96 protein-coding genes (2 of these 96 only partly in view) are annotated in these 115,343 nt (G+C 54.4%); 57 read left to right on the forward strand and 39 right to left on the reverse strand.

Annotated elements, in window-relative coordinates; translation table 11 throughout:
* Positions 1-673 carry the start of an RNA polymerase-associated protein RapA gene (gene rapA, locus V2154_RS02785; RefSeq protein WP_353500977.1) on the reverse strand. Its footprint begins 2,225 nt before the window's first position, so the window shows 673 of its 2,898 coding nt (coding positions 1-673); it begins with the start codon at positions 671-673; its stop codon lies beyond the left edge, outside the window.
* Between the two features lie 195 nt (positions 674-868).
* Positions 869-3,265: a DNA polymerase II gene (locus V2154_RS02790; RefSeq protein WP_353503895.1), complete on the reverse strand. Its 2,397-nt coding sequence runs from the start codon at positions 3,263-3,265 to the stop codon at positions 869-871.
* A gap of 314 nt (positions 3,266-3,579) precedes the next feature.
* On the opposite strand from V2154_RS02790, the gene V2154_RS02795 reads away from it, so the two are divergent.
* Complete coding sequence (locus tag V2154_RS02795) at positions 3,580-4,347, forward strand: DedA family protein (protein ID WP_034787121.1); 768 nt, start codon at positions 3,580-3,582, stop codon at positions 4,345-4,347.
* A 6-nt stretch (positions 4,348-4,353) separates the two neighbouring features.
* On the opposite strand, the gene thiQ is transcribed toward V2154_RS02795, so the two are convergent.
* The 4 genes from thiQ to sgrR form a co-directional block, all read right to left on the reverse strand.
* The gene (thiQ, locus tag V2154_RS02800) at positions 4,354-5,055 is read right to left on the reverse strand and encodes a thiamine ABC transporter ATP-binding protein ThiQ (protein WP_353500978.1); all 702 of its coding nucleotides are present in this window, start codon (positions 5,053-5,055) and stop codon (positions 4,354-4,356) included.
* Positions 5,039-6,649: a thiamine/thiamine pyrophosphate ABC transporter permease ThiP gene (gene thiP, locus V2154_RS02805; protein ID WP_353500979.1), complete on the reverse strand. Its 1,611-nt coding sequence runs from the start codon at positions 6,647-6,649 to the stop codon at positions 5,039-5,041. Before thiP ends, thiQ begins: the two co-directional genes overlap by 17 nt.
* Positions 6,625-7,608 carry a thiamine ABC transporter substrate binding subunit gene (thiB, locus tag V2154_RS02810; protein ID WP_353500980.1) on the reverse strand — a complete coding sequence of 328 codons (984 nt, stop codon included), beginning with the start codon at positions 7,606-7,608 and terminating at the stop codon, positions 6,625-6,627. Before thiB ends, thiP begins: the two co-directional genes overlap by 25 nt.
* A gap of 322 nt (positions 7,609-7,930) precedes the next feature.
* On the reverse strand, positions 7,931-9,592 hold the full coding sequence (sgrR, locus tag V2154_RS02815) for an HTH-type transcriptional regulator SgrR (protein WP_353500981.1): 1,662 nt from the start codon (positions 9,590-9,592) through the stop codon (positions 7,931-7,933).
* A gap of 103 nt (positions 9,593-9,695) precedes the next feature.
* Here sgrR and sgrT point away from each other — a divergent pair, with 103 nt between their 5' ends.
* Together sgrT and V2154_RS02825 are read left to right on the forward strand one after the other, a co-directional pair.
* Positions 9,696-9,875 (forward strand): glucose uptake inhibitor SgrT, encoded by a 180-nt coding sequence (gene sgrT, locus V2154_RS02820; protein WP_353500982.1) that lies wholly within the window; start codon positions 9,696-9,698, stop codon positions 9,873-9,875.
* 157 nt (positions 9,876-10,032) lie between these two features.
* Positions 10,033-11,196, forward strand: coding sequence for an MFS transporter (locus tag V2154_RS02825; protein WP_353500983.1), 1,164 nt, complete (start codon positions 10,033-10,035; stop codon positions 11,194-11,196).
* Between the two features lie 64 nt (positions 11,197-11,260).
* Here V2154_RS02825 and leuD read toward each other — a convergent pair whose 3' ends face one another.
* Genes leuD through leuA form a run of 4 tightly spaced genes read right to left on the reverse strand, consistent with a single transcriptional unit; the run spans position 11,261 to position 15,941 of the window.
* Positions 11,261-11,866, reverse strand: a complete 606-nt coding sequence (gene leuD / locus V2154_RS02830) for a 3-isopropylmalate dehydratase small subunit (RefSeq protein WP_353503896.1) — start codon at positions 11,864-11,866, stop codon at positions 11,261-11,263.
* A 7-nt stretch (positions 11,867-11,873) separates the two neighbouring features.
* The gene (gene leuC / locus V2154_RS02835; RefSeq protein ID WP_353500984.1) at positions 11,874-13,274 is read right to left on the reverse strand and encodes a 3-isopropylmalate dehydratase large subunit; all 1,401 of its coding nucleotides are present in this window, start codon (positions 13,272-13,274) and stop codon (positions 11,874-11,876) included.
* A gap of 1 nt (position 13,275) precedes the next feature.
* Positions 13,276-14,367 carry a 3-isopropylmalate dehydrogenase gene (gene leuB, locus V2154_RS02840; RefSeq protein WP_353500985.1) on the reverse strand — a complete coding sequence of 364 codons (1,092 nt, stop codon included), beginning with the start codon at positions 14,365-14,367 and terminating at the stop codon, positions 13,276-13,278.
* 2 nt (positions 14,368-14,369) lie between these two features.
* Positions 14,370-15,941, reverse strand: coding sequence for a 2-isopropylmalate synthase (gene leuA, locus V2154_RS02845; RefSeq protein WP_353500986.1), 1,572 nt, complete (start codon positions 15,939-15,941; stop codon positions 14,370-14,372).
* 725 nt (positions 15,942-16,666) lie between these two features.
* Here leuA and leuO point away from each other — a divergent pair.
* From leuO to lpxC, 21 genes are all read left to right on the forward strand, one after another.
* The gene (gene leuO / locus V2154_RS02850) at positions 16,667-17,608 is read left to right on the forward strand and encodes a transcriptional regulator LeuO (RefSeq protein WP_353500987.1); all 942 of its coding nucleotides are present in this window, start codon (positions 16,667-16,669) and stop codon (positions 17,606-17,608) included.
* A gap of 357 nt (positions 17,609-17,965) precedes the next feature.
* Positions 17,966-19,762: an AMP-dependent synthetase/ligase gene (locus tag V2154_RS02855; RefSeq protein ID WP_353500988.1), complete on the forward strand. Its 1,797-nt coding sequence runs from the start codon at positions 17,966-17,968 to the stop codon at positions 19,760-19,762.
* A gap of 452 nt (positions 19,763-20,214) precedes the next feature.
* Positions 20,215-21,933, forward strand: coding sequence for an acetolactate synthase 3 large subunit (gene ilvI / locus V2154_RS02860; protein ID WP_353500989.1), 1,719 nt, complete (start codon positions 20,215-20,217; stop codon positions 21,931-21,933).
* Positions 21,934-21,935: 2 nt separating this feature from the next.
* Positions 21,936-22,427: an acetolactate synthase small subunit gene (ilvN, locus tag V2154_RS02865; protein ID WP_034787147.1), complete on the forward strand. Its 492-nt coding sequence runs from the start codon at positions 21,936-21,938 to the stop codon at positions 22,425-22,427.
* 334 nt (positions 22,428-22,761) lie between these two features.
* Positions 22,762-23,766: a catabolite repressor/activator gene (cra, locus tag V2154_RS02870; RefSeq protein ID WP_034787149.1), complete on the forward strand. Its 1,005-nt coding sequence runs from the start codon at positions 22,762-22,764 to the stop codon at positions 23,764-23,766.
* Positions 23,767-24,446: 680 nt separating this feature from the next.
* Positions 24,447-24,905 carry a division/cell wall cluster transcriptional repressor MraZ gene (gene mraZ / locus V2154_RS02875; RefSeq protein WP_034787151.1) on the forward strand — a complete coding sequence of 153 codons (459 nt, stop codon included), beginning with the start codon at positions 24,447-24,449 and terminating at the stop codon, positions 24,903-24,905.
* A 2-nt stretch (positions 24,906-24,907) separates the two neighbouring features.
* On the forward strand, positions 24,908-25,849 hold the full coding sequence (gene rsmH, locus V2154_RS02880) for a 16S rRNA (cytosine(1402)-N(4))-methyltransferase RsmH (protein WP_353500990.1): 942 nt from the start codon (positions 24,908-24,910) through the stop codon (positions 25,847-25,849).
* Positions 25,846-26,166: a cell division protein FtsL gene (ftsL, locus tag V2154_RS02885; RefSeq protein WP_353500991.1), complete on the forward strand. Its 321-nt coding sequence runs from the start codon at positions 25,846-25,848 to the stop codon at positions 26,164-26,166. Before rsmH ends, ftsL begins: the two co-directional genes overlap by 4 nt.
* A gap of 27 nt (positions 26,167-26,193) precedes the next feature.
* Complete coding sequence (locus tag V2154_RS02890) at positions 26,194-27,957, forward strand: peptidoglycan glycosyltransferase FtsI (protein ID WP_100938078.1); 1,764 nt, start codon at positions 26,194-26,196, stop codon at positions 27,955-27,957.
* On the forward strand, positions 27,944-29,431 hold the full coding sequence (gene murE, locus V2154_RS02895; RefSeq protein WP_185688576.1) for a UDP-N-acetylmuramoyl-L-alanyl-D-glutamate--2,6-diaminopimelate ligase: 1,488 nt from the start codon (positions 27,944-27,946) through the stop codon (positions 29,429-29,431). The genes V2154_RS02890 and murE overlap by 14 nt, the downstream gene beginning before the upstream one ends.
* Complete coding sequence (murF, locus tag V2154_RS02900) at positions 29,428-30,789, forward strand: UDP-N-acetylmuramoyl-tripeptide--D-alanyl-D-alanine ligase (RefSeq protein WP_353500992.1); 1,362 nt, start codon at positions 29,428-29,430, stop codon at positions 30,787-30,789. Before murE ends, murF begins: the two co-directional genes overlap by 4 nt.
* A complete protein-coding gene (gene mraY, locus V2154_RS02905) occupies positions 30,783-31,865 on the forward strand; it encodes a phospho-N-acetylmuramoyl-pentapeptide-transferase (RefSeq protein WP_034787164.1) in 1,083 nt (360 codons plus the stop codon). The genes murF and mraY overlap by 7 nt, the downstream gene beginning before the upstream one ends.
* 2 nt (positions 31,866-31,867) lie before the next feature.
* Complete coding sequence (gene murD, locus V2154_RS02910; protein ID WP_353500993.1) at positions 31,868-33,184, forward strand: UDP-N-acetylmuramoyl-L-alanine--D-glutamate ligase; 1,317 nt, start codon at positions 31,868-31,870, stop codon at positions 33,182-33,184.
* On the forward strand, positions 33,184-34,386 hold the full coding sequence (ftsW, locus tag V2154_RS02915; protein WP_185688573.1) for a cell division protein FtsW: 1,203 nt from the start codon (positions 33,184-33,186) through the stop codon (positions 34,384-34,386). The genes murD and ftsW overlap by 1 nt, the downstream gene beginning before the upstream one ends.
* Positions 34,383-35,450 carry an undecaprenyldiphospho-muramoylpentapeptide beta-N-acetylglucosaminyltransferase gene (gene murG / locus V2154_RS02920; protein WP_353500994.1) on the forward strand — a complete coding sequence of 356 codons (1,068 nt, stop codon included), beginning with the start codon at positions 34,383-34,385 and terminating at the stop codon, positions 35,448-35,450. Before ftsW ends, murG begins: the two co-directional genes overlap by 4 nt.
* A 78-nt stretch (positions 35,451-35,528) precedes the next feature.
* On the forward strand, positions 35,529-37,004 hold the full coding sequence (gene murC, locus V2154_RS02925) for a UDP-N-acetylmuramate--L-alanine ligase (RefSeq protein ID WP_353500995.1): 1,476 nt from the start codon (positions 35,529-35,531) through the stop codon (positions 37,002-37,004).
* Positions 36,997-37,917, forward strand: a complete 921-nt coding sequence (locus V2154_RS02930; protein ID WP_353500996.1) for a D-alanine--D-alanine ligase — start codon at positions 36,997-36,999, stop codon at positions 37,915-37,917. Before murC ends, V2154_RS02930 begins: the two co-directional genes overlap by 8 nt.
* Before the next feature lies 1 nt (position 37,918).
* Positions 37,919-38,758: a cell division protein FtsQ gene (gene ftsQ, locus V2154_RS02935; protein WP_034787176.1), complete on the forward strand. Its 840-nt coding sequence runs from the start codon at positions 37,919-37,921 to the stop codon at positions 38,756-38,758.
* Positions 38,755-40,011, forward strand: coding sequence for a cell division protein FtsA (ftsA, locus tag V2154_RS02940; RefSeq protein ID WP_034787178.1), 1,257 nt, complete (start codon positions 38,755-38,757; stop codon positions 40,009-40,011). Before ftsQ ends, ftsA begins: the two co-directional genes overlap by 4 nt.
* Positions 40,012-40,082: 71 nt before the next feature.
* Positions 40,083-41,237, forward strand: coding sequence for a cell division protein FtsZ (gene ftsZ, locus V2154_RS02945; RefSeq protein ID WP_034787181.1), 1,155 nt, complete (start codon positions 40,083-40,085; stop codon positions 41,235-41,237).
* Between the two features lie 98 nt (positions 41,238-41,335).
* The gene (gene lpxC / locus V2154_RS02950; RefSeq protein ID WP_185688570.1) at positions 41,336-42,253 is read left to right on the forward strand and encodes a UDP-3-O-acyl-N-acetylglucosamine deacetylase; all 918 of its coding nucleotides are present in this window, start codon (positions 41,336-41,338) and stop codon (positions 42,251-42,253) included.
* A 12-nt stretch (positions 42,254-42,265) separates the two neighbouring features.
* On the opposite strand, the gene V2154_RS02955 is transcribed toward lpxC, so the two are convergent.
* Positions 42,266-42,790, reverse strand: coding sequence for a DUF721 domain-containing protein (locus V2154_RS02955; protein WP_353500997.1), 525 nt, complete (start codon positions 42,788-42,790; stop codon positions 42,266-42,268).
* Positions 42,791-42,816: 26 nt separating this feature from the next.
* Between V2154_RS02955 and secM the strand changes: the two genes are divergently transcribed.
* The 3 genes from secM to mutT all read left to right on the forward strand — a co-directional run bounded on the left by secM (position 42,817) and on the right by mutT (position 46,655).
* Positions 42,817-43,341, forward strand: a complete 525-nt coding sequence (secM, locus tag V2154_RS02960; RefSeq protein WP_353500998.1) for a secA translation cis-regulator SecM — start codon at positions 42,817-42,819, stop codon at positions 43,339-43,341.
* 96 nt (positions 43,342-43,437) lie between these two features.
* Positions 43,438-46,161, forward strand: a complete 2,724-nt coding sequence (gene secA / locus V2154_RS02965) for a preprotein translocase subunit SecA (protein ID WP_353500999.1) — start codon at positions 43,438-43,440, stop codon at positions 46,159-46,161.
* A gap of 92 nt (positions 46,162-46,253) precedes the next feature.
* The gene (gene mutT, locus V2154_RS02970; RefSeq protein WP_353501000.1) at positions 46,254-46,655 is read left to right on the forward strand and encodes an 8-oxo-dGTP diphosphatase MutT; all 402 of its coding nucleotides are present in this window, start codon (positions 46,254-46,256) and stop codon (positions 46,653-46,655) included.
* A gap of 62 nt (positions 46,656-46,717) precedes the next feature.
* Here the strand turns inward: mutT and yacG are convergent, their stop codons facing one another.
* Genes yacG through coaE form a run of 3 tightly spaced genes read right to left on the reverse strand, consistent with a single transcriptional unit; the run spans position 46,718 to position 48,301 of the window.
* A complete protein-coding gene (gene yacG / locus V2154_RS02975; RefSeq protein WP_034787200.1) occupies positions 46,718-46,918 on the reverse strand; it encodes a DNA gyrase inhibitor YacG in 201 nt (66 codons plus the stop codon).
* An 8-nt stretch (positions 46,919-46,926) separates the two neighbouring features.
* On the reverse strand, positions 46,927-47,679 hold the full coding sequence (gene zapD / locus V2154_RS02980) for a cell division protein ZapD (protein ID WP_353501001.1): 753 nt from the start codon (positions 47,677-47,679) through the stop codon (positions 46,927-46,929).
* On the reverse strand, positions 47,672-48,301 hold the full coding sequence (coaE, locus tag V2154_RS02985) for a dephospho-CoA kinase (protein WP_353501002.1): 630 nt from the start codon (positions 48,299-48,301) through the stop codon (positions 47,672-47,674). Before coaE ends, zapD begins: the two co-directional genes overlap by 8 nt.
* 255 nt (positions 48,302-48,556) lie before the next feature.
* Between coaE and V2154_RS02990 the strand changes: the two genes are divergently transcribed.
* Complete coding sequence (locus tag V2154_RS02990; protein WP_353501003.1) at positions 48,557-49,600, forward strand: GMP reductase; 1,044 nt, start codon at positions 48,557-48,559, stop codon at positions 49,598-49,600.
* Positions 49,601-49,657: 57 nt separating this feature from the next.
* Here the strand turns inward: V2154_RS02990 and hofC are convergent, their stop codons facing one another.
* From hofC to nadC, 4 genes are all read right to left on the reverse strand, one after another.
* Positions 49,658-50,878: a protein transport protein HofC gene (gene hofC, locus V2154_RS02995; protein WP_353501004.1), complete on the reverse strand. Its 1,221-nt coding sequence runs from the start codon at positions 50,876-50,878 to the stop codon at positions 49,658-49,660.
* The gene (gspE, locus tag V2154_RS03000) at positions 50,875-52,350 is read right to left on the reverse strand and encodes a type II secretion system protein GspE (RefSeq protein WP_353501005.1); all 1,476 of its coding nucleotides are present in this window, start codon (positions 52,348-52,350) and stop codon (positions 50,875-50,877) included. The genes hofC and gspE overlap by 4 nt, the downstream gene beginning before the upstream one ends.
* The gene (gene ppdD, locus V2154_RS03005; protein ID WP_353501006.1) at positions 52,347-52,814 is read right to left on the reverse strand and encodes a prepilin peptidase-dependent pilin; all 468 of its coding nucleotides are present in this window, start codon (positions 52,812-52,814) and stop codon (positions 52,347-52,349) included. Before ppdD ends, gspE begins: the two co-directional genes overlap by 4 nt.
* A 293-nt stretch (positions 52,815-53,107) precedes the next feature.
* Complete coding sequence (nadC, locus tag V2154_RS03010; RefSeq protein ID WP_353501007.1) at positions 53,108-54,001, reverse strand: carboxylating nicotinate-nucleotide diphosphorylase; 894 nt, start codon at positions 53,999-54,001, stop codon at positions 53,108-53,110.
* Between the two features lie 94 nt (positions 54,002-54,095).
* Here nadC and ampD point away from each other — a divergent pair, with 94 nt between their 5' ends.
* Positions 54,096-54,665 (forward strand): 1,6-anhydro-N-acetylmuramyl-L-alanine amidase AmpD, encoded by a 570-nt coding sequence (gene ampD, locus V2154_RS03015; RefSeq protein ID WP_353501008.1) that lies wholly within the window; start codon positions 54,096-54,098, stop codon positions 54,663-54,665.
* Between the two features lie 67 nt (positions 54,666-54,732).
* Complete coding sequence (gene ampE, locus V2154_RS03020) at positions 54,733-55,587, forward strand: beta-lactamase regulator AmpE (RefSeq protein WP_353501009.1); 855 nt, start codon at positions 54,733-54,735, stop codon at positions 55,585-55,587.
* 98 nt (positions 55,588-55,685) lie between these two features.
* On the opposite strand, the gene aroP is transcribed toward ampE, so the two are convergent.
* A complete protein-coding gene (gene aroP, locus V2154_RS03025) occupies positions 55,686-57,062 on the reverse strand; it encodes an aromatic amino acid transporter AroP (RefSeq protein ID WP_353501010.1) in 1,377 nt (458 codons plus the stop codon).
* Positions 57,063-57,499: 437 nt separating this feature from the next.
* On the opposite strand from aroP, the gene pdhR reads away from it, so the two are divergent.
* From pdhR to yacL, 6 genes are all read left to right on the forward strand, one after another.
* Complete coding sequence (gene pdhR / locus V2154_RS03030) at positions 57,500-58,270, forward strand: pyruvate dehydrogenase complex transcriptional repressor PdhR (RefSeq protein ID WP_034787223.1); 771 nt, start codon at positions 57,500-57,502, stop codon at positions 58,268-58,270.
* A 171-nt stretch (positions 58,271-58,441) separates the two neighbouring features.
* Positions 58,442-61,105, forward strand: coding sequence for a pyruvate dehydrogenase (acetyl-transferring), homodimeric type (gene aceE, locus V2154_RS03035; protein WP_353501011.1), 2,664 nt, complete (start codon positions 58,442-58,444; stop codon positions 61,103-61,105).
* 13 nt (positions 61,106-61,118) lie between these two features.
* Positions 61,119-63,014, forward strand: coding sequence for a pyruvate dehydrogenase complex dihydrolipoyllysine-residue acetyltransferase (aceF, locus tag V2154_RS03040; protein ID WP_353501012.1), 1,896 nt, complete (start codon positions 61,119-61,121; stop codon positions 63,012-63,014).
* Between the two features lie 215 nt (positions 63,015-63,229).
* On the forward strand, positions 63,230-64,654 hold the full coding sequence (gene lpdA, locus V2154_RS03045; protein ID WP_353503897.1) for a dihydrolipoyl dehydrogenase: 1,425 nt from the start codon (positions 63,230-63,232) through the stop codon (positions 64,652-64,654).
* A gap of 407 nt (positions 64,655-65,061) precedes the next feature.
* Positions 65,062-67,659: a bifunctional aconitate hydratase 2/2-methylisocitrate dehydratase gene (gene acnB, locus V2154_RS03050; RefSeq protein ID WP_353501013.1), complete on the forward strand. Its 2,598-nt coding sequence runs from the start codon at positions 65,062-65,064 to the stop codon at positions 67,657-67,659.
* Positions 67,660-67,736: 77 nt separating this feature from the next.
* Positions 67,737-68,102, forward strand: coding sequence for a protein YacL (yacL, locus tag V2154_RS03055; RefSeq protein WP_034787239.1), 366 nt, complete (start codon positions 67,737-67,739; stop codon positions 68,100-68,102).
* Positions 68,103-68,106: 4 nt separating this feature from the next.
* Here the strand turns inward: yacL and yddG are convergent, their stop codons facing one another.
* The 5 genes from yddG to V2154_RS03080 form a co-directional block, all read right to left on the reverse strand.
* Complete coding sequence (gene yddG / locus V2154_RS03060) at positions 68,107-68,985, reverse strand: aromatic amino acid DMT transporter YddG (protein ID WP_353501014.1); 879 nt, start codon at positions 68,983-68,985, stop codon at positions 68,107-68,109.
* Between the two features lie 125 nt (positions 68,986-69,110).
* Positions 69,111-69,986 carry a hypothetical protein gene (locus V2154_RS03065; RefSeq protein WP_353501015.1) on the reverse strand — a complete coding sequence of 292 codons (876 nt, stop codon included), beginning with the start codon at positions 69,984-69,986 and terminating at the stop codon, positions 69,111-69,113.
* 397 nt (positions 69,987-70,383) lie between these two features.
* Entirely contained in the window at positions 70,384-71,178 is a 795-nt protein-coding gene (speD, locus tag V2154_RS03070; protein ID WP_353501016.1) for an adenosylmethionine decarboxylase, read from the reverse strand.
* Between the two features lie 28 nt (positions 71,179-71,206).
* Positions 71,207-72,070: a polyamine aminopropyltransferase gene (gene speE / locus V2154_RS03075; RefSeq protein ID WP_353503898.1), complete on the reverse strand. Its 864-nt coding sequence runs from the start codon at positions 72,068-72,070 to the stop codon at positions 71,207-71,209.
* Positions 72,071-72,295: 225 nt separating this feature from the next.
* Positions 72,296-72,643, reverse strand: coding sequence for a YacC family pilotin-like protein (locus tag V2154_RS03080; RefSeq protein WP_034787248.1), 348 nt, complete (start codon positions 72,641-72,643; stop codon positions 72,296-72,298).
* A 204-nt stretch (positions 72,644-72,847) separates the two neighbouring features.
* Between V2154_RS03080 and cueO the strand changes: the two genes are divergently transcribed.
* The 3 genes from cueO (at position 72,848) to hpt (ending at position 76,190) form a co-directional block, all read left to right on the forward strand.
* Entirely contained in the window at positions 72,848-74,464 is a 1,617-nt protein-coding gene (cueO, locus tag V2154_RS03085; protein ID WP_353501017.1) for a multicopper oxidase CueO, read from the forward strand.
* 110 nt (positions 74,465-74,574) lie between these two features.
* A complete protein-coding gene (gene gutQ / locus V2154_RS03090) occupies positions 74,575-75,540 on the forward strand; it encodes an arabinose-5-phosphate isomerase GutQ (protein ID WP_353501018.1) in 966 nt (321 codons plus the stop codon).
* Between the two features lie 113 nt (positions 75,541-75,653).
* Positions 75,654-76,190 (forward strand): hypoxanthine phosphoribosyltransferase, encoded by a 537-nt coding sequence (gene hpt, locus V2154_RS03095; RefSeq protein ID WP_353501019.1) that lies wholly within the window; start codon positions 75,654-75,656, stop codon positions 76,188-76,190.
* Positions 76,191-76,308: 118 nt separating this feature from the next.
* Here hpt and can read toward each other — a convergent pair whose 3' ends face one another.
* Positions 76,309-76,965 carry a carbonate dehydratase gene (gene can, locus V2154_RS03100; protein WP_034787270.1) on the reverse strand — a complete coding sequence of 219 codons (657 nt, stop codon included), beginning with the start codon at positions 76,963-76,965 and terminating at the stop codon, positions 76,309-76,311.
* Between the two features lie 148 nt (positions 76,966-77,113).
* On the opposite strand from can, the gene V2154_RS03105 reads away from it, so the two are divergent.
* Positions 77,114-78,037, forward strand: coding sequence for an ABC transporter ATP-binding protein (locus V2154_RS03105; protein WP_353501020.1), 924 nt, complete (start codon positions 77,114-77,116; stop codon positions 78,035-78,037).
* Complete coding sequence (locus V2154_RS03110) at positions 78,037-78,807, forward strand: ABC transporter permease (RefSeq protein ID WP_353501021.1); 771 nt, start codon at positions 78,037-78,039, stop codon at positions 78,805-78,807. Before V2154_RS03105 ends, V2154_RS03110 begins: the two co-directional genes overlap by 1 nt.
* A gap of 104 nt (positions 78,808-78,911) precedes the next feature.
* Here V2154_RS03110 and panD read toward each other — a convergent pair whose 3' ends face one another.
* From panD to panB, 3 genes are all read right to left on the reverse strand, one after another.
* Positions 78,912-79,292: an aspartate 1-decarboxylase gene (gene panD, locus V2154_RS03115; RefSeq protein WP_353501022.1), complete on the reverse strand. Its 381-nt coding sequence runs from the start codon at positions 79,290-79,292 to the stop codon at positions 78,912-78,914.
* Positions 79,293-79,433: 141 nt separating this feature from the next.
* Positions 79,434-80,288 (reverse strand): pantoate--beta-alanine ligase, encoded by an 855-nt coding sequence (gene panC / locus V2154_RS03120; protein WP_353501023.1) that lies wholly within the window; start codon positions 80,286-80,288, stop codon positions 79,434-79,436.
* A gap of 14 nt (positions 80,289-80,302) precedes the next feature.
* Positions 80,303-81,097 (reverse strand): 3-methyl-2-oxobutanoate hydroxymethyltransferase, encoded by a 795-nt coding sequence (panB, locus tag V2154_RS03125; protein ID WP_353501024.1) that lies wholly within the window; start codon positions 81,095-81,097, stop codon positions 80,303-80,305.
* A 174-nt stretch (positions 81,098-81,271) separates the two neighbouring features.
* Here panB and qseB point away from each other — a divergent pair, with 174 nt between their 5' ends.
* Together qseB and qseC are read left to right on the forward strand one after the other, a co-directional pair.
* On the forward strand, positions 81,272-81,946 hold the full coding sequence (gene qseB, locus V2154_RS03130) for a quorum sensing response regulator transcription factor QseB (protein ID WP_353501025.1): 675 nt from the start codon (positions 81,272-81,274) through the stop codon (positions 81,944-81,946).
* The gene (qseC, locus tag V2154_RS03135; RefSeq protein ID WP_353501026.1) at positions 81,943-83,310 is read left to right on the forward strand and encodes a quorum sensing histidine kinase QseC; all 1,368 of its coding nucleotides are present in this window, start codon (positions 81,943-81,945) and stop codon (positions 83,308-83,310) included. The genes qseB and qseC overlap by 4 nt, the downstream gene beginning before the upstream one ends.
* 27 nt (positions 83,311-83,337) lie before the next feature.
* Here qseC and folK read toward each other — a convergent pair whose 3' ends face one another.
* The 6 genes from folK to thpR form a co-directional block, all read right to left on the reverse strand.
* Positions 83,338-83,817, reverse strand: a complete 480-nt coding sequence (gene folK, locus V2154_RS03140; protein ID WP_353501027.1) for a 2-amino-4-hydroxy-6-hydroxymethyldihydropteridine diphosphokinase — start codon at positions 83,815-83,817, stop codon at positions 83,338-83,340.
* Positions 83,814-85,136, reverse strand: coding sequence for a polynucleotide adenylyltransferase PcnB (pcnB, locus tag V2154_RS03145; protein ID WP_353503899.1), 1,323 nt, complete (start codon positions 85,134-85,136; stop codon positions 83,814-83,816). Before pcnB ends, folK begins: the two co-directional genes overlap by 4 nt.
* A gap of 511 nt (positions 85,137-85,647) precedes the next feature.
* Positions 85,648-86,562: a tRNA glutamyl-Q(34) synthetase GluQRS gene (gene gluQRS, locus V2154_RS03150; RefSeq protein ID WP_353501028.1), complete on the reverse strand. Its 915-nt coding sequence runs from the start codon at positions 86,560-86,562 to the stop codon at positions 85,648-85,650.
* A gap of 76 nt (positions 86,563-86,638) precedes the next feature.
* Positions 86,639-87,094, reverse strand: coding sequence for an RNA polymerase-binding protein DksA (gene dksA, locus V2154_RS03155; protein WP_034787382.1), 456 nt, complete (start codon positions 87,092-87,094; stop codon positions 86,639-86,641).
* 286 nt (positions 87,095-87,380) lie between these two features.
* A complete protein-coding gene (gene sfsA / locus V2154_RS03160; RefSeq protein WP_353501029.1) occupies positions 87,381-88,100 on the reverse strand; it encodes a DNA/RNA nuclease SfsA in 720 nt (239 codons plus the stop codon).
* Between the two features lie 18 nt (positions 88,101-88,118).
* Entirely contained in the window at positions 88,119-88,664 is a 546-nt protein-coding gene (gene thpR, locus V2154_RS03165) for an RNA 2',3'-cyclic phosphodiesterase (protein ID WP_353501030.1), read from the reverse strand.
* 79 nt (positions 88,665-88,743) lie between these two features.
* Here thpR and hrpB point away from each other — a divergent pair, with 79 nt between their 5' ends.
* Positions 88,744-91,185, forward strand: a complete 2,442-nt coding sequence (hrpB, locus tag V2154_RS03170; RefSeq protein WP_353501031.1) for an ATP-dependent helicase HrpB — start codon at positions 88,744-88,746, stop codon at positions 91,183-91,185.
* Positions 91,186-91,314: 129 nt separating this feature from the next.
* Entirely contained in the window at positions 91,315-93,900 is a 2,586-nt protein-coding gene (gene mrcB / locus V2154_RS03175; RefSeq protein ID WP_353501032.1) for a bifunctional glycosyl transferase/transpeptidase, read from the forward strand.
* Positions 93,901-93,963: 63 nt separating this feature from the next.
* Here mrcB and V2154_RS03180 read toward each other — a convergent pair whose 3' ends face one another.
* The gene (locus V2154_RS03180) at positions 93,964-95,502 is read right to left on the reverse strand and encodes a peptide MFS transporter (RefSeq protein WP_353501033.1); all 1,539 of its coding nucleotides are present in this window, start codon (positions 95,500-95,502) and stop codon (positions 93,964-93,966) included.
* A gap of 550 nt (positions 95,503-96,052) precedes the next feature.
* On the opposite strand from V2154_RS03180, the gene fhuA reads away from it, so the two are divergent.
* The 4 genes from fhuA to fhuB all read left to right on the forward strand — a co-directional run bounded on the left by fhuA (position 96,053) and on the right by fhuB (position 102,105).
* Positions 96,053-98,281 (forward strand): ferrichrome porin FhuA, encoded by a 2,229-nt coding sequence (fhuA, locus tag V2154_RS03185; RefSeq protein ID WP_353501034.1) that lies wholly within the window; start codon positions 96,053-96,055, stop codon positions 98,279-98,281.
* Between the two features lie 107 nt (positions 98,282-98,388).
* Entirely contained in the window at positions 98,389-99,216 is an 828-nt protein-coding gene (fhuC, locus tag V2154_RS03190; RefSeq protein ID WP_353503900.1) for a Fe3+-hydroxamate ABC transporter ATP-binding protein FhuC, read from the forward strand.
* Between the two features lies 1 nt (position 99,217).
* On the forward strand, positions 99,218-100,120 hold the full coding sequence (gene fhuD / locus V2154_RS03195) for a Fe(3+)-hydroxamate ABC transporter substrate-binding protein FhuD (RefSeq protein ID WP_353501035.1): 903 nt from the start codon (positions 99,218-99,220) through the stop codon (positions 100,118-100,120).
* A complete protein-coding gene (gene fhuB / locus V2154_RS03200) occupies positions 100,117-102,105 on the forward strand; it encodes a Fe(3+)-hydroxamate ABC transporter permease FhuB (RefSeq protein ID WP_353501036.1) in 1,989 nt (662 codons plus the stop codon). The genes fhuD and fhuB overlap by 4 nt, the downstream gene beginning before the upstream one ends.
* Positions 102,106-102,168: 63 nt before the next feature.
* Here the strand turns inward: fhuB and hemL are convergent, their stop codons facing one another.
* Positions 102,169-103,449, reverse strand: coding sequence for a glutamate-1-semialdehyde 2,1-aminomutase (gene hemL / locus V2154_RS03205; protein WP_353501037.1), 1,281 nt, complete (start codon positions 103,447-103,449; stop codon positions 102,169-102,171).
* Between the two features lie 173 nt (positions 103,450-103,622).
* Between hemL and clcA the strand changes: the two genes are divergently transcribed.
* Both clcA and erpA read left to right on the forward strand, forming a co-directional pair.
* Positions 103,623-105,089: a H(+)/Cl(-) exchange transporter ClcA gene (clcA, locus tag V2154_RS03210; protein WP_353501038.1), complete on the forward strand. Its 1,467-nt coding sequence runs from the start codon at positions 103,623-103,625 to the stop codon at positions 105,087-105,089.
* 88 nt (positions 105,090-105,177) lie between these two features.
* Positions 105,178-105,552: an iron-sulfur cluster insertion protein ErpA gene (gene erpA / locus V2154_RS03215; RefSeq protein WP_072009848.1), complete on the forward strand. Its 375-nt coding sequence runs from the start codon at positions 105,178-105,180 to the stop codon at positions 105,550-105,552.
* A gap of 109 nt (positions 105,553-105,661) precedes the next feature.
* On the opposite strand, the gene V2154_RS03220 is transcribed toward erpA, so the two are convergent.
* The 3 genes from V2154_RS03220 to mtnN form a co-directional block, all read right to left on the reverse strand.
* Positions 105,662-105,910, reverse strand: a complete 249-nt coding sequence (locus V2154_RS03220) for a hypothetical protein (protein WP_353501039.1) — start codon at positions 105,908-105,910, stop codon at positions 105,662-105,664.
* 349 nt (positions 105,911-106,259) lie between these two features.
* On the reverse strand, positions 106,260-107,072 hold the full coding sequence (gene btuF / locus V2154_RS03225) for a vitamin B12 ABC transporter substrate-binding protein BtuF (RefSeq protein ID WP_353501040.1): 813 nt from the start codon (positions 107,070-107,072) through the stop codon (positions 106,260-106,262).
* Positions 107,069-107,776, reverse strand: a complete 708-nt coding sequence (mtnN, locus tag V2154_RS03230) for a 5'-methylthioadenosine/S-adenosylhomocysteine nucleosidase (protein WP_353501041.1) — start codon at positions 107,774-107,776, stop codon at positions 107,069-107,071. The genes btuF and mtnN overlap by 4 nt, the downstream gene beginning before the upstream one ends.
* 198 nt (positions 107,777-107,974) lie before the next feature.
* Here mtnN and dgt point away from each other — a divergent pair, with 198 nt between their 5' ends.
* The 6 genes from dgt to V2154_RS03260 form a co-directional block, all read left to right on the forward strand.
* Positions 107,975-109,495, forward strand: coding sequence for a dGTPase (gene dgt, locus V2154_RS03235; protein WP_353501042.1), 1,521 nt, complete (start codon positions 107,975-107,977; stop codon positions 109,493-109,495).
* A gap of 233 nt (positions 109,496-109,728) precedes the next feature.
* Complete coding sequence (gene degP, locus V2154_RS03240; RefSeq protein ID WP_353501043.1) at positions 109,729-111,177, forward strand: serine endoprotease DegP; 1,449 nt, start codon at positions 109,729-109,731, stop codon at positions 111,175-111,177.
* Positions 111,178-111,363: 186 nt separating this feature from the next.
* On the forward strand, positions 111,364-112,521 hold the full coding sequence (locus V2154_RS03245) for a CdaR family transcriptional regulator (protein ID WP_353503901.1): 1,158 nt from the start codon (positions 111,364-111,366) through the stop codon (positions 112,519-112,521).
* Positions 112,522-112,637: 116 nt separating this feature from the next.
* Complete coding sequence (gene garR / locus V2154_RS03250; RefSeq protein WP_353501044.1) at positions 112,638-113,558, forward strand: 2-hydroxy-3-oxopropionate reductase; 921 nt, start codon at positions 112,638-112,640, stop codon at positions 113,556-113,558.
* A 95-nt stretch (positions 113,559-113,653) separates the two neighbouring features.
* Positions 113,654-114,799 carry a glycerate kinase gene (locus V2154_RS03255; RefSeq protein ID WP_353501045.1) on the forward strand — a complete coding sequence of 382 codons (1,146 nt, stop codon included), beginning with the start codon at positions 113,654-113,656 and terminating at the stop codon, positions 114,797-114,799.
* A gap of 129 nt (positions 114,800-114,928) precedes the next feature.
* On the forward strand, positions 114,929-115,343 hold the 5' portion of the coding sequence (locus V2154_RS03260; RefSeq protein WP_353501046.1) for an amino acid deaminase. Its footprint extends 947 nt past the window's final position; only the first 415 of its 1,362 coding nucleotides appear in the window; it begins with the start codon at positions 114,929-114,931; its stop codon lies beyond the right edge, outside the window.

Below are 115,343 nucleotides of genomic sequence, written 5' to 3' on the forward strand. Positions count from 1 at the left end.
GGTTGAAGCGGCGCAACATCTCGACCAGCCACTGGTGTTGCAGGGTTTCCGGCACCACGATCAGCACGCGTTCGGCGCGACCAGACAGCAATTGCTGGTGGATAATCATCCCGGCTTCGATAGTTTTACCCAGACCCACTTCGTCGGCTAACAGCACGCGCGGGGCGTGGCGCTGGCCCACTTCATAAGCAATGTGCAACTGGTGGGGGATCAGGCTGGCACGCATACCGCGTAGGCCACCGAACTCCAGACGGAACTGTTCGCGCTGGTATTTACGGGCGCGGAAACGCAGGGCGAAACGGTCCATGCGGTCGATTTGACCGGCGAACAGTCGGTCTTGAGGCTTGCTGAAGGTCAGCTTGCTGTCGAGCAGCACTTCGCGCATCGCGACGCCCGTCTCTTCGGTATCGGTACGCGTACCGATGTAGGTCAGCAGCCCTTTATTTTCAACCACTTCTTCCACCAATAGCTGCCATCCTTCATGGCTACTGATGGTATCCCCGGTGTTAAACATCACGCGGGTGATTGGGGAATCATTACGAGCATACAGTCGGTTTTCACCAGTGGCGGGGAAAAGCAGGGTTACCATGCGCGTATCAATCGCGACGACGGTCCCTAATCCTAATTCGCTTTCCGTGTCGCTTATCCAGCGTTGACCCAATGTAAACGGCATAATCTCTCTCTGTGTCTGTCTGTTATGAACGGCTTTACTGCGCCCTGATTTTTAGTAATAGCTTGCTTTCCTCGCCAGTGGCGCGGAATGGTTAATTTTATGGGGGTGGTTCAGATTCGGGAAAGGGCGCTATGGTAATAGAAGGCGGCCCTTACGTCACGATACATCTTTACTAAACAGACCCGCGCGCCTGATTTAAAACAAACCCATCTGGCCAGTGATCAGTGTAGCAAAGTCATCATGCAGGAAGGGCAGAATGCCGTCGGCCACCGGCTCTAGCTGGCGCTCAATGTAGTGGTCGTAATCAATCGGCGAATGCAGATTCTCCAGCGGCTCCGGCCCGGAAGTGGTCATGACATAGCTTATCCAGCCGCCGTTTTGATACTGCTGTGCGCGGCCTTGGGCCAAATTATACTCGTCGGCCAGCCTTGCAGCACGGACGTGCGGCGGCACATTGCGCTCGTAGTCGCTGAGTTTGCGGCGCAGGCGTTTGCGATAAACCAGCTGGCTGTCGAACTCGCCCGCCAGCGTGCTTGCCACGTAATCCCGCACATAGTCCTGATAGGGCTGATTATGGAAAATACGCTGATACAGCGCCTGCTGGAAATCTTGCGCCAGCGGCGTCCAGTCGGTGCGTACCGTTTCCAAACCTTTATAGATGATATGTTCGCCGTCCGGCCCTTGGGTTAATCCGGCATAGCGCTTTTTACTGCCCTGGTCGGAGCCGCGAATGGTCGGCATCAAGAAGCGTTTGAAGTGGGTTTCAAACTCCAGCTCCAGCGCGCTTTCCAGCCCATATTTCTGCTGCAGATGGGCCTTCCACCAGGCATTCACCTGCTCAACAAGGCGGCGGCCAATGGCTCCGGCCTCCTCTTCAGAATGAGCTTTATTCAGCCAGACAAAGGTGGAATCAGTGTCGCCATAAATCACCTGAAAGCCCTCGGCTTCAATCAGTTCGCGGGTTTGGCGCATGATGTCATGGCCGCGCAGAGTGATGGATGACGCCAGCCTTGGGTCGAAGAAGCGACAGCCGCTGGAACCCAGCACGCCATAAAAGGCGTTCATGATGATTTTCAGCGCCTGCGACAGCGGCTTGTTGTTTTGCTGCTTGGCGGTTTCCCGCCCTTGCCAGATTTGCCGGACGATTTCCGGCAGGCAGTGCTTCTCACGGGAGAAGTGCGCGCCGCGATAGCCCGGCACGGCGTGTTGCTCATCGGGCTGCTGCAAACCCGCGACCAGCCCGACGGGGTCAATCAGGAAGGTGCGGATTATCGACGGATAAAGGCTTTTGTAGTCGAGCACCAGCACGGAGTCATACAGGCCGGGGCGGGAGTCCATGACAAAGCCGCCGGGGCTCATTTCCCCTTCGCGTTCGCCCATGTTCGGCGCGACATAGCCGATGCGATGCATGCGCGGTAAATAAAGGTGGGTGAAAGCGGCCACCGAGCCGCCGTGGCGATCGACCGCCAGCCCGGTCACCGAGGCGCGCTCAAGCAGGAAGGGCATCAGCTCGGTTTTGGCAAAAATGCGCGTCACCAGCTCGCAGTCTTTCAGGTTGTAGTGGCCCAACGCGGGCTTATTTTCGCGAAAACGCTGTTCGATTTCGGCCAATCGCTGGTAAGGGCTGTCGCTGGCTTTACCTTCACCGAGCAAAGTTTGCGAGACGTTTTCCAAACTGAAAGAGGAGAAGTTCCAGAAAGCCGATTTCAGTGCTTCAATACCGTCAATGATTAAACGCCCGGCGGCCGCGGCGAAGAAATGCCCCTGTTTGAAGCCGTGCTCGCGCCACTCGAGGTCGCTACCGTCGCGGCCAAAACGCAGCGGGATGTGGTAGCGCTCGGCGTGTCTTTGCAACACGCGCAGGTCAAACTGCACCACATTCCAGCCGATAATGACGTCAGGGTCGTAGGCCGCCAGCCACTCATTGAGTTTTTCCAGCAGCTTCGGGCGGCTGTCGACATACTCCAGAATGAAGTCGCGCGGAGTGTCTGGGTCACCGTTCGGCGGCCCGAGCATGTAGACGTGGCGCTGGCCGCAGCCCTCAAGGCCGATACAGTAAAGCTCGCCGTTGCCGCTGGTTTCAATGTCCAGCGAGCAGAGCTTTAGCGGCGGGCGATAGGCTTCGGCGGGCTTTATGCGGGTTTCAACCAGCAGATTGTCGCCACTCTGCTGGCCGCTGAACCACACCGGCGCGGTGATGAAGCGCTCCATTAAATAGCGCTCGGGCGGGCGAATATCTGCTTCGAACAGGGTGACTCCCCCTTCTTTAAGCAGTTTTTCCAGCCGCATTAGCTGGCGATGCTGAGTGCAATACAGCCCAAGGACCGGGCGAGATTGGAAATCCTGCAAAGGCAGCTCGCGCAAGCTGTAGCCTTTCTCTCCGATCAGCAGCCGCTCGGCCTGCTTGCGTTGCTCGACGGGCAAAAAAGCCACTGATTCCTGCAAAGGTAAACGCACGCGCTGGGGGCCGCTGTCGGTCGCCAGCCACAGCTCCACCTCCGTACCGCGCGGGGTGTCACGCCAGTGTCGGGTTAACACAAACCCCTGACGTGGCGAGGTGAGCGTCGAAGCGTGCGAAGTGGGTGCGTTGATAAGCGCCTCATTAGGTCGAGTAAAAAAGCAGGGTAGAGCAATATAGTATGGTTATTTATACAGTTCTTGTCCATCGGCGCGGGTTTAAGGCGCATTTAGGCAAATATGCATACAATTCGCCGGTTGACTCACTTTCGCCCTGCGCTGACAATTCAGCCGCGTAATGTTTTATAAAGCTACACTTATGAATTACTGGACTGAAATGCATTTTGTGAATGTTTTTCATTTATAAAGTATTCAGTCATTTACCTGATATTGCAGGGATAGTCAGCCATTGATTTGGCCATGCAAGACGCACATAACACTGGGATTTTATGGAAGCCTATTTACAGCATCTCGTCGCGCAGTCGGTGGGAATTGCACTGATTATCGTTGCGGTGGTGGCGTTTTTTGAATCGCTGGCGCTGGTCGGGTTGATCCTTCCCGGCACCGTCATGATGGCCACTCTGGGCACCCTGATTGGCAGTGGACAGGTTGGCCTGTACGAAGCCTGGCTGGCCGCAGGGCTGGGCTGTTTCGTGGGCGACTGGGCCTCCTATTTCATCGGCCGTCGCTTCAAGGGGCCGCTGCATAACTGGAAGTTCCTGCAACGCTATCAGGCACTGCTCGACAAAACCGGCAGCGCGCTTGACCGTCACAGCTTCGCGACGGTCATTATTGGCCGCTTTATTGGGCCGACTCGCCCGCTGGTGCCGATGGTTGCCGGGATGCTCAGCCTGCCGCCGTATAAATTTGCTCCGCCGAATATTGTCGGCTGCATCACCTGGCCGCCGGTCTACTTCCTGCCGGGTATTTTGGCGGGGGTGGCGATTGATATCCCGGCCGGGCATAACAGCACGGTGTTCAAGTGGCTGCTGCTGGGCTCTGCCGCCTTATTGTGGCTGACGGCGTGGTTGCTGTGGCGCTGGTTCCGCTCGGATAAAAACAGCGGCGACGCCATGGCGCGCTGGCTGCCCTTGGCGCGAGTGCGCGTGCTCTCCGTGCTTGGCGTGATTGCCACGGCGGTCTGCTTTGTGATGCTGAGCAAGCAGCCTTTGATGCCGGTTTACGGGCATCTGCTGTGGAAAGTGATCACCCGCTAACTTCTCTTAGCGCAGCGGAATGCCCAGTATCTGGGCTTCTGCTGCACTGCCTTCCACCAGAGCCTGCGTCGGGCCGTCGTAGTAAATTCGGCCGTCGACAATCAGCAGCGTGCGTTGCGCCACGCGCACCGCGTCATCCAAATTATGCGACACCATCAGCAGCGTCAGATTGCGCTCCGAGCACACTTTATCCAGCAGGTTGAGCATCTCACTGCGCAGTGCCGGGTCGAGGGCAGAAAATGGCTCATCCAGCAGCAAAATAGGCTGGCTGCGTAACAGGCATCTCGCCAAAGCCACGCGCTGGCGCTGCCCGCCGGAAAGCTGCGAAGGCAGGCGATCCAGACAATCCTCAAGCCCCACCTGCCGGGCGATTTCCAACAATTCTTGCTGCTGCGCGGCGCTCAGTTTCAACCCCGGATGCAGCCCCAGCCCCATGTTCTGGCGCACGGTCAGATGGGAGAACAGGTTGTTCTCCTGAAACAGCATGGAGACCGGGCGCTTGGCCGGTGGCGTTTGGCTATGGTCTTGATCATTAAGCAGAATCTTCCCGCTGGTCGCCGCCAAAAAGCCCGCCGTCAGGCTGAGCAGGGTGCTTTTCCCCGCGCCACTTGGCCCCAGAATGGCGACGCGCTCTCCCGCCTCAATCTGTAAATCAAAGCGCATCGGCAGGTGTTCATACAGGTAAGTCAGTTTATTTAGCGTCAGCATGGCGGCCCGGTAAACGTTCAATCAGGGTGAACAGCAAGAAGCATAGCAGCAGCAATAGCAGCGCGGTCACCGCGCCGTCCTGACTGCGATAAGAGCCAATCTGCTGATAAAGGTAGAAAGGCAGCGTGCGGAAATTCTCATTGCCAAACAGCGCAATGACGCCGAAATCCCCGAGGGAAAGCACGCAAGAGAAGGCCAGCGCCTGGGTTAAAGGGCGTTTCAGCGCGCTGAATTCCACCCAGCGCAGTCGACGCCAGCCGCGCATATCCAGAGACAAACAGAGCAGGCTGTAGCGTTCGGCGACGTCACGCATCGGGTTATCCAGCACCTTCATGGCATAGGGCACCGCCATTAGCGCGTTGGTCATGATAACCAGCGACCATGGCGATTGCGGCAGACCGATGGTGTCGCTGAGCAGTAAGAAGAAGCCGGTCGCCAGCACGATGCCGGGCATCGCCAGAATCAGCATGCCGCTGATATCCAGCGCCTGCGCCCAGCCGCTGCGCTGGCGAAGTCTCAGCTCGCGGCTGCTCCACAGCAGCATCATGGTCAGGATCACGCAGAGCGATCCGCTGCCCGCCGCGATGCGCAGCGAGGTCCAAAGAGCCTGCCACAGCGCCGGTTGTTGAAGCACGCTGAGCACGGCGCGGTTGGCACCATCAACCACTACCGCCAGCAGCGGAGGGAGAATAAGCAGCAGCGCGAGGGCGATCAGCAGGGCGTCGCAGCTTCGGCGCAGCAGCGAGTCATTGGGGTCGTACCACTTCTGCGCGTGGGTATGGCCGACCGGCAGCGCGCGGCTGAGTTGCTGGCTTAGCATCACCAGCCCGAGGCAGCACACCAGTTGGATCAGCGCCAGACTGGCGGCGCGGGTTAGGTCATAGTCGTAACTCAGGGCCTGATAAATCGCCAGCTCGATGGTGGTGGCCTGCGGGCCGCCGCCCAAGGAGAGCACGGTGGCAAAGCTGGCGAAGCACAACATAAAGATTAGCGCAGCGGCGGGCAGGATCTGGCGGCGCAGCGCGGGCCATTCGACAAAACGGAACTGCTGCCATGCGTTCATGCCGAGCTGGGCGGCAAGCTGGCGCTGCTCGGTAGCGATGTTTTCCAGCGCCTGAAGCAGCAGGCGGGCGGCCAGCGGCAGGTTAAAGAAGATGTGAGCCAGCAAAATGCCTTTCAGCCCATAGGGCGAGAAGGTGTAATCCACGCCCAACCATTGGCAGAGCTGGGCCAGCCAGCCCTGGCGGCCATAGACGCTGAGAATGCCGAACACCGCAACCAACACCGGCAGCACTAAGGTCATGGCGCACAGGCGCAGCAGGATTTGGCGGCCGGGAAAGCGGCGGCGGAACAGGGCGCGCGCCAGCAGAATCGCGGGCAGCACGGAGAACAGCGCCGACAGCAGCGCCTGCCAGAAGGTGAAGCGAATGACATGCCACAGATAGGCGTCTTGCCACAGCGAGGGGCCAGCTAACTGTGGCGCATGACGCCACAGGGAACCCAGAGCCAGCACGGCCACCGCTAAAATACTCAGGGCGGCGACCATGCCCGGCCATAGCCAGTGGGGGATTAGCGGCTGACGGCGGTTTGCCATGCCTGAATCCATTGACTACGGTGATCAGCGACGTCTTGCGCGCTGTATTGCAGGGATTTGCTCGGTACGGTCAGCTGACCAAAGGCGGCAGGCAGCTCGGATTTGACCACCGGGTACATCCAGTTGCCGGTCGGGATGGCGTTCTGGAAGCCCGCGCTGGTGACGAATTTGATGAATTTCGTTGCCAGTTCCGGCTGTTTGCTGGCGGCCAACTGCCCGGCTACTTCAACCTGCATATAGTGGCCTTCGCTGAAGTTTGCGGCGGCGTAGTTGTCTTTCTTCTCTTCAATGATGTGATAAGCCGGAGAGGTGGTGTAGCTCAGCACCAGATCACTTTCCCCTTTCAGGAACAGCCCGTAAGCTTCGCTCCAGCCCTTGGTGACGGTGACGGTTTTCTTCGCCAGCTTCTGCCACTCTTGCGGCGCTTTGTCGCCATAGACTTTCTGCATCCACAGCAGCAGGCCGAGGCCCGGCGTGCTGGTGCGCGGGTCTTCGTAAATCACTTTCCAGTTCTGCGGGCTGTTGATCAGCTCATCGAGACTTTTCGGCGGGTTCTTCAGTTTGTTCTTGTCATAGACGAAGGCGAAGTAGCCGTAATCGTAAGGCACGAAGGTTGAGTTGTTCCAGCCACCCGGAATATCCAGCTTGGCGTCGATAGCCGGGGCTTTGGCGAACAGGCCGGTTTGCTCCGCGGCTTGCAGCAGGTTGTTATCCAGCCCGACTACCACGTCGGCCTGACTGTTTTTGCCTTCCATCCGTAAGCGATTGAGCAGCGAGACGCCATCTTCCAGCGCGACATATTTCAGTTCGCAGCCGCAGTCAGCTTCAAAGGCTTTTTTAATCGCCGGGCCGGGGCCCCAGTCAGCAGCGAAAGAGTCGTAGGTGTAAACAGTGAGGACAGGCTTGGCGGCGAAGGCCGGGGCGCTCAACAGCAGCAGGAAAGGCAGTAATTTCTTCAACTTTGCACTCCATAAAAGAAAAGGGGCAAAGGATTTTGAGTAAGCAGGTGCAGTCTCAAATCCCTCCGCCGGGGTTAACCGGATCAGGTTCGACGGGTATCAAATCTCAGCCTTTAAACTTGCTGCGCGGGTGTTGATCGGGTGTCGTGCAGTGCTCGCCTTGCTCACGTACTTGAGTACGCTGCGCTGGCTGTGCGCTGGACTTCACCCGCTGAACACTCGCTCGCGGCATTTAAATAGAGTTCATAAAACAATGAACTTCAGGCACCCCGTTGAGAACGATTGCCATTCTAGAGACTTCGCGCGGCTTGTGGAAGAAGCATTAACTGTCCGGCGGCGCGAACCAGGCGGATTTAAAGTCGAACCAGCCGAGGGTGTTCATGCGCACCCCGCGCATGCTGCGCTGTCCCTGTAGCACCAGCCAGTGATGGAACAGCGGATGCAGATGGTTATTCTCCACCAACTTTTGCGCCCACTCCGCCATGTTCAACTGTCCGGCGCGCCACTTTGCGCCGTCGGATTTCAGGTCGCAATCCATGCAGTAGTTGATTAACGGCAGCTCAAGCAGGGTAGCAAACAGCGAAAACTCAAGGGGCAGGGTGAAGTTGGCGCTGCCCAGCCAAACATCGCTTTTCGCTTCCCCTCTGTGCCAACTGGCGTAATCCACCACCTGAATGTTGAGCTTCACCCCGTGCGCCGCCAGCAGCGGCGTAATGGCCTTGCTGATTGCCTGATGCTCCGAGTGCTCGCTGTAGTAAGTCAGGGTTATCTCCCGCAGGTGGGCGGGCTTGGGATGCGGAAGGTGGGTCTGCAGGTGGTGCCAGCGCGGCAGCAGGCCAAAGGCGGGTGCCCAGTAGCGCTGGTAAATGGTCTCGGTGGCGTTGAGCAGGGCAATCGGGCTGAGTAACTCGCTGAGCCACAGGCGGCTGGCTTCGTCACTGCCGATAGGCGAACGCTGGTCATAAAGCAGAAAATAGCAGCCTTCCTCAAGGCGGCTTTCCGGCTCGCTGTCGCCAGATTCGTCGGCCTGCAGCTGGACGCCGGAATGCACCAAGTCCTCGGTGAGTTCCGGCAGAACCCAAATATTGACTTCATCAATCAGCGCGCGAAAACCGAAATACTCGTCAAAGGCGCGAATGCGTAGCTGGGTATTTTGGTTGAGCACCACGGCGTAGGGGCCGGTGCCGACAGGGTGACGGGCAAAGTCCGGCATTGACGCCCACTCTTGCGGCAAAATCATGGCGTGAACGTTGCCCAGCAGCCACGGCAGCCACTTGTCGGTCGAGGTGAGATGAATGTCGATGACGTTGAGCGTCGGCGACGTCACTGATGAGAAGTGCGCGAACAGCGGATGGGTGCTCAGCCGGGCAAAGCTGCTGATGATATCCGCCATGTTCAGCTCGCGGCCGTGGTGGAAGTGAATGGCCGGGCGCAGATAAAAACGCCAGTGCAGCGGGGAGATCTGCTGCCAGTGGTGAGCTAAATCGCCTTCCAGTTCCCCATTTTCCTCATTTATGCGCGTCAGGCCGCTGAAGATTTGCCGGGCGATATGGGTTTCTGAACGCCGCAGCATGGTGCCGGGCAGCAGATTGAGCAGCGGGCGATAGTAGAGCACGCGCAGGATATGTTTCCCCTGACGAAAGCTGCGGCCCAGCTGAGAAATCAGCATCTGGCGCACGGCCTTTTTGTCGCCGACTAGCTGCACCAGCTGATCGATTTTATCCTCTTCTAATAGCTCTTCTGCCCGCTGTTGCTGGAGCGCAAGGCCAGTATAGAGAAAGGTCAGCGTAGATCGTTTACCACGGCCGGCCTCGGCCTGCCAGTTGATCCAACCCTCTTCCTGCATGGTGGTGAGCAAGGATCGCATATGGCGGCGCGAGCAGTTCATCACCTCGGAAAGTGCCTGTAACGTGGTGTGCGTCTCTTCCCCGTGGCAGCTTTGCCAAAGCCGAATGAACTGTTGTTGTAAACGCGCTGAGGACATAAAAGAGGAACTCCAGGTGCTGTTTTCATCAATTTATCTTTCCTCATATTACTCCGATACTGTTTAGCAACAAAGCCGTAACGCACTTACCCAGGAGGTCAGCATGCAAGGTCTTCTAAATCGAGATTTTTTCCAGCGCTATTTCCGCGCGGTCGCTCCAAAAAGCGCGCCAGCCGAGTGGTTGAACTGGGTGCCGCAAGAGTATCGCGTTGCCACGCTGACTCAGCTAATGCAGTGGGATATCGACGAGATGAGCGACGAGCAGTACCGCAAACATACCTAAGTCTGGCCTGAACTTAAGCGGCTTCAGGCTGGCTAAAACGATTTCTGAGTAATGGTGTATTGTCACCAGCCAGTGAGGTAACTCACTGGTTTTTTTATTTTAAAACGCGGCTACACTGGGAGTTGTTTACCCGCCTTCGACCACCTTGGGATGGCTCATGCTTACGCGTCGTATCAATTCAATCTATGCCACTTTTCTAACCGTTTCCCTGCTGTGCGGCATTGCCGGGGCGTTACAGGCACCTACTCTAAGCCTGTTTTTGACCAACGAAGTGAAGGTCAGGCCGATGTGGGTTGGGCTGTTTTATACGGTGAATGCCATCGCGGGCATTGCCGTCAGCTTCCTGCTGGCCAATCGCTCGGATAAGAAGGGCGACCGCCGAAAGCTACTGCTACTTTGCTGCGTGATGGCGGTGGGCAACGCGCTGGTTTTTGCCTTTAGCCGCGACTATTTAGTGCTGATCACCGTCGGCGTGCTGCTGGCGGCGATAGCCAATACTTCGATGCCCCAGCTGTTTGCGCTGGCCCGCGAGCACGCGGATCGCTCCGCCAGCGAAGTGGTAATGTTTAGCTCGACCATGCGCGCCATGCTGTCGCTGGCCTGGGTGCTCGGCCCGCCGCTCTCCTTTATGTTGGCGCTGAATTACGGCTTCACGCTGATGTATCTCAGCGCGGCGGCGGTGTATGTCGCCAGCATCCTGATGATTTGGCTGTTTTTACCGTCGGTGCCGCGCGTGGAGCAGTCGGTGGATAATGCCGAGGTGGCGGTGAGCGCATGGCGCAATCGGGATGTCAGGCTGCTGTTTTTCGCGTCGTTACTGATGTGGACCTGCAATCTGATGTATGTGATTGATATGCCGTTGTATATCGCGCGCGATCTCGGGCTGCCAGAAGGCTTAGCCGGGCTGCTGATGGGTACGGCGGCGGGGATTGAGATCCCGGCGATGCTGATTGCGGGCGCTTTAGTGAAACGCTGGGGCAAGCGACGCCTAATGCTGGTTGCCGCCGTCAACGGCGTACTGTTCTATGCCGGGCTGGTGCTGTTTGAGTCGAAAACCGCGCTGCTCCTGCTGCAACTGTTCAATGCGATATTCATCGGCATTATTGCGGGCATCGGCATGCTCTATTTTCAAGACTTAATGCCCGGTCGGGCTGGGTCGGCGACCACGCTGTTTACCAATAGTATTTCGACCGGCGTGATTTTCGCCGGGCTGCTGCAAGGCACTATCGTGGAGAACTTCGGCCATTATCCGGTCTATTGGGCGATCACCCTGTTATCCCTACTGGCGTTTGGCCTGATGTGGAGAGTCAAAGACGTGTGAGCTGAGTCATCGGCAATAAAAAACCCGCGAAATTCGCGGGTTTTTTTATCAAACGGCTCAGCCATTACTTCATGAATGCGGGCTGTTTGTTCTCGTAAGTGGAGATATTTGCTTCGTGTTGCAAGGTCAGTCCAATGCTGTCTAAGCCATTGATCATGCAGTGACGGCGGAAACTGTCGATTTCAAACGCGTAGCTTTTGCCACCGGCGTTGACCACCTGCTTTTCCAGATCCACCTCGAACGTGATGCCTTCGTTAGCTTCAACCAGTTTGAACAACTCATCCACTTGCTCATCGCTCAGGGTGATTGGCAGCAGCTGGTTGTTGAACGAGTTACCGTAGAAAATATCGGCAAAGCTTGGGGCGATCACGGCGTGGAAGCCGTAATCAGTCAGCGCCCAAGGCGCGTGCTCACGGGATGAGCCGCAGCCGAAGTTTTCACGCGCCAGCAGGATGCTCGCCCCTTTGTAACGCGGCTTATTCAGCACGAAATCAGGGTTAGGCTGCTGCCCTGCGTCGTCCAAGAAACGCCAGTCGTTGAACAGGTGCTGGCCGAAACCGGTACGGGTCACTTTCTGCAAAAACTGCTTAGGAATGATGGCATCGGTATCGACGTTAGCCGCATCCAGCGGAACCACCAGACCAGTATGTTGGGTGAATTTAGTCATGATGGATTCCTTAGTTCAGTTCACGAATATCAGCGAAACGGCCAGTGACCGCGGCGGCAGCTGCCATTGCCGGGCTCACCAAATGAGTACGACCTCCGCGACCCTGACGACCCTCGAAGTTACGGTTGCTGGTGGAAGCACAACGCTCGCCCGGATTCAGACGGTCATTGTTCATCGCCAGGCACATTGAGCAGCCCGGCAAACGCCATTCGAAACCGGCTTCGATGAAGATCTTATCCAAACCTTCTTCTTCCGCCTGCGCTTTCACCGGGCCGGAGCCTGGCACCACGATAGCCTGCACGCCGCTGGCGACTTTGCGGCCTTTGGCAATGGCGGCGGCAGCGCGTAAATCTTCAATACGTGAGTTGGTGCAAGAGCCGATAAACACTTTGTCGATGGAGACGTCGGTCAACTTAATGCCCGGCTGCAGGTCCATATAAGCCAAGGCTTTTTCAGCGGACGCGCGTTCTACCGGGTCGCTGAAAGAGGATGGGTTAGGGATAACCTGATTCACCGCCATCACTTGACCTGGGTTGGTGCCCCAGGTGACCTGAGGGGCGATGTCCGCTGCGTTCAGGGTGATAGTCGAGTCGAAAGTGGCGTTTTCGTCGGTTTTCAGCGTCTTCCAGTAAGCCACGGCTTCATCCCAGTCTTGACCTTTTGGCGCGAACTGGCGGCCTTTCAGGTAAGCGAAAGTGGTTTCATCGGCGGCAACCAAGCCCGCTTTAGCCCCCATTTCGATAGCCATGTTGCACAGGGTCATACGACCTTCCATGCTCAAAGCTTCAATGGCTTTACCGCAGAACTCGACCACGTGACCCGTGCCGCCCGCGCTGCCGGTTTTACCAATGACGGCCAGCACGATGTCTTTGGCGGTGATGCCTGCCGGTGCGTCGCCAGTCACTTCAATTTTCATGGTTTTCGCACGGCCCTGCTTCAGGGTTTGCGTCGCCAACACGTGTTCAACTTCAGAAGTACCGATGCCGAAGGCCAATGAGCCGAAGGCGCCGTGGGTGGCGGTGTGGGAGTCGCCGCACACGATGGTCATGCCCGGCAACGTCATGCCTTGCTCTGGGCCGATGACGTGGACGATGCCCTGGAACGGGTGATTCAGGTCATACAGCTGTACGCCGAACTCAGCACAGTTCTTGATCAGTTCCTGCATCTGGATGCGGGCCATTTCGCCGCTGGCATTGATGTCTTTGGTCTGCGTCGAAACGTTGTGGTCCATGGTGGCGAAGGTTTTGCCCGGTTGACGCACCTGACGGCCCTTGGCACGCAGGCCGTCGAACGCCTGCGGGGAGGTCACTTCGTGCACCAAATGACGGTCGATATACAGCAATGGAGTTTCGTTTGGCGCTTCGTACACCACGTGCGCATCAAACAATTTCTGATATAAAGTCTTCGCCATGTTATGCCCCTTCTGCCACGAAGCGGGCAATGATGTCGCCCATTTCGTTAGTGCCAATTGCGTTACCACTGTTGGCCAAATCGCCTGTGCGATGGCCTGCCTCTAATGCTTTATTTACTGCTTGCTCGATAGCGTCCGCCGCGTCATCAGCGCCAAGGCTGTAGCGCAGCAGCAGGGCTGCGGAGAGGATTTGAGCAATCGGGTTAGCAATGTTTTTGCCTGCGATATCCGGCGCTGAACCGCCAGCCGGTTCGAACAAGCCGAAAGCCTGCTCGTTCATGCTCGCCGATGGCAACATGCCCATGGAGCCGGTGATCATCGCGCACTCGTCAGACAAAATGTCGCCGAACAGGTTGGAGCACAGCAACACGTCGAACTGTGACGGGTCTTTGATCAACTGCATGGTGGCGTTGTCGATGTACATGTGGCTCAGGCTGACGTCCGGGTAATCTTTGGCAATTTCGTTAACCACTTCGCGCCACATAATGGAGGTTTGCAGCACGTTAGCTTTATCAATTGACGTCACTTTACTGCGGCGTTTGCGTGCAGACTCAAAGGCGATACGCGCAATACGCTCGATTTCGAAACGATAATAAACTTCGGTATCGAAGGCTTTTTCGTGCATACCTTGGCCTTCGCGACCTTTAGGCTGACCGAAGTAGATGCCGCCAGTCAGTTCGCGCACGCACAGAATGTCGAAACCTTTTGCGGCGATGTCGGCACGCAGCGGGCAGAACTCTTCCAAACCTTGATACAGGCGGGCAGGGCGCAGGTTGCTGAACAGCTTGAAGTGCTTACGCAGCGGCAATAACGCGCCGCGCTCTGGCTGATCGTTTGGTGGCAGGTGTTCCCATTTCGGGCCACCCACTGAGCCGAACAAGATAGCGTCCGCTTGCTCACAACCGGCAACGGTGGCCGGTGGCAATGGGCTGCCGTGCTTGTCGATAGCTGCGCCGCCAACGTCGTATTCGCTGGTGCTGATTTTCAGGCCAAAGCGCTGACGTACCGCGTCCAACACTTTATACGCCTGCTGCATTACTTCCGGGCCAATGCCGTCGCCGGGTAAGACGGCAATATGATGGGTCTTGCTCATGTTCACACCGTTTCCTGATTGTTTTGTTTTTCGGTTTGCAGGCGCTGTTTTTCAATTTCTACCTGCTTGCTGCGCCAAATGCTGTTCAATACGTGGACCATCGCTTTCGCGGAGGATTCAACGATGTCGGTCGCCAGACCTACACCGTGGAAACGGCGTCCATTAAAGGAAACCACTACGTCCACTTGGCCTAATGCGTCGCGGCCATGGCCTTTGGCAGTCAGTTGATATTTGACCAGTTCGATCTGGTAGCCAGTAATACGGTTGATTGCCTGATAGACCGCGTCTACCGGGCCGTTACCTGTCGCGGCTTCGGTTTTGATCTCTTCGCCACAGGCTAAGTTCACAGAGGCGGCGGCGGTGATGCTGGAACCTGACTGCACGCTGAAGTTGTCCAGACGGTAGAACTCAGGCTCTTCTTGCTGTTTATTGATGAACACCAGCGCTTCTAAGTCGTAGTCAAAAACCTGGCCTTTTTTATCAGCCAGCTTCAAAAATGCGGAGTACAGATGATCCAAATTATAGTCGGCTTCTTGGTAGCCCATCTCTTCCATACGGTGTTTGACCGCGGCGCGCCCGGAGCGTGAAGTCAGGTTCAACTGAATCTGGTTCAGGCCGATGGACTCTGGAGTCATGATTTCGTAGTTTTCGCGGTTTTTCAGCACACCGTCCTGATGGATACCCGAGGAGTGAGCGAAGGCGTTAGAGCCGACAATCGCTTTGTTACCTGGGATTGGCATGTTGGTGATTTGGCTGACAATCTGGCTGGTGCGGTAAATTTCTTTGTGATTGATATTGGTATGGACATTCATGTACTCGGAGCGAGTACGGATTGCCATAATCACTTCTTCCAGCGCGGTGTTACCTGCGCGCTCACCAATCCCGTTTAAGGTACCTTCCACCTGACGCGCACCGGCCTGAATGGCCGCGATGGAGTTGCCGACGGCCATGCCCAAGTCATCGTGGCAGTGGACGGAGATAATGGCTTTATCAATGTTTGGCACGCGTTCATACAAATTAGTAATGATGCCGCCGAACTGGGTTGGGGTGGTGTAGCCCACGGTGTCAGGGATATTGATGGTGGTTGCACCGGCTTTGATAGCAGCTTCTACAACGCGGCACAGGTTATCCAACGGCGTACGGCCTGCATCTTCACAAGAGAATTCAACGTCATCGGTATAGTTACGTGCACGTTTTACTGAGTGCACGGCCATGTCCAATACTTGGTCGAAAGAGCGCTTTAATTTTGATTCAATGTGCAGGGTAGAGGTTGCCAAGAACACGTGGATACGGAAGGCTTCGGCGACGCGCAATGCTTCAGCGGCGGCATCGATATCCCCATCAACGCAGCGCGCCAGACCACAAACGCGGCTGTTTTTGATTTGGCGAGCAATGGTCTGCACAGATTCGAAGTCGCCCGGAGACGAAACTGGGAAGCCGACTTCCATTACGTCAACGCCCATTCTTTCCAGCGCAATCGCAATCTGCAACTTATCTTTGACGCTCAGGCTGGCTTGTAACGCCTGTTCACCGTCACGCAGCGTGGTATCGAAAATAATGACTTGTTCGCTCATGGTAGATTCCTTGTCTGTTTTACTTTCACGCCGTGGAGGTAAAAAAAAACCCGCGCATCGGCGCGGGTTTAGTGTCTGTGGAAGTTGAAATCAGTTCTGATTTTCGCCCACTGGCATACCGCGCAAGATTTCTGCGTTGAGTAGTAGGCCTAGTAGACGAGTAGTAGTGAACATGGGTTTCAGCTTCTCTTAAATTTCGTGTTGAATCGGAGGTTGTTTTAACCGTTGCCTAAATTGATACGTGAATGTGCGTGGCGTGTCAACCGTTGGAATAGCTTCACTATTTAATTAGCAATGGATGAGATTGACTCTCATTTGGTGAAAAATTCTGCTAAATACTTATTGGCCGAAGTAATCGATTTTGACACGCTGATTTTCAACCAAATGGCCAACATCCGGCTTTCTTAACTGATTAAGCGCGCGTTTTTAGGCTATTTTAATTGAAAATCATAGAGTTGGGTCTTGTTGCGAATTACTTAATTAATAATTCTATTTTCGTATATTGTGAGGATATCTATTTTGTAGTTTTATATCATTCGATTTAAATAATGAATGATAGAAATTAATTCATTTTTAATATCACTTGAGTCTTCATAAGGTATTGGCATTTTTATAATCATTCCCCTTATAAAGACGCCTGTTTTATTGTCATTGTTCTGGTTAATAAGCAAAGCTTAAAAACAAGTAATTATTGATTTTTTATTTTAAAAGACTTCGGGGGAATTATGGCTGTTAATTTAATCGACGAGCAACAAGATACCACCAATGCCGCAGGAAGTTTGCGTAACGCAGACCTTAATTTACTCACCGTATTTGATGCTGTGATGCAGTTACAGAATATTACCCGCGCCTCTGAGTTGCTGGGGATGTCACAGCCTGCGGTAAGTAACGCGGTGTCGCGTTTAAAGATTATGTTCAATGACGATCTCTTTGTTCGGTACGGAAGAGGTATTCAGCCGACGACGCGAGCGAAACAACTTTTTGGCCCTATTCGCCAGGCATTGCAAATTGTCATGAATGAGCTGCCGGGCGCGGGTTTTGACGTCAGAACCAGTAACCGCCAATTTAACGTCGCGCTCTGTAGCCCTCTGGATATCAGACTTACCGCGAATATTCTCAACAATCTTGAGGATGTCACCTCCTCCTTGGGGATCAAATTCCAGACGATAGTCCCAGATAATATTGAGCATCAGCTGCGTTATCAAAATATCGAATTTGTTATTAGCTATCGCCGCTTTGAGGGCAGCGATTTTTGTAATCAGGAATTATTCACTGATGAGCTGGTTTTAGTTTGCGCGCAGAACCACCCGCGAATTAGCCCGCACATGCCTGACGAAAGATATCTCCGAGAACAACATGCGGTGGTTATGTTAGATCGCCACTCATTCTATTTACCTTATTATGACTCTTCTGAAATACAGTCTTTAATTGCGTTTCAGGGAACTGACCTTAATAGCGTGATGAATATTGTTGCCCGCACCCAAATGGTTGCCTTGGTACCAAGTTGGTTAGCTCATGCAAATGCGGGAATTTTAAATCTCAATATTATCCCTGTGCCATGGTTGAAAAATAAACTGCCTTGCTATTTGTCCTGGCACGAATCATCCAGTAAAGACAAAGGGAATATGTGGCTAAAAACTCTTCTAGAAGAGAGCGCCGCCCTATAGCCCCTAAGCCAGTGCGGGTTCAGGGAGGAAACCGACTCACCCTGTTTTATTTCAAAAAACGCGGGTTCCTCCCCCTTCAAAATAGATGCAATCACTGGTTTTGTTTCTCAACATAGTTTTTTACTCTGCATGGAAAGTGGCAGTTGCTGGCGACTTTTCCCCTGCGGAATTGGTAACATTTTCTTTCACCGCTTTTGGTCATTTCTCATTTCCCTGCCATTCTTGAATAATAATTTGTTTGTCTGCTGACCATCCCTCGGTAGACTGCGCGAATTGTTAATAACGGTAAGCAATTTTCATGCCACCACTGGTGGCCACTGCCGCTTACTGTCTCTTCATCTTTCAGGTTTGCGGGTTATGACGACAACTCTTACTGACTTCCATTTGGTTTCACGCTTTCAATACCAACTTTCATCGCAGCCTGACAACATTGCTTTTCGGGAATGGTCGCCGGAAAAAGAGCACTCCCTCACCTGGCGTGAAGCCGGTGAGAAGATAGACCGGCTTTCCGGCATCTTATTGCGTTTGGGCGTCGAGGTGCAGGAGAGGGTGGCGCTTTGCGGCAGTAACGCCATGGCGTGGACGCTGGCTGATTTGGCGCTGTTGCAAATTCGGGCTATCACCGTTCCTCTTTACGCTACCAACACCCCGGCGCAGTCGGCCTATGTGGTTAATGATGCCGGCATTCGCATTTTGTTTGTGCTCGAGCAAAGTCAGTTCGACGCCGCGCTGGCTTTACAGGCGCTTTGCCCGCAGCTGGAGCATATTCTGGTGCTGGATGAGTCAGTGAATCTGCGCGACGCGCCCATTGCTCGCCACGTTAGCTGGCTTGAAACGCCCGACCCGAGTTCGCGCGCAAGCCTTGAACAGCGCCTAGAGCAGCGCAGCCTTGAAGATCTATTTACCCTGATTTATACCTCGGGCACCACCGGCGAGCCAAAAGGGGTGATGCTCGACTACCTCAGCATCGCCACCCAGCTGCAACAGCATGACCACCGCCTCAGCCTTACTCGGGACGATATCTCGCTCTGTTTCCTGCCGCTGGCCCACGTTTTCGAACGCGCGTGGAGCTTCTTTGTGATGCACAGCGGCGCGCAGAATGTTTATCTGCGCCAGACGGATTTAGTCCGCGAGGCGCTGTCTGCTGTCAAACCTACCGTGATGTGCGCCGTTCCGCGCTTCTACGAAAAGGTTTTTAGCGCCATTAATCAGAGCGTGTCGCACTCCGGGCTGGTGAAGAAAAAGCTGTTTCACTGGGCGATGGCCCAAGGGCGAGAGAAGTTTTTGGCTGCCAGAAAGCACGAATCGCAGTCATGGTGGCAAAAAAGCCAGTTCGCGCTGGCGGACAAACTGGTGCTGAGCAAGCTACGCGGCCTGCTCGGCGGCAATGTGCGTTTCCTGCCCGCCGCCGGAGCAAGCTTAGATGACAATGTGATCCTGTTTTTCGAGTCCATTGGTCTGAAGATCAAATATGGCTACGGCCTGACCGAGACCTGCGCCACGGTCAGTTGCTGGGAGGAGAACGATTTCCAGTTTGGCTCAGTAGGCACGGCGCTGCCCAAGGTGGAAATTCGCATTGGCGAAGAGAATGAGATTCAGGTTCGCGGGCCGACTCTGCTGCGCGGCTACTTTAATAAGCCGGGAGAGACGGCGGCGAGCTTTACAGCCGACGGCTGGTTTAAAACCGGCGACGCGGGGAAAATGGATGAGCAGGGCAACCTGTTTGTTACAGAACGCCTAAAAGATCTGATGAAAACCTCGGGCGGCAAATACATTGCTCCACAGCGCATTGAGGGAACTTTGGTGCAGGACCGTTATATTGAGCAGGCGGCGGTGATTGCCGATGCCAAGCATTTTGTCTCGGCGCTGATTGTTCCCGACTTCAACGCGCTGAGTGAATATGCTCAGGCGCACCACATTGATTACTTCAACCGCGAAGGGCTGCTGAAAAATGAGCAGATCCTGTCGCTCTTCACTTATCGCGTTCGACAGATCCAGCACGAGTTGGCAAGTTATGAGCAGGTGAAGAAGTTTGCGCTGCTGACCACGCCCTTCACCATGGAGGCGGGTGAGCTGACCCCTACGCTGAAAATTCGCCGCAAGATTATCGCCGAGCGCTATAAAAAAGAGATTGATGCCTTCTATTGTGACTAGGGTCACACTTCTGGCCCGCGGCAGACTTTGCGGCGGGCCGTCTGTTTTTTGATTCTGTTCAAATCCGCCTTTTTTATGCCTATTCCCATCTAGTGGAACAAGAATGTTGTCATAATTTAATGCTGTAATTTATTCCCCCTTCCTGATATTCCTGAGTAGTAGTCTGCTTTGTGTAGTGTTTTGTCTCGCTCTAGATAAGGCCTGCAGCGCGACACAAAATAGTGGCCACGGCAGCGGTATTTTGCCGTTTGCTTGACCGAAATTCAGACGCTAAGGTATTGAGTTACATTTACGTCATAAGATAAGAACAGCAGGGCTAAGCCCTCTTACCCGGACGATGGAAATGAATTCCATTTTCCTTTGAGTTGTTTATTCACCGGGCAGCTCTCTTATAAAAAGACTCTTATTAAAATAAGTCATCCTATAGAAACAAAAAGCCTGGAGGCAAAACCATGGAGATGTTGTCAGGAGCCGAGATGGTCGTCCGATCGTTGATCGACCAGGGCGTTAAACACGTATTCGGTTATCCCGGCGGAGCGGTGTTGGATATCTATGATGCCCTGCACACGGTCGGCGGGATTGATCATGTGCTAGTTAGACACGAGCAGGGCGCTGTTCATATGGCTGACGGTTATGCACGCGCAACGGGCGACGTTGGCGTGGTGCTAGTGACCTCCGGCCCGGGCGCGACCAATGCCATTACCGGCATTGCGACGGCCTATATGGATTCCATTCCGCTGGTGGTGTTATCAGGCCAGGTTCACAGTTCGCTGATTGGCTATGACGCTTTTCAGGAATGCGACATGGTGGGGATCTCCCGCCCGATAGTGAAACATAGCTTCCTGGTGAAGCACGCGGAAGATATTCCGACGGTATTGAAGAAGGCGTTTTACCTCGCTTCTACTGGCCGTCCCGGTCCGGTTGTGGTTGATTTACCTAAAGATGTGGTCAATCCGCAGGTAAAACTGCCCTATTCCTACCCTGAGCAAATCACCATGCGCTCCTATAACCCGACGGTGCAAGGCCACCGTGGGCAGATTAAACGCGCGCTGCAAACCCTGTTGGCGGCGAAGAAGCCGGTGCTGTATGTCGGTGGCGGTGCGATTAACTCTGCATGTAGCGCCGAGCTGTTACAGCTGGCCGAAAAGCTTAATCTGCCGGTGACCAGCTCGCTGATGGGCCTTGGCGCTTTCCCAGGCACTCACCGTCAAAGCGTGGGTATGCTGGGGATGCACGGCACCTACGAAGCCAATATGACTATGCACAATGCCGACCTTATCTTCGGCGTGGGCGTGCGTTTTGATGACCGCACCACCAACAATCTGGCCAAGTACTGCCCGAACGCCACCATCATGCATATCGATATCGACCCGACCTCTATCTCGAAGACGGTGAGCGCGGATATCCCTATCGTGGGTGATGCCAAGCAGACGTTGGAGCAGATGCTGGAATTGCTGGCGCAAAGCGATGAGAAACAAGAGTACGACGCGCTGCGCGACTGGTGGCAGAGCATCGAGCAGTGGCGCGCGAAAGATTGCCTCGGCTACGATAAAAACAGCGGCACGATTAAGCCTCAGGCGGTTATCGAAACTCTGCATCGTTTGACCAAGGGCGATGCCTACGTGACGTCAGACGTCGGCCAGCATCAGATGTTTGCCGCGCTCTATTATCAGTTTGATAAGCCGCGCCGCTGGATTAACTCCGGTGGTCTGGGGACCATGGGCTTCGGCCTGCCTGCGGCCTTGGGCGTGAAGCTCGGCCTGCCGGAAGAAACCGTTATCTGTGTGACCGGCGACGGCAGTATCCAAATGAACATTCAGGAGCTGTCTACCGCGCTGCAATACGACCTGCCAGTGATTGTGGTTAACCTGAACAACGGTTATCTCGGCATGGTTAAACAGTGGCAAGACATGATCTACTCCGGCCGCCATTCGCAGTCGTACATGCAGTCTCTGCCTGACTTCGTCAAACTCGCAGAGGCCTATGGCCACGTGGGTATTGCGATTCGCTCCGCCGATGAGCTGGAGAGCAAATTGCAGCAGGCATTGGATCAGAAAAACCGTCTGGTATTCGTGGATATCAGCGTGGATGAAACAGAACACGTTTACCCGATGCACATCCGTGGCGGTGCGATGGACGAAATGTGGTTAAGCAAAACGGAGAGGACCTAATCATGCGCCGGATTTTATCAGTATTGCTCGAAAACGAATCAGGCGCTTTGTCACGCGTCGTCGGCCTGTTCTCCCAACGCGGCTACAACATTGAAAGTCTGACCGTAGCGCCGACCGACGATCCAACGCTGTCGCGCATGACCATCCAAACCGTGGGCGACGCCAAGGTGCTGGAGCAGATTGAAAAGCAGCTGCATAAGCTGGTGGACGTTCTGCGCGTCAACGAGCTGGTGCAGGGCGCGCACGTTGAGCGCGAAATCATGCTGGTTAAGCTGCAAGCCTCGGGCTACGGGCGTGAAGAGGTGAAACGTTCCACTGAGATTTTCCGTGGTCAGATTGTTGACGTCACGGCGACCCTCTATACCGTGCAATTGGCCGGAACCAGCGACAAGCTAGACGCCTTCCTGGCAACGGTGCGTGAAGTGGCGGAAATCGTTGAAGTCGCGCGTTCTGGCGTGGTTGGCGTCTCTCGCGGTGACAAAGTCATGCGTTAATCCTTGATATCATGGGGGCTGTTCTGGCCCGATGAATCATGTGCTGCTCAGAAGCTCAACTCCGGTTGGGCTTTTATTTTGTCTTTCGTCTCACGGCGAAGGTCCTGCCTTCTGTAATCCTTCAGGTGAAGCGATTCGGTAAAACACCTTGCTCAACAGGGTCTTCTGCGGTTAGATAAAGACAAGTTTATTTAATCATTTCGTCATTCACGTCGCTTTTCGCACGGCGGCTGAATTGCCAACGGACAGCAGTCATTGCCTCGCCAGTCGTTAAAATCGGCCATTTCAAGGCGTGCTGCACTTCACTTAATGAGTTATGTAAGGGGTTTTCTCGGTGAAACTGGATGAAATCGCGCGGTTAGCGGGCGTTTCGCGTACCACTGCCAGTTATGTTATTAACGGCAAAGCGAAACAGTATCGTGTCAGCGATAAGACAGTTGAAAAAGTCATGGCTGTCGTGAAGGAACATAACTACCACCCTAACGCCGTCGCCGCCGGGCTACGCGCGGGCCGAACCCGTTCCATTGGTTTGGTGATCCCCGATCTGGAAAATACCAGCTACACCAAAATTGCTAACTACCTCGAGCGTCAGGCGCGCCAGCGTGGCTATCAGTTGCTGATCGCCTGTTCCGAAGACCAGCCAGACAACGAAATGCGCTGCGTGGAGCATCTGTTGCAGCGTCAGGTCGATGCCATCATTATTTCCACCTCCTTGCCGCCGGAGCACCCGTTCTATCAGCGCTGGGCCAATGATGACTTCCCCATTATTGCCCTCGACCGCGCCCTCGACCCTGAACATTTCATCAGCGTGGTGGGGGCCGATCAGGAAGACGCCTTTACGCTGGCGCAGGAGCTTCGCGCGTTTCCGGCTGAATCGGTTCTCTATCTCGGCGCGCTGCCAGAGCTTTCCGTCAGCTTCCTGCGCGAGCAAGGTTTCCGTCAGGCCTGGGCCGATGATGCTCGTGAGCCGCAGTACCTCTATGCCAATGCTTATGACCGTGAATCAGCAGCGCTGGCGTTTGCCGAGTGGCTGAAAACCCATCCTATGCCGCAGGCGCTGTTCACCACCTCGTTCCAGCTGTTGCAGGGCGTAATGGATGTCACCCTGAAGCGGGAAGGGCGTTTGCCGATGGATTTAGCCATCGCCACCTTTGGTGATAATGAGCTGCTCGACTTCTTAGATTGCCCGGTACTGGCCGTGGCGCAGCGCCACCGCGACGTGGCCGAGCGTGTACTAGAGCTGGTGCTGGCCTGTCTCGATGAGCCAAAAAAACCGAAAGCCGGTTTGACTCGAATTCGCCGCAACCTGTTCCGCCGTGGGCGTTTGAGCAGAAAATAATCTTCAACGCGGGTTTGGATTCGCTAAACCCGCGACTTACTTATCTTTGTCATTCTCCTCGCAAAAATATGCCGCAAAACTAGCCCATAACGTTTAAATGGGTATTTTGGGACATTTCCTACGCATTGAATTATTAGGAAATGTTTTGCTGCCTTTTCTGGCTGATATAAACCGCTAAATCAATTTTTAAATACGTTAATACTGGCGCTAAAAGTGCTGTAGAATTCCCGCCTCAATTTTTATCGGCCGATTTTCTGTTTAATTTGTAAAGGCCCTAAAAAGGGACAAAAGCTTGCAGCATGCGGGCTGGCAACAAGAGTAATCGTGTTTTAGCAGTAATCATCTTAAAACGAATCAAGATTCTGTTTTTGATGATGGAGAGGTTAAGAACTGAGAGATCGTTAGCAGAAGAATATAAATAGTTAAATAATGTTCAATTTGATTTTTTTTTAATCATAATTATTTTCACTACGAAATTTCCTCAACTAATCATGACGTTATTTTCTATTCCGCTACTAAAAATCCTTACTCCCTTGCGATAAGGCTCCTCGACGCCCGCGAAATAATGCCAAACCGCCTCTGCTCTGGCTTGACAAGGTTTTAATACCATCCGTAAACTCTTTTATGTGGGAATTTGTGGAGGAAAGTGGTGAAAAGGGTCATAGAGGGGTAGATCGGTCATGTTTCGTGGCGCGACGATGGTTAACCTCGACAGCAAAGGGCGACTTGCCGTACCCACCCGATATCGGGATTTGCTGAGCGAAGAATCGCAAGGTCAAATGGTTTGCACCATAGACCTCCATCACCCATGCCTCCTCCTTTACACCCTGCCCGAATGGGAAGTTATCGAACAAAAATTGTCCCGTCTGTCGAGTATGAACCCCGTTGAGCGCCGTATTCAGCGCCTGCTGTTGGGCCATGCAAGTGAATGTCAGATGGATAACGCTGGGCGACTGTTGATTGCAACTACATTGCGCCAACACGCCGGGCTTGCCAAAGAAGTGATGCTGGTTGGGCAGTTCAACAAGTTTGAACTGTGGGATGAACAGACCTGGTATCAACAAGTTAAGGAAGACATTGACGCTGAACAGTCGTCTCAGGAACCACTTTCTGACCGATTACAGGACTTGTCACTATAAGCATGGTTGAAAATTTTAAGCACACATCCGTTTTGCTGGATGAGGCCGTAAACGGCCTGAACATTCGTGAAAACGGAATTTACATTGATGGAACTTTTGGCCGTGGTGGCCATTCGCGTCTGATTCTGTCCCAACTTGGGCCGGACGGGCGCCTGCTCGCTATCGATAGAGACCCTCAGGCGATTAAAGCCGCCGAATCCATTCAAGACCCGCGTTTCTCAATTATTCATGGCCCGTTTTCCGACTTAGCGACTTACGTCAAAGACCTTGGTCTTGAAGGCAAGATCGACGGCGTGCTGTTGGATTTAGGCGTTTCCTCTCCGCAGTTGGACGACGCCGAGCGCGGTTTTTCCTTCATGCGTGACGGGCCGCTGGACATGCGTATGGACCCAACGCGTGGCTATTCCGCCGCAGAATGGCTGATGAAGGCCGAAGAAGAAGACATTACCTGGGTGCTGAAAACCTTTGGTGAAGAGCGTTTTGCTAAGCGTATTGCCCGTGCCATCGTTGAGCGCAACCGCGAGCAGCCGATGACGCGCACCAAAGAGCTGGCGGATTTGATCGCTAACGCTTCGCCATTCCGCGAGAAGCACAAGCATCCGGCAACCCGTAGCTTCCAGGCAATCCGTATTTACATCAACAGTGAGTTGGAAGAGATCGAACGCGCACTCGACGGCGCGCTGGAGATCCTGGCAACCGACGGTCGTTTATCGGTGATCAGTTTCCACTCGCTAGAAGATCGCATCGTCAAACGCTTTATTCGCCAGCACAGCCGTGGTGCGCAGGTTCCAGCGGGCATCCCGATGACCGAAGCGCAAATCTCCGAGCTGGGCGGCCGTTCGTTGAAGTCCATCGGCAAGATGATGCCATCGGACGCTGAAGTGTCAGAAAACCCACGTGCCCGTAGCTCCGTGCTGCGTTTTGCCGCGAGAACGGCCTCGTGATTGGTAATGAGCGTCATGGTCTGGTTGGCGTTATTGCGGGTGACATTCTACGCAATGGCAAGCTTCCGCTGCTTTTGCTCATTGCCGTGTTGGTCAGCGCCATATTTGTGGTCACTACCTCTCACAAAACGCGCTTATTGACGGCACAGAGAGAGCAGCTGGTGTTGGAACGAGATGCGCTGGACATTGAGTGGCGCAACCTGATTTTGGAAGAAAATGCCCTCGGCGATCATAGCCGGGTGGAACGCATCGCAACGGAGAAATTGCAGATGCAGCACGTTGATCCATCACAAGAAAACATTGTGGTTCAACCTTAAAACGCTTATGGAGAAGACTCGTAAAAGATGAAAGCAGCGCGCAAAACGAAGTTAAAACGTCCTGAAGATCAAGCCAGCTTTATCAGCTGGCGTTTTGCGTTGCTGTGCGGATGTATTCTTCTGGCCTTAGTGGGCCTGATGCTGCGAGTGGCTTTCTTGCAGGTCATCAGCCCCGACAAGCTGGTTAAAGAGGGCGATCTGCGCTCTTTACGCGTGCAAACCATCGAAACTTCCCGTGGCATGATCACCGACCGCGCCGGACGCCCTCTGGCGGTCAGCGTGCCGGTCAATGCTATCTGGGCCGATCCTAAAGAGATTAACGATCACGGCGGGATCACCGTCGATACGCGCTGGAAAGCGCTGGCCGACGCCCTGAATATCCCCCTCGATCAACTCTCTACCCGAATCAACGCCAACCCTAAAGGCCGCTTTGTCTATCTGGCGCGCCAGGTGAATCCCTCGATTGGCGAGTATATCCACAAGTTAAAACTGCCCGGCATCTCGCTGCGTCAGGAATCCCGCCGCTACTATCCGGCAGGGCAGGTGACGGCTCACGTGATTGGCGTGACCAATATCGACAGCCAAGGTATTGAAGGCGTTGAGAAGAGCTTCGACCGCTGGTTAACCGGCAAGCCGGGCGAACGGACTATCCGTAAAGACCGTTTTGGCCGCGTGATTGAAGATATTTCATCCGTTGACAGTCAGGCGGCGCACAACCTCGCACTGAGCATCGACGAACGATTGCAGGCGCTGGTTTATCGCGAATTGACTAACGCCGTGGCCTTCAACAAGGCGGAGTCAGGCACCGCCGTGCTGGTGGATGTGCAGACCGGCGAAGTGCTGGCGATGGCTAACAGCCCGTCTTACAACCCGAATAATCTGCCGGATACGCCAAAAGAAGCCATGCGTAACCGTGCGATCACGGACATCTTCGAGCCGGGTTCTACCGTCAAACCTATGGTGGTGATGACCGCGCTCAAAAACGGTGTGGTGAAAGAGAACAGCGTTCTTAACACCCTGCCGTACTACGTTAATGGTCACGAAATCAAAGACGTGGCCCGATACCCGGAGCTTTCAGTGACGGGTGTCTTGCAGAAGTCGAGTAACGTCGGTGTATCAAAAATGGCGTTAGCGATGCCGTCCGCAGAGCTGGTAGATACTTACTCGCGATTCGGATTGGGAAAACCGACCAATTTGGGGCTGGTTGGAGAAAGCAGTGGCTTATACCCTAAAAAACAACGGTGGTCTGACATAGAGAGGGCCACCTTCTCTTTCGGCTACGGGCTAATGGTGACTCCACTTCAATTAGCGCGTGTCTATGCAACGATTGGCAGCCTGGGCGTTTATCGCCCTTTGTCGATCACTAAGGTTGATCCTCCTGTATCGGGTGAACGCGTTTTCCCTGAACCTCTGGTGCGTAAAGTGGTTCACATGATGGAAAGCGTTGCACTGCCGGGCGGTGGTGGCGTTAAAGCTGCTATCAAGGGCTACCGTATCGCGATTAAAACCGGTACGGCGAAGAAGGTTGGCCCGGACGGTAAATACGTTAACCGCTATATCGCTTACACCGCCGGCGTTGCGCCAGCGAGTAATCCGCGTTTTGCATTGGTCGTGGTTATTAACGACCCGCAGGGCGGTAAATACTATGGCGGTGCGATTTCAGCACCGGTCTTTGGGGCGATTATGGGTGGCGTATTACGCACCATGAACATTGAGCCTGACGCGCTAACCGTCAGCGAAAATGACGACATAGTTAACAATCAAAAAGAGGCTTCAGGTGGCAGATCGTAATTTGCGCGACCTACTAGCGCCCTGGGTGAGTGATGCCCCAGACGTAGCGCTGAAAGAACTGGTTTTAGACAGCCGCGTGGCGGCTGCCGGAGACTTGTTCGTCGCGATTTCAGGCCATAGCAACGACGGGCGTCGTTTTATCCCACAGGCAATCGCGCAAGGCGTGGCTGCCGTGGTGGCCGAAGCTAAAGGTGAACAGGAGCATGGCGCGGTATCCCAGATGCATGGCGTACCGGTTATCTATCTGAATGACCTGAATTTATTGCTGTCCGAGATGGCCGGGCGTTTCTACGCCGAGCCGGGCAAATCCCTGCGATTAGTCGGCGTGACCGGCACCAACGGTAAAACCACCACCACCCAGTTGCTGGCGCAGTGGGCGCAGCTGTTGGGCGAAACCAGTGCCGTGATGGGCACCGTGGGTAACGGTTTACTGAATAATGTGGTTCCGGCGGAAAATACCACCGGTTCCGCGGTACAGGTTCAGCATGTTCTGGCTGACTTAGTGAAGCAAGGCGCGAGCTTCGCCGCGATGGAAGTCTCTTCCCACGGTTTGGTTCAGCATCGCGTTGCCGCGCTGCCCTTCGCCGCTGCTGCTTTTACCAACCTGAGCCGTGACCATCTGGATTACCACGGCGATATGCAAACTTATGAAGAAGCCAAATGGCTGCTGTTTGCATCGCATCAGGTTGGGCAGAAAATCATTAATGCTGACGACGAAGTGGGTCTGCGCTGGCTGCAAAAGTCACCGGACGCCATCGCCGTCACTATGGAAGATAAGATCCCGGCTGATTGGAAAGGGCGCTGGTTGGCAGCTCGCAGCGTGAATTACCACGACGGCGGCGCCAGCGTGAACATTGATTCCAGCTGGGGTGAAGGCCTGATTGAAAGCCGCCTGATGGGCGCATTCAACGTCAGCAACCTGCTGGTGGCCTTGGCGACTCTGCTCTCCCTCGATTATCCGCTGAAAGACCTGCTGGCAACCTCCGCCCAGTTGCAGCCGGTTTGTGGCCGTATGGAAGTGTTTAATGCGCCGGGCAAGCCGACGGTGGTGGTGGATTATGCCCACACGCCGGATGCTCTGGAGAAAGCGTTAGCCGCGGCGCGCCTGCACTGCAAAGGCCAGCTGTGGTGTGTGTTCGGCTGTGGCGGCGACCGCGACAAAGGTAAGCGGCCACTTATGGGTGGCATTGCCGAGCAGTACGCCGATCGCGTGATCGTGACTGACGATAACCCGCGTAGCGAAGAGCCGCGCGCTATCGTGGCCGATATCCTTGCCGGGCTGCTCGACGCGGGCCGTGCCTTAGAGATTCATGGCCGCGCCGAAGCCGTCACTAGCGCCATCATGCAAGCCGCAGAAGATGACGTGGTGTTGATTGCCGGTAAAGGCCACGAGGATTACCAGTTGGTGGGGAATCAGCGTCTGGACTACTCGGACCGCACCACCGCAGCCCGCTTACTGGGGGTAGTCGCATGATCCGCGTTTCCCTTCAGGCTCTGGCTAACGAAATCAATGCCGAGTTGATCGGCGCGGACGCGCAGATTGACGCCGTGGTGACCGATACCCGCAAAATTGAGTCGGGCTGCCTGTTCGTCGCGCTCAAAGGCGAAAAATTTGATGCTCACGACTTTGCTGCTGATGCCATTGCCGCAGGAGCGGGGGCATTGTTGGTAAGTAAGCGCTTACTGGTGGACGTTCCACAACTGGTGGTTGCCGACACTCGCATCGCGCTCGGCCGCCTTGGCGCCTGGGTTCGCCAGCAGGTTCCAGCCCGCGTGGTTGGCCTGACCGGCTCCTCTGGCAAGACCTCGGTTAAAGAGATGACTGCGGCGATTTTGCGCCAGTGCGGCAACGTGCTCTATACCGCAGGCAACTTCAACAACGACATCGGCGTGCCATTAACCCTGTTGCGCCTGACTGCGGAACACGATTTCGCCGTGATCGAGATGGGCGCTAACCACGGCGGCGAAATTGCTTACACCACCGATTTAGTGCGTCCTGAGACTGCACTGGTCAATAACCTCGCCGCTGCCCACCTCGAAGGTTTTGGTTCACTGGCGGGCGTTGCTCAGGCCAAGGGTGAAATCTTTGAAGGTTTACCGGCCAATGGCGTCGCCATTCTCAATGCTGACAGCAGCGACTGGCCGCACTGGCAGCGCCATCTGCATAACAAAACCGTCTGGCGCTTCTCGCCGGAAGCTGGCGAAGACATTGATTTTTATGCCTCAGACGTAGAGATAAGCCCGCTGAAAACGGCGTTTACTCTGCATGCACCGCAAGGCGTGGTGGACGTTTCTCTGCCGCTGCCGGGGCGTCATAACATTGCAAATGCGCTGGCCGCCGCGGCCTTGGCGCTCTCCGTTGGCGCGACGTTAGACAATGTTCGCCAAGGCTTATCCACTTTACAAGCCGTGCCGGGGCGTCTGTTCCCCATCGCTCTGAGTGAAGGCAAAACGCTGCTTGATGACAGCTACAACGCCAATGTGGGTTCCATGACGGCTGCCGCGCAGACGCTGGCTGAAATGCCGGGTTATCGCGTGATGGCGGTGGGCGACATGGGCGAGCTAGGCGCAGAAAGCGAGAATTGCCATCGCGAAGTGGGTGAAGCCATCCGCGAAGCAGGCATCGATAAAGTTTTCAGCGTGGGTAACGCCAGTAAAACCATCAGTGACGCCAGTGGCTGTGGCGAACATCTGCAAGATAAGTCAGCCCTGACGGCCCGTTTAACAAGCTTGCTGTCAGAACATGCGGTCATCACCGTTTTAATTAAGGGTTCACGTAGTGCCGCCATGGAGCAGGTAGTACGGGCGTTACAGGAGAATGCAACATGCTAGTTTGGCTGGCCGAACATTTGGTCAAATATTATTCCGGCTTCAACGTCTTTTCATACCTGACGTTTCGCGCCATCGTCAGCCTGCTGACCGCATTATTCCTCTCTTTGTGGATGGGGCCTCGCGTGATTGCCCGTCTGCAAAAAATGTCTTTCGGCCAGGTCGTGCGTAACGACGGCCCTGAGTCGCACTTTAGTAAGCGCGGCACGCCAACCATGGGCGGATTGATGATCCTGACCTCCATCACCATTTCGGTGCTGATGTGGGCCTATCCGTCTAACCCTTACGTCTGGTGCGTGCTGTTCGTGCTGGTCGGCTACGGCATCGTCGGCTTTGTCGATGACTATCGCAAAGTGGTGCGCAAAGACACCAAGGGCTTGATTGCTCGCTGGAAATACTTCTGGCAGTCAGTGATCGCACTGGCCGTGGCTTTCACCATGTACGCGATTGGCAAAGACACACCGGCCACCGAGCTGGTTGTACCGTTCTTTAAAGACATCATGCCGCAGCTCGGCCTGCTTTACATCTTGCTGAGCTACTTCGTGATTGTCGGCACTAGTAACGCCGTCAACCTGACCGACGGCCTTGATGGTTTAGCCATCATGCCAACCGTGTTTGTTGCCGCAGGCTTTGCGCTGGTGGCATGGGCGACCGGCAACATGAACTTCGCAAACTATCTGCACATTCCATATCTGCGTCACGCGGGTGAGCTGGTGATCGTCTGTACCGCCATTGTCGGCGCGGGTTTGGGCTTCTTATGGTTCAACACCTATCCGGCGCAGGTCTTCATGGGCGACGTGGGTTCACTGGCACTGGGTGGCGCGCTCGGCACCATCGCTGTGCTGCTGCGCCAAGAGTTCTTATTGGTGATCATGGGCGGGGTGTTTGTGGTTGAAACTCTGTCGGTCATCTTGCAGGTAGGTTCCTTTAAGTTACGTGGGCAGCGCATCTTCCGCATGGCGCCAATTCACCACCATTACGAACTTAAAGGCTGGCCAGAACCACGCGTCATCGTGCGCTTCTGGATTATTTCGCTGATGCTGGTGCTGATTGGCCTGGCGACGCTGAAGGTACGGTAATTATGGCTGACTATCAGGGTAAAAAAGTGGTCATTATCGGGCTGGGCCTTACCGGGCTCTCCTGTGTTGATTTCTTTATGGCGCGCGGCGTAACGCCTCGCGTTATTGATACCCGCGTCAGCCCGCCGGGCTTGGATAAGCTGGCGGACAGCGTAGAGCGTCACCTTGGTTCACTCAATGAAGATTGGCTGTTGGATGCCGATTTGATCGTGGCAAGCCCGGGCATGGCATTGGCAACCCCGGCGCTTAGCGCGGCGATTGACGCCGGTGTCGAAGTCGTTGGCGATATCGAGCTGTTCTGCCGCGAAGTGCAGGCGCCGATTGTGGCTATCACGGGTTCCAACGGTAAAAGCACGGTGACCACGCTGGTCGGCGAAATGGCCAAGGCGGCGGGCTGGAAAGTCGGCGTCGGCGGCAATATCGGTTTACCGGCGCTGAGCATGCTGGGGCAGGACTACCAGCTGTTCGTGCTGGAACTTTCCAGCTTCCAGCTTGAAACCACCCATAGCTTGCAGGCTGCTGCTGCCACCATCCTCAACGTGACTGAAGACCATATGGATCGCTATCCGTTTGGTTTGCAGCAGTATCGCGGCGCGAAGCTGAAAGTGTATGAGAACGCCAAGCTGTGCGTGGTGAATGCCGATGACGCGCTGACCATGCCTATTCGCGGCGCAGACAGCCGCTGTGTGAGCTTCGGCGTTGATGTCGGTGATTACCACCTCACGCGCCAGCAGAATGACATCTGGCTGCGCGTGCGCGGCGAGCGGGTGTTGAACACCAAAGAGATGCCGCTGACTGGGCGTCATAACTATACCAATGCGCTGGCCGCGCTGGCTTTGGCGGATGCCGTCGGCGTGCCGCAATCCTCAAGTTTGCAAGCACTAACCCACTTCACCGGTCTTGCCCATCGCTTCCAGATGGCATGGCAGCATAACGGCGTGCGCTGGATTAACGATTCCAAAGCGACCAACGTTGGCAGCACTGAAGCGGCCTTAAATGGCCTTGAAGTAGAAGGCACTCTGCACCTGCTGTTGGGCGGTGACGGTAAGTCAGCCGATTTCTCGCCGCTGGCGCGTTATCTGCAAGGCGACAACATCCGCGTCTACTGCTTTGGCCGTGACGGCGCAGAGCTGGCTGAACTGCGCCCCGAAGTGTCCAGCACCTTCGACACTATGGAGCAGGCGATGCGTCACATTAGCGGACAGCTTTCTGCTGGCGATATGGTATTGCTGTCGCCAGCTTGCGCCAGCCTCGACCAGTTCCGCAACTTTGAACAGCGCGGCGACCTGTTTGCTGCTCTCGCGAAGGAGCTTGGCTGATGCGTATTCCAGGGTTGAGCCTCGCGGGCAAATTTAATGACTGGGTGATGGGGTCGAAAGAGAACGAGTCCACCACGCTGGTGCTGTATGACCGAACTCTGCTGTGGCTGACCTTTGGTCTGGCGATTATCGGCTTTGTAATGGTGACTTCGGCCTCCATGCCGATTGGCCAGCGTCTGGCCGATGACCCTTTCCTGTTTGCCAAGCGTGATGCGATTTACCTCGGCCTGGCCTTCGGCCTGTCTTTGGTGACGCTGCGCGTGCCGATGATTGTCTGGCAGAAGTACAGCAACGTTTTACTGCTGATCTCCATCGTCATGCTGCTGGTGGTGCTGGTGGTAGGTAGCTCGGTCAACGGGGCATCGCGCTGGATCTCATTCGGTCCGCTGCGTATCCAGCCTGCGGAGTTCTCCAAGCTGTCGCTGTTCTGCTATCTCGCCAGCTATCTGGTGCGCAAGGTTGATGAGGTGCGAAGCAACTTCTGGGGCTTCTGTAAGCCAATGGGCGTGATGGTGATTCTTGCCGTCCTGCTGCTGGCCCAGCCCGACTTGGGTACCGTGGTGGTACTGTTCATTACCACCCTTGCCATGCTGTTTCTGGCCGGGGCGAAGATGTGGCAGTTTCTGGCGATTATCGGCTCCGGCGCCTTCGCGGTGGTGCTGCTTATCGTGGCAGAACCTTACCGTATGCGACGCGTGACTTCCTTCTGGAATCCATGGGCCGATCCGTTCGGCAGTGGCTACCAATTAACCCAGTCACTGATGGCGTTTGGTCGCGGTGAATTCTGGGGGCAGGGTTTAGGTAACTCCGTACAAAAGCTAGAGTATTTGCCGGAAGCACATACCGACTTCATCTTCTCCATTTTAGGGGAAGAGTTAGGGTATTTCGGTGTGGTTTTAGCGTTGTTAATGGTATTCTTCGTCGCTTTTCGTGCGATGTCGATTGGCCGTCGCGCTTTAGAGATCGATCAGCGTTTTTCAGGCTTTTTATCTTGCTCCATCGGCGTGTGGTTTAGCTTCCAGGCGCTGGTAAACGTCGGGGCCGCGGCGGGTATGCTGCCGACCAAAGGCTTGACCCTGCCATTGATCAGTTATGGTGGTTCGAGCTTGCTGATTATGTCCACGGCAATCGTATTGTTGCTGCGTGTAGATTTTGAAACGCGTCTGGCTAAAGCCCAGGCGTTTGTAAGGAGTGCCCGATGAGTGGCAAGACCAAGCGTTTAATGGTGATGGCAGGCGGTACCGGCGGACACGTTTTCCCGGGACTGGCGGTTGCACATCATTTGATGGCGCAGGGCTGGGAAGTGCGCTGGTTAGGCACTGCCGACCGCATGGAAGCCGATTTAGTGCCTAAAAACGGCATCGAGATTGATTTCATTCAGATCTCCGGATTACGTGGGAAAGGTCTGAAAGCGCAACTCACCGCGCCACTTCGCATATATCATGCGTGGCGTCAGGCGAAAGTCATCATGCGTCGTTTTCAGCCAGACGTGGTTCTGGGCATGGGCGGATACGTCTCTGGCCCCGGCGGTTTGGCGGCGTGGTCTTGCGGCATCCCCGTGGTGCTGCACGAGCAAAATGGTATCGCCGGGCTGACGAATCGCTGGTTGTCGCGCATTGCGAAGAAAGTATTACAGGCATTCCCGGGTGCATTCCCGAATGCCGACGTGGTGGGTAACCCGGTGCGCACTGACGTGCTGGCGCTGCCACTGCCGGATGTGCGTCTGGCGGATCGTCAAGGCCCGATTCGCGTGTTGGTGGTGGGTGGCAGTCAGGGCGCGCGCGTGCTGAACCAAACCATGCCGGAACTGGCCGCGCTGCTGGGGGATAAAATCACCCTGTGGCATCAGGTGGGCAAAGGCGCGCTGGGGACTGTCGAGCAGGCGTATGAAAAAGTCGGCCAGACCCAGCATAAAATCACCGAGTTTATCGATGATATGGCCGAGGCCTACGCGTGGGCGGACGTGGTGGTGTGTCGCTCCGGCGCATTGACCGTCAGCGAAATCGCTGCGGCAGGCTTGCCCGCGATTTTCGTGCCGTTCCAGCACAAAGACCGTCAGCAATATTGGAACGCGCTGCCACTGGAGAAAGCCGGTGCAGCCAAAATTATCGAACAGGCGAATTTCAGCGCCGCTGCGGTGGCTGATGCGATGTCTGGCTGGGACAGAACCCACTTGCTGGAAATGGCGCGGGCCGCGCGTGCGGTAGCCATTCCCGACGCCACCGAGCGCGTTGCCGCAGAAGTGGTTGCCGCCAGCGAAAAATGAATATGAACGGGCCGCTTTTTATGCGGTCCGAGCCGTAAGTAACGGATTAATCAGTAACCGGAAATAGTGAAGAAAAACGTGAATACACAACAATTGGCGAAACTACGTACCTTCGTGCCCGAGATGCATCGCGTTCGGCACATTCACTTTGTTGGCATCGGTGGTGCTGGCATGGGTGGTATCGCCGAAGTGTTGGCAAATGAAGGCTATCAGATTAGCGGTTCCGACTTGGCACCCAATGCCGTGACTCAACAGCTGACCGAGCTGGGCGCGCAGATTTACTTTAATCACCGTCCAGAAAACGTGTTGGACGCCAGCGTCGTCGTGGTATCGACGGCTATTTCCGCCGACAACCCGGAGATTGTTGCCGCGCGCGAAGCCCGTATTCCGGTGATTCGCCGTGCTGAAATGCTGGCCGAACTGATGCGTTTTCGCCACGGCATCGCCGTCGCCGGAACCCACGGTAAAACCACGACCACCGCGATGGTCACCAGTATTTATGCCGAAGCCGGGCTGGACCCGACTTTCGTAAACGGCGGTTTGGTGAAAGCCGCAGGGACTCACGCAAGACTGGGTTCCAGCCGTTTTCTGATTGCAGAAGCCGATGAAAGCGACGCGTCTTTCCTGCATTTGCAGCCGATGGTGGCGATTGTGACCAACATCGAAGCAGACCACATGGACACCTATCAGGGTGATTTTGAGAACCTGAAACAGACGTTCATCAACTTCCTGCACAACCTGCCGTTCTACGGGCGCGCGGTAATGTGCATTGATGACCCGGTGATCCGCGAGCTGCTGCCACGCGTTGGCCGCCATATTACGACTTACGGTTTTAGCGAAGACGCCGACGTCTTTATCGAAAGCTATCACCAGGAAGGCGCCCAAGGGCACTTCACCATTCGTCGCCAGGATAAGCCATTGATTAGCGTCACGCTCAATGCGCCGGGCCGCCACAATGCGCTGAACGCCGCAGCGGCCGTTGCCGTGGCGACAGAAGAGGGTATTGAAGACGAAGCCATTCTGCGCGCGTTAGCCGGTTTCCAAGGCACGGGTCGCCGCTTCGACTTCCTCGGCGAATATTCGCTGGAGAACGTGAATGCGAAAAGCGGCAGCGCGATGCTGGTGGACGACTACGGTCACCACCCAACGGAAGTGGATGCCACCATTAAAGCAGCGCGTGCGGGTTGGCCAAACAAGCGTCTGGTGATGATTTTCCAGCCGCACCGTTATACCCGTACTCGCGACCTGTATGACGATTTCGCTAACGTGCTGTCGCAGGTCGACGTGCTGATCATGCTCGACGTTTACCCGGCTGGCGAAGCGCCAATTCCGGGAGCAGACAGCCGCTCGCTGTGTCGCACCATCCGCGCTCGCGGCAAGCTGGACCCGATTTTGGTGTCTGATATTGATGCCGTACCAGAAAATCTGTCGCAAATCCTTGAAGGCGGCGATCTGGTTATGGTGCAGGGCGCCGGTAACATCGGCAAAGTGGCCCGCAAATTGGCTGATCAAAAATTACAGCCGGTGAAAAAAGGGGATGAACATCATGGCTAATAAAGTTGCGGTTTTATTTGGTGGTACTTCCGCAGAGCGCGATGTGTCCCTTAACTCTGGCGCAGCCGTACTGGCTGGGCTGAAAGAAGCCGGCATTGATGCCCACGGCGTCGATACCAAAACGTTTTCGGTTACTCGCCTGAAAGACGAAGGTTTTGACCGCGTCTTTATCGCGCTGCACGGCCGTGGCGGTGAAGATGGCACGCTGCAAGGCCTGTTGGAGCAAGTTGGCCTGCCTTATACGGGCAGCGGCGTGATGGCTTCGGCCTTAACCATGGACAAGTTCCGCACCAAGCTGGTGTGGCAAGCCTTGGGCTTACCGGTGGCTCCTTTCGTCGCGCTGAATAAAAAACAGCTGGGCGAAGTAGGGCAGGGCGCTTTGGCCGACAAAATCGCGAGTTTAGGTCTGCCGCTGATTGTTAAGCCAAGCCGCGAAGGTTCAAGCGTTGGCATGAGCAAAGTCACTTCCGCCGAGCAGTTACTGCCTGCGTTAGAAGAGGGCTTCCGCCATGACGACGACGTGCTGGTGGAGAAGTGGCTGAGTGGCCCTGAGTACACGGTGGCGATTCTGGGTGACCAAGTAATGCCTTCGATTCGCATCCAGCCAGCCGGCGTCTTTTATGACTATCAGGCCAAGTATCTGTCTGACGAAACACAATATTTTTGCCCGAGCGGCTTGAGCAGCGAGCAAGAAGAGCAGCTTTCAGAACTGGCGTTACAGGCTTACCGCGCGCTCGATTGCAGCGGCTGGGGCCGAGTTGACGTGATGCAAGACGCCGACGGCAGCTTCAACCTGTTGGAAGTAAACACTTCCCCGGGTATGACCAGCCACAGTCTGGTGCCGATGGCGGCGAAACAGTTCGGCTTGAGCTTCTCGCAGCTGGTGGTCCGTATTCTGGAGCTGGCCGACTGATATGTCTCAAGCGGCACTGAATGCACGAGAGCGCGCGACAGCTGAAAACAAAGGCGGTCGTCGCAGTAATGGCGGGCAATTAGCAGGAATCATCTTCCTGCTGATGGTGCTAGGTACAGTTTTATGGAGCGCATGGGCAGTTATTGGCTGGATGCAGGACGCAAATCGTTTGCCTCTGTCCCAGTTAGTGGTCACTGGCGAACGCCACTACACCACTAACGATGATATTCGTCAGGCAATTCTGGCCTTAGGTGCGCCAGGAACGTTCATGACGCAGGATGTGAACGTCATTCAGCAGCAGATAGAGCGTTTACCCTGGATAAAACAGGTCAGCGTACGCAAGCAATGGCCGAATGAGTTGAAGATTCATCTGGTGGAGTATGTGCCGGTCGCACATTGGAATGATTTGCATATGGTCGATGCCGACGGCAAACCATTCAGCATACCCGCCGAGCGAGTAGTCAAACAGAAGATGCCGTTGCTTTATGGTCCGGAAGGCAGCGAACAGGATGTTTTGCAAGGTTATCAATCGATGAGCCAGACGCTTTCAGCGGCCAAGTTCACCGTGAAATCAGTGGCAATGAGTGCTCGTCACTCGTGGCAAGTGACTCTGGATAGCGACATCCGGCTGGAGCTGGGAAGAGATGATCGCATGGGGCGCCTACAGCGTTTCATCGACCTTTATCCAAAGCTTCAGCAACAGGCCGAAACCGATAAGAAACGCATCAGTTATGTCGATTTACGTTACGACACCGGTGCATCGGTCGGCTGGGCTCCAGAGTTTATCGATCAGCAAAACAGTAATCAGCAACAGAATCAGGCACAGGCTAAACAACAATGATCAAGTCGACGGACAGAAAACTGGTAGTTGGGCTGGAGATCGGTACGGCGAAAGTCGCCGCATTGGTAGGGGAAGTTCTGCCCGATGGCATGGTCAATATTATCGGTGTGGGAAGCTGCCCGTCACGCGGCATGGATAAGGGCGGCGTGAACGACCTCGAATCAGTGGTGAAATGCGTACAGCGCGCCATTGATCAGGCCGAATTAATGGCGGATTGCCAAATTTCTTCGGTTTACCTTGCTTTGTCTGGTAAACATATCAGTTGTCAGAATGAAATAGGGATGGTTCCTATTTCAGAAGAAGAAGTAACGCAGGAAGATGTAGAGAACGTGGTACATACCGCTAAGTCGGTCCGCGTTCGCGATGAGCATCGCGTGTTGCACGTGATCCCGCAAGAATATGCCATCGACTATCAGGAAGGGATTAAGAATCCGGTGGGGCTTTCAGGTGTGAGAATGCAAGCAAAAGTGCATTTAATAACCTGCCACAATGATATGGCTAAGAATATTGTTAAAGCCGTCGAACGTTGTGGCCTGAAAGTTGACCAACTGATCTTCGCCGGTTTGGCGGCAAGCTATGCCGTGCTGACCGAAGATGAGCGTGAATTAGGTGTTTGCGTCGTGGATATCGGCGGTGGCACCATGGATATCGCGGTTTATACCGGCGGCGCGCTGCGTCATACTAAGGTTATTCCTTATGCGGGTAACGTGGTCACCAGCGATATCGCCTACGCCTTCGGTACACCACCGACTGACGCAGAAGCCATTAAAGTACGCCACGGATGTGCGTTGGGTTCAATTGTTGGCAAAGACGAAAATGTCGAAGTGCCAAGCGTAGGCGGACGCCCGCCACGCAGCCTGCAGCGCCAGACGCTGGCAGAGGTGATTGAACCGCGTTACACGGAATTGCTGAATTTAGTAAATGATGAAATTTTACAATTGCAGGAGCAATTACGTCAGCAAGGCGTAAAACATCATCTGGCCGCTGGCATAGTTCTTACAGGCGGCGCAGCACAAATTGATGGTCTGGCAGCCTGTGCGCAGCGGGTATTCCATACCCAGGTGCGTATTGGACAACCGCTGAACATCACCGGGCTGACAGATTATGCGCAGGAACCTTACTACTCAACGGCTGTAGGGCTACTGCACTACGGGAAAGAGTCTCACCTAAGTGGTGAGGCTGAAGTGGAAAAACGCGCCTCAGTGGGCAGCTGGTTCAAGAGAATCAGTAGCTGGTTGAGAAAAGAGTTTTAATGTTTTAAAAACGGGATCATGCTGTTAGCAATTGCGATCTCGAAGCGACAGGCACAAAACGGAGAGAAACTATGTTTGAACCTATGGAACTGACCAACGACGCGGTGATTAAAGTCATCGGCGTCGGCGGTGGCGGCGGTAACGCCGTAGAACACATGGTGCGCGAGCGCATCGAAGGTGTTGAATTCTTTGCCGTTAACACCGACGCACAGGCGTTGCGTAAAACGGCTGTAGGCCAGACTATCCAAATCGGTAGCGGTATTACCAAAGGTTTGGGTGCTGGTGCGAACCCAGAAGTGGGTCGTAACTCTGCTGAAGAAGACCGTGAAGCTCTGCGCGCTGCACTTGAAGGCGCGGATATGGTCTTCATCGCGGCAGGCATGGGCGGCGGTACCGGTACCGGTGCAGCTCCTGTGGTCGCTGAAGTAGCGAAAGATTTAGGTATTCTGACTGTGGCCGTCGTGACTAAGCCTTTCAACTTCGAAGGCAAGAAACGTATGGCTTTTGCAGAGCAGGGTATCGCCGAGCTGTCCAAACACGTGGACTCCCTGATCACCATTCCTAACGACAAGCTGTTGAAAGTCTTGGGTCGTGGTATCTCCCTGTTGGATGCATTCGGTGCAGCCAACGACGTACTGAAAGGTGCAGTTCAAGGTATCGCCGAACTGATCACCCGTCCGGGTCTGATGAACGTCGACTTTGCTGACGTGCGTACCGTGATGTCAGAAATGGGTTATGCCATGATGGGCTCTGGTGTGGCATGTGGCGAAGACCGTGCGGAAGAAGCTGCCGAAATGGCAATTTCCAGCCCACTGTTGGAAGACATCGACCTATCCGGCGCTCGCGGCGTACTGGTCAACATCACCGCTGGCTTCGACCTGCGTTTGGATGAGTTCGAAACCGTGGGTAACACTATCCGTGCTTTCGCTTCTGACAATGCGACCGTGGTTATCGGTACGTCACTTGACCCAGAAATGAATGACGAATTGCGTGTCACCGTGGTGGCAACAGGTATTGGCATGGATAAGCGCCCAGAAATCACTCTGGTCACTAACAAGCCAGCCAGCCAGCCAGTTATGGATCACCGTTATCAGCAGCACGGGCTGTCGCCTCTGCCGCAGGAAACTAAGCCAGCAGCGAAGGTGGTTAATGATCCGAACACGCAATCTAATAAAGAGCCTGACTATTTGGACATCCCAGCCTTCCTGCGTAAGCAGGCAGACTAGTCCTAATTGTAGGATCTCCGCTCTTTGTGCTAAACTGTCCCGCCGAGCTTAATGTATTATAGGCTCGGTTGGATGGACAACATTGCGAGATAAAAACGATGATCAAACAACGTACATTAAAACGTATCGTTCAGGCGACGGGCGTCGGTTTGCATACCGGCAAGAAAGTCACCCTGACTCTGCGTCCTGCACCGGCCAATACCGGGGTCATCTATCGTCGCACTGACTTGAATCCACCGGTCGATTTCCCGGCAGATGCCAAATCCGTGCGTGATACCATGCTCTGTACTTGCCTGGTTAATGAGCATGACGTACGTATTTCTACGGTTGAGCACCTTAATGCGGCGCTGGCAGGCTTAGGCATCGATAACATCGTTATCGAAGTTGATGCTCCAGAAGTGCCGATTATGGACGGTAGTGCAGCACCTTTCGTCTATCTGTTGATGGATGCAGGTATTGAAGAACTGAACTGCGCCAAGAAATTCTTGCGCATTAAAGACACTGTCCGTGTTGAAGACGGCGACAAGTGGGCTGAATTTAAACCATTCAATGGTTTCTCTTTGGACTTCACTATCGACTTTAATCATCCGGCCATTGACGCGAGTTCTCAGCGCTACAAAATGAACTTCTCCGCAGAAGCATTTGTTCGCCAAATCAGCCGCGCCCGCACGTTTGGATTTATGCGTGATATCGAGTACCTGCAGTCACGTGGTTTGTGCCTGGGTGGCAGCTTTGATTGCGCAATTGTTGTGGATGATTACCGCGTGCTTAACGAAGATGGCCTGCGTTTTGAAGATGAATTCGTTCGTCACAAAATGCTCGATGCTATCGGCGATTTGTTCATGTGTGGACATAACATTATTGGTGCGTTTACCGCATACAAGTCTGGTCATGCACTGAACAACAAGTTACTGCAAGCGGTACTGGCTAAGCAGGAAGCCTGGGAATACGTTACCTTCCAGGATGAAGCTGAAGTGCCATTGGCTTTCAAAGCCCCTTCCACAGTATTGGCGTAATCGGTACTGGTATTACTTATTACGACTGGTTGTTTTGGCACCCTCTCCGGCCAATCCAGCCAGTCGTTCTAATGCCTTTCTCAGTTTCTCCGGGCTTCTGCTCGCCAAACCTCGTAATTCCTCAGCACTTTGTGCACTCAACTGTCTAAACGGTTTTTCATCAGAATTCACCGCGCTTTCTTTCGCGCTAATCTGCGATGCATTTTCCATTTTCACCATTAACGATGGATTAATCCTGATGTCGATTGACGACAATGATGGTAGAATTTGCGCTCGAAGTGCAGAGAGCAATGCCGGTTGTTCATAGCGTAACCGCATCATCCAGCTAGCATTTGCTATCTCAAGTACTAATATACCTTGTCGATAATTACCAACACGACACCATGGTCGCATGGGGGTGGGTAATAAACTCTTCACGGCGCGGTTAAGTTTTAATAACGCCGCTGCCCGCTGCTGAACAAGCCGCAACGGACTTTTATCCGCTGAAGACGCATCGTCAAACAGAACATCTAATAATTGTGGGCGACTATCGCGCATGACTGGCTCCGGCGGATTGTAAACTTGTGATTGGCATTCTAAATCGTTGGCGACAATTTGGCAGAAGGTATTTTTGGCCGCATCTCCTATTGGGGATGGTCGCGGCTAGCCTCGGCGTGTCGACAAATCTATCACAAACGGAATTAGCGTCAGTCCCGAATGCATCGTCCAGTGTAAACCGCCTTAACATCGGGAGTACAGGGCTGACGAATCTGGCCCTGCTTCAGGCGCATCGCCGCCCGGCGTTTGGTGTAGATTACTGGCAACAGCATGCGCTCCGCACGGTGATTCGCCACCTCTCTTTTGCATTAGCGCCTCAGGTGGTTTATACCGTTACGCCTGAAGTGGTGGCTGACCAAGCCGAACCTCTGCATATTCAGCAGCTTGCACTACTGGTTACGCTTAATTCTTTACTGACGCATGAGCCGAAACCTCCGGTTATTATTCGTCAGACCAAACAACCCCTCATTCTCTCCACGCACCAGCATCAGCCCGGCTTGTGGCTTGCTCAGGTGCAAGGTATCCGCGCCGGTCCAATTTCATTGAGTTAATTACTCTCTGATTTCAGAAGTCTTATTTGCTATTTCTTTCAATAAATCAACAAAATAGTGGCTGCTATTAGCAGTCTCAAAGAGACATTAAGCATTATGTTAATCAAATTATTGACCAAAGTTTTTGGTAGCCGTAACGATCGTACTCTGCGCCGCATGCGCAAAGTTGTTGATCTCATTAACCGCATGGAACCTGAGATCCAGAAGCTGACCGACGACCAGTTAAAAGCCAAGACGGATGAATTCCGCGCACGTTTAGCAAAAGGTGAAGTTCTGGAAAACCTCATTCCCGAGGCTTTCGCCGTCGTTCGTGAATCAAGTAAGCGCGTCTTCGGTATGCGTCACTTTGACGTCCAGCTGCTGGGCGGTATGGTGCTGAACGAGCGCTGCATCGCGGAAATGCGTACTGGTGAAGGTAAAACCTTGACCGCGACGCTGCCGGCATACCTTAACGCTCTTAGCGGCAAAGGTGTCCACGTTGTTACCGTCAACGACTACTTGGCCCAGCGTGACGCCGAAAATAACCGTGCACTGTTTGAATTCCTCGGCCTGACCATCGGCATCAACTTGCCGAACATGCCAGCGCCGGCCAAGCGTGCTGCTTACGCCGCTGACATCACTTACGGTACTAACAACGAATACGGCTTTGATTACCTGCGCGATAACATGGCTTTCAGCCCTGAAGAGCGCGTTCAGCGTAAACTGCACTACGCGCTGGTCGATGAAGTTGACTCAATCTTGATTGACGAAGCCCGTACCCCGCTGATCATTTCCGGCCCGGCTGAAGACAGCTCCGAAATGTATATCCGCGTGAACAAGCTGATCCCTAAGCTGATTCGTCAGGAAAAAGAAGACTCAGACAGCTTCCAGGGTGAAGGTCACTTCTCCGTGGACGAGAAAGCGCGTCAGGTTCACCTGACCGAGCGCGGTCTGGTTCTGATTGAAGAAATGCTGATGGAAGCAGGGATCATGGACGACGGCGAGTCACTCTACTCCCCGTCTAACATCATGCTGATGCACCACGTGACAGCGGCACTGCGCGCCCACGTGCTGTTCACCCGTGACGTTGACTACATCGTTAAAGATGGCGAAGTTATCATCGTTGACGAACACACCGGCCGTACCATGCAAGGTCGCCGCTGGTCTGATGGTCTGCATCAGGCTGTTGAAGCCAAAGAAGGCGTCGACATTCAAAATGAAAACCAGACGTTGGCTTCCATCACCTTCCAGAACTACTTCCGTCTTTACGAAAAGCTGGCGGGTATGACCGGTACTGCGGACACCGAAGCTTTCGAATTTAGCTCCATCTACAAACTCGACACCATCGTGGTGCCAACCAACCGCCCAATGGTACGTAAGGATTTACCGGATCTGGTCTACATGACGGAAATGGAAAAAATTGGCGCAATCATTGAAGACATCCGCGAGCGCACAGCCAACGGCCAGCCAGTTCTGGTCGGTACTATCTCAATTGAGAAGTCAGAAGTGGTTTCGCGTGAGCTGGATAAAGCAGGCATCGCGCACAGCGTTCTAAACGCCAAATTCCACGCCAAAGAAGCGGATATCGTTGCTCAGGCGGGCCAACCAAGCGCGGTAACCATCGCCACTAACATGGCCGGTCGTGGTACTGACATCGTGCTGGGTGGTAGCTGGCAGGTTGAGATTGAAAACCTGGGCGAAGACGTGACTGACGAGCAAAAAGCGCAGATCAAAGCAGCATGGCAGATTCGCCATGACGCGGTTCTGGCTTCTGGTGGTCTGCACATCATCGGTACAGAACGTCATGAATCTCGCCGTATCGATAACCAGCTGCGTGGTCGTGCGGGTCGTCAGGGTGACGCCGGTTCATCTCGTTTCTACCTGTCGATGGAAGATGCGCTGATGCGTATCTTCGCGTCAGACCGCGTTTCCAACATGATGCGTAAGCTGGGTATGAAGCCGGGCGAAGCGATTGAACACCCTTGGGTGACCAAAGCGATCGCTAACGCACAGCGTAAAGTTGAAAGCCGTAACTTTGATATTCGTAAGCAACTGCTTGAATATGATGATGTTGCCAGCGATCAGCGTCGTGCAATCTACAGCCAGCGTAACGAGCTGTTGGACGTGTCTGACGTGAGCGAAACCATTCGCAGCATCCGCGAAGACGTGTTCAAAAGCACCATCGACAGCTACATTCCACCTCAGTCTCTGGAAGAAATGTGGGATGTTGAAGGTCTGGAACAGCGCCTGAAAAACGATTTCGAGCTGGAAATGCCGATTGCAGAGTGGCTGGACAAAGAGCCAGAGCTGCATGAAGAGACGCTGCGCGAGCGCATTCTGGCCAACGCGATGGAGTCTTACGCACGTAAAGAAGAAGTGGTTGGCGTTGAGATGATGCGCAACTTTGAGAAAGGCGTGATGTTGCAAACGCTGGACTCACTGTGGAAAGAGCACTTGGCGGCGATGGATTACCTGCGTCAAGGTATCCACTTACGTGGCTACGCGCAGAAAGATCCAAAGCAAGAGTACAAGCGCGAATCCTTCGCGATGTTCGCTTCTATGCTGGAATCACTGAAATATGAAGTGGTTAGCGTACTGAGTAAAGTTCAGGTTCGCATGCCGGAAGAAGTCGAAGCGATGGAAGAGCAGCGCCGAGAAGAAGCGGAGCGTCTGGCACGCCAGCAGCATCTTAGCCATCAGGACCAGACTTCTTTGGAAATCGAAGAAGCCGAGCGTCTGGCATCTGGCTCTCAGGGCGACCGTAAAGTGGGCCGTAACGACCCATGCCCATGTGGTTCTGGTAAGAAATACAAACAGTGCCACGGCCGTTTACAGAAGTAAGCTATTAGCTCCGTGAGTCTATAAAGTCAAAGGGCGGTTAATCACCGCCCTTTGCTTATGGTCAGCACCTTAAGATGAATAAGGATGGAAACATGTCGCTGAAAAGAATCACTATTTCGGTGGGAATTATTCGTAACGCGCAGAAAGAGATCTTCATTACTCAGCGCGATGCTTCCTCACATATGGCTGGGTTCTGGGAGTTTCCGGGCGGTAAAGTCGAGCAGGGCGAAACGCCTGTGCAGGCGGTGATTCGCGAGTTGCAGGAAGAGGCGGGTATTGTGGCTGAAAAGCCGGTGCTGATTAAAAGCCTTGAGCATATCTTCCCGGATCGCGTGATTAACCTGCACTTCCACTTGGTTGAGCAGTGGCAGGGTGAGCCTTACGGCAAAGAGGGGCAGCCAATGCGCTGGGTACCGCAGGCCGAGCTTAAAGTGGAAGATTTCCCTCCGGCCAATGAGTCGATTGTTAAAGCTTTAAATAATGGTGAGATTTAACACTCACTAAAGCAAAAAAGGAGCCTAAGGCTCCTTTTTTATTGACTGGCTGAAACGCCGGATTAGTGAATTTCCTCTTCGCTCCAGTCATCCAGATCATTGATATCGCCTTTGCTGGGAATGCGCTTCTCTTCGTCAGCCCATTCGCCAAGGTCGATAAGCTGGCAACGCTTGCAGCAGAAAGGTCGATAAGGGCTCTGTTCGCCCCAAACTACGGCTTTGCCGCAGGTCGGACAGTTTACCTTGGTGATTTCAGGGTCCATCTTTACTCCTAACAACAGGCAAGTTCAAAAGTCAGTCTGGCAGGCACTTGACCACGTTCGCTATCGAGTGGCAAGAACCGAATGGCGTAACGGGTTTTATGGCCAGACACTTGCGGATACAGCTGATTTTCCAAAGAGATACGCAATCTTAAAAGATCGGCGCCTTCGGCATTCTCTTGGAAGAATCCATTGAGGCTGATTTGGTTTTTAAATGCACCAGATTGGCGAATTAAATCTAATACCTGCGTCAGCGCATTATTCAGCGGATTAAGGGTTGCGAGCCACTCCTGCACGTCGCCGTCACGCTGAGACTGTGGCAGATGCAGCCAGATATGCAGGGTTGGCAAATCAAAACTACAGCAGCCGCCGGGAATACTGAGGCGTTGACGAACCAGCGCCATCAGCCTGTCTTCGCGCAGCGCCTGGCCGATTCTCGGGGCTTTCATCAATACGGCCGCAGTGTGCTTGAGTTCTGCACGCAGGGAATCTATGCGTGAAAGATCAACGCCGGGAACATCTTGCCATTGCGATAGCTTTTGCTGCTGGCGTTCTAGCTCTTTGAGTAAATCAGTCCTTACTTCTCCACGCTCCAGAACGTCCAATAAATCAGACGCAGTGCGGAAAAAAAGTAACGCGGTAGAAATGGACGTGATTTGAGTATTGGCATGCATCTGCTGCAATAAAAACTCAATGCGCAGCCATGTCCGCATTTTTTCATTTAAAGGATGTTCAAAGAGAACGGTAGTTACTACATCACTCATTCTTGTCAATATCCTGTCGGGTCGCTGAAGCCGCCAATTCCAGATAACGGCTATGTAATGAAGCAACACGCGGTTCGAGCGTCTCGGCACCACCGTTGTTATCAATAATGTCATCCGCGCAGGCTAATCGCTGTTGGCGAGTCGCTTGCGCAGACAGAATACTTTGAGCCTGCTGTAGGCTGATACCATCGCGCTGCATGGTTCTGGCTAGCTGCGTCTGTTCGCTGACATCCACCACCAACACGCGATCCGCCACGCTATGCAATCCGTTCTCCACCAGCAAAGGAACAACCCACACGAGATAGGGGGTTGTCGCCGCAGCGAAAAGTTCGCGCGTTCTGGCATGAATTAAAGGGTGAAGAAGCTGATTAACCCACTGTTTTTCTTCGGGATGAGTGAAGATTTTTTGTCGCAATGCGCCGCGATTCAGTGAGCCGTCATTATGAGCAATCTCTTTACCAAAGTGATCAATTAAAGCCTGTAATGCCGGTTGCCCAGGTTCTACTACCTGGCGAGCAATGACGTCAGCATCAACGATACTCACGCCGTGGCGGGCGAAGCTGTCGGCGACGGTACTTTTGCCGCTGCCAATGCCCCCGGTCAATGCAACGATATAACTCATGCGTTCACTCTAAAAAGACTGTTGGCTTAAATGATAAAGAGATTATGAGTAAGTGCAAGCCGGGCTGGTCTCGCTTTTAGCTCAAGGTTTCGCTTAATTGCAGATTCAAAGTCTGTGATTAAAGTTGTGAAAGCAGTCTTGCCGTTACGGTTTTCCTGCGTATGATAAAACCACTGGAAAGGGTGGCAAACAACCCCGTTTGTACCTTAGCGATCCGTCGCCACGATTTATCGCAACAAACCAGGACATGACCTCATGCGTATTGAAGAAGATTTGAAGTTAGGTTTCAAAGACGTTTTAATCCGGCCAAAACGTTCTACCCTCAAAAGCCGTTCAGAAGTAGAGCTAGAGCGCACTTTCACCTTCAAACACCCCGGTTTCAGCTGGTCTGGCACCCCGATTATTGCGGCCAATATGGATACCGTGGGGACTTTCCGTATGGCGCAGGCTCTCGCTTCATTCGACGTTCTTACCGCGGTGCACAAACACTACAGCGTTGAACAATGGAAGGCGTTCGTCAATGCGTCCAATGAATCTGTCCTGCGTCACGTTATGGTTTCTACCGGCACTTCAGAGTCTGATTTCACCAAGCTGAAGCAGATTTTGGCGCTTTCTCCGCTGCTTAAATTTGTGTGTCTTGATGTTGCCAACGGCTATTCAGAGCATTTTGTCTCCTTCTTACAGCGCGTGCGTGAAGCATGCCCAGACAAAGTGATTTGCGCCGGTAACGTCGTGACGGGCGAAATGGTTGAAGAACTGATCCTCTCTGGCGCAGATATCGTCAAAGTTGGGATTGGACCTGGCTCAGTCTGCACCACGCGTGTAAAAACCGGCGTGGGCTACCCGCAGCTCTCTGCCGTAATTGAATGTGCTGACGCGGCACACGGCCTAGGCGGCCAAATCGTCAGTGATGGTGGATGTGCCGTGCCGGGCGATGTCGCCAAAGCCTTTGGCGGCGGTGCTGACTTCGTGATGCTCGGCGGTATGCTGGCTGCCCATGACGAGTGCGAAGGTACCGTGGTTGAGGAAGATGGCGAGAAGTTCATGCTGTTCTACGGCATGAGCTCTGAATCTGCCATGAAGCGCCACGTTGGTGGCGTTGCAGAATATCGCGCTGCTGAAGGTAAAACGGTAAAACTGCCTTTACGCGGGCCGGTGGAAAATACCGTTCGCGACATCCTCGGCGGATTACGTTCTGCCTGCACCTATGTCGGCGCAGAGCGTCTAAAAGAGCTGACTAAGCGAACCACGTTTATTCGCGTAGCTGAGCAAGAAAACCGTCTTTTCGGCTCTAAATAACTCGCTCGGGCACGGTGGCTTTTGCCTATGGCCGCCGTGCTCTCTGCCTCACCTGCTTCACCCCATAGCCGCACCCAGCTGGAATATCGGCAAGTACATCGCTATCACTAAACCCCCCACTAAGACCCCCATGACCACCATCATCAGTGGCTCGATGGACTGCGCCATGGTGTCGGCCAACTGGTTTGCCTGCTGGTTATGCCACTGAGCGAGTTTCAATAAGATTTCATCCAGTGACCCTGACTCTTCGCCAATATGAATCAACTGCTGGCAGAGGGAAGGGAATAGGGGCGAATGGCCAAAGGCTTGGTGTAGGGGCGTACCAAGAGCGATTTGATGCTTAATGTCTAAAATAGCCTGCTCAAATAGCAGATTGGTTGAAGCCGTTGCCGCAGCTTCTAGGCTAGCAATGAGTGTCAAACCCGCCTGTTGCGTCATGGCCAGCGTTTGGAAAATCTGCCCTAAGCAGCTGTCTGCTATGAGATTTCGGATCAGCGGCACGCGCATCAGTAACCTCTGTTCTCGACTACGCCACAGGGCTTGGGGATGATATTTTTTGAAATAAAAGACGGCGGCAATAATGATAAGAAAGGTTGTTGCCGGACCAAAACGTATTAATCCCTGCGAGGCAAGGATCAGTAGGGTAGTAAACCAAGGGAGCTGGGCGTCAAATGATGCATAGATTTTAGCGAATTCCGGCAAAACCATGGTTAGCATTAAAATGGTCACCGTGCTGGCAATCGCTAATACGATCAGCGGATATCTCAGCGCTTTTTTTACCTTCTGGCTCAATTCCGCCTGTTTTTCCTGCTGTAGAGCCAACTGTAAGCAACAGTGGTCTAGCTGCCCGGTCATTTCCCCAATAGCAATAATACGGCGAAAGATAACGGGAAAAACCTGCGGAAACTGCCCCACCATGGCGGAAAGCGGAGTGCCCTCGCGCACTCCGGTGAAAATATTTTGCAGAATGCATCGCCATGGCGCTTTCGGATGCTCCTTCGCCAGCAGCGTCAAGCTGTTCACCAGAGGTAGCCCCGTTTGTAGCAGCGTCGCCAATTGCCGGATAAAGGCAATCAGGTCGGCACCTTTCCAATAGGACGCGCGTACCCTCTGGTGGCGTTTCACTCTGATCGGCTGAAGAGCCATGGTGAAAAGTTGTTGATGCACGGCAAGCTCATCCGCCGCTAGCAGTTCTCCTGACTGGAAGTGGCCAAGCGCGTCGACACCCTCCCAGCGATACAAATTCAGGCGATGTGTTGGCGGATGAGCTTCAGTCATGCAGCTTCTCCTTCACCTGAAACGCGATAGAGCTCCTCCAGCGAGGTAGTACCTTGCTGGACCAGCAACATCCCCGCTTCCATCAGCGTTTTATATCCCTGCGAGCGCGCAATTTTATTCAAATCTGTCACGCTTGCGCCATTAACCAGTGCCTGTTGTAGCGCAGGAGTAATGGTTAAAATCTCATAAATCCCCGTCCTGCCATAATAGCCTTGATAGCAGCGCTCACAGCCTACTGCAATCCATAACGGCATCGGGCCGGGGCGGCCTTTCTCACTATGATTGACGAAAGAAGCATGAGGTTTTCGACAGTGTGGACAGAGCTTGCGTACCAGCCGTTGGGCAATCACCAGCTTTAAACTGGCGGCAATGTGATAGCCCTCAATACCCATCTGCCCCAATCGATTAAGGGTTTCGCAAGTTGAATTGGTGTGCAGAGTCGACAGCACCATATGGCCCGTTTGTGCCGCCTTTATGGCGATTTCAGCCGTTTCCTGATCGCGTATTTCGCCAACCATGATGACGTCGGGATCTTGCCGCAGTAGGGCGCGCAGCACGGTAGCGAAGCTTAAATCCGTTTTGGTATTAATCTGGGTTTGATTAATACCCGTCACGGGGATCTCGACCGGGTCCTCGACGCTACAGATATTACGCTGTACAGCATTCAGGTGCCGCAAACCGCCATACAGCGTGACGGTTTTGCCACTGCCTGTTGGGCCAGTGACCAGAATCAGCCCCTGCGGGCATTTCAAGGCGTTGATGTAATGGCATAAATCTCGCGGAGTGAAACCCAGCTGGTCCAACCCTAAATCTTGCTCAGTGATCTTCAGCACCCGCAAGACGATTTTTTCACCATAAAGCGTGGGCAGCGAAGAGATACGCAGTGAAAAGCGTTGGTTTTGTAGTGTCACCATCAGTTGCCCGTCCTGCGGCAATCTTCGTTCTGCCACATTGAGCTGGCCCATGATTTTGATTCGAGCGCACAGGCTGGCGGTCATTGAAGCCTCTGGCCCTGGGATCTCCTGCAACACCCCATCAATGCGTAAACGGATACGCAGGGCATTTTCGTTAGGCTCGAAATGGATATCTGAAGCGCGGCGAAGTATGGCAGTGCGCAGAACCTGATTTAAGAAATTCACCACCGGCGCTTCACTGTCATCATCCAGCTCGTTACTGCTGGTGGAGAGCACTGACGCCATAGCCGTCGGTTCTTCTAACGCCACTTCTTGTTGAGAAGCCGTAGATTTTTCGATGGCCTGGGTGAAACGTTCCGCAGTCCACAATTCAATTTCAATTTTTAGGGCACAGGCAAATTCAAGCGCCTTTTTAAGTGCATCGGTATCGCTTTCAATTTCATGACAGGCGACCCGTATGATTGAATCATCCTTGTGTAAAACAATGGCTTTATAGCGCTGGCAAAGCTTATCAAGCGCTTCGTCAGTCGGGTGAGTATGGCTTGCTGATATGTTCATTCCGCAGCCTTAGGCGGTGTGGCAAAGCGGAAGACGCTTTCACAAGCCTGTTTCATTACTGCGTTTTGGGTATTGGTGCAGGTTCTGCTCCAGCTGATTGTTCCTGAGGTGGCATTGAGGGAAGGGGCCATCACCACGCTTAAACCATTTAGCGCCTGTTGGCCTGTCAGGGTGATCACGCCCGCTGCCACGGCAACCTGACTGACATAGCGCGTTGCGGCCGTCGCCGGAATGCCTTGAGTGGCGATATTGCAGGGGGTGAGGGTGCCCTGATCAATAGCGCAAAGCTCAACGCCGGTTTTATAGGGCACCATGGTTTGCAGCATATCGGTGAGCGCGGCTTTTTGAATGTAACTTTGGTAGGCCGGAATACCAATGGCGCTGAGTATGGCAATAATGGCAATCACCACCATCAGTTCGATAAGTGTAAATCCTTGTTGTCTAAGCTGATTGTTTCTCGTCATGTGCATTTCTCCTTAATATTAATGGCTTGAAATCGGGCCTCCATCGCCCTTGGCCAGCAACTTAGCGATTAATATTTTCAGGTGCTACTCCCGTTGAACGGCTCTCCGCGACACCTCCAGAAATTAAAATGAGCGCATGCAAAAGCCCGCAAAGATTGCGGCATGTCTCGCAATGTTGAAGGTTGGGGTCAGAAGAATTCCGTATTACAAGAAATAAGGTGATAGAAGGTAAGGCAGGAAGAGAAATGCCCTCTGATGACAGAGGGCGAGGTAACAATGAGAAGCTAAAAGGATTAGCTAAAGCGCATGGAGAGGTCCATGGCGCGGATATGCTTGGTTAAAGCGCCGACGGAGATGTAATCGACACCCGTCTCGGCAAATTCGCGCAGGGTTTTGTCAGTGACGTTGCCAGACACTTCGAGCTGCGCACGCTGATTGGTGAGAGCAACGGCATCGCGCATCATCGGCACGGTGAAGTTATCGAGCATGATGATATCTGCTCCGGCATCCAGGGCCTGTTGCAGCTCATCGAGGGTTTCGACTTCAACCTCAACGGGCACGCTGGCGTGGATCTGCTGCGCCTTGGCAACGGCGGCTTTGATCGAGCCGCTGGCAATGATGTGATTCTCTTTTATCAGGAATGCATCGGCCAGACCTAAACGGTGGTTGCTGCCACCGCCGCAAAGCACGGCATATTTCAGCGCGGTGCGCAGGCCTGGCAGGGTTTTACGGGTATCCAGCAGGCGGGTTTGGGTGCCTTCCAGCAGCTTCACGTAATGGCTCACTTCGGTGGCGACGCCCGATAAGGTTTGTACGAAGTTCAATGCAGTACGTTCGCCGGTCAGCAGCACGCGCGCAGACCCAGAAAGCTCACAAAGGGTTTGATTCTCAACCACTTTGTCGCCGTCCTGTACCTTCCATGAGATTGTGACACTGCCGTTGCTCAGCTGGTTGAACACTTCATCAAGCCATTTCTGGCCACAAAAAATGCCGGCTTCTCGGGTAATAATTGTCGCCTTTGCGAGCGTGTTTTCATCGAGAAGTTGGGCAGTCAGATCGTTATCGGCGTTGGCCTCACCACCGAGGTCTTCGCCCAGTGCCTGAGTCACTGATGCAGGGATATCATTTTGAATACGTTCGAGTAACAGCGCCCGGCGACTTTCAAGGCTGTAGCTGCGGGTAGACATACAAATACTCCGAAATGGCGGCTAAGGGAGAGAAAAAAACATGCTACCCTGTTGCCGTAATAAGTACCACCAAAGCCCACCGTTGAGGTCCTTGATGCAGTTAGAAAATGGCTGGATTACCGAAGCCCGAAAGGTAATTTCCCCGCACTTTGATCTTCGCCCTGAAGATGAAATTCCTTCGTTGCTGGTTATTCATAACATCAGCCTGCCGCCCGGTCAGTTTGGCGGTCCTTATATTGATCAACTGTTTACCGGAACGCTGGACCCCAACGAGCACCCTTATTTTGCTGATATCCATCATTTACGCGTGGCGGCGCACTGTCTGATTCGTCGTGATGGGGAGATTGTGCAGTATGTGCCTTTCGACAAACGTGCATGGCATGCTGGCGTTTCGGTGTGGCAGGGAAGGGAGCGCTGTAACGACTTTTCAATTGGTATTGAGCTGGAAGGGACGGATTCCGACCCCTTTACCGAGGCGCAATATCAAAGCCTGATTTCAGTTAGTGAGTTGTTAATTAAGCACTATCCTATTAGTGTTGATAGCATCACTGGTCACAGTGACATCGCCCCCGGCCGCAAAACGGACCCCGGCCCTGAGTTTCAGTGGGAGCACTATTTGTCATCATTAGGGCAACATCAGGTTAACGAGAGCGACAGGGACTGACGTAAACTACGGCGTAATGGATGGGCTATTTTCCGCCCTTGACGTGCAACAGAGAGAGTAATTACCGATGACGTTATTTACCTTATTGTTGGTGCTGGCTTGGGAGCGCCTGTTCAAATTGGGCGAGCACTGGCAGTTAGATCATCGTTTCGAAGTGATTTTCCGTCGCGGGCATAATGCCAGCCTGACGAAAACTCTGGCGATTGCCATTGTCTGGATGGCCCTGCTGTGGCTGGTACTGCGGGCGTTTCACGGTTTCTTCTTCGGCGTGCCATCTTTAATTCTTTGGGTAGTGATTTGCCTGTTCTGCATCGGCGCGGGTATTAAGCGCAAGCATTACCGTGCCTATCTCAAGGCAGCGCGTCAGGGAGATGCTAACGCTTGTTCGGCTATGGCCGAGGAGCTAGCCCTGATCCACGGTTTACCGGTTGATTGTACTGAAGAAGTTCGGCTAAGAGAGTTACAAAACGCGCTGCTGTGGATTAACTTCCGCTACTATCTGGCACCGCTGTTTTGGTTCGTGGTTTTCGGTCCTTACGGCCCAATTGCGCTGGGTGGTTACGCCGTCTTGCGTGGCTATCAAACTTGGCTGGCGCGCCATACCACGCCGATGAAACGTTCGCAGTCTGGTGTGGATGCCTTATTGCATATTCTGGATTGGATCCCTGTTCGGCTGGCGGGTGTGGCTTACGCGCTGCTGGGACATGGCGAGAAAGCGCTGCCAGCATGGTTTGCTTCTCTGGGGGATATCCACACATCGCAATATCAGGTTTTGACTAATCTGGCACAGTTCTCTCTGGCCCGTGACCCGCATACCGACCCGGTGCAAACGCCGCGCTCTGCTGTCTCTCTGGCGCGAAAAGTCACCATGATTATTCTGGTGGTGGTTGCTATTCTGACCATTTACGGCACTCTGGTTTAAGCTCGAGCAAACCTCCCGCCCATAAAAAAAAGCCCGATTATTCACCGGGCTTTTTACTTTTAACATCTATAAGCCAGAACGCTTGTAAGTGAAAAACCTTACTTTGCCGCTGCGTTCAACGCTTTACTATTTCTGCTTTTCAGCAGGTAACCCACGGCCAGAATGGCGATCCACACAGGGATCAGCCATACGGAGATGGCCATGCCCGGGGTGATAGCCATAATCACCAGAATTGCCGCCATAAAGAGCAGGCAGATGTAGTTACCGACTGGATAGAGCAGCGCTTTGAACTTCGGCTCCACGCCTTCTTTACGTTTAGCCTGGCGGAACTTGATGTGTGCCAGGCTGATCATCGCCCAGTTGATCACCAATGCTGAAACCACCAACGCCATCAGCAGTCCAAAGGCTTCGCCCGGCATCAGGTAGTTAATCAATACGCAAAGCGCGGTAGTCGCAGCTGACACTAGAATTGAGCTTACCGGCACGCCGCGTTTATCCACATTGAGCAAGGCTTTTGGCGCATTGCCCTGTTGAGCAAGGCCGAACAGCATACGGCTGTTGCAGTATACGCAGCTGTTATAGACCGACAGCGCCGCCGTCAGGATAACCACGTTCAGGGCGTTAGCCACCAGCGCGTCTCCAAGCTCATGGAAAATCAGTACGAACGGGCTGGTGTCTGGCCCTACGCGCGTCCAAGGCATCAGTGAAAGCAGCACTGCCAGCGAACCCACATAGAAAATCAGGATGCGGTAGATAACCTGATTGGTCGCTTTTGGAATGCTGACCTCTGGATTATCGGCTTCTGCGGCAGTAATACCAACCAGCTCAAGGCCGCCAAACGAGAACATAATGATCGCCATCATCATGACTAGCCCGGTCATGCCGTGAGGCAGGAATCCGCCTTGTTCCCACAGGTTTCGCACGGTTGCCTGCGGGCCAGCGGTGTCGCTGAACAGCAACCAGCCACCGAACAGGATCATGGCAACAACGGCCACAACCTTAATGATTGCAAACCAGAATTCCATCTCACCAAACACTTTGACGTTGGTGAGGTTGATGGCGTTAATCAGCACGAAGAAAGCTGCTGCAGAGGCCCATGTTGGGATCTCCGGCCACCAGAATTGAATGTATTTACCGACGGCGGTCAGTTCTGCCATGGCAACCAGGATGTAAAGCACCCAGTAGTTCCAGCCCGACGCGAAGCCAGCAAAACCACCCCAATATTTATAGGCAAAATGGCTAAATGAGCCTGCTACAGGCTCTTCCACGACCATCTCACCCAGCTGACGCATAATCAAAAAAGCTATAAATCCAGCAATAATGTAGCCAAGGATAATTCCCGGGCCCGCGGACTGGATAACGGAGGCGCTGCCCAGAAACAGGCCTGTCCCGACAGCCCCGCCCAGCGCAATCAACTGAATGTGGCGGTTTTTTAACCCGCGCTTCAGCTCATCGCCATGTTGTCGATCATCCATCTACTGATCCTCTGTGTTTGGGTAAACCCCATACAAATCTGCAAGTTAAGCAAGTTGTAAGGCGATGATTACAGTTATTGTATCTATTTATTTACGGCTGTCATGAAGCAAAAAATCAGCATGAACTACCGTTGGGGCAAGAATAGTGGTATGCGCAAAAGTTTGCACCTGCTTTATGCAGCATTTGAATAACTCATAAGCAAATAATGTGGAAATTTGTCCCAGATCTAAAAAATGTGATCCCGACCCGAGCAAAAAATAGGAATGCTAAATATTTGTTAAAATGTGCGAGCCTTGCTCATTTGCGGGGCGACCATATGGACACAAGGTGAATACTTTGTTACTTTACGGCCACGTTTTTTAAATTGGTATTACCAATTTACTCCGTGCACTCACAGATGTGCTACTCGCAGATTGCTATTCGTAGAGACCGTCACATGGCTTACAGCAAAATTCGACAACCTAAGTTGTCAGATGTGATCGAGCAGCAACTTGAGTTCCTAATACTTGAAGGGACGCTGCGCCCGGGTGAAAAACTTCTCCCTGAGCGTGAACTGGCAAAGCAGTTTGATGTTTCGCGTCCTTCTCTAAGAGAAGCAATCCAAAGTCTTGAGGCCAAAGGGTTGCTCCTGCGCCGTCAGGGTGGTGGCACTTTCGTGCAGAGTAATCTCTGGCAAAGCGTGAGTGACCCACTGGCAGAATTACTCGCCGATCATCCTGAGTCACAATTTGATCTCCTTGAAACTCGTCATGCTCTAGAAGGCATTGGGGCTTATTACGCCGCGCTTCGTGGCACTGACGATGATTTGCAACGCATCCGCGACTGTCACGTGTTGATTCAGGTCGCGCAGGATAGCGGAGATCTTGACGCCGAAGCGGACGCCGTTATGCAGTATCAAGTGGCTGTCACAGAAGCCGCGCATAATGTGGTGCTGCTGCATTTGCTTCGCTGTATGGGGCCAATGCTGGAGAAAAACGTTCGACAGAATTTTGAATTGCTCTATGCGCGCCGGGAAATGCTGGCGGTGGTGAGCAAGCATCGCGCTGGGATTTTCGAGGCGATTGTGGCACGCGAACCGGAAAAAGCGCGTGAAGCATCACACCGTCACCTGGCGTTTATTGAGGAAGTCATGCTGGATGTCAGCCGGGAGCGCAGTCGTCGCGACCGGTCTTTACGTCGACTACAGCAACGCAAGGAAGAAAACTAGTCCACCAGGACCAACGTTGACGTTCTTATTTTGAGAACTGCGGCAACTAAACTGACGGGCCTGTCTTCGTGTGCTTTGAGTGGCACGCACTTTCTGCAACAGCAACATCAGAGCGCAGGAAGACAGGCTCCAGATAAACCAACGTATTAGATACAGATAAGGAAAAGCACCATGTCAGAACGTGTAAATAATGACGTGGATCCGATCGAAACTCGCGACTGGCTACAAGCGATCGAATCGGTCATCCGTGAAGAGGGTGTTGAGCGTGCACAGTTCCTGCTTGATCAGGTTCTGAATGAAGCACGTAAGGGCGGCGTAAGCGTCGCAGCTGGCGCTGCCAGCCGTAACTATGTCAACACCATCGCTGTTGAAGACGAACCTGAGTATCCGGGTAACCTGGAGCTGGAACGCAACATTCGTACTGCTATCCGCTGGAACGCGATCATGACCGTTCTGCGTGCCTCTAAAAAAGACCTGGATCTCGGCGGCCACATGTCCTCCTTCCAGTCTTCAGCAGCTATTTACGAAGTGTGCTTCAACCATTTCTTCCGTGCTCGCAATGAGAATGATGGCGGCGACTTGGTGTACTTCCAAGGCCACATCTCTCCAGGCGTGTACGCGCGTGCTTTCCTTGAAGGCCGCCTGACCGAAGACCAGATGAACAATTTCCGTCAGGAAGTTCACGGTAAAGGTCTTTCTTCTTATCCGCACCCTAAACTGATGCCTGAATTCTGGCAGTTCCCGACCGTTTCTATGGGTCTGGGTCCAATCGGTGCTATCTATCAGGCTAAGTTCCTGAAATATCTTGAACACCGTGGTCTGAAAGACACCTCCGCGCAGCGCGTTTACGCGTTCCTCGGCGACGGTGAGATGGATGAGCCAGAATCTAAAGGTGCGATCACTATCGCGACCCGTGAGAAGCTGGACAACCTGTGCTTCATCATTAACTGTAACCTGCAGCGCCTTGATGGCCCGGTTACTGGTAATGGCAAAATCATCAACGAACTGGAAGGCATCTTCGCGGGCGCTGGCTGGAATGTGATCAAAGTGATTTGGGGCAACCGTTGGGATGCGCTGTTACGTAAAGACACCTCCGGTAAACTGATCCAACTGATGAACGAAACCGTTGACGGCGACTACCAGACCTTTAAGTCTCGTGACGGTAAATATGTTCGTGAGCACTTCTTCGGTCGTTATCCAGAAACTGCTGAGTTGGTTAAAGATATGACCGACGACGAGATCTGGGCACTTAACCGTGGTGGTCATGATCCGAAGAAAGTCTTTGCTGCACTGAACAAAGCGCAGAACACCAAAGGCCAGCCAACTGTGATCCTTGCTCACACCATCAAAGGTTACGGCATGGGTGAATCAGCAGAAGGCAAAAACATCGCTCACCAGGTTAAGAAAATGAACATGGACGGTGTGCGTTATATCCGCGACCGTTTCAGCGTGCCAGTGACCGATGAAAACCTGGAAAAACTGCCATACATTCAGCTGGAAAAAGACTCTGCAGAGTACAAGTACCTGCATGAACGTCGTCAGGCGCTGAAAGGCTACCTGCCAACGCGTCTGCCAAACTTCACTCAGAAGCTTGAATTGCCGAAACTGGAAGACTTCTCTCAGCTGCTGGAAGAGCAGAAGAAAGAGATCTCTACCACTATCGCTTTCGTGCGTGCTCTGAACGTGATGCTGAAAAACGACTCTATCAAAGACCGTCTGGTACCGATCATCGCCGATGAAGCGCGTACTTTCGGTATGGAAGGTCTGTTCCGTCAGATTGGTATTTACAGCCCGAACGGTCAGCAATACACCCCGCAAGACCGTGAGCAGGTTGCTTACTATAAAGAAGACGAGAAAGGTCAGATCCTGCAGGAAGGTATCAACGAACTGGGCGCCGCATCTTCATGGTTGGCCGCAGCGACTTCTTACAGCACCAACGATCTGCCAATGATCCCGTTCTACATCTACTACTCCATGTTCGGTTTCCAACGTATCGGCGACCTGTGCTGGGCAGCGGGTGACCAACAGGCTCGTGGCTTCCTGGTCGGTGGTACTTCTGGTCGTACAACGCTTAACGGCGAAGGCTTGCAGCACGAAGATGGTCACAGCCACATTCAGTCTCTGACTATCCCTAACTGTATTTCTTACGACCCGGCTTATGCGTACGAAGTGGCAGTCATCATGCATGACGGCCTGACCCGTATGTACGGCGAAGCGCAAGAGAACATCTACTACTACATCACTACGCTGAACGAAAACTACCATATGCCAGCCATGCCAGAAGGCGCGGAAGAAGGCATCCGTAAAGGTATCTACAAGTTAGAAACCGTGGAAGGTAGCAAAGGCAAAGTGCAGCTGATGAGCTCCGGTTCTATCCTGCGTCACGTACGTGAAGCAGCGCAGATCCTGGCGAAAGACTACGGCGTAGGTTCTGACGTTTATAGCGTAACTTCCTTCACCGAGCTGGCTCGTGATGGTCAAGACTGTGAGCGCTGGAACATGCTGCACCCAACTGAGGCACCACGTGTTCCTTATGTTGCTCAGGTGATGAACGACGCGCCGGTAGTGGCTTCTACTGACTACATGAAGCTGTTCGCCGAGCAGATCCGTAACTTCGTTCCTGCCAGCGATTTCCGCGTACTGGGCACCGACGGCTTCGGTCGTTCTGACAGCCGCGAAAACCTGCGTCACCACTTCGAAATTGATGCTTCCTACGTTGTGGTTGCTGCGCTGGGCGAACTGGCCAAACGTGGCGAGATCGATGTGAAGGTTGTGGCTGAGGCCATTACCAAGTTCGGCATCGATGCTGACAAAGTTAACCCGCGTCTGGCATAAGAGGTAAAGACAGATGGCTATTGAAATTAACGTACCTGATATCGGTGCAGATGCAGTTGAAGTCACCGAAATTATGGTGAAGGTCGGCGATAAAGTTGAAGCTGAACAGTCGCTGATCACTGTTGAAGGCGACAAGGCTTCAATGGAAGTTCCTTCACCACAAGCGGGTGTTGTGAAAGAGATTAAAGTGGCAGTGGGCGACTCGGTTGAAACCGGCAAACTGATCATGATCTTCGATTCCGCTGAAGGTGCTGCTGATGCAGCACCTGCTAAAGCCGAAGAGAAAGCAGCACCGAAAGCAGAAGAGAAACCTGCTGCTGCGGCTTCAAGCGAAAGCAAAGAAGTCAGCGTACCGGACATCGGTGGTGACGAAGTTGAAGTTACCGAGATCATGGTTAAAGTTGGCGACAAAGTTGAAGCAGAACAGTCCCTGATCACCGTTGAAGGCGATAAAGCCTCAATGGAAGTTCCGGCTCCGTTCGCGGGTACCGTGAAAGAGATCAAAATCGCTGCGGGCGACAAAGTCAGCACCGGCTCTCTGATCATGGTGTTCGAGGTTGCAGGTTCTGGTTCAGCGGCTCCGGCTAAAGAAGAAGCTAAATCTGAAGCCGCACCGGCAGCCCCAGCGGCGTCGGGCAGCAAAGAAGTCAACGTACCGGATATCGGCGGCGACGAAGTAGAAGTCACTGAAATCATGGTTAAAGTGGGCGACAAAGTCACCGCTGAGCAGTCTCTGATCACCGTTGAAGGCGACAAAGCTTCAATGGAAGTTCCGGCTCCGTTCGCGGGTACCGTGAAAGAGATCAAAATCGCTGCGGGCGACAAAGTTAGCACCGGCTCCCTGATCATGGTCTTCGAAGTAGAAGGCGCTGCTCCAGCTCCTGCTGCTAAGAAAGAAGAAGCGGCTGCACCTGCTAAGCAAGAACAGAAAGCCGCTGCACCTGCTGCTAAAGCAGAAAGCAAAGGCGAGTTCGCTGAGAACGATGCCTACGTTCACGCGACTCCGGTTATTCGTCGCCTGGCGCGCGAATTCGGTGTGAACCTGGCGAAAGTGAAGGGCACGGGTCGTAAAGGCCGTATCCTGCGCGAAGACGTGCAGACCTACGTGAAAGACGCTGTTAAACGCGCTGAAGCTGCGCCTGCTGCGGCAACTGGCGGCGGTCTGCCAGGCATGCTGCCATGGCCGAAAGTCGACTTCAGCAAGTTTGGTGAAATCGAAGAAGTTGAATTGGGTCGTATCCAGAAAATCTCTGGTGCTAACCTGAGCCGTAACTGGGTGATGATCCCGCACGTTACGCACTTCGACAAAACCGATATCACCGAACTGGAAGCTTTCCGTAAACAGCAGAATGACGAAGCGGCTAAACGCAAACTGGATGTGAAATTCACCCCAGTCGTCTTCATCATGAAAGCCGTTGCAGCTGCTCTTGAGCAAATGCCTCGCTTCAACAGCTCTCTGTCCGAAGATGGTCAGAAGCTGACGCTGAAAAAATACATCAATATCGGTGTTGCGGTTGATACGCCTAACGGCCTGGTTGTTCCAGTCTTTAAAGACGTGAACAAGAAAGGTATCGCTGAGCTGTCCCGCGAACTGATGGCTATCTCCAAGAAAGCGCGTGACGGTAAGCTGACTGCTGGCGAAATGCAGGGCGGTTGCTTCACCATCTCTAGCCTTGGTGGTATTGGGACGACCCACTTCGCGCCAATCGTCAACGCGCCAGAAGTGGCAATCCTCGGTGTCTCCAAGTCCGCAATGGAGCCAGTCTGGAACGGTAAAGAGTTCACACCGCGCCTGATGATGCCAATGTCGCTCTCCTTCGACCACCGTGTTATCGACGGTGCGGATGGTGCGCGCTTCATTACCATCATTAACAACGTGTTGTCTGACATTCGCCGCTTGGTGATGTAAGCCAAAAAAGCCGGCCAAACGGCCGGCTTTTTTCTGCTAATCTCGCCATGCTGTTGGGGATTATCAGTAGCAAAGCACAAATCGTATGCCGTTTGTTGTTTCAAATTTGTTAACAATTTTGTAAACTGCGGGCGATAGAACGACCCGGTGGACGATGGGCGTTACGACATAAATAAAGACGTCTGACCCGCCGGACAAACAATTAAGAGGTCATGATGAGTACTGAAATTAAAACTCAGGTCGTGGTACTTGGGGCGGGCCCTGCGGGCTATTCTGCTGCTTTCCGTTGCGCTGATTTAGGTCTTGAGACAGTTCTGGTTGAACGTTATTCCACCCTCGGTGGCGTGTGTCTGAACGTTGGCTGTATCCCTTCCAAAGCCCTGTTGCACGTGGCGAAAGTCATCTCCGAAGCTAAAGCTTTGGAAGAGCACGGCATTATTTTCGGCGAGCCGAAAACCGACATCGACAAAGTGCGTGTCTGGAAAGAAAAAGTCATCAACCAGCTGACCGGTGGTCTGGCAGGTATGGCGAAAGGCCGTAAAGTCAAAGTCGTGAACGGCTTGGGCAAATTTACTGGCGCGAACACACTGGTTGTTGAAGGCGAAAACGGTGCTACCACCATCAACTTCGACAATGCGATCATTGCGGCGGGTTCCCGTCCAATCAAACTGCCATTTATTCCACATGATGACCCACGCGTTTGGGACTCAACGGATGCGCTTGAGCTGAAAACCGTCCCAGAGCGTCTGCTGGTCATGGGCGGCGGTATCATCGGTCTGGAAATGGGTACCGTTTACCACGCGCTGGGTTCAAAAATCGACGTAGTGGAAATGTTCGATCAGGTTATCCCTGCGGCTGACAAAGACGTTGTTAAAGTCTTTACCAAGAAAATCAGCAAGCAATTCAATCTGATGCTGGAAACCAAAGTCACCGCTGTTGAAGCCAAAGAAGACGGCATCTACGTAACAATGGAAGGCAAGAAAGCCCCTGCAGAACCACAGCGTTATGACGCAGTGCTGGTGGCAATCGGCCGCGTGCCAAATGGCAAATCGCTGGAAGCTGGCGCAGCAGGCATTGAAGTTGACGACCGCGGTTTCATCCACGTCGACAAACAAATGCGCACCAACGTGCCACACATCTTTGCTATCGGCGACATCGTCGGTCAGCCAATGCTGGCACACAAAGGCGTGCACGAAGGCCACGTGGCTGCCGAAGTTATCTCTGGCAAGAAACACTACTTCGATCCGAAAGTGATTCCATCCATCGCTTACACTGAGCCAGAAGTTGCTTGGGTCGGTCTGACTGAGAAAGAAGCGAAAGAGAAAGGCATCAGCTACGAAACCGCCACCTTCCCGTGGGCTGCTTCTGGCCGTGCTATCGCTTCCGACTGCGCAGACGGCATGACCAAACTGATCTTCGACAAAGAATCTCACCGCGTAATTGGTGGTGCTATTGTCGGTACTAACGGCGGCGAGCTGTTGGGCGAAATCGGTCTGGCGATTGAAATGGGTTGTGATGCAGAAGATATCGCGCTGACCATCCATGCTCACCCGACTCTGCACGAGTCCGTGGGTCTGGCAGCAGAAATCTACGAAGGCAGCATCACTGACCTGCCGAACCCTAAAGCGAAAAAGAAATAATTTAAGCTTTAGAGTTTGAACAAACGGCGCTGAAAGGCGCCGTTTTTTTATGTCCGCTATTTGCCAAAACCCGCCTTTAATCCCTTGTTAATCTAAGCCTATTATGCTGTTCTAATGCGCGGCGAGAGGGCGCGCAGTCGATCCGTCTGCGCTCAACGATTCAGCAAAGATTTAATGTTGCTTTTATGTGAACGAATTAACAAGCGAGATAAATCCTGCTATGCTGCCTCGGCGCAAAGGGCCACTGTGCTTAGGTTCAAGGACTTGTTATGACGACAAAGAAATCAACATACCCGCAGTGTCCCGATTCATCAGAAAGATTGAAAAACCCTGCCCCTACAGGCATGACGCCGTTCTGATGATGGAAGCCAGGCATAATAAATGACAATGAGAGCGAGGAGAAAGTCGTGCTAGAAGAATACCGTAAGCACGTAGCCGAGCGTGCTGCAGAGGGCATCGTCCCTAAGCCACTTGATGCTTCACAGATGGCAGCGTTGGTTGAGTCACTGAAAAATCCGCCGAAAGGCGAAGAAGACACTCTGTTAGACCTGCTGATTAATCGTGTACCGCCAGGCGTTGATGAAGCCGCCTATGTTAAAGCCGGATTCCTGGCTGCCGTCGCCAAAGGCGAAACAACCTCCCCGTTGGTTACCCCTGAAAAAGCCATTGAACTGCTGGGCACCATGCAGGGCGGCTACAACATTCACCCGCTGATCGACGCACTGGAAGATGCCAAACTGGCACCTATCGCGGCTAAAGCGCTGTCCCATACTCTGCTGATGTTCGACAACTTCTACGATGTGGAAGAGAAAGCGCAGGCAGGCAATGAGCACGCGAAAAAGATTCTTCAGTCCTGGGCTGATGCGGAATGGTACATGTCTCGTCCAAAGCTGGCCGAGAAAATCACCGTTACCGTTTTCAAAGTCACGGGCGAAACCAATACCGACGATTTGTCGCCTGCTCCGGATGCCTGGTCCCGTCCAGATATCCCTCTGCACGCGCTGGCTATGCTGAAAAACGAACGCGAAGGCATCGTGCCTGACGCGCCGGGCAGCGTAGGTCCAATTAAACAGATCGAAGAACTGAACAAAAAAGGCTTCCCGCTGGCTTACGTGGGTGACGTAGTCGGTACCGGCTCTTCCCGTAAATCTGCAACCAACTCCGTGTTGTGGTTCATGGGCGACGACATCCCATTCGTGCCGAACAAGCGCGGCGGCGGTGTGGTGCTGGGCGGCAAAATCGCACCTATCTTCTTCAACACTATGGAAGATGCGGGCGCGCTGCCAATCGAAGTGGACGTTTCTGACCTGAACATGGGCGATGTTATCGACATCTTCCCGTACCTCGGCGAAGTGCGTAACCACGACACTGGCGAAGTGATTGCTAAGTTTGAGCTGAAAACTGACGTCTTGCTGGACGAAGTTCGCGCCGGTGGCCGTATTCCATTGATCATCGGCCGTGGCTTAACCACCAAAGCCCGTGAGTCTCTGAAACTGCCAACTAGCGACGTGTTCCGTATCGCTAAGCCAGTTGCTAAGAGCGACAAAGGCTTCTCACTGGCACAGAAAATGGTTGGCCGCGCCTGTGGCGTTGCCGGTATTCGCCCGGGTGAATACTGCGAACCTAAGATGACCTCCGTAGGCTCTCAGGACACCACCGGTCCAATGACCCGTGATGAGCTGAAAGACTTGGCCTGCTTGGGCTTCTCTGCTGATTTAGTGATGCAGTCTTTCTGCCACACCGCCGCTTATCCTAAGCCGGTTGACGTGACGACTCACCACACTCTGCCAGACTTCATCATGAACCGTGGCGGTGTTTCACTGCGCCCAGGTGACGGTATCATCCACTCATGGCTGAACCGTATGCTGTTGCCAGACACCGTCGGCACCGGCGGCGACTCACACACTCGCTTCCCAATCGGCATCTCCTTCCCAGCGGGTTCCGGGCTGGTGGCCTTTGCGGCAGCAACTGGCGTGATGCCTCTTGATATGCCAGAATCCGTTCTGGTGCGTTTCAAAGGTAAGATGCAACCGGGTATCACCCTGCGTGATCTGGTTCATGCGATCCCTTACTACGCAATTCAAGAAGGTCACCTGACCGTTGAGAAGAAAGGTAAGAAGAACCTGTTCTCCGGCCGTATTCTGGAAATCGAAGGTCTGCCAGAGCTGAAAGTCGAACAAGCCTTTGAACTGGCGGATGCGTCCGCAGAGCGTTCGGCGGCGGGTTGTACGATCAAACTGGATCAGGCGCCGATCAAAGAGTACCTCAGCTCCAACATCGTGCTGTTGAAGTGGATGATCTCTGAAGGTTACGGCGATCGTCGTACCATCGAGCGCCGCATCAAAGGCATGGAAGAGTGGCTGGCGAATCCAAACCTGCTCGAAGCCGATGCTGACGCGGAATACGCGGCAGTGATTGAAATCGATCTGGCTGAGATCAAAGAGCCAATCCTTTGTGCGCCAAACGACCCGGACGACGCTCGTCTGCTTTCCTCTGTGCAGAACAGCAAAATTGATGAAGTGTTCATCGGTTCTTGCATGACCAACATCGGTCACTTCCGCGCAGCAGGTAAACTGCTCGACAGCCATAAAGGCGCGTTGCCGACTCGTTTGTGGGTTGCTCCACCAACGAAAATGGACGCGGCTCAGCTGACAGAAGAGGGCTATTACAGCGTCTTCGGTAAGAGCGGTGCGCGTGTTGAAATCCCTGGCTGTTCACTGTGCATGGGTAACCAGGCACGCGTGGCCGACGGCTCGACCGTGGTTTCAACCTCTACCCGTAACTTCCCGAACCGTCTAGGCAATGGCGCAAACGTCTATCTGGCCTCGGCAGAGCTGGCCGCGGTGGCTTCCCTGCTGGGTCGCTTGCCAACGCCGGAAGAGTATCTGGGCTATATGGCCGAAGTGGACAAGACAGCAGTAGACACCTACCGTTATCTGAACTTCGACAAGCTGAGCGAATATACTGACAAAGCTGACGGCGTTATCTTCCAAACCGCAGTCTAAATCGTTATATTCTGACCATTGTTGAAAGGGGAGCCTCGGCTCCCCTTTTTGTTATGAATTTTTCAGAGGACTCAACCATGGACTACGATTTTTTGCGTGATATCACCGGTGAGGTCAAAGTTCGTTTTTCAATGGGGCACGAGGTTCTGGGCCACTGGCTGAACGAAGAAGTCAAAGGCGACTTGAGCGTATTGGATAAAGTCGAAGCGGCCCTTGCCGAGTTGAAAGGCAGTGAGCGCCAGTGCCAGATTGAAGGCCATGAATACACCCTGCTGCTGGCCGACGATGAAGTGATGATCCGCGCCAACCAGTTAGGATTCGAGGGCGACGAGATGGAAGAGGGCATGAGCTATTATGATGAAGAGAGTCTGGCGTTTTGCGGCGTAGAGGACTTTCTGCAAGTCCTCGAGAAGTACCGTTCTTTCGTCACCACCTATCGGTAAGCCCTTACTTGCCGCGCGACGCGCTCCAGCATAGCAGCGACCCCGCCACCACCATGCCGACGCCCGGCCAGAAACTGGCTCCCGGCAGGGTATGTAGCCACAGCCCCGCGATGAAAATAGCCGATAACGGCGTGAAATAGGAGAGGGCCGCCACCAGCGTGGCATTACCTTTTTTCATCGCGATGTCCCAGCACTGATAGGAAATCGCGGTGATCGCGCCCATCACCAGTAACTCAGTGACGGCCGGCCAGGTCATTCTGATTCGGGTAGAAGAGTAGTTGAAGTAGAGCGCCCACAGCACCGCGCCGGTTGCCAGCAAGAACAGCGGCAACACCCCAGCCCCTTTACTAAATATCCGCACCAGATTGGAATAGAGCGCCCAAGACACTGCTGCGCCAAGCGCCAGCGCATAAGCCACCGGGTTGCTGCGCACATTGCGCATCAGCTGGTGGATATCCAAACCGTGCCCGCCGCTAATAGCCCATAGCACGCCAACAAAGGCTAACACCGCGCCCGGCCACATCCACCAACGCACCTTTAATTTCAGCAACGGCACGGCGAACAGCAGGGTCAGGCTGGGCCACAAGTAGTTAATCAGGCCAAGTTCTAAGGTTTGCTGGCGGCTATGTGCCAGACCAATCGCCAGCGAAAACGACACCATATAGAAAACGAACAGCAGGCCGCAAATAATCAGATAAGCCGCAGATTGCCCGCGCAGCGTCGGCCGGCCGCTGGCCATCCACACCATAATTCCACTCACGGTATAAATAGAGGCTGCCGCGCCAAATGGCCCAAGGGCTTCGGCCAGACTGCGGGTCAGAGCAACGCTCATGCTCCACAATACAATGGCAATAACACCAAACAGCGTCGCAAAACGATCCATGGATTCGGTCTGAGTCAGGGAAAGGGATACCCAAGATAAGCGATTGCCGCGGCTAAGCAAACCTGAAGAATCTCAATCCCCTTCATCAACAGCAATTCATGATGAAGGGGAGTGAAAGGCGGGGATCAGAAGTAGTAACCGACCTCTAAGCCCAGCGTCGAGGTGGTGGTGGCTGGCTGATAGTAGCCGACATTCTGACCGTCGAGCTGGCCCTGTTTATCGTCCGATTTACCGTATTTCTGGTGAATATAGGACGCCTTCACAAATAGGTCTTTGTTGATATTCCACGTCAGGCTGGTGAACGGTGACAGGCGCGATTTCGGCTCAAGCCAGACACCGCCCTGATTGCTGTGGGTCCAGGTCTTAATCGGATACAGCGCGCCGCCTTCCAAACTGAGGCGCGACTCGCTGGTCATCTGCCAGTTTGCGCCAAGAGAAGCTTTGGCATAAGGCTGGAGCGTGACTTCCAGCGCGCTAAATTGGCGGGTGCGATTCTCTGAGGCAATATAAACATCGTCGGAACGAATATTGCGCAGCCAGAATTGCCCGCCCAACGCCCCTTTGGCATCAAAAGAGACGCTGTCCGAGGCGCGATAACGGTAACCGCGCGTGATATCCGCGCTGTAGCCGGTATAGGTTGTTTTGCCTTTTAATGAGCCATCGGGCACGTCGGCTTTATCATCCAGCGTGCTGCCCTGATAATTAACGATGCCAAACATCAGGCTCATGTCCCAGGCTTTTAATAACCCACTTGGGGCATCGAGATAGTTATTGGCGCCAAAGTTTACTCGCAGGCGAGGACCATGTTCTGCAACGTATTTGCCGTCTTGGTTAGCGACGGTTTCATCCCATTTATAATATTCCGCCCCATAACTGACATAGTGGCGTGTTCCATCGGTATTGCTGCTGAACAAACTTTCCCCGGCCCGGGAAACCCCGGAAACCAATAAAGAGCTCGATACCAATAAGGTGGCAACGGTCTTTAATTTACAGATTGTCATTTTATTATTTCTTTGTGTCGGTGAAGGAGAGCGGTGATTTTAAAAACAGCGGGGGGATGCTAACGCAGGATAAGGTGGGTAAAACAGCCTCTATTCATTTTTGGTCAAAATAAGATCAATACAGAGGTATTAAGTTAAATTTAAAGACTTGATGGTTAACTATTTGAGTTAGTTAGTTTTTATATTCTTTAAATTTGACTTAATACGTAGATCATTTTCTGATCAATTTGACTTAAGGTAATGTAAAAAACAGCTTTAGTGAATTTTTTAGGTAGAAGCGGGGATTTCTATAAGAATTAAATGTAGCTGAGCGTGGAGTTAAGTCAAATTAAAATGGCGGACATGTGATGCCCGCCATTTATTAACTTCTTATTAACCTCTGTTCGGCTGAAAAATCTTACAGCGAAGGGATATTGCGACCGTAATAAATTTCCTGCATCTCTTTATACAGCAGGTCGGTAATTTCTTTATGCTCTGCCGCGCTTAATTGGTCGGGCTTGGCATTGAAAAGATAATGTTTAAGGTCGAACTCTTTCAGCATCATTTTGGTGTGGAATATATTTTCCTGATACACGTTCACATCCATCATGTCATACAGCGCCTTCATATCCTTCGACATGAAGTTCTGAATCGAGTTGATCGAGTGGTCGATGTAATGTTTGACGCCATTAATGTCGCGAGTGAAGCCACGCACGCGATAATCAATGGTGACAATGTCAGATTCCAGCTGGTGAATAAGGTAGTTCAGCGCCTTGAGTGGCGAGATAACGCCACAGGTGGAGACTTCAATATCGGCGCGGAAAGTGCAAAGGCCGCCTTCAGGGTGGCTTTCTGGATAGGTATGCACGCAGATATGGCTTTTATCGAGATGCGCCACCACGGAGTTTGGCAGCGGGCCAGGGTGCTCGGTGGTATCCACGTCGCGTGGGTCCATTGGCTCTTCGCTCACTAAAATCGTGACGCTGGCGCCCTGTGGCTCATAGTCCTGCCGCGCGACGTTGAGGATATTGGCACCGATGATGGAGCAAGTTTCGGTGAGAATTTCCGTCAAACGGTTCGCGTTATATTCTTTGTCGATGTAGGCAATATAGCCGTCACGATCGTCAGCCGTTTTGGCATAACAGATATCGTAGATACAAAAACTCAGGCTTTTTGTCAGGTTATTGAAACCATGCAGTTTCAGTTTTTGCAATTTAGTTCACCCCCTCATGGATGCCGGATCAGCGCGAGGCTGACAGGGCATTCAGTAGATATTGCGGCAGGGCAAAGCTGCCATAATGGATTGCCGGATTGTAATAACGGCAGGCAATGTCTGCGGCGTCGAAGCGCGCTTGCAGAGTCTTAACGTCGAGCTGGCGATGCTCCGGGCTGTTGGTGGCCCAGGCGAAAGTCATGATGCCACCGTAATAGGTCGGGATCGCCGCTTGGTAAAAACTGACGTCGCTAAAGTAGTGACTCAGCTTCTGGTGGCTATTAACGGCTTCATCCTGCTGTAAGAAGCAGACGCCGTTTTGCGCCACGAAAATGCCGCCCGGATTCAGACAGCGCTCGCAGCCTTGGTAAAACTCTGAGGTAAACAGGCTTTCTCCGGGACCAATAGGATCGGTGCAATCTGAGATGATCACATCAAAGGTTTCGCTGGTCTGATTGACGAACTTCACCCCGTCGTCGATCACCAAGTTAAAGCGCGGATCGTCATAGGCACCGGCATTGTGGTTCGGCAGATACTGGCGGCAGAACTCCACCACGCCGGCATCAATTTCTACCATAGTGACAGACTCAACCTGCGTATGACGGCACACTTCGCGCAGCATTCCGCCGTCGCCGCCGCCGATAATCAGCACTTTCTTAGCCTTACCGTGAGCCAGAATCGGCACGTGGGCCATCATCTCGTGATAGATGAACTCATCCCGCTCGGTGGTTTGCACCACGCCGTCGAGCGCCATCACGCGGCCCAGCTCGGCGTTTTCGAAAATGATCAGATCCTGATGCTCGGTTTTATCGCGATACAGCTCTTTTTCGACGCGAAAATATTGGCCAAAGTTGGCGTGCAGCGTCTCAAACCACATTTCTTTTTCGGACAATTTCTGTGACGGATTCTGGGACATTGTGCAATCTTCTCCTGAGTATTCACAGCCTTGGAAAATGGGGGCAACATGATAGCCAACATCGCCATTGTATGCACGATTGAATATTACTCAGACGTTTTAGGAATATAAGTGTAGCTGAGGTGGGGAAATACGCTGGAAAGCGGCCCGGCCAGAGGCGAAAGTCAGTGGGAAGATGCTAAAGCCGGGCGAGAGAGGGAGTTAGTTAGAGTAGGCCAGCAGGCTCAGGGAGTCGCGTGCCAGCGCCTTGCACTTGGTCGGCTTGGCGACGGCAATCCCGCTCAGGTCGCGATAGCTATCTTCACCCATCGCCTGCATGTTGAAGCTGCTGTAATTGGTTAAATCCCAACGGTTTTGTTGAGCGAAAAACACAATCGCGCGCTTAATTTGCGCGTTAGGAAGCTGTTCGTAGCCGCAATTATTTTTCAAATACACGAAGACGGCGGTCAAATCTGCCAGATCTTCAGCCTCTGATTCGCTTAAAGCCTGGCTGGCGGAGGAGAATCCGAGCAGGGCGAGCAACATCAGGGTTAGCGTCGTTTTTTTCATGGAGTGGTTCTTTATAAAGAGAAAAAAGCAGGCTCAGATAGAATGAAACGACGTTAACATATTTGCCCTGAGTCACACTAAATTTCTTTTGTCGGCAATGCTGCTTGACCCTTCCCTTGGTGGAAGGTTTACCCTCTGTGTTATATCTGCCCGTTCTTTGCCAACCCCGACAGAGGCACTGAACATCGCCAAAAGGATCTGAACATGCATCGTCGTGACTTTATTAAATGGACAACACTGATGGGGGCGGCCACTACGCTGCCGGGCTGGAGCCGTCTGGCATTTGCTGCTGACAGGCCAGCATTGCCGATTCCCATGCTGCTCAAACCCAACGCCAAAGGCGTGATGGTGCTGAATTTACAGCGCGGGCAGAGCCAGTTTACGCCGGGCGTGAATACCGAAACCTGGGGCATTAATGGCAATATCCTCGGCCCCGCGCTGCGCGTCAAACGCGGCGAGCCGGTGACGGTCACGGTGAATAACCAACTGAATGTCGCCAGCACGGTACACTGGCACGGGCTGGAAATTCCCGGTCAGGTGGACGGCGGCCCGCAGGGCGTGATCGCGCCGGGTGCCAGCCGCACTGTGCAGTTCTCCCTCGACCAGCCTGCTTCTACCTGCTGGTTCCATCCGCATCCGCATCAGACCAGTGGCTATCAGGTGGCGATGGGGCTGGCCGGTTTGGTACTGATTGAAGATGACGAAAGCAACCAGCTGCAACTGCCGTCGCGCTGGGGCGTGGATGATATCCCGCTGATTCTTCAGGACAAGCGCCTGAACGACGCCGGGCAGATCGACTACCAGATGGATGTGATGACCGCCGCCGTGGGCTGGTTTGGTCAACACATGCTGACCAATGGCGTGGTCTTCCCGCAGCACGGCGTGTCGCGCGGCTGGCTGCGTTTCCGCCTGCTCAACGGCTGTAATGCGCGCTCGCTCAATGTCTCGACCAGCGACGGTCGCCCACTCTACGTGATTGCCAGCGACGGCGGCTTCCTCGCCGAGCCGGTGAAACTCAGCGAGCTGCCGATGCTACCCGGCGAACGTTTCGAAGTGCTGGTCAACTGCCCGGATGCCAAAGCTTTCGACCTCGTCACCCTGCCGGTCACTCAGATGGGCATGACCCTTGCGCCGTTCGATAAACCTCTGCCGGTGCTGCGCGTGCAGCCGACCCTGACGCAGGGCGAGCAGAACATACCGGATAAACTGATCACACTGCCGGAGCTGGTTTCCGTCGATGGCCTGCCAACCCGCTGGTTGCAGCTCTCCATGGATCCGCGCCTTGACCAGCAGGGCATGGCGGCGCTGATGGCGCGCTATGGGCATCAGTCCATGGCGGGCATGAGCATGGACCACGGCTCAGGCGACGGCGGCCACGATATGGCGGGCATGAATATGCAGGGCATGTCCCATGACGACCACGGCAACATGGCAGGCATGGACATGAGTAAGAAGGATGACGGCAAGTTCGACCTGATGACCGGCAACCGAATCAATGGCAAAGCTTATGACATGAACAGCCCGGCCTTCGATGTCAAACAGGGCCAGTACGAGAAATGGACCATTTCCGGTGAAGGCGACATGATGCTGCACCCGTTCCACATTCACGGCACCCAGTTCCGCATTCTGTCTGAGAATGGTAAGCCAGTGGCGGCGCACCGCGCGGGCTGGAAAGACATTGTGAGAGTGGAGGGCGGGCGCAGCGAGGTGCTGGTGCGTTTCAACTATCTGGCGAGCAAAGAGCAGTCCTACATGGCTCACTGCCACCTGTTGGAACACGAAGACACCGGCATGATGCTTGGATTTACGGTTTCCAGTTAAGGCCTTTGTTTGTTGAGTCGATATGTCGATCACTGACATTCGCCTCAGCAGACTGTATGGTAACGCGGCTGAAAACCATGATATTCACATCATTCTGAGGGGAGAATAAGATGAAAAAGTCGCTGCTGGGCTTTGCGCGGGAAACGCTGGAAATCGAAATCGAAGAGGCGCAACGGCTGCTGACTCGGCTGGATGACAATTTCGTCGACGCCTGCCAGTTGCTGCTCAACTGCACAGGCAAAGCCGTGGTGTCGGGAATGGGTAAATCCGGGCACATCGGCAAGAAAATTGCCGCGTCCCTTGCCAGCACCGGCACGCCAGCCTTCTTCGTCCATCCGGCCGAGGCGCTGCACGGCGACTTAGGCATGATTGGCAGCAACGACGTGCTGATCTTCATCTCCTATTCTGGCCGCGCCAAAGAGCTGGACATGATCCTGCCTCTATTAGCCGAAAACCAAACCAAGCTGATTGCTATTACCGGCGGCAAAGATTCCCCGCTGGCGCAGGCCGCCGATGCCATTATTGACGTCGGCGTAGAGCGCGAAGCCTGCCCAATGGGGCTGGCCCCGACCTCCAGCGCGGTCAATACTTTGATGATGGGCGACGCGCTGGCGATGGCCTTAATGCGCCATCGCGGCTTCGGCGCAGAGGACTTTGCTCGCTCACATCCGGGCGGCAGCCTCGGCGCGCGCTTGCTCAATCGGGTTCATCATTTGATGCGCACCGGCGACCGACTGCCGGTTATCGACAGCCAGGAAAATGTCATGAATGCCATGCTGGAGCTGAGCCGAACCGGGCTGGGCCTGATTGCGGTCTGCGACAAACAGCGCCACGTGGTGGGGGTATTTACCGACGGCGACCTACGCCGCTGGCTGGTGAAAGGCCATACTCTCGACGAGCCGCTGATGAATGCCATCACCCGCCCCGGCTTCCAACTGCCGGAACAGTGGCGCGCGGGCGAGGCGCTGGAAGCCCTGCACCAGCAGAACATCAGCGCCGCGCCGGTGGTGAACAGCGACGGCGTGCTGGTCGGGGCGATAAATCTGCATGATTTACATCAGGCGGGCATTGGTTGATCCGACGGCGTTACTCATTAACTGGTTCTTTGTTATAATCCCCGCGCTTTAAGGTCGCCATCACGGTCAGTGGTGGCGATGACTCTTTCAAATTCCAGGTGGTTAGGCTTTATATGAAACACAGAGTAGACGTCATGATTTCCGAGCAGGAAGTCAAAACCCGAATTGCTGAGTTAGGCCGTGAAATCACCGAGCACTACCGTGATAGCGGCAGTGATATGGTGCTGGTCGGGCTGTTGCGCGGTTCATTCATGTTTATGGCTGACTTGTGTCGCACCATTGACGTTTCCCACGAAGTGGATTTCATGACCGCCTCCAGCTACGGCAACGGCATGTCCACCACCCGTGATGTCAAAATCCTCAAAGATCTGGATGAAGATATCCGTGGCAAAGACGTGCTGATCGTCGAAGACATCATCGACTCCGGCAACACCCTGAGCAAAGTCCGCGAACTGCTGCAACTGCGCGGCCCGAAATCGCTGGCAATCTGTACGCTGTTGGATAAACCACAGCGCCGCGAAGTGGACGTGAAAGTCGAATATGTAGGTTTCGCCATCCCCGACGAATTCGTGGTGGGTTACGGCATCGACTACGCCCAGCGCTATCGCCACCTGCCGTACGTCGGCAAAGTAGTGATGCTCGAAGAGTAAGTGGCTGGCTGCCCGCCTTAGTATTTCTAACGCGGGCAGTACACACAGAGCGACACGCCGGAAAAAGGCACAAAAAAAGGCACATAATGTGCCTTTTGCTTTTTATTCTTTTGTACAGTTACTGCGGATTGCCGTGCAGCAGGGCGGAGACGCCTTGGCGGTAACGTTGTTCCAGCGTTTCGCGGCTGGTGGAGGTCACTTCGAGGTCGCGCAGACGCCCGTCTTGAATGCCGTAAACCCAGCCGTGCAGCGAGACTTTTTGTCCGCGCTTCCACGCGGTCTGCATCACCGTTGAGTGGCCGAGGTTGTAAATCTGTTCCACCACGTTCAGCTCGCACAGCTTGTTCAGACGCTGGTCTGGGGAGAGCTCGCCGAGCAGTGAACTGTGTTTGTACCAGATGTCGCGAATATGCAGCAGCCAGTTGTTGATAAGCCCCAACTCAGGATTCTCCACCGCCGCCTGAACACCGCCACAGCCGTAGTGCCCACAGATAATCACGTGCTCGACTTCCAGCACGTCGATGGCGTACTGCACCACGGACAGGCAGTTAAGGTCGGTATGGATAACCAGATTGGCGACGTTGCGGTGAACGAAGAGTTCACCCGGCTCAAGCCCGGTCAGTTGTTCGGCAGGCACGCGGCTGTCTGAGCAGCCAATCCATAGAAAGCGGGGTTTTTGCGATTCGGAAAGACGTTCGAAGAAGCCTGGATCTTCTTCCACCATGGTTTTTGACCAAAGGGCGTTATTATTTTTAAGTGTTTCAATGTCATTCATGGACGTTAATAGCCTGTAACCGATCAACTGCGATGGGTTAATATAGGGCAACACTCCGCTATTTCATATCGATTCAGCATCCCATTAAGCAACAAATCATAACGCCAGAATTTATAACAAGGTTCTCTACACAAGGTAAGCTCCACTTATGACATACGCATTGGAACTGGAGAAGTTAACCAAGACTTACGCCGGTGGCGTGCAGGCTCTACGCGGCATCGACCTCAAGGTAGAAGCAGGTGATTTCTACGCGCTGCTCGGGCCAAACGGTGCCGGTAAATCGACCACCATTGGCATCATCAGCTCGCTGGTGAATAAATCTGCCGGTAAGGTTCGAGTCTTTGGTTACGACATCGATAAGGATATCGTCAACGCCAAGCGCCAGCTCGGGCTGGTGCCGCAGGAGTTCAACTTCAACCCGTTTGAAACCGTCATGCAAGTGGTGGTCAATCAGGCCGGTTACTACGGCGTTCCGCGCCCGCTGGCTTTACAGCGCGCTGAAAAATACCTAACCCAGCTGGACCTGTGGGGCAAGCGCAACGAGCGTTCCCGCATGCTGTCGGGGGGGATGAAGCGCCGCCTGATGATTGCCCGCGCGCTGATGCACGAGCCGAAGCTGCTGATCCTCGATGAACCAACCGCCGGGGTGGATATCGAGCTGCGCCGTTCCATGTGGGGCTTCCTTAAAGAGCTTAACGCCCAGGGGACCACCATCATCCTGACCACCCACTATCTGGAAGAAGCGGAGATGCTGTGCCGTAATATCGGCATTATTCAGGGCGGCCAGCTGGTGGAAAACACCAGCATGAAAGAGCTGCTGTCGAAGCTGAAATCTGAAACCTTCATTCTCGACTTGGCACCGAAAAGTAATCTGCCGCAGCTGGAAGGCTATCGCCACAAGCTGACGGATACCTCGACGCTGGAAGTGGAAGTGATGCGCGAGCAGGGGCTGAACTCGCTGTTTAGCCAACTGAGCAATCAGGGCGTGCAGGTGTTGAGTATGCGTAACAAGGCTAACCGTTTGGAAGAGCTGTTTGTCACCTTGGTGAACGGCAGTGAGGAATCGAAATAATGTCGCAATTGTATTGGGTTGCACTCAAAAGTATCTGGCTAAAAGAGATTAACCGTTTCGGGCGTATCTGGATCCAGACGCTGGTTCCGCCAGTGATCACCATGACGCTGTACTTCATCATTTTCGGTAATTTGATCGGTTCGCAGATTGGCCAAATGCATGGTTTCACCTACATGCAGTTCATCGTGCCGGGCCTGATCATGATGGCGGTGATCACTAACTCCTACGCTAACGTGGCATCCTCTTTCTTTAGCGCCAAGTTCCAGCGCAATATTGAAGAGCTGCTGGTGGCCCCTGTGCCAACGCACGTGGTGATTGCCGGTTATGTCGGCGGCGGCGTGGCGCGTGGTATCTGCGTGGGGATTTTGGTCACCGCGATTTCACTGTTCTTCGTGCCGCTGGTGATCCACTCATGGTGGGTTATCGCGCTGACTCTGCTGCTGACGGCGATCCTGTTCTCCCTCGGCGGCCTGCTCAACGCAGTATTTGCCACCACCTTTGATGACATCAGCCTGATCCCAACCTTCGTGTTGACCCCGCTGACCTATCTGGGCGGCGTGTTCTACTCGCTGACGCTGCTGCCGCCAATCTGGCAGGCGGTTTCTAAGCTCAACCCAATTGTCTATATGATCAGCGGCTTCCGCTACGGCTTCTTGGGGATCACCGATGTTCCGTTGGTGTTCACCATGGGCGTGTTGGTGGCGTTTATTGCAGTGTTTTACTTGCTGGCTTGGTACTTGATTGAGCGTGGCCGCGGCTTGCGTAGCTAATCCACGTCATCCTTTGCGCTGTCTCGGCGTTGGCTGCATGGCAATTTAAAAATAAAAAAAACGGGGCCAGTCAGTGGCCCCGTTTTTTTATGCCTGAATCAAGGTTATGCCACTTGAACAGGTACCGCCTTGGCGGTGCGTTTCAGTTGGTTTTCACCTTCGAAATAGGCGACTTTCGGCTGGTGCTTGCGGGCTTCGGCGTCTGACATCTGCACGTAAGAACAGATGATCAGCAGGTCGCCGACGCAGGCGCAGCGCGCTGCCGCGCCGTTCACCGATATAATCCGTGAGCCGCGTTCAGCTGCGATAGCATAGGTCGAAAAACGCTGACCGTTATCAACGTTATAAATGTCGATGGCTTCGTATTCCAGAATCCCTGACGCGTCGAGGAAGTCTTGATCGATGGCGCAGGAGCCTTCGTAGTGCAAATCAGCCTGAGTCACGTGAACTCGATGCAGTTTGCCTTGGAGCATAGTACGTACCATGTAGGTGACCCTTCATTTACCTTTAACTTTCACACTGTTGCTTCATTGCGACAGCGGGAAGGCTTGGGATAACAAATTGATGAAATACAAAAAATCCGATACCCAGATCGACCACATCTTTGCCGATTTAGTACCCGTTGTCTACTGCGTCAAATCAACCTGCTGATTATCAATCAGTCGCGCTTTACCCAGCCACGCCGCCATCAGAATCACGGCCGACGTGCTATCCACATTCAGCTCTTGCAGGGTCTTGGCGTCGCGAATAAACAGCTCGTCAGGGGTGAAGCCGGCGTCGCGTAGCTGCTGCGCCGTCTCTTCCAGCATCTCTTCGACGTGGCGCTCGCCTTGGCTCAGGCGCTTGGCCAGCTGGTTCATGATTTTCGCCAGCTCAGGCGCGGTTTTGCGCTCGTCGTGAGTGAGATAACCGTTGCGCGAACTCAGTGCCAAACCGTCTTTGGCGCGCACGGTCGGCACACCGATAATCTCGATGTCATAACCCATGTCTTCCACCAGCGTGCGGATCAGCGCCAACTGCTGGAAGTCTTTTTGGCCGAAGCAGGCGACGTCAGGCTGCACCAGATTGAACAGCTTGCTGACGATGGTCGACACGCCGCGAAAATGCCCCGGACGGCTCGCGCCCTCCAGAATGGTGGAGATAACCGGCACGTCGACCTGAGTCTGGGTGGCCAAGCCTTTCGGATAGATATCCGCCGGCGACGGCGCGAAAACTAAGTCCACGCCGCGTTTGTTCAGCTTCTCGCAGTCTTCCTGCAAGGTGCGCGGGTAGCGTTCTAAATCGTCAGGGCGCTCGAACTGCATCGGGTTAACAAAGATACTTACTACCACCACGTCGCCCCGGGCTTTGGCTTCTTCCACCAGGGTCATGTGACCTTCATGCAGGTTGCCCATGGTGGGAACCAGTGCGATACGTTTGTTGTTCTGGCGGTAAAAACGAATTTCACGGCGCAGCAGCGGCACATTTTCAATAATCAGCACGTCGATAACCCTTCTTATTTAAAACTGTGTTCTTCGCCCGGATAGACACCCTGAGCAACTTGTTCAACATACAGGCGCACCGCGCCGCGAATGTCGCCAGCCTCGGTGAGGAAGTCTTTGGCGAACTTCGGCGTGTGGCCGCCGGTGATGCCAAAGGCGTCGTGCATCACCAGAATCTGGCCGTCGGTCACGTTGCCCGCGCCGATACCAATCACCGGAATGGCAAGCTCTTCGGTCACGCGCTTCGCCAGCTCGACCGGCACGCACTCCAGCACCATCAGCTGTGCTCCGGCTTCTTCGAGTGCCAGCGCATCTTTCACCAGCTGGTTAGCCGCCACTTCGTCACGGCCCTGCACTTTATAGCCGCCGAACACGTTGACCGACTGCGGCGTTAAGCCCAAATGACCACAAACCGGCACCGCGCGCTCGGTGAGCATTTTCACCGTTTCACACAGCCAGCTTCCGCCTTCTAACTTCACCATATTGGCCCCGGCGCGCATCAGCACGGCCGCGCTGGCGAAGGTCTGCTCTGGGGTGGCATAGCTCATAAAAGGCAGGTCAGACAGCAGCAGCGCCTTGGGCGCACCGCGACGCACGCAGCGCGTGTGATAGGCAATCTCTTCGACAGTGACTGGCAGGGTAGAGTCATGGCCCTGCACCACCATGCCGAGGGAATCACCAATCAGCATCACGGGGATACCCTGCTCGGCGAACAACTGCGCGAAGCTGGCATCGTAGGCGGTAATGGTCGCAAACTTGTGGTTCTCTTGCTTCCACTGGCGTAACTGGCTGAGGGTTGTAGCTTTCATGAGATCTTCCTATGAACAATTCATTCGGTGAATATCTTGCCGACATTCTACTGTATGACCGAATAAGCAGGTAGTGAAGTTCCTGCTCAGGGCACGGAACATCTTAAGAACTGCTTAAGGTGGTTGACGTATAATCAAAGAGTGGAGATTTCGGGCGAATATTAAGGAAGAGCAATGCGCATTTTACTGATTGAAGACGACAACATGATTGGCGATGGTATCAAGGCCGGGTTGGGCAAGCTGGGGTTTACGCTGGACTGGTTTACCGACGGTAAAATGGGCAAAGCGGCGCTCGACAGCGCGCCTTATGACGCAGTGATTCTGGACCTGAGCCTGCCGGGCCTCGATGGTATGCAGCTTTTACGGGAATGGCGGCGCGAGGGCAAAGACACGCCGGTGCTGATCCTTACGGCGCGTGACGCACTGGAACAGCGGGTGAGTGGCCTACAGGCCGGCGCCGATGACTATCTGTGCAAACCTTTTGCGCTGGTGGAGGTCGCGGCGCGGCTTCAGGCACTGATCCGCCGTCGCCACGGGCAAATCACCTCCATTGTTACCCACGGCAGTTTACACTTCGACCCTGCCTCTCGCAGCGCGACGCTAAATGGCGAAGTCGTGGTGCTCACCCAGCGCGAAATCACCGTCATGGAGCTGTTTCTCAACAACAAAGGCCGGGTTCTGCCTCGCCCGCTGATTCAGGAAAAGCTCTACAGCTGGGACGATGAGGTCAGCAGCAACGCGGTTGAAGTGCATATTCACCACTTGAGGAAGAAGCTCGGCAACGGCTTTATCCGCACCGTCCACGGCGTGGGCTACACCCTGGGCGATGCCACGGAGGAGGGCCAGTGAGAGCAAGATTTGCGCGTCTCAGTTTGCGGCTGCGGCTGATTTTATTGTTCGGCCTTTTGGCGCTGCTCACTTGGCTGGCCGCCTCGGTTATCGCCTGGCAGCAGACTCGCCACAACATTAATGAAGTGTTCGACACCCAGCAGATACTGTTCGCCAAACGGCTGGCAGGGGCGGGGCTGGCGGAGATGATGGCGGTGGAGCACGACGTGCGCCTGCCGGAAACCAAGAAAATCCTGCATAAAGGCAATCGCGGCCATACCGATGATGACGCGCTGACCTTCGCCATTTTTGATCGTCAGGGCAAGATGCTGCTCAACGATGGCGAGAACGGCAAGCATATCCGCTTTGACAGCAGTACGCAGGGGTTCACCGACAGCCAGCTGGAAGGGGATGACGACGCGTGGCGACTGCTGTGGCTGACCACCGCCGACGGGCAGTTCCGCGTGGTGGTCGGGCAAGAATATGACTATCGCAACGATCTGGCGTGGACGCTGGTCAGCGGGCAGTTAATGCCGTGGCTGGCGAGCTTGCCTATCCTGCTTCTCGCGATGATCCTGCTGATCACTCGCGAGCTAAAACCTTTGCGCCGGGTGGCGGACGATCTTCATCGCCGCGCGCCTGACGACGCTGCGCCCATCTCCACCCAGCAGGTTCCCTCCGAGGTTTTGCCTCTGGTGACATCCCTTAACTCGCTGTTTAGCCGCACCGGCGAGCTGCTGGTGCGCGAGCGCCGCTTCACCTCCGATGCCGCCCATGAGCTGCGCAGCCCGCTGGCGGCGCTGCGCGTTCAAACCGAAGTGGTGCAGCTTTCCGGCGATGACGCCAGCGCGCGGGAACATGCACTGGGGAATCTCACTACCAGCATTGATCGCGCCACGCGGCTGGTGGATCAACTTCTGACCCTGTCGCGGCTGGAGTCTTTTGACGGTTTAGAGGAGCTTGAGCCTATCAGCTGGGCCAGCCTGCTGATGCAGGTGATGGGTGAGCAGGACGCCGCCGCGCACGCCCGCGGCATCGCGCTGCGCTTTGAACCTCTGGGCGAACCGGCGACGATTCAGGGCCAGCCGTTGCTGCTTTCGCTGATGCTGCGCAACCTGATTGATAACGCGGTTCGCTATTCGCCGCGCGGGTCGAACGTCACGGTGTGGCTCGACGAGCAGGGGATTCGGGTTGAAGATCAGGGGCCGGGCATTGATGAAGCGCATCTGGCGAGGCTGGGGGAGAGATTCTATCGGCCGCCGGGGCAACAGCAGACCGGCAGCGGGCTGGGCGTTTCGATTGTGCAGCGTATCGCCCAGTTGCACGGCTTGCAGGTGAGTTATCGCAATCGCCAGCAGGGTGGCTTAGAAGTCGTAATCAGATAAGCAACGGCCAGATGAACTGGCCGCGAATTACCAGCGTTCCAGCCCGTTCAGCGGCACGCGGGTGAGAACAGTTTGCAGAGATTCGCCGTCAGGGAACACCACGTCTGGCGCGATTTCTGCCAGCGGATAGAGCATAAACTCACGGTTTTTCATGTCGTAATGCGGCACGGTCAGACGTTCGGTGTTGATCACCCGATCGCCATACAGCAGCAGGTCTAAATCCAGCGTGCGCGGTCCCCAACGTTCCAGCTTTCGCACCCGGCCCTGATTCTGTTCAATGGCCTGAGTGCAGTCTAGCAGTTCTTCTGGCGGCAGTTCGGTATCCAGTGCCACCACGGCATTGAGGAAATCAGGCTGATTTTGCGGGCCGAGGGGCTTGCTGCGGTAAAATGCCGAGCAGACCACCAGCTGGGTGCGGGGCATGTGCGCCAGAGCTTCCAGCGCACAGTTAACCTGGTCTACAGGCTTGGCAAGGTTACTGCCGAGCGCAATGTAGACCCGAATCATTGCGCATTGTCCTTGCGCGGTGCCCGTTTGCGAGGGCGGCGCGGACGGCTACGGCGCGGTGCGGCGTCATCACCGAGCGTACCCAGCATGTTTTTCTGCGAGGCCGGTGTCGCTTCCTGGAACTCACCCCACCATTCGGTCAGGCTTTGCAGTTCGCGATGCTGCTCGACTTCGGCGCGCAGCGCCAGCAGGTCGAAGGCGGCGCGGAACTTCGGATGCTCCATCAGCTTGTGCGCACGTTTACCCTGACGGCGAGACAGGCGCAGTTGCAGCGCCCAGATATCACGCACCAGCGTAGTAATACGTTTTGGGATCGCCAATGTGCGGCACTGCTCGTCGAGCACGTCGTTCATCGCCAGCGAGAAGGCATCGTAATAGGTCAATCCGCCTTCCTGTGCCAGCTTCTGCGCGTGTTCAATCACCGGATACCACAGCATCGCGGCGAACAGGAACGCAGGGTTAACGCGCTGATCGTTTTGCAGACGGAAGTCGGTGTTTTTCAGCACCTGAACCAGAATGCGCTCCATCGGGCTGTCACCTTCTTCGGTGAACTGGCGTGCAATCAGCGGGAACAGCGGCTGGAACAGCTGATATTCACGCAGCTTCAGGTAGGTCTGGTAGCCGTTGCCCGCTTGCAGCAGTTTTAAAGACTCTTCGAACAGGCGCGCCGGAGGGATTTCTTGTAACAAGGTCGCCAGTCGTGGAATAGGCTGTGCGGTTTCAGGGCTGATTTTCATGTCCAGCTTGGCGGCGAAACGCACGGCGCGCAGCATACGCACCGGGTCTTCGCGGTAGCGCGTTTCTGGATCACCGATCAGGCGAATAATGCCGTTTTCAAGGTCACGCAGGCCACCGGTGTAGTCACGCACGGTGAAGTCGGCCACGCCGTAATACAGGCTGTTGATGGTGAAGTCGCGGCGCTGGGCGTCATCTTCGATGGTGCCGAAGATGTTGTCGCGCAGCAGCATGCCGTTGACGGCCTGCTGGGAAGAGTTTTTGTCTTCCACTTCTTCTTGCTGCTCGTGATGACCACGGAAGGTGGCGACCTCAATGATTTCCGGCCCAAACATCACGTGAGCCAGACGGAAGCGACGGCCCACCAGACGGCAGTTGCGGAACAGTTTGCGTACCTGCTCAGGCGTAGCGTTGGTGGTGATGTCGAAGTCTTTCGGTTTCTTTTCCAGCAATAAATCGCGCACGCCGCCGCCAACCAGGTAGGCTTCGTAACCGGATTTATTTAAGCGATACAGCACTTTAAGGGCGTTTTCGCTGATATCACGACGAGAGATGTTGTGCTCATCGCGAGGAATAATGGTCATGGCGCGGGTTTCGCCTTCGTAATCAAAGGAGACGCGGGCTTTCTTCGCCGGCTCTTCGGTCACGTAACGTTCAACGAATGGGCGATCGCCGCGTGGCGCTTCGCTGGCTGAACGGCGATTGTCATGATTTTCGTTCTGACGAGGGGCAGAGCGGGATGGCTGTCTCGCGCCTTGCGCAGCATTATTGCCGCGTCGATCGCCTCGATTGCCATTGTCATCCCGGCGATTACGGTTATCGCGATTGCCACTGCGTTCGCGGCGTGGGGATGACGGCGTTCTTGGGTTGCCGTCGGCAACGGAAGCAGAGTCCACGGAGGTTGGGTCGCGGCGGTCTTTATCTTCACGAAGAGGGGCTGGTTCAGGCACCGCGTTTTCTTCACGGATGACTTTGTCTTCACGAACTAGCACCTTACGGCAAAAATTGGCTACTCGGGTAAAAATGGGACACCTCGATAGTGACTGATAAAAATGACGCGACGCAAAAACAGCGGCTAATCATAGCTCACACTGGCTACTTTGAGAATGCCGAAGTCAAATCTGGCGGAGCTTTCGCATGCTGACGCGGCATCTGCGCGGGGGACCAATGTTCAATCGCCCAGCGTAATAATAAATCTAATGGTAATTCCTGCCAGTTTTCCGGCAAGGTTTGACCTAAAAATTGTAACGCTTTCAACAACACGGGGCGCGGGTCGCCGGGTGGCAGGCCGGGCGCGTGATTTTGTTTGGAAAGCTTATCGCCACTCTCATTGACCGCCAGCGGCAAATGCAAATATCCCGGCTGCGGGTAGCCAAGATTCTGATAAAGCGAAATCTGCCGCACCGTTGGCTCAATTAAGTCGGCTCCGCGCACCACGTGATTGACTCCCTGATAGTGATCGTCGACCACCACGGCGAGGTTATAGGCGAACAGGCCATCTCGGCGGCGGATAATAAAATCCTCTTCGGCGAGAGTCTGGCTGGCGTGCAGTTGGCCCTGAAAATCATCGTCGAAGGCGTAAACCGGGCGCGTCTGGCGCAGGCGAATCGCCGCATTCTCAGGCCCAAGGCCTAAGTGCTGACAGTGGCCATCATAGGTGCCGCCGAGCTGGGCGACGCGCTGGCGGGTACAGGTGCAGTAATAGCTCAGGCCATTGATGTGCAACGAGTCTAGGGCGGCGCGGTAGGCGTCATGGCGTTTCGACTGCCAAACCACTTCACCATCCCAGTGCAGGCCAAAACGTTCAAGCGTGGCAAGAATGCTGTCGGCGGAACCGGCGATTTCGCGTGGCGGGTCGAGATCGTCAATACGCACCAGCCACTGGCCCTGCGCGGCGCGGGCGTGCAAATAGCTACCGAGGGCGGCAATCAGAGAACCAAAGTGAAGTTCACCGGAAGGTGAGGGAGCAAAGCGGCCGATGTAGGGCGACGTGGCGTGGGTATCTGACATAAGAAGTTTGAAACGAAAGAGGGTGCTGCGTTGTTAAGGGAACGCGGTGCGTAATGCACCGCGTGGGACCCGAGACTTAACCTGCCATCTGCTTTTCGCGGATTTCAGCCAATGTCTTACAGTCAATGCACAAATCAGCGGTAGGACGTGCTTCGAGACGGCGGATACCGATCTCAACGCCACAGGAATCGCAATATCCGAAATCCTCGTCTTCCACTTTTTTCAGCGTTTTTTCAATTTTTTTGATCAGCTTACGTTCACGGTCGCGGTTACGTAGTTCAAGGCTGAATTCTTCTTCCTGAGCGGCACGGTCGACCGGATCTGGGAAGTTTGCAGCTTCGTCCTGCATGTGCGAAACGGTACGGTCAACTTCATCCCTGAGCTGATTGCGCCACGCTTCAAGGATCTTCTTGAAGTGGGTCAGCTGAGCGACGTTCATGTACTCTTCGCCTGGCTTCTCTTGGTATGGTTCTACCCCAGCGATGGCGAGAATGCTCAAGGACGATGTCTTACGGGTTTGCCCTTCTTGCATGATGCTTCTCCTACATAAAACGCACTATACTCTTCATCCTTTAAGCTACTGCTGCGTTGTCCGCCTTGCTGTAATTCAACGATGTTGAGTATTTCGATCCCCAAAAGGGGGAAAAAATCAGGCCGCTATAAATACCAGAAGGCAACGAGGTAAGCAATTAATCATCGCAGGGTCTTGACAGACCTGTGAGGAAAAGCGTATTCGCGACTCCTTAATCCTTCAAAAATTGAACAATTTAGAGTCTCTGCCCCCATGTGGTCGCCGCCGATGGCTTTAATAACAGGGGTTATCCGACAAACTGGCGGGTAGCCAGAGGTAAACGTTCTGTGAGGCGGATACCCTCGGCAGAAAGTTTTGCACCGTAACACATCACTTCGACACCGTTTTTCTGTACCTGCGTCAACAATGCTGCATAACGCGGATCAATATGGTGTGCCGGAGAGACGCTTTCAATGCCTGAATGCAATACAGCGAAAAATAAAACGGCTCGCTGTCCCTGTTCTGCCATCGCTTGAAGCTCGCGTAAATGCTTCTGACCTCGCAGGGTCACTGCGTCGGGGAAGAAGCCGCATCCTTGTTGCAACAAGGTGACAGATTTCACTTCAATATAGCAGTCAGAACCGTTATCCGCCTGTAACATAAAATCTATGCGACTGTTTTCGGCGCCGTATTTAACTTCGCTAGAGATCTTACTGTAAGCAGATAATTCTGGAATGCCGCCTAATTCCAGCGCTTCTCGCACTAGCTGGTTGGCCCGCAGCGTGTTGACGCAAATCCAGTGCCCCTGCTGCGTTTCGGTAAGCTCCCAGCTATGGGCGTACTTGCGTTTTGGGTTGTCGGAGGTGGAATACCAGACGGTATCGCCCGGCGTAGCGCAGCCGGTCATCGCGCCGGTATTGGCGCAATGCAGGGTTAATTCCTGACCTTCTGGGGTGACCACGTCCGCCAGAAAACGTTTGTAACGTTTGATCAGGGTTGCGGGTTGAAGTGGTGGCTCGAAGTGCATGACATTTCCTGATTGAAATTAGTCGTTAGGCGCGGCGGGCGACAGCGGCCAGCTTTGCAACAAGGAGTATCGGGTGCGGCCACTCTCATAAAGGGACTGGTACAGGCCAAACTCGGTGGCGTCCAGCGTCCAGTTGGGTGTTGCGGGAGGAATGGCGACCGGACGAGTGGCGGCGCGGAACAGCGAAATATGCGGATGAAACGGCAGCGTGCTCTGGTAACAGCCGTTGCGCGCCGCGTGGGAGCGCAGCACCTCGGCCAGTTGCAGCAGCGCGCGTGGCGCACGCCGAGTGCCGAGCCAGACCACGCCGGCTCCGGGCCAGTGGCCCGCGTCATCGATTTGCACGCTGAAGGCTTTGGCATCGATTCGCCCGGCGACGCCGCGTAAAGCCGCCTCTTTTTGTTCGCTCACCTCGCCCAAAAAGGCCAGAGTGATATGCAAATTGGCCGCCGTCAGCGGGCGTCCTGTCTCGGCCGGGAAATTATCAGCACGCCATTTAATCACCTGTTTTTGTAATTTCGGTGGCAGTGATAAAGCAAAAAACAGACGGCGTTGAGCGGACATTGCAGGTTCCCTTAAGGCAGAAGCAGGCCCAGATGCTACAATGCTGGCGCTTTAAATCAACTCATATGGGGCTTTTTCATTGTCATCTTCTTTGCCGGTCAGTGCCGTACTTGACCCTTTATTAGCCGCGCTAAAAAGCGCACCGCAGGTACTGCTGCTGGCCCCGACGGGCGCGGGCAAATCGACCTGGCTGCCGCTACAGCTGCTGCAACAGGCTAACCTGCCCGGTAAAATCCTGCTGCTCGAGCCGCGTCGGCTGGCGGCCAAGAACGTGGCTTATCGTCTGGCCCAGCAGCTTGGCGAAACGCCCGGCCAGACCGTCGGCTATCGCATGCGCGCGGAAAGCAAAACCAGCGCCGCCACTCGTCTTGAAGTGGTCACCGAGGGGATCCTGACCCGCATGGTGCAGGCCGACCCTGAGCTGAGCGGCGTCTCACTGGTTATCCTCGACGAATTCCACGAGCGCAGCCTGCAAGCCGATTTGGCGCTGGCGCTGCTGCTCGACCTGCAAAACGCCCTGCGCGATGACCTCAAGCTGCTGATTATGTCCGCCACCCTCGACAATCTGCGACTCACCCCGCTGCTGCCCGACGCGCCGGTGATTGTCTCTGAGGGGCGCAGCTTCCCGGTGGATCGCCACTATATTTCTCTCGCCAGCCACGAGCGCCTCGACGAAGGCATAGCGCGGGTGGTGAGTCGCCTGATGAGCGAAAACGGCGGCTCGATGCTGCTTTTCCTGCCCGGCGTGGCGGAAATCACTCGCGTGCAGAACCTGCTGGCAGGGAGAGTGTCTGACGATATCGACCTCTGCCCGCTGTATGGCGCGCTGACGCTCGATCAGCAGCAAAAGGCGATTCAACCTGCGCCAGCGGGCCGCCGCAAAATCGTGCTCGCGACCAATATTGCTGAAACCAGCCTGACTATCGAAGGTATTCGGCTGGTGGTGGACAGCGGGCTGGAACGCAGCGCGCAGTTTGACCCGCGCTCCGGCCTGACCCGTCTGGTGACGCAGCGGATTAGCCAAGCTTCGATGACCCAGCGCGCGGGCCGCGCCGGGCGTCTGGAGCCGGGTCTGTGCTGGCACCTGTTCGCCAAAGAGCAGGCTGAACGCGCCAGTGCGCAGGGCGAGGCGGAAATTCTGCAAAGCGACCTGAGCAGTTTCTGGCTCGAACTTTTGCAGTGGGGCTGCCAGCAGCCGGAGCAACTGTCGTGGCTTGATGCGCCGCCCGCACCCGCGCTGGCGGCGGCCAAAACCTTGCTGCACTCTCTTGGCGCGACGGATAGGCAGGGAAAACTTACCTCGACGGGGCAGCGCATGGCCAAGCTCGGCTGCGAGCCGCGCCTTGCCGCGATGCTGATTGCCGCCGATGCTCAGGGCGCCGATGCCTTAGCGACGGCGGCGCTGCTGGCCGCCATGCTGGAAGAGCCTCCGCGCGGGGGCATGCCGGATATCGATTATTGGCTCAGTCGCCCGCAGGGCAATTGGCAGCGCCGCGCCGGTCAGCTAGCTCAGCGGGTTTCGGCCAAAAAAGGTCAGGTGGACGCGGCGCTGGCTCCGTGGCTATTGGCCGTCGCTTTCAGTGACCGCATAGCTCAGCGCCGGGGAGCCGATGGCCGCTATTTGTTAGCCAACGGCCTCGGGGCTTCTCTGCCGCAGGACGATGCGCTAACCCGCGCCGCGTGGCTGGTGGCGCCGCAGCTGTTGCAGGGCAATAACAGCCCGGACGCGCGAATTTTGCTGGCAGTGACGCTGGATGCCAGCCAGTTGGCCGAGCGTTTGCCGCAAATTGTCAAAGAGCAAACTGCGGTCGAGTGGGATGAAGAGAAAGGCACGCTACGCGCGTGGCGGCGCTGGCAGGTGGGGCGGCTGGTGTTGAAAGCTAACCCACAGGCCAAGCCGGATGACGCCGATTTACAACAGGCGCTGATTGACTGGGTTCGGCAGCAGGGTTTGGCGTCGCTTAACTGGTCGGTAGCCGCCGAACAGCTGCGCCTGCGCCTGACTTGCGCCGCCAAATGGATGCCCGAAGCTGACTGGCCCGCGATGGATGACCAAAGCCTGCTTGACGGCCTCGAGCAGTGGCTCTCGCCGTCGCTTAACGGCGTGCGCTCGCTCAAAATGCTGCAACATGTGGATTTGCATGACGCGCTGCTGCGGCTGCTAGATTGGCATCAGCGCCAGCGATTAGATAAGGCGCTGCCGACCCATTACACCGTTCCTACTGGCAGCCGTTTGCCAATCCGCTATTATGCTGACCAGCCGCCGATTTTGTCGGTGCGGATGCAGGAAATATTTGGCGAGGAGCGCAGCCCGATGCTGGCCGAAGGCCGCGTCGCCGTGGTGCTGGAGCTGCTTTCGCCCGCCCAGCGCCCGTTGCAGATCACCGCCGATTTGGCGGCATTCTGGCAAGGGACGTATCGCGAAGTACAAAAAGAGATGAAAGGTCGCTACCCTAAGCACCCCTGGCCGGATAATCCGGCTGTGGAAATGCCCACGCGTCGCACCAAAAAATATCAATGACCAGAAAACCCAAGCCGATAGACGCGAAATTGTCTGATTTTTTTCAGAGATTTCTTCTGGTCATAGCCACAACCGAGGCAGAGAGTAGGCCGCAATTTATGAACACAGCAGTTTTTATGGAGAGTTGTCATGTCTGGCGATGATCGCGAGCCGATTGGCCGTAAAGGCAAACCCGCAGGACGTAAGCCTTCGCGCTCGCGTCCGGTACGTCGCCGTAGGGATGACGATTATGAAGAATTCGATGATGACTATGAAGAAGACCGCGAAACGGATGACGACTATGACGATGAAGAAGAGACCCGTCGGGAGTCGCGTATGACCCGCAAAGCCGCGCCACGCAAAGCGGCGAAATCCGGCAAAGGCGGCAAGCCGCGCAGCAGAAAACGCTGGTGGTTCTGGCTGCTGCTTAAGCTGTTCATCATCTTCGCCATTCTGATGGGGATTTACGGTTTCTATCTCAATACTGAGATCCGTGGCCGTATTGATGGCAAAGTCTGGCAGCTGCCAGCGGCGGTGTATGGTCGTCAGGTCAACCTTGAGCCGGACATGCCGTACAGCAAAAAAGAGATGATTAACCTGCTGGAAGGCACGCAATACCGCCAAGTAACGCGTATTACCCGTCCGGGCGAGTTTACCGTGGCTGCCAACAGCATCGACTTGCTGCGCCGCCCGTTTGATTTCCCAGATGGTAAAGAGGGCCAGATCAACGCGCGCCTGATGTTCGAAGATAACCATCTTTCGGAGATTAAGAACCTCGACAACAACCGCGATTTCGGGCTGTTCCGCCTCGATCCGCGTTTGATCACCATGCTGCAATCTCCGAACGGCGAACAGCGCCTGTTCGTGCCGCGCTCTGGTTTCCCGGACCTGCTGGTGGACACGCTGCTGGCAACCGAGGACCGTCACTTCTATGAGCACGATGGCATTAACTTCTGGGCGATTGGCCGCGCGGTGGTGGCGAACTTAACCGCCGGACACGCGGTGCAGGGCGGCAGTACGCTGACCCAACAGCTGGTGAAAAACCTGTTCCTGACCAACGAACGCTCGCTGAGCCGTAAAGCGCGCGAAGCCTATATGGCGATTCTGGTCGACGCCAACTACAGCAAAGATCGCATCCTCGAGCTGTACCTGAACGAAGTCTATCTCGGCCAGAGTGGCTCAGATCAGATTCGCGGCTTCCCGCTGGCGAGCCTCTACTACTTTGGCCGTCCGGTGGATGAGCTGAGTCTGGATCAGCAGGCGCTGTTAGTCGGCATGGTGAAAGGCGCCTCGCTGTACAACCCGTGGCGTAACCCGAAACTGGCCCTTGAACGCCGCAACTTAGTGCTGCGTTTGCTGGTTAATCAAAAAGTTATCGACCAAGAATTGTATGACATGCTCAGCGCGCGCCCTCTGGGCGTCCAGCCGAAGGGCGGGGTGATTTCTCCTCAGCCAGCCTTTATGCAGATGGTGCGTCAGGAGCTGCAGGCCAAGCTTGGCGATAAAGTACAGGATATGTCAGGGGTGAAAATCTTCACCACCCTCGACCCGATTTCTCAGGATTCCGCCGAGAAAGCCGTGGAAGAAGGCATTCCTTTACTGCGTAAGAAGAGCGGGTTGAACGACATTGAAACCGCGATGGTGATTGTTGACCGCTATACCGGCGAAGTGCGTGCCATGGTCGGCGGCGCCGAAACCCAGTTTGCGGGCTTCAACCGTGCCATGCAGGCGCGTCGTCAGGTCGGCTCTCTGGCCAAGCCTGCGACCTACCTGACTGCCCTGTCGCAGCCGGATAAATACCGCCTGAACACCGTGCTGGCTGACCAGCCGCTGACCCTGAAACTGGCCAATGGCCAGACCTGGTCGCCGAAGAACGATGATCACCAGTTCCGTGGACAGGTGCTGCTGGTGGACGCGCTGGCGCGCTCGATGAACGTGCCAACGGTTAACCTCGGTATGGCTGTCGGTCTGGATAACATTACCAAGCAGCTGATTAACCTGGGTATTCCAAAAGAGTCGCTGAACCAGCTGCCGTCAATGCTGTTGGGGGCTATTGCCCTGACGCCGATGGAAGTTGCGCAGGAGTACCAGACCATTGCCAGCGGCGGCAACAAAGCGCCACTGTCCGCCGTGCGTTCGGTAATTGCGGAAGACGGTACCGTGCTCTACCAGAGCTTCCCACAGGCGGTTCGGGTTATTCCGGCTCAGGCTTCTTATCTGACCATGTACGCGATGCAGCAGGTGGTTTCCGAGGGGACTTCACGCGCCTTGGCGAACAAGTTCCCGAACCTGCATCTGGCGGCGAAAACCGGTACCTCCAACGAACTGCGTGACAGCTGGTTCGCGGGTATCGACGGCAATCAGGTGGCGATCACCTGGGTTGGCCGCGATAACAACGGCCCGTCTAAGCTGTGGGGTTCTACCGGCGCGCTGGTGCTCTATAGCCGCTATCTGGATAACGAAACGCCGCAGCCGCTGACCTTGCAGGTGCCGGAAGGCATCACCACCATGAATATCGACGGCAGTGGAAACTTTGTCTGTAACAGCGGTGGCCTGACGGGCGGCGTAGCGCGCAGTATCCCGGTTTGGACCGATTCCCCTGACCAACTCTGTCAGGCGTCGCAAGCCGCGATTCAGCAGCAGCAACAACAGCAGCAGCAACAGCAGCATTCTCAACAAGAAGATGGCAAAGGCGTTGCGGGCTGGATTAAGGATATGTTCGGCTCAAGTCCGTAGGATCAGATGCTGAAATGAAAAAGGGCGCGACTCAGTTCGCGCCCTTTTTTTATTAGGAGGGGATTAGCTGTTTTCAGCCGGTTTCTGCTGGTTTTCCATCATGCGACGGATTGGGACAATCAGCAGGATCAGCACCGCGGCACAAATCAGCAGCGCGATGGAGCAGCGCGCGAACAGGTTAGGGAGCATTTCCAGTTGGTCAGCTTTCACGTGACCACCAATCAGGCCCGCTGCCAGATTACCCAGCGCGCTGGCGCAGAACCACAGGCCCATCATCTGGCCGCGCATTCTTTCCGGCGCCAGCAGGGTCATGGTCGCCAACCCGATTGGGCTAAGGCACAGCTCACCCAGCGTCAGCATCAGAATACTGCCCACCAGCCACATCGGGGAGACACCCGCACCGCCGTTGCTCAGCACGTTTTGCGCCGCCAGCATCATCAGGCCAAAGCCCGCCGCAGCAAACAGGATGCCGATAACAAACTTAGTGATGCTGCTCAGTTGGATTTTTTTACGCGCCAGCGCAGGCCACGCCCAGCTGAAAATCGGTGCCAGTAGGATAATGAACAGGGCATTGATCGACTGGAACCACACCGCAGGGATCTCGAAATCACCAATCATTCGCTGGGTATAGTCATTGGCGAACAGGTTGAACGAGGTCGGTTTCTGCTCGAAGGCGGACCAGAAGAAGGCTGCTGATACTAACAGAATGAAGCAGACCAACAGGCGGGCGCGCTCTTTGCGGCTCAAACCGGCGAACACGAATAGATAGATGAAATACAGCGTGACCGAGGCGGCAATCACGTAAACCAGCATGCTGGCTACGGCCAACGGGTTAATAACGATAATGCCCTGAGCGATAAGCGTAACAATCACTGCCACGCCGACGGCCAATGCCAGCAACCAAGTGCCAACGCCATTCTTCTTAGCAACCGGTGTGTTCCAGGTGGAGTCCAGACCCACTTCTTTGTCATAGCGCTTCATCGAAGGCACGGCAAACAGGCGGAAAATAACCAGCGCCACCAACATTCCGATACCACCGATGCCGAAGCCCCAGTGCCAACCGTGGTCGCGAACCAGCCAGCCGGAGATCAGCGGGGCGATAAACGAACCCATGTTGATGCCCATATAGAACAGCGAAAAACCGCCGTCGCGGCGGGTATCACCCTTCTTATATAGAGTGCCGACCATCACCGAGATACAGGTTTTGAACAGGCCCGACCCCAGCACGATAAACATTAAACCGATGAAAAACAGGTTGTCGCCCATTACCGCCGACAGGGCGATGGAGAGGTGGCCCAAGGCAATTAGAATCGAGCCATACCACACGGCTTTTTGCTGCCCCAGCCAGTTATCGGCCAACCAACCGCCCGGCAAAGCGGCCAAATACATGCTGCCCGCGAAGATACCGACAATCGCCGAGGCATTCTCACGCGCTAGCCCCATGCCGCCGTCGAACACCGCGGCAGACATAAACAGAATTAATAATGGGCGGATGCCGTAGAACGAGAATCGCTCCCACATCTCAGTGAAGAACAGGGATCGAAGTGGGTAAGGATGGCCGAGGAACGTCCGGCTTTCTTGTTTGTTAACAGAGGATTGCATAATGTATTGCCTATTTGGTTTGCTGTATTAAATGCAGCTTTTATTGTCGATGTATGTGTATCTATAGCCTCGGCAATTTCCCTATTAGCCTTAATTATCCCGGTGCGGATTTAACTCCTTTGAGCCTGCTAAAACGCAGTATCGCGCGGGGGAAGGGCCGTACTGTATTTTGTTTTCACAGGATGCTCAACGTTGTTTTATTGCTCTCTTTAGTCCTTTTAACCATTTCCATGCTGTGAAACCGCGATTTTAAACGCTTTTTCACCCCCGCGACGATGCATTCAGCGCTTTGAAATTGGGGCATACATTCAGCAGCTAATTTTTACCCTTGGGTAACATTAAAAATATTTATTCTTCATCGGCTTCACATGCCATTTCGAACATTTACCCATCGTATTTACCCCTGTATTACATAGGGCTATTTTCTATTCGTTCACACTTTGTCCGGTCTTAATGCGCTTGCAGAAGGACATCGGTTGCGCATATCATCCGACGTTCATAATAATAATTATCGTTTACATTCCCATTCAACATCTCCAGAGAACAGCAAATGGCACATCAGCGCACACTTTCAATGACTGCATCAAAAGGGTCTTTTCAGCGTGGAACTTTGGCATTAACTATCGCCGCCGCATTGGGAACGACAGCGTTTCAAGCCACCGCGGCTGAGACCAGCAGCACCCCGGCGAAAAGCGATACTATCGTGGTCACCGGCAACGCCGCGGCTAACGTAGCACCGGAATCAGCCTGGGGACCGTCGCCAACCATCGCGGCGAAACACAGCGCCACCGGCACCAAAACCGACACGCCGATTGTTAAAACCCCGCAGTCAATTTCTGTTGTGACCCGTGAAGAGATGGACATGAAGCAGCCAACCACGGTGAAAGAGGCGCTAGGCTACACGCCGGGCGTGTTCGCCAGCCGTGGCAGCTCTGCTACCTATGACGCGATTGCCATTCGCGGGTTTACATCAGTAAACACCAACCAGTATCTGGACGGGATTAAGCTTCAGGGCGATAACTATTCTGAAGTTTCCATGGATCCGTACTTCCTTGAACGCGTTGAAGTGCTGCGTGGCCCATCTTCCGTGCTCTATGGCAAAAGTAATCCGGGCGGCGTGGTGGCAATGGTCAGCAAGCGTCCAACAACTGAGCCATTGAAAGAAGTGCAGTTCAAAATGGGTACAGACAATCTGTACCAAACCGGTTTTGATTTTAGCGATGCCATTGATGACGCGGGCATTTATTCCTACCGTTTGACCGGCGTCGCGCGTAGCCAAGATACTCAGCAGGTGATGTCGAAAGAGCAGCGTTACGCGATTGCTCCGTCATTTAGCTGGCGTCCGGATGATAAAACTGATTTCACCTTCCTGAGTAACTTCCAGAACGACCCGAATACTGGCTTCTATGGCTGGCTGCCGCGTCAGGGCACCGTGGTGCCTTACTATGATGCCAACGGCAAGCCACACAAGATTTCTACTGACTTCAACGATGGCGAAGCGGACAACAAACTGTCGCGCGATCAGAAGATGGTGGGTTACAGCTTCGCCCATGAATTTAACGATACGTGGACCGTGCGTCAGAACCTGCGCTATACCACGATCAGCAGCGATTTCCGTGGCGTCTATGGCAATGGCTATATTGCACCGGGCCAAATGAGCCGCGCATTTGTGCAGTCGAAAGAAGAACTTAACAACTTCGACGTTGATACTCAGGCGCAGGCCAAGTTCGCGACGGGTTCAGTGGATCACACCTTGCTGACCGGCGTGGACTACATGCGTATGCGTAATGACATCGACGCCTACTATGGCAGCGCGAACCCGCTGGACTTGGGCAATCCACAGTACGGCAATGCTGGTGTGAAGTTGAACTTCCCGTATCAGATTCTCAACCGTCAGGAGCAAACGGGTCTTTACGCACAGGATCAAGCTGAGTGGAATAACTGGATCCTGACCTTAGGCGGCCGTTACGACTTCGCTAAAACCTCAACGTTGACTCGCAGTGCAAACACCACTGCTGAGATTAACGATGAGCAATTCACTTGGCGTGGTGGTCTGAACTACCTGTTTGATAACGGTATTTCACCGTACTTCAGCTATAGTGAATCCTTCGAGCCAAACCCAGGTGCTTCCGCTGAAGGTAAACCTTTCGACCCTTCGATTGGTAAGCAGTACGAAGCTGGGATCAAATACATTCCTGACGATCGCCCAATTAGCCTTACTGCGGCGATCTATCAGCTGACTAAAACTAAAAACCTGACGGCCAATCCGGATCCAGCCTTCTCTTCCTTCAGCGTGCAGTCGGGAGAAATCCGTTCTCGCGGTGTTGAGTTGGAAGCCAAAGCTGCGGTAAACGCCAATATCAATTTGACGGCGTCATACACCTACACAAATGCGAAATACACCGAAGACACTGCTTATCAGGGCAAGCGTCCGGCAGAAGTGCCACGCAACATGGCTTCTCTGTGGGCTGACTATACATTCCACGAAACGGCACTCAGCGGCCTGACTGTTGGTTCCGGTGTGCGTTATGTGGGTGATAGCTCCAGCTTCTATACCACGGGTGCGCAAAACAATCAGACCTTCGACGTGGCATCCTACACGCTGGTTGACGCGACCATTAAGTATGACTTAGGGCGTTTCGGCATGCCGGGCTCGTCGGTTGGCGTGAACGTCAACAACCTGCTGGATCGCGAATATGTCGCTAGCTGCTATCGTGATTATGCCTGTTACTGGGGTTCTGACCGTCAGGTCGTTGCCACGGCAACTTTCCGCTTCTGATAGCCTGACGTAGTCATGAAAAGTGGGCACGGAACCTCGTGCCCTTTTCCATTTTTGTTTCTTCAAATCTGATGTAAAGAGCGGCTAACTCAATGTCTGAAAATATTATGCCAAACCACGCCGTGAATCATTCTGCCGCGCAAACTGACTCTCATGCTAATGACAGTACGTTCAGCCTGAATGAGGTGAGTTTCACTGTGCCCGGACGCACGCTGCTTGCGCCGCTGTCGCTGACGTTCCCGAAGGGAAAAGTGTGCGGGTTAATTGGTCATAATGGCTCGGGCAAATCCACGTTGCTCAAAATGCTAGGTCGCCATCAGTCTGCTTCTGCCGGGCAAATTCAGTTGAATGACACTCCTCTTGAGCAGTGGGATAGCAAAGCCTTTGCGCGTCAGGTCGCTTATTTACCGCAACAACTTCCCGCCGCCGAAGGCATGACGGTGCAAGAGCTGGTGGCGATTGGCCGCTATCCGTGGCACGGCGCGTTGGGGCGTTTCAAACATCAAGATCGTGAGAAAGTCGAAGAGGCTATTTCACTGGTTGGCCTGAAGCCTTTCGCCCATCGTTTGGTGGATAGCCTGTCCGGCGGCGAACGCCAGCGCGCATGGTTAGCCATGATGGTGGCGCAGGACAGCCGCTGCCTGCTGCTCGACGAACCCACTTCTGCGCTGGACATCGCCCATCAGGTAGACGTGCTGGCCCTGATCCATCGCCTCAGCCAAGAGAAAGGGCTGACGGTGATTGCCGTCTTGCACGATTTGAACATGGCGGCGCGCTACTGCGATTATCTGATGGCGCTGCGCGGTGGCGAATTAATTGCCCAAGGCACGCCGGAAGAGATGATGCGCGGCGATGTGCTTGAGCAAGTTTATGGTATCCCGATGGGCATCCTCCCGCACCCAGCCGGTGGCGCACCGGTAAGCTTTGTCTATTGATATGTCTACGATTTTCCCTACACCTGACCTAAATCGCCGCCGTCTGCTACAGGCGTTGGCGCTCTCTCCGCTGCTGGCGGCTATTCCTTCTTTCGCCGCCACGCGCCCTGATTTGAGCAAAATTATTGCCCTTGAATGGCTACCGGCCGAGCTGCTGATGGCGCTGGGCGTCACGCCAATGGGCGTGGCGGATATCCGCAATTACAACCTGTGGGTGAATGAGCCAAAACTTCCAGCGAATGTGATTGATGTCGGCCAGCGAATGGAGCCGAATATGGAGCTGATGCAGCAGCTTAAACCTTCGCTGCTGCTGGTGTCTCAAGGCTATGGCCCGAATGCCAAACAGCTGGCGCCGATTGCGCCGGTGCTGGGTTTAACGGCCAACGACGGCAGCCCGAATCCGCTCCAGCAGGCGATTCGCTCGCTCAACAAGCTGGCGAGTTACCTCGACTTACAGGAGCGCGCTGCCCAGCACCTGAAGATTTACCATGACCTGCTGGACACTACGCGCACTCAGGTGCAGCCCTTCGTGCAAAAGCCTATTCTGCTGTTCTCCTTCCTCGACACGCGCCACGTTTTGGTTTTTGGCAAGGGCAGCCTGTTTCAGGAGATCATGCTCGATTTAGGTTTGACCAACGCATGGCAGGGTGAAAGCAGCTTCTGGGGCAGCGTGAGTGTTGGCATTGAGCGTTTGGCGGCGGTTAAAAACGCCCACGCCATCTGCTTCGGGCACGGCGACGCCGATGTCTATGCGCAGGTTTCTCGTACGCCGCTGTGGCAATCCATGCCCTTTGTGCGCGAAAAACAGCTGAGCATGGTGCCCGCTGTTTGGTTCTACGGCGCGACCTTCAGCGCTATGCGTTTTTGCCGCATCCTGACGGCTACGCTGGGGAAAGCCTCATGAATCGTCGCTCTCTCAGCCTGACCTTCATCTTATTAATCCTACTGGCGCTGGTCAGCGCGGCCCTCAGCCTTTACAACCTGCGCCAGCAACTGCCGTTCGATCAGTGGAGTCAGGCGCTGTGGCAGCCGAGCATCGATAACGTCAATCAGATGATGTTCCATTACAGCACGCTGCCGCGCGTGGCGGTGGCGCTGCTGGCCGGTGCGTCCTTGGGGCTGGTCGGGCTGTTATTCCAACAGGTACTGCGCAATCCACTGGCGGAACCCGCCACCCTTGGGGTCTCGGCGGGGGCGCAGCTCGGCCTGACGGTATCCATTCTATGGGCACTGCCCGGCGGCGAGCTGACACAGCAATTTGCCGCAATGATTGGCGCGATAGTCATCGGGCTGCTGGTGTTTGGCATTGCGTGGGGCAAACGCATGTCGCCGGTGACGCTGATCCTTGCCGGATTGGTGCTCGGCCTGTACTGCGGCGCGATTAACGGCCTGTTCGGGCTGTTCAATTACCAGCGGCTGCAAAGCTTATATATGTGGAATACCGGCTCGCTGAATCAGCAAGACTGGAGCGTGGCGAGTTTCCTGCTGCCCCGGCTGATTATCGTTTGGGTGCTGGCGTTTGTGTTGCAACGCCCGATGACGCTGCTGGGTTTGGATGACGGCATTGCCAAGAATCTGGGGCTGGGGCTGAACGTCGCGCGCCTCAGCGTGCTGGCGCTGGCGATTCTAATGAGTGCGCAGATTGTTAACGCCGTGGGCATAGTTGGCTTTATCGGCCTGTTCGCGCCGCTATTAGCGAAGATGCTCGGAGCGCGCCGCCTGACGTCAAGGCTGATCCTCGCGCCGCTGATTGGTGCTCTGCTGCTGTGGCTGACCGACCAAATCATGCAATATCTGACACAGGTGTGGATGGAAATCCCCACCGGGGCGGCCACCGCGCTGGTCGGCGCGCCGCTGCTGCTCTGGCTACTGCCGCGTCTGCGCAACAGTATGTCGCCGCCGCCGATGGATCAGGGCGACCACGTTCCAGAAGAGCGCCACCACTTGGTGCGCTGGGTCGGGCTGGCGCTATTACTGCTGGTCGTGGGCGTTGCCGTCGCGCTGATGGCCGGGCGCGATGCTAATAGTTGGAACTGGTCCACTGGCGCGCAGCTTGATGCGCTGCTGCCTTGGCGCACACCGCGCGTGGTAGCTGCATTTTCTGCCGGGCTGATGCTGGCATCGGCCGGTGTGCTGATTCAGAAGCTAACCGGCAATGCCATGGCGAGTCCTGAAGTGCTGGGGATAAGCTCCGGCGCGGCCTTCGGCGTGGTGCTAATGCTGTTCCTCGTCCCCGGCGACGCCTTTGTCTGGCTACTGCCAGCGGGAAGCGCGGGCGCGGCCATTACGCTGCTGGTGATTCTGGTTTCATCCGGGCTGAAAAGCTTCTCCGCCGAACGCATGCTGCTGACCGGTATTGCGCTCAGTACGGCCTTCAGCACGCTGATGGCGCTGCTGCTGGCCAGCGGCGATCCGCGCATGGGCGGCCTGCTGACGTGGATCTCCGGCTCGACTTACTCGGTGACCATGGCACAGGCGTGGCGCACGGCGGCCATTGCTGCCGTATTGCTGGTGTTGGTGCCTTTCTGTCGCCGCTGGGTGAGTATCTTGCCGCTGGGCAGCGTGACGGCTAAATCGGTGGGCATGGCGCTGACGCCTTCTCGCTCGGCGATTTTGCTGCTGGCTGCGGTAATGACCGCGGCCGCGACGCTGACCGTCGGGCCACTGAGCTTTATCGGCCTGATGGCGCCGCATATGGCGCGGATGCTAGGCTTCCGCCGCGCTATTCCTCAGTGGATGGTCGCCAGTATTTTGGGTGGACTGCTGATGGTGTTTGCCGACTGGTGCGGGCGAATGATTATCTTCCCCGACCAAATTCCTGCCGGGCTATTGGCCACCTTTATCGGCGCGCCGTACTTTATCTATTTGCTGCGGAAGCAGGGAAGGTAGTATCCAACTCAGAAATACAAAAAGGGGCCAATTGGCCCCTTTTTTAATGCTGTTTTGCAACAATCAAAGCTTAGCGAAGCAGCGGCGCGCCGCGTCGATGGTGCGCTGAATGTCTTCCTGAGTGTGAGCCAGAGACATAAAGCCAGCTTCGAAAGCAGAAGGAGCCAGATAGACGCCTTCTTCCAGCATCAGGTGGAAGAACTTCTTGAAGCGCTCGACGTTGCACTTCATCACGTCCTGATAGCTGGTGACGGTTTCTGATTCGGTGAAGAACAGGCCGAACATGCCGCCAACGTGGTTTACCACGAACGGAATGTTCTCTTTCTGCGCGGCATCCACCAGACCTTCGGCCAGACGGGTAGTCAGCTCGGTCAGGGTTTGATGCACGCCCGGCTGGGAAACCTGCGTCAGACAGGCGATACCGGCGGCCATGGCAATCGGATTACCTGACAGCGTACCTGCCTGATAAACCGGGCCGGTTGGCGCCAGCGCGTCCATCACTTCACGGCGTCCGCCGAATGCGCCGACCGGCATGCCGCCGCCGATGATTTTGCCCAAGCAGGTCAGGTCAGGCATCACGTTATAGTGCTCCTGAGCGCCACCCAGCGCGACGCGGAAGCCGGTCATCACTTCATCGATAATCAACAGCGCGCCAAACTCGTCGCACAGCGCGCGCAGGCCCGGCAGGAATTCTGGCAGTGGCGGCACGCAGTTCATGTTACCGGCCACTGGCTCAACGATGATACAGGCCACGTCGTCAGGGTATTGCTCGAACACCGCGCGGACGGAATCCAGATCGTTATAGGTACAGGTTAAAGTATGCTTGGCGAAATCAGCCGGTACGCCCGGCGAATTTGGCTGGCCCAGCGTCAGTGCGCCAGAACCGGCTTTGACCAGCAGGCAGTCAGCATGGCCGTGATAGCAGCCTTCGAATTTGATGATTTTGTCGCGATGGGTGAAGCCACGGGCCAGACGAATAGCGCTCATGGTGGCTTCGGTACCGGAGTTCACCATGCGCACCATGTCCATGCTCGGCACCAAACCGGTGACCAGCTCGGCCATTTTGACTTCCATCTCGGTTGGCGCGCCGAAGCTTAAACCGCGCTGCGCCGCTTCGATCACGGCGTTGCGGATCTCGGCGTTGTTGTGGCCAAGCACCATTGGGCCCCATGAGCCGACATAGTCGATATACGCCTTGCCATCGGCATCAAAAAGGAAAGCGCCATCAGCACGCTCAATGAATAACGGGACGCCGCCCACGCCGGAGAACGCGCGAACCGGTGAGTTTACGCCACCTGGGATTAGCGCCTGCGCCTGCGAAAACAGGCTTTCTGACTTACTCATATACGGCTCCTGGATTGTGCTGCTTTTGTAGAAAAGGGAAATAATGCGCCCATTCTAAAGAAGTGGGGCGCGTTATGAAATCGCTTCGCGCTGTTGGTCTGGTATTCCGTTTTCCGAAATTGGGCTTTTTGTGGTTAAATCTGCCCATCTTATTAGCCTATTCCTGCAAACTCATGACTGATACCTCGTCCCACGACTCTGCTAAAGATGCTGCTCTGCGCGGGCCCCGCAAGCGCAGCGATGTTCTGCGCTATTTTCTGCGTCGAGATAAAACGCCGGTGGCGATTCTGGTGGTCGCGGCGATAGTCGGCACCGTCGCCGGTCTGCTTGGCGTGGCTTTCGAAAAGGCGGTGGATTGGGTGATCCACCTGCGCCAATCGGGTTTAGGCGTGTTTAGCGATCATTGGATCTTGCTGCTGCCGGTAGCCTTTATCGCCTCGGCGTTACTGGCCATGCTGGGCTATTTTCTGGTTCACCGTTTTGCGCCAGAGGCCAGTGGTTCAGGCATTCCTGAGATAGAAGGGGCGCTGGAAGAGTTGCGGCCGGTGCGCTGGTGGCGGGTGATCCCTGTGAAATTTATCGGCGGTATGGGCACGCTTGGCGCAGGCATGGTGCTGGGTCGCGAAGGGCCGACGGTGCAGATGGGGGCCAATATCGGCAAGATGATGGTGGATATTTTCCGCCTGCGCAGTGCCGAAGCGCGCCACTCGCTGCTGGCAACCGGTGCGGCGGCGGGCCTTTCCGCAGCCTTCAATGCCCCTCTGGCGGGCATTCTCTTTATCATCGAAGAGATGCGTTTGCAGTTCCGCTACAGCCTGATTTCCATAAAAGCGGTGTTTATCGGCGTGATTATGTCGAGCATCGTGTTCCGCATTTTCAACGGCGAAGGCGCGGTGATTGAAGTCGGCAAGCTGGCCAATGCGCCACTCAACACCCTGTGGCTCTATCTGGTGCTGGGCATGGTGTTTGGCATGGTCGGCGTGGCGTTCAACGCGTTGATATTCCGCACTCAGGATATGTTCGCCAGAATGCACGGCGGCAAGCTGCGCAAAGTGCTGATCATTGGCGGCCTGCTGGGCGGTTTCTGCGGAGTCTTGGGGCTGTTCCTGCCCGAAGCCGCCGGAGGCGGTTTTGCGCTGATCCCCCTCGCGGCGGCGGGGAAATACACGCTGGGCATGCTGCTGTTTATCTTTCTTATTCGAGTTGCCACCACGCTGCTGTGCTTTGCCTCAGGCGCGCCCGGCGGGATTTTTGCCCCGATGCTGGCACTCGGCACATTGCTCGGCACGGCCTTTGGTAGCGCCAGTCTGGCGATGTTCCCGCAGTACGGCATTGAGCCTGCCACCTTCGCGATTGCCGGCATGGGCGCGCTTTTTGCCGCCAGCGTCAGAGCGCCGCTGACCGGGATAGTTTTGGTGTTAGAAATGACGGATAATTATCAGCTGATTTTACCGATGATTATTACCTGCCTGGGTGCCACCCTTCTGGCACAGTTCCTTGGCGGTAAGCCCTTGTATTCCGCCATTCTTACCCGCACTTTACAGCGGCAGGAGCGGGAAAATGCTGCCAAGGCGGAGAGTAAAGAAGCTGACCAGAGCATAAATAGACAGGACGACGGCGCGAAAACCGCTCATACTTGAACCATAACGCTACCTATTAGATAATTAGGTCATTATTCAGACAGTCAATCCGGCGGCCTGAACAGAATACGGATTGGGAGTAAAAAAGATGAGTGAAGCAACAATGAGTGATCCAACCGAAGTGGAAACCAGTGCCTTGCCTCTGCAATTCACCGAAGCGGCTGCCCACAAGGTTAAAAACCTGATCTCTGACGAAGAGAATCCGGATCTGAAACTGCGTGTTTATATCACTGGCGGCGGCTGTAGCGGCTTCCAATACGGTTTCACTTTCGATGACAAAATCAACGATGGCGACATGACGATTGAAAAATCTGGCGTGGCGCTGGTGGTTGACCCGATGAGCCTGCAATATCTGGTGGGTGGCTCGGTTGATTACACCGAAGGTTTGGAAGGTTCACGTTTTATCGTGACTAACCCGAACGCTAAAACCACCTGTGGTTGTGGTTCATCGTTCAGTATCTAACGATTTGCTCATTTCTGAATCTGATTCGGCAAGAATTAAGAAGCATTAAGAAGAATTAAAAGTTTAAAAAGCCCGTTTGCCTTTCAGGTGAAACGGGCTTTTTTGTGCTTTACCATTCTATGGTCACTAACTTCGAGCCTACCGAAACCCCCGGAATAGCCTCTAATTGACTCTCACTGATGCGCGGCTGACCAAAACTCTGCTGCGCGCATCTTACCGAAGGTTGTGCATTTGCCACGCTGACTTCACAGGTTGGCAGGATGGTTAAACTGACTTGAATCTCTCCACTGGTCATGCCCGCCATCGCCGCGATAGGGCTCAGTATAATCAGCGTACTCAGCAATATTTTTCTTATCATGGTTCATTCCAGGTGTGTGTCGTCATCAAAATCTAAAAAAAACATCCAAACGCTGAAAACAGTTATCGGCCACTTACCCCGTCATCTTTAAATTTATTAAAGAAATACAAGGTTTTGGCATCAAGTTATAATGGGTTCTTGTGATGCGTATAATGAGGTATTTTTAGAGTTATCTTTTTGAAATTTATAAATATTTGAAAAATATTTATTGCTGTTTCTGGCAATTAATTTCAGGGCGACATCATACCAAATGCAGCGAATGATAATATTGATTTTGTGCAACAAATAATCAATTCAGAAAGGGACTACAGAAGGCGAGGAAGGGGACTACAAGTGAGCGAGCGGACACTCACTCTGGATCGATGGGCTGTAGCGAGCTACAAAGTTGTTGCGCTGCCAGGATGATGCGCGGGGCTGCGCGGCTAAACCAGTCGGCATTGAGGTTGACCACCGGGACATTCAGCGCGGGCTGCCAAAATTCGCTAATAGTTTGTTTTTGCTGTTTATCGCCGGTTATCACGATTGCGTGAGGCTGACGCACTAAAACCTGCTCTCTGCTCACTTGCGGCCAAGGCGCACGGCTATCTTCAAAAATATTTTTCCCACCACATAGCGAAACCACTTCACTTTGCAGCGTAGCTTTTGAAACGCTAAACAGCGGCTGGGTGCCAAACTGAATAAATACCGGCAGGGGCTTGGTTCGCGCATATTGCTGCTTTAACCGATCGCGCTGTTGGCGAAGCTGAGCCGCGGCGTTCTGCGCCAGCGTGGGATTTTCGCTGTAATCGGATAACTGTTCGAGAGTTTGCGCTATCTGTTCGATGCTTTCTGGGTCGAGATACAGTACGCGAATCCCCAATGAGGAGAGCTGATCGAGAGGGCGCTGCGGATTGCCGCCTCGCCAGGCTAAAACCAAGTCCGGCTTGAGGGCTAAAATTCGTTCGACATTGACACCTTGCCAGCTGGCGACCTGTTCAATGCTTTTGGCCTGCGGCGGGAAGTCGGAGTAAGCGCTCACGCCGACCAGCTTGTCACCCAGACCTGCGGCGTAAGCCAGTTCAGTCAGGTTAGGTGCCAGGCTGATGACGCGCTGGGCAGGCTGTGCAATGGCCACCGTCGGCAGCCATAAGCACAAGATTATGCACAGAAACCTTGGGATCACGCGCGGTCGCTGTTGGCCAGAGAGGTCAGCATCGCGTCGATCATCAGGCTTGATTGCTCAGCCGCAACAACTAAGAACTCTTCGAAGCTCAGGTGTGATTCAGCATCCGCCACGTCGGAGATCGCGCGAACCACCACGAACGGCGTACCGAACATATGGCAGACGTGGCCGATAGCGGCGGCTTCCATTTCGACCGCGGCAACGGACGGGAAGGTTTCACGAATACGAGCCAGTGGCGCTGCACCGTTAATAAAGGCATCGCCGCTGCACACTAAGCCGCGCACTGCGTTGAGGTCTAACTGGCGAATGCAGGTTTCAGCCAGTTCAATCAGCTCTGAGTCCGCGACGAAAGCCGCCGGGCAGCCCGCCATCTGGCCTGGCTCATAGCCAAAAGCCGTCACGTCAGCATCGTGATAACGCACTTCTTCGGAAACCACGATATCGCCCACTTTCAGCGTTTTCGCCAACCCGCCCGCAGAACCGGTGTTGATCACCACGTCCGGCTTGCAGTGTTCCAGCAGCAGCGTGGTGCCCATGGCGGCGGCAACTTTACCGATTCCTGATTTCAACAATGCCACTTCGACGTCATTTAGCTGGCCGGTGTAGATTTCACAACCCGCGCGCTCGATGGTTTTACGATTAGTGATTTTGTCGCGCAGCAGGGTGACTTCTTGTTCCATTGCGCCAATGATGCCAACTTTCATAGTAATACTCGCAGATGAGGTGGAAGGGGGCCGCTATACCCTGCAACTTGAATGATTTTGGGTACATATGTGCGGAATTGAAGCTTTTATAACAAGCACATTAAGCGATAGTCTATCATGGCTAGTGGCAAGATAATGCGTTTGGGAAGCTGGTAGGATGTCAGGTTGACACGTGAGTGGCTGAAAAGGGTAGCAAATATGTCCGGGATAGATTTTAAGAGTAAATTCAATTTCCAGCGTCCTTTCAGTCCGCCGGTTGCTGAGGCGCGTGATGAATATGACGTAGTTCGCCACTTTGAAAGCGATCGCGGCAGAATCATTAACTCGGCCGCCATCCGGCGATTGCAGCAAAAAACGCAGGTTTTCCCGCTGGAGAAAAACGCCGCGGTGCGCAGCCGTTTGACTCACTCGCTGGAAGTGCAGCAAGTGGGGCGGCACATTGCCAAAGAGATCCTGCACCGTCTACGCCGTCAGGGCAAACTCGACAAGCTTGGTCTCACGGAATTCACCGATCCCTTCGAAAGCGTGGTCGAGATGTCCTGCCTGATGCACGACATCGGCAACCCGCCTTTTGGCCATTTTGGCGAGTCCGCCATTAATAACTGGTTCGCCAAACGTATGGATACTGCCAGCTGCGGCACTGTGCCGCAGAGCAGCGACAACTGTACTTTCGACTTCTTACGGTTGCAGGAAGGCGAGGAGCAGGAGAACCTGCTGCGCAGCAATATTCGCCACGATCTGTGCAACTTCGACGGCAACGCGCAGGCCATTCGGCTGGTGTTTACTCTGCTCAAACTCAACCTGACATTTTCGCAAACCGCCTGCATCTTAAAGTACACCCGTCCCGCCTACTGGGCCGCGCCAATCCCGCAAGAACAGGCATACCTGATGAAAAAGCCGGGCTTCTATTTGGCCGAAGAGCCTTTCATTGAGCGGCTGCGCGGTGAGCTAAACATGGGCGAGTTCAGCCGATTCCCGCTGACTTATATCATGGAGGCCGCCGACGATATCTCTTACTGCATCGCCGACTTAGAGGATGCCGTCGAGAAGAATATTTTCACCGTCGAGCAGCTGTTTGAGCATCTGGAGCGCGAGTGGGGTGAGAGCGAAGAGAATGATTGGTTTGAGAAAGTGGTGCGCACCGCCTATCAGAAAATGGACCGGGCTAAGACTTTTCGTAACCCGGTAGATTATTTCTTTATGGAACTGCGCGTCCAGACCGTGAAGCAGTTGGTTCCTCACGCCGCCATTCGTTTCATTGATAATCTTCCTGCCATATTTGCCGGTAATTTTAATCAGGCATTATTAGAAGATGTAAGCCAAGCTAATAGATTGTTAAAAACATATAAAAGTGTGGCATTTAAACAGGTGTTTAATCATCACGAAGTCGAAGAGTTGGAATTACAGGGCTATCGGGTAATAAGTGGATTGCTGGATATTTACAGCCCGATTCTGGATATGCCTTTGGATGAATTCCGCCAGTTGGTTCGCGATGACACCCATCGCAAGTACCCCATTGAAACCCGACTGTTCCACAAATTGTCCGCCAAGCACCGTCTGGCCTATAATGAGGCGATTACCAAGCTGGAGTCGCAGTCTGAAAGTCAGAAAATTATTAGCGAATTTTATTATCGTGCGCGCATGATTCAGGACTATATCAGCGGAATGACAGATCTTTACGCTTACGATGAATATCGACGGTTGATGGCCGCTGAATAATATATTTAGCCGTATTTGCGGGGTGGTTAAGGTAAAGAAATCTCTATTTTTATAATGGACTGGTTAAAAAATAGGCTTTTGTAAATAACCACAATATTTTTTTACCATTGTCATTTCGACCTTAATGAACTTACCGCTTTTAATTAAATCTCAGTATCACGACTACCGAGCAAGGTGATGCTTTCGTGTCACCATAAATAATTTTAAAAGCATATTTAAAGAGAATTCGACTGATGAAAAAAACTACTCTATTCCTGAGCGCTTTGGCGTTAAGTGTTGGACTGGCTGTGGCCCCTGTTTCATCGGCATTTGCCGCAGAAACGGCGTCTTCCAGTACCACTCAAGTTCCAAGTCTGGCACCTATGCTGGAAAAGGTGATGCCTTCCGTTGTTAGCGTAAACGTTGAGGGTAGCGCACCAACTAAAACGCCACGCATGGGCCAGCAATTCCAGCAATTCTTTGGTCAAAACTCGCCGCTGTGTCAGGACGGCTCGCCGTTCCAAGGCTCTCCGGTCTGTCAGGGCGGCCAAGGGGATGACGACTCTCAGCCAGCGCCTGAAGCGCAGAAACAAGAGTTCCGCGCACTGGGGTCAGGTGTGATCATCGACGCCGATAAAGGCTATGTGGTCACCAACAACCACGTGGTGGATAACGCCACCAAAATCAGCGTTCAGCTCAACGACGGCCGTAAATTTGAGGCGAAAGTGATCGGTAAAGATCCGCGCTCAGATATCGCAGTGATTCAGCTGATTGATGCCAAAAACCTGACCGCGATTAAAATTGCTGACTCCGAGCAGCTGCGCGTGGGTGACTACACCGTCGCCATCGGTAACCCATATGGTCTGGGCGAAACCGCGACTTCGGGTATCGTTTCCGCACTGGGCCGTAGTGGTTTGAACATCGAAAATTACGAAAACTTTATCCAGACCGACGCTGCCATTAACCGTGGTAACTCAGGCGGCGCTCTGGTGAACCTTAACGGTGAACTGATTGGTCTGAACACCGCGATCCTTGCGCCAGACGGCGGCAACATCGGTATCGGTTTTGCTATCCCAAGTAACATGGTGAAAAACCTGACCAAGCAGATGATCGAATTCGGTCAAGTGAAGCGTGGCGAATTGGGCATCATGGGGACCGAGCTGAACTCTGAACTGGCGAAAGCCATGAAGGTCGACGCCCAGCGCGGTGCCTTTATCAGCCAAGTTATGCCGAAGTCTGCCGCTGAAAAAGCCGGTATCAAGGCGGGTGACGTGATCCTGAGCATGAACGGCAAACCAATCAGCAGCTTCGCCTCCTTCCGCGCTGACATCGGCACCCTGCCAATCGGCACCAAAGTGACGCTGGGCCTGCTGCGTGACGGCAAGCCGGTCAATGTTGAAGTGACTATTGAACAGAGCACGCAAACCGCCAAAGTTGACTCCGGTAATATCTTCACCGGTATTGAAGGGGCTGAGCTGAGCAATGGTCAGGTTGGCGATCAGAAAGGCGTGAAAGTCGATGCCGTGAAGCCGGGCAGTAAAGCAGCACGCATCGGCCTGAAAAAGGATGACGTGATTCTGGGCGTTAACCAGCAGAAAGTCGGCAATTTGGGCGAGCTGCGTAAAATCCTCGACAGCAAACCTTCCGTGCTGGCGCTGGATATTCAACGCGGTGACACTTCAATCTACCTGTTAGCGCAATAATCACGCGCTGATAAATCAGTCTATAAAGGCACGCTTCGGCGTGCCTTTTTTATTGGCGGCGGTGCAACGATGAAAGTTGGCGGAGTTCTGCGCGACGTCTCGCATTTCGCCGACATGAACCTGCCCATCGCCCGACGAATGAGTATGCTGGCAGCCAAGGGAAAAAACGCAGGAGAGCGCAGGGAGATGGCGGCATATTTATTCGATCAACCTTTAGCGCAGCAAATCGTTGATCGCACAATGAAAATCATTGATAGCAACGTCAACGTGATGGACAGCCGGGGAAGGATTATCGGCAGCGGCGACGCCGAGCGCCTTGGCGAACTGCATGAAGGCGCGCTGCTGGCGATTTCCCAGCAACGCATAGTGGACATTGATAACGAAGTGACGCGCCATCTGCACGGCGTTCGTCCCGGCGTTAACCTGCCGCTGCGGGTTGACGGACAGATTGTCGGCGCCATTGGGCTGAGTGGTGACCCGACGCGGCTGCGGCAATATGGCGAGCTGGTCTGTATGACGGCGGAAATGATGCTCGAGCAGGCGCGCTTGCTCAATATGCTGGCGCACGACAGCCGCATTCGCGAAGAGCTGGTGCTGAATTTGATTCGTGCCGAGCAGCCCCCTGAGGCGTTAGCGAAGTGGGCGCAGCGGTTGGGCATCGACTTGCACCAGCCGCGCGTTGCCGTGGTGGTGGCAGTAGACGGCGGGCAGCTTGGCGTCGAGCACGCTATGGCAGAGCTGCAACAGTTACAGGTTTTGCTCTCAACCCCGGAGCAGGACAATCTGATTGCCAGAGTTTCTCTAACCGAAATTGTGGTACTCAAACCCGCACTCGGTGCGGCCAAACGCTGGGACCCACAGGCTCAGCGCCAGCGGATAGACGCCCTGTTGTTACACATGCAGCAAAACAGTGACCTGCGAGTTCGCGTGGCGCTCGGCAACTATTTCACCGGGCCGGGCAGTATCGCGCGGTCCTACCTCACGGCCAAAACCACCCTGGCGGTGGGGAAACGGCGCGCGCCGGAGCAGCGCAGCTACTGCTATCAGGACCTGATGCTGCCAGTGCTGCTAGACGGTTTGCGCGACGGCTGGCAGGCTGACGAACTGGCTCTGCCGATGGCCCGCCTAAATGCCGAAGATAGCAGTGGCCTGCTGCGCCGCACGTTAAACCTCTGGTTTGCTCATAACGTTCAGCCCGTCGCAACGGCTAAAGCTCTGTTTATTCATCGCAATACTCTCGAAAATCGTCTAAACCGCATCTCTGGCCTGACCGGGCTGAACTTGTCGAATTTTGATGACCGCCTGCTGCTGTATATCGCCCTGCAACTCGATCACACGGCCTAAACCTGCATAACGGGATAGGCCTCACAGAGCATTGTGCAAATGCCAGACGAAAGAGGCGAACTTCGCCGTCGGCTTTGAGCTTCTGCCCACTGCCGGCGGGAAGGCCGTTTTTTATAATGGCTATCTTCTTGATACTCAACGAGGCTCGCAGCATGAAAATTGGATTTATTGGTTTAGGGATAATGGGCAAGCCCATGAGTAGAAATCTGCTCAAGGCGGGTTATCAACTGGTGGTGTTGGACCACAATCATGAGACGACGCAGCAGCTGGTGAAAGCCGGAGCCACCAGCGCCGCGACGCCAAAAGCCGTGGCCGAGCAGAGCGACATTGTTATCACCATGCTGCCGAACTCTCCACAGGTAAAAGAGGTGGTGCTGGGTGAGAATGGCATCATCGAAGGGGCGCGTGCCGGGCTGGTGGTTATCGATATGAGCTCTATCGCGCCGCTCGCCAGTCGGGAAATCAGTCAGGCGCTGGCGGAAAAGCAGGTCGCGATGCTTGATGCGCCGGTGTCCGGCGGTGAGCCAAAGGCCGTAGACGGCACGCTGTCGGTGATGGTTGGCGGCGATAAAGCCGTGTTCGAAAAATGCTATGAACTGATGAAAGCCATGGCTGCCTCGGTGGTGCATACCGGTGACATAGGCGCAGGTAATGTCACTAAGTTGGCGAATCAGGTGATCGTGGCGTTGAATATCGCCGCCATGTCCGAAGCGCTGGTGTTAGCCACCAAGGCGGGCGTCGAGCCGGAGCTGGTTTTTCAGGCCATTCGCGGCGGGTTGGCAGGCAGTACAGTGTTAGAAGCTAAAGCGCCAATGGTGATGGACAGAAACTTCAAGCCTGGGTTTCGTATTGATTTGCATATCAAAGACTTGGCTAACGCGCTGGACACTTCACACAGCATTGGCGCGCAGTTGCCACTCACAGCTCAGGTGATGGAAATGCTGCAAGCTTTGAAAGCCGATGGGTTGGGGCAGTCTGACCACAGCGCAATTGCACGCTATTATGAAAGCTTAGCGAAGGTAGAAGTGACCCGGTAGTTAACCGAGAAAGCGGCGCTAAACTGGCGCCGTTTTCTTGTGTGACTAGATACATTCATCAACAGGACGCTTTTCTCGAGCGGCGCGTGTCGTGCATGAAGATAGTTATCGCACCTGATTCATTTAAAGAAAGCTTATCGGCGCTGGAGGTAGCGAAAGCCATTGAAAGCGGTTTTCGGGAGATTTTCCCCGACGCCCAATACGTCAAATTGCCGGTCGCCGACGGCGGCGAAGGCACGGTGGAAGCCATGGTGGCCGCGACTCATGGCAAAGTGGTGAAAGTCAAAGTGACCGGCCCATTGGGAGAGCCGATTGAGGCATTCTTTGGCCTGTCTGGCGATAGTAACGTCGCCTTTATCGAAATGGCGGCGGCCAGTGGCTTAGAAAGCGTGCCGCAGGCGAAACGCAACCCGCTGAAAACCACCTCTTTCGGTACCGGCGAGCTGATTCGCCATGCTCTGGACCATGGTGTCAAACATTGCATCATCGGCATTGGCGGCAGTGCCACCAACGACGGCGGCGCGGGCATGGTGCAGGCGCTGGGAGGGAAGCTGTTGGATACGCAAGGCCAGCAGATTGGTCAGGGCGGCGGCGCGCTGGAGCAGCTTAGCAGTATTGATATCAGCGAACTGGACCCCAGAATCAAAGATTGCCGATTCGAAGTGGCCTGTGACGTGACCAATCCGCTGACGGGAAAAAATGGCGCATCGGCGATTTTCGGCCCGCAAAAAGGGGCGACGCCAGAAATGGTCAAGCAGCTTGATGGCTATCTTGCTCACTTCGCCAAGCTGATTAAGGGCAGCCTTAATATTGATGTGGACAGCCTGCCGGGGGCGGGTGCCGCCGGAGGTATGGGGGCCGGGCTGCACGCCTTTTGCGGGGCGCAGTTACGTCAGGGGATTGAGATTGTGACCGAAGCGCTGGGGCTAGAGGCGTTAGTGAAAGACGCCACGCTGGTGATCACCGGCGAAGGGCGCATTGATAGCCAAAGTATCAATGGCAAGGTGCCAATCGGCGTCGCGCGGGTGGCGAAACGCTATAACAAGCCGGTCATTGGTATCGGCGGCAGCCTGACCAAAGATGTAGATGTGGTTTTCGACCATGGCTTGGATGCGGTGTTTAGCGTGCTTTCTTCTATCTGTACCTTGGAAGACGCGCTGGCGAATGCCGCCGAAAACCTACACAACACGGCGCGCAATATCGCCGCCACCATCAAGCTGGCGCAGACGCTGCCTGAATGAGTGCCCGCCAGCCAGCCCCTGAATTGGCACCTGATAACTCGGCGTGCCGATTTTTGGGCTTTACCCCAGACCTGCGCGTGCGCTAGGTTTGCACTATTGATTCGCAGATAACGCCAAACGAGAGCCATCATGTCCGAGCCTGACTTCTCCCAGCCGTATGATTTTTCAGAACTCTATGATTTATCTTCGCTTTATGACTTCTCCTCCCAGCCGGTGAATACCCAAACCAAAGGCTTAGGCACCTTGCCGGATGAACCGCAGATGGCGGACATCGGCCAGCAGGGTTGGAATATTCTGCGAGAAGAGGTCAGCCTGCCGGTGGCGGTGCTGTTGGATGAGCGCATAGAGCATAATTTGGCGTGGATGAGCGAGTTCATTAGCCGCTACCACCTCAAGCTGGCGCCGCATGGCAAAACCACCATGAGCCCCGAGCTTTTCCAGTTACAGCTTGATAGCGGCGCGTGGGGCATTACGCTGGCGACGGCACCGCAGGTCAATGTGGCGTTTCAGCACGGCGTGCGCCGGGTCATCATGGCTAATCAGC

Source organism: Ewingella sp. CoE-038-23, assembly GCF_040419245.1.
GTDB classification, from domain to species: domain Bacteria; phylum Pseudomonadota; class Gammaproteobacteria; order Enterobacterales; family Enterobacteriaceae; genus Ewingella; species Ewingella allii.

Coding starts and splice junctions, on each gene's coding strand:
- V2154_RS02795 (WP_034787121.1), top strand. CDS start 3,580: ATGGAAGCCTATTTACAGCATCTCGTCGCGCAGTCGGTGGGAATTGCA.
- thiQ (WP_353500978.1), bottom strand. CDS start 5,055: ATGCTGACGCTAAATAAACTGACTTACCTGTATGAACACCTGCCGATG.
- thiP (WP_353500979.1), bottom strand. CDS start 6,649: ATGGCAAACCGCCGTCAGCCGCTAATCCCCCACTGGCTATGGCCGGGC.
- sgrR (WP_353500981.1), bottom strand. CDS start 9,592: ATGTCCTCAGCGCGTTTACAACAACAGTTCATTCGGCTTTGGCAAAGC.
- sgrT (WP_353500982.1), top strand. CDS start 9,696: ATGCAAGGTCTTCTAAATCGAGATTTTTTCCAGCGCTATTTCCGCGCG.
- V2154_RS02825 (WP_353500983.1), top strand. CDS start 10,033: ATGCTTACGCGTCGTATCAATTCAATCTATGCCACTTTTCTAACCGTT.
- leuC (WP_353500984.1), bottom strand. CDS start 13,274: ATGGCGAAGACTTTATATCAGAAATTGTTTGATGCGCACGTGGTGTAC.
- leuB (WP_353500985.1), bottom strand. CDS start 14,367: ATGAGCAAGACCCATCATATTGCCGTCTTACCCGGCGACGGCATTGGC.
- leuA (WP_353500986.1), bottom strand. CDS start 15,941: ATGAGCGAACAAGTCATTATTTTCGATACCACGCTGCGTGACGGTGAA.
- leuO (WP_353500987.1), top strand. CDS start 16,667: ATGGCTGTTAATTTAATCGACGAGCAACAAGATACCACCAATGCCGCA.
- V2154_RS02855 (WP_353500988.1), top strand. CDS start 17,966: ATGACGACAACTCTTACTGACTTCCATTTGGTTTCACGCTTTCAATAC.
- ilvI (WP_353500989.1), top strand. CDS start 20,215: ATGGAGATGTTGTCAGGAGCCGAGATGGTCGTCCGATCGTTGATCGAC.
- ilvN (WP_034787147.1), top strand. CDS start 21,936: ATGCGCCGGATTTTATCAGTATTGCTCGAAAACGAATCAGGCGCTTTG.
- mraZ (WP_034787151.1), top strand. CDS start 24,447: ATGTTTCGTGGCGCGACGATGGTTAACCTCGACAGCAAAGGGCGACTT.
- rsmH (WP_353500990.1), top strand. CDS start 24,908: ATGGTTGAAAATTTTAAGCACACATCCGTTTTGCTGGATGAGGCCGTA.
- V2154_RS02890 (WP_100938078.1), top strand. CDS start 26,194: ATGAAAGCAGCGCGCAAAACGAAGTTAAAACGTCCTGAAGATCAAGCC.
- murF (WP_353500992.1), top strand. CDS start 29,428: ATGATCCGCGTTTCCCTTCAGGCTCTGGCTAACGAAATCAATGCCGAG.
- mraY (WP_034787164.1), top strand. CDS start 30,783: ATGCTAGTTTGGCTGGCCGAACATTTGGTCAAATATTATTCCGGCTTC.
- murD (WP_353500993.1), top strand. CDS start 31,868: ATGGCTGACTATCAGGGTAAAAAAGTGGTCATTATCGGGCTGGGCCTT.
- ftsW (WP_185688573.1), top strand. CDS start 33,184: ATGCGTATTCCAGGGTTGAGCCTCGCGGGCAAATTTAATGACTGGGTG.
- murG (WP_353500994.1), top strand. CDS start 34,383: ATGAGTGGCAAGACCAAGCGTTTAATGGTGATGGCAGGCGGTACCGGC.
- V2154_RS02930 (WP_353500996.1), top strand. CDS start 36,997: ATGGCTAATAAAGTTGCGGTTTTATTTGGTGGTACTTCCGCAGAGCGC.
- ftsQ (WP_034787176.1), top strand. CDS start 37,919: ATGTCTCAAGCGGCACTGAATGCACGAGAGCGCGCGACAGCTGAAAAC.
- ftsA (WP_034787178.1), top strand. CDS start 38,755: ATGATCAAGTCGACGGACAGAAAACTGGTAGTTGGGCTGGAGATCGGT.
- ftsZ (WP_034787181.1), top strand. CDS start 40,083: ATGTTTGAACCTATGGAACTGACCAACGACGCGGTGATTAAAGTCATC.
- lpxC (WP_185688570.1), top strand. CDS start 41,336: ATGATCAAACAACGTACATTAAAACGTATCGTTCAGGCGACGGGCGTC.
- V2154_RS02955 (WP_353500997.1), bottom strand. CDS start 42,790: ATGCGCGATAGTCGCCCACAATTATTAGATGTTCTGTTTGACGATGCG.
- secA (WP_353500999.1), top strand. CDS start 43,438: ATGTTAATCAAATTATTGACCAAAGTTTTTGGTAGCCGTAACGATCGT.
- mutT (WP_353501000.1), top strand. CDS start 46,254: ATGTCGCTGAAAAGAATCACTATTTCGGTGGGAATTATTCGTAACGCG.
- yacG (WP_034787200.1), bottom strand. CDS start 46,918: ATGGACCCTGAAATCACCAAGGTAAACTGTCCGACCTGCGGCAAAGCC.
- zapD (WP_353501001.1), bottom strand. CDS start 47,679: ATGAGTGATGTAGTAACTACCGTTCTCTTTGAACATCCTTTAAATGAA.
- coaE (WP_353501002.1), bottom strand. CDS start 48,301: ATGAGTTATATCGTTGCATTGACCGGGGGCATTGGCAGCGGCAAAAGT.
- V2154_RS02990 (WP_353501003.1), top strand. CDS start 48,557: ATGCGTATTGAAGAAGATTTGAAGTTAGGTTTCAAAGACGTTTTAATC.
- hofC (WP_353501004.1), bottom strand. CDS start 50,878: ATGACTGAAGCTCATCCGCCAACACATCGCCTGAATTTGTATCGCTGG.
- gspE (WP_353501005.1), bottom strand. CDS start 52,350: ATGAACATATCAGCAAGCCATACTCACCCGACTGACGAAGCGCTTGAT.
- ppdD (WP_353501006.1), bottom strand. CDS start 52,814: ATGACGAGAAACAATCAGCTTAGACAACAAGGATTTACACTTATCGAA.
- nadC (WP_353501007.1), bottom strand. CDS start 54,001: ATGTCTACCCGCAGCTACAGCCTTGAAAGTCGCCGGGCGCTGTTACTC.
- ampD (WP_353501008.1), top strand. CDS start 54,096: ATGCAGTTAGAAAATGGCTGGATTACCGAAGCCCGAAAGGTAATTTCC.
- ampE (WP_353501009.1), top strand. CDS start 54,733: ATGACGTTATTTACCTTATTGTTGGTGCTGGCTTGGGAGCGCCTGTTC.
- aroP (WP_353501010.1), bottom strand. CDS start 57,062: ATGGATGATCGACAACATGGCGATGAGCTGAAGCGCGGGTTAAAAAAC.
- pdhR (WP_034787223.1), top strand. CDS start 57,500: ATGGCTTACAGCAAAATTCGACAACCTAAGTTGTCAGATGTGATCGAG.
- aceE (WP_353501011.1), top strand. CDS start 58,442: ATGTCAGAACGTGTAAATAATGACGTGGATCCGATCGAAACTCGCGAC.
- aceF (WP_353501012.1), top strand. CDS start 61,119: ATGGCTATTGAAATTAACGTACCTGATATCGGTGCAGATGCAGTTGAA.
- lpdA (WP_353503897.1), top strand. CDS start 63,230: ATGAGTACTGAAATTAAAACTCAGGTCGTGGTACTTGGGGCGGGCCCT.
- yacL (WP_034787239.1), top strand. CDS start 67,737: ATGGACTACGATTTTTTGCGTGATATCACCGGTGAGGTCAAAGTTCGT.
- yddG (WP_353501014.1), bottom strand. CDS start 68,985: ATGGATCGTTTTGCGACGCTGTTTGGTGTTATTGCCATTGTATTGTGG.
- V2154_RS03065 (WP_353501015.1), bottom strand. CDS start 69,986: ATGACAATCTGTAAATTAAAGACCGTTGCCACCTTATTGGTATCGAGC.
- V2154_RS03080 (WP_034787248.1), bottom strand. CDS start 72,643: ATGAAAAAAACGACGCTAACCCTGATGTTGCTCGCCCTGCTCGGATTC.
- cueO (WP_353501017.1), top strand. CDS start 72,848: ATGCATCGTCGTGACTTTATTAAATGGACAACACTGATGGGGGCGGCC.
- gutQ (WP_353501018.1), top strand. CDS start 74,575: ATGAAAAAGTCGCTGCTGGGCTTTGCGCGGGAAACGCTGGAAATCGAA.
- hpt (WP_353501019.1), top strand. CDS start 75,654: ATGAAACACAGAGTAGACGTCATGATTTCCGAGCAGGAAGTCAAAACC.
- can (WP_034787270.1), bottom strand. CDS start 76,965: ATGAATGACATTGAAACACTTAAAAATAATAACGCCCTTTGGTCAAAA.
- V2154_RS03105 (WP_353501020.1), top strand. CDS start 77,114: ATGACATACGCATTGGAACTGGAGAAGTTAACCAAGACTTACGCCGGT.
- V2154_RS03110 (WP_353501021.1), top strand. CDS start 78,037: ATGTCGCAATTGTATTGGGTTGCACTCAAAAGTATCTGGCTAAAAGAG.
- panD (WP_353501022.1), bottom strand. CDS start 79,292: ATGGTACGTACTATGCTCCAAGGCAAACTGCATCGAGTTCACGTGACT.
- panB (WP_353501024.1), bottom strand. CDS start 81,097: ATGAAAGCTACAACCCTCAGCCAGTTACGCCAGTGGAAGCAAGAGAAC.
- qseB (WP_353501025.1), top strand. CDS start 81,272: ATGCGCATTTTACTGATTGAAGACGACAACATGATTGGCGATGGTATC.
- folK (WP_353501027.1), bottom strand. CDS start 83,817: ATGATTCGGGTCTACATTGCGCTCGGCAGTAACCTTGCCAAGCCTGTA.
- pcnB (WP_353503899.1), bottom strand. CDS start 85,136: ATGACCATTATTCCTCGCGATGAGCACAACATCTCTCGTCGTGATATC.
- gluQRS (WP_353501028.1), bottom strand. CDS start 86,562: ATGTCAGATACCCACGCCACGTCGCCCTACATCGGCCGCTTTGCTCCC.
- dksA (WP_034787382.1), bottom strand. CDS start 87,094: ATGCAAGAAGGGCAAACCCGTAAGACATCGTCCTTGAGCATTCTCGCC.
- sfsA (WP_353501029.1), bottom strand. CDS start 88,100: ATGCACTTCGAGCCACCACTTCAACCCGCAACCCTGATCAAACGTTAC.
- thpR (WP_353501030.1), bottom strand. CDS start 88,664: ATGTCCGCTCAACGCCGTCTGTTTTTTGCTTTATCACTGCCACCGAAA.
- mrcB (WP_353501032.1), top strand. CDS start 91,315: ATGTCTGGCGATGATCGCGAGCCGATTGGCCGTAAAGGCAAACCCGCA.
- V2154_RS03180 (WP_353501033.1), bottom strand. CDS start 95,502: ATGCAATCCTCTGTTAACAAACAAGAAAGCCGGACGTTCCTCGGCCAT.
- fhuA (WP_353501034.1), top strand. CDS start 96,053: ATGGCACATCAGCGCACACTTTCAATGACTGCATCAAAAGGGTCTTTT.
- fhuC (WP_353503900.1), top strand. CDS start 98,389: ATGCCAAACCACGCCGTGAATCATTCTGCCGCGCAAACTGACTCTCAT.
- fhuD (WP_353501035.1), top strand. CDS start 99,218: ATGTCTACGATTTTCCCTACACCTGACCTAAATCGCCGCCGTCTGCTA.
- fhuB (WP_353501036.1), top strand. CDS start 100,117: ATGAATCGTCGCTCTCTCAGCCTGACCTTCATCTTATTAATCCTACTG.
- hemL (WP_353501037.1), bottom strand. CDS start 103,449: ATGAGTAAGTCAGAAAGCCTGTTTTCGCAGGCGCAGGCGCTAATCCCA.
- clcA (WP_353501038.1), top strand. CDS start 103,623: ATGACTGATACCTCGTCCCACGACTCTGCTAAAGATGCTGCTCTGCGC.
- erpA (WP_072009848.1), top strand. CDS start 105,178: ATGAGTGAAGCAACAATGAGTGATCCAACCGAAGTGGAAACCAGTGCC.
- V2154_RS03220 (WP_353501039.1), bottom strand. CDS start 105,910: ATGATAAGAAAAATATTGCTGAGTACGCTGATTATACTGAGCCCTATC.
- mtnN (WP_353501041.1), bottom strand. CDS start 107,776: ATGAAAGTTGGCATCATTGGCGCAATGGAACAAGAAGTCACCCTGCTG.
- dgt (WP_353501042.1), top strand. CDS start 107,975: ATGTCCGGGATAGATTTTAAGAGTAAATTCAATTTCCAGCGTCCTTTC.
- degP (WP_353501043.1), top strand. CDS start 109,729: ATGAAAAAAACTACTCTATTCCTGAGCGCTTTGGCGTTAAGTGTTGGA.
- V2154_RS03245 (WP_353503901.1), top strand. CDS start 111,364: ATGGCGGCATATTTATTCGATCAACCTTTAGCGCAGCAAATCGTTGAT.
- garR (WP_353501044.1), top strand. CDS start 112,638: ATGGCTATCTTCTTGATACTCAACGAGGCTCGCAGCATGAAAATTGGA.
- V2154_RS03255 (WP_353501045.1), top strand. CDS start 113,654: ATGAAGATAGTTATCGCACCTGATTCATTTAAAGAAAGCTTATCGGCG.